Origin of the sequence: Rhizobium sp. BK377 (assembly GCF_014193935.1) — a bacterium.
In the GTDB taxonomy this organism is placed as follows: domain Bacteria; phylum Pseudomonadota; class Alphaproteobacteria; order Rhizobiales; family Rhizobiaceae; genus Rhizobium.
Map to the genome: position 1 here is coordinate 900927 of NZ_JACIAC010000001.1, position 113962 is coordinate 1014888.

The following is a 113962-nucleotide window of genomic DNA, read 5'->3' on the forward strand; positions in this document are numbered from 1 at the left end:
GTCGGCTATCCGTTGCTGCCGGTTCGCGCTTAATCCAGAAAGCCGTAGAGCCAGTCGCGCGTCTCTTCGGGAAGCGCGGCCGGCGAGCCGTCCTCACGGCTGCGTGCCTGCCAGGTGATCTCAACCTCGGCTGCACGCTCTTCTTCGATCTCGGCAGCGATAAGGAAGCCTATGGAACGGACGCCGATCTTATCGACGCCGGCTGTGAAGGTTACCGTCTCGTGATAGTGCAGTGGCCGGTGAAGAATGCAGGATACCTTGGCGGGAGTGTAAACAGGCTCGTCCTCCACGCCGGGTCTCAATGACCAGAAACCTGCAAGTACGGATTCCGCATAAGAAATATAGGAGGCCAGAAACATCTGGCCGTTCATATCTACATCGCGAAACGGCACACGCAATTCCACCATGTCCGGGCGGTTCGTCTTACTCATTTACAGGTCTGCCTTGCAGGTTATCACTTAGACCCTAACACGGGGTCCGACGAAGTAAATGAAACAATTAAAATAGCGTAAACGACGGCAAGCAGAGCGTTAACCGCGATGATGCGGCTTGTTGAAATCGACTGGCAGTGCCCCATCTGCTGTGGATCATGACATTTACGATCGATAGAGTGCCTGCATGAGCACCCGTCTTTACGAACATCCTGTTTTCCTCGAACACGTGACGCCGTCAGGGCATCCCGAACGTTCCGACCGTATCCGCGCGCTCAATGTGGCGCTGGAACATCCGAATTTCGAGCGCCTGGACCGCAAGCAGGCGCCACAGGCGAATGAAGACGCCGTGCTGCTCGCCCATCCGGAAGAACATCTGATCGCCGTCATGCGGCAGATCCCGGAAGAGGAAGAGCAGATCAACCAGCTCGAGGCCGACACCTATGCCAGCCAGAAGAGCTTGCAGGCGGCGCTGACCGGCATCGGCGGGGCGATGGCCGCCGTTGACGACGTCTTCAGAGGTAAGGCTGACAATGTCTTCGTCGCCGCGCGTCCGCCGGGTCACCATGCCGAGAAAATGACGGCGATGGGCTTCTGCTTCTTCAACAATGCGGCGATCGCCGCCCGCCACGCGCAGAAGGTCCATGGCGCCGAACGTGTCGCGATCGTCGACTGGGACGTGCATCACGGCAACGGCACGCAGGATATTTTCTGGGACGATCCTTCCGTGCTCTTCTGTTCCACCCATCAGATGCCGCTTTATCCCGGGAGCGGGGCCAAGGACGAGAGCGGGGCGCATGGGACGATCGTCAACGCGCCGCTTTCGCCCAATGTCGGCAGCGACCATTTCCGTGAAGCCTTCAAATCCCGCGTGCTGCCTGCGCTTAACGATTTCCGGCCGGATCTCATCATTATCTCCGCCGGCTTCGACGCCCATCACCGCGATCCGCTGGCACAGATCAACCTGACGGGCGAGGATTTCGACTGGGCGACGGGCCGGCTTCTCGAAGTTGCCGACCGCAGTGCCAATAACCGGGTCGTCAGCCTGCTCGAAGGCGGGTATGATTTGGAAGGACTCGCCGAGTCGGCGGGCATGCATATCCTGAGAATGATGAAGGGTTGAGAATGACTGACAGCGCCAAGCCGGAGGTTTCCGGTCTTTCCTTCGAAAAGGCAGTGGCCGAACTCGAAAGCATCGTTGCGCGCCTGGAACGCGGCGACGTGGCGCTGGATGAATCGATCGAGATCTATGAGCGCGGCGAAGCGCTGAAGAAGCATTGCGAGACCCTTCTCTCGGCCGCCGAAAACCGCATCGAGAAGATCCGCCTCGACCGTGCCGGCAAACCGCAGGGCGTGGAACCGCTCGACGGCGCTTGAAGCGCCCGCCGAAACTCCCTTTCAAGACGCTTGGCGACCGGCTTCCGACCGATCTATGATCCCTCGATAAACATCAAGGGAACAGCAAGATGACGGACAGATTGAAGGGCAAGGTCGCCATTATCTCGGGTGGTGCGACTGGCATGGGCGGCGCTGCCTCGAAGCTCTTTGCGGCTGAGGGCGCGCGCGTCGCCATCATCGATCGCAATGGCGAGGCGGCAGCGAAAACCGTCGATGAAATCCGCACTGCAGGCGGCAAAGCTGATTTCTGGACGGCCGACGTCTCCGAAGAAGCAGCCGTCAATGCCGCAGTCGCCGGCGTCGAGGAACGCTACGGGCCGGTCACGGTGCTTTTCAATCATGCCGGCACGATCGTCATCAAGCCGTTCCTGGAAACCACGCTGCAGGAATGGGATTGGCTGCACGCCGTCAACGTGCGCTCGATGTTCCTGATGACGAAGGCGGTGCTGCCGAAGATGATCGAGGCCGGCGGCGGATCGATCGTCTGCACCTCGTCGATCTCGGCGGTTGCCGCCACGCCGATGGAAGTGCTTTACGATACGACGAAGGGCGCGGTGCATATGTTTGCGCGTGCCATCGCGGTCGAATTCCGGGACCGCAACATCCGCTGCAATGCCGTCTGCCCCGGCTTTATCCGCACACCGCATGGCTTGCGCGAGGTGAAGGAATTGCAGGCGCATGGTGTCGATGTGTCGGATGCGGCAATTGCCGCCCAGCAGGGCCGGATCGGTGAACCTGAGGATGTCGCCCGTGCGGCGCTCTATCTCGCCAGCGATGAATCGATCTTCGTCAACGGCGCGCACCTCTTCGTTGATAACGGCTTCACCGCGATCTGAGGCCTTAGCCGCGATCTGACAAACTGACCCTTTCGCCACGGACCTGCAGACGCTATCTGTGGCGGGAGCCTTTGTGATCGGAGCGCGCCATGTCGTTTTTCCCCGGTAAAGATCCCCTGCCCGGCGATGCCTTCGCCTGCGACGCGATCGAGAACCTGATCATTCCACGCACCAGCGATATCGGCGGCTTCCAGGTGCGGCGCGCCCTGCCGACACGTCAGCGCCGTCTCGTCGGGCCTTTCATCTTCTTCGACCGCATGGGGCCGGCCATCCTGAAACCGGATGAGGCGCTCGACGTGAAGCCGCATCCGCATATCGGACTTTCGACCGTCACCTATCTCTTCGACGGGGAAATCCGCCATCGCGACAGTCTCGGCACGGAAAAGGTCATCCGCCCTGGTGATATCAACCTGATGACAGCCGGCCGCGGCATCGTGCATTCGGAGCGCACGCCGGACAATCTGCGCGGCCATCCGCTCTCCATGTCCGGCCTGCAGACGTGGCTGGCGCTGCCCGACGACAAGGAGGAGATCGATCCTTCCTTTGCCCATACCGAAAAGACTGATATGCCGCTGATCGACGATGGCGGGGTGACCGGCCGTGTCGTCATCGGTTCGTTCGAAGGACTGAATTCGCCGGTCAAGGTCTTCACCGATACGCTTTACGCCGATATTTCCCTGCAGCCGGGCTCGAAATTTCCCTTCGGTGCGGCGCATGAGGAGCGCGCCGTCTACGTGCTTGCGGGCGAGGTCGTCATTGCCGGCGACAGGTTCGCGGCGGACCAGCTTCTCGTCTTCCGGCCAGGCGATGCGATCACGCTCGAAGCCGGCACCGAGGGCTGCCATCTCATGCTGTTCGGAGGTGCTGCCCTCAACTCGAAACGCTACATATGGTGGAATTTCGTATCTTCCTCGAAAGAGCGGATCGAGAAGGCCAAGGAGGAGTGGCGCACCGGCCGCTTCGATATCGTTCCCGGTGACGAAGAGGAATTCGTGCCTTTGCCGGAGGGCTGAAGTGCTCTAAGGTGAAAAACTTGCGGTTATGCAAATGCAGTTGTTCTGCCGCAATTCAATCGAATAAAGCAAAGCCGATCAGTCAAAGAAGAGCGCCCGCCCGTGACACAATCCCCGAAGACCCCGCTGCTCGATCAGGTCACCTATCCGGCCGACCTGCGCAAGCTCGAGGATCGCGATCTGCCACAGCTTGCACGCGAAGTGAGGGACGAGATGATCGATGCCGTTTCCCGCACCGGCGGGCATCTCGGCGCCGGTCTCGGCGTGGTGGAGCTGACGATCGCCATTCACAGCGTCTTCAATACGCCTGACGACCGGCTGATCTTCGATGTCGGTCACCAATGTTATCCGCACAAGATCCTGACTGGGCGCCGCGACCGGATTCGGACGCTGCGCCAGGAAAACGGCCTGTCTGGCTTCACCCGCCGGGCCGAAAGCGAATACGACCCCTTTGGCGCCGCACATTCCTCGACCTCGATTTCGGCCGGCCTGGGCATGGCGGTCGCTGCCGATATCGACAAGACGGATCGCCGCGTGATCGCCGTTATCGGTGACGGGGCGCTCTCGGCCGGCATGGCCTATGAGGCCCTGAACAATGCCGGCGCGCTCGATGCCCGCCTGATCGTCATTCTCAACGACAACGACATGTCGATCGCCCCTCCGACCGGGGCGATGAGCGCCTATCTCGCCCGCCTTGCTTCCGGGCGCACCTACATGGGCTTCCGCGATTTCGGCAAGAAACTGACCGCTTATCTCGGCAAGAACGTCGACCGCGCGATCACCCGCGCCGTCGAGCATGCCCGCGGTTATGTCACCGGCGGGACGATGTTCGAAGAGATGGGCTTTTACCATATCGGGCCGATCGACGGTCATTCCTTCGATCACCTTCTGCCGGTGCTGCGCAACGTGCGCGACAACGCCAACGGCCCAGTGCTGATCCATGTCGTGACGCAGAAGGGCAAGGGGTATCCGCCGGCGGAAGCCGCCGCCGACAAGTATCACGGCGTCAACAAGTTCGACGTCATCACCGGCGCGCAGGCGAAGGTGAAGCCGAATGCGCCGAGCTATACCAATGTCTTTGCCGAGACGCTGATCCAGGAAGCCACGCTCGACGACCGCGTCGTCGGCATCACGGCCGCCATGCCGACTGGCACCGGCCTCGACAAATTCGCCGAGATCTTCCCGTCACGCTGTTTCGATGTCGGTATCGCCGAACAGCATGCCGTGACCTTCGCGGCCGGTCTTGCCACCGAAGGTTTCAAACCGTTTGCAGCGCTCTATTCCACCTTCCTGCAGCGCGCCTACGACCAGGTGGTGCATGACGTGGCGATCCAGGGCCTGCCCGTGCGCTTCCCGATCGACCGGGCCGGCTTCGTCGGTGCCGACGGGCCGACGCATGCCGGCTCCTTCGATACGGCCTTCCTCGCCACCCTGCCCGGATTCGTCGTCATGGCAGCGGCCGACGAAGCGGAGTTGAAGCATATGGTGCGCACGGCAGTCGCCTATGATGCCGGCCCGATTTCGTTCCGCTATCCGCGCGGCGAAGGTATTGGCGTCGACATGCCGGAGCGCGGCGAGATCCTTGAAATCGGCAAGGGCCGCATCGTCAAGGAAGGCACGAAAGTCGCGCTTCTCTCCTTCGGCACACGGCTTGCCGACTGTCTGCTGGCAGCCGAGGATCTCGATGCCGCAGGTCTGTCAACCACGGTTGCCGACGCCCGCTTCGCAAAGCCGCTCGACCACGCCCTGATCCGCCAGCTTGCGCGCCATCACGAAATCCTCATCACCGTAGAAGAAGGTTCCGTCGGCGGTTTTGGCAGCCAGGTCATGCAGTTCATGGCGATGGATGGTCTTTTTGACCGCGGGCTGAAGGTGCGCACGCTCGTCATGCCCGATATCTGGATGGAGCAGGCAAAGCCGGAAGCGATGATCGCCCATGCCGGGCTCGACCGCGCCGGCATCGTTTCGACCGTCTTCAACGCGCTCGGACGCGGTGTTGCGGTCGGTGTTGCCGGCTAAGGCACACACCGACCCCGCCTCTCTCTAATCCGGCTTCCTGCCGTCACGGTAGAAGATCATGCCGCCGTGATGCAGCACGCCGTCGATGAAATCGCCGTCGGCGGTGAAGCCGGTATCGTCCCAGTATTCGATATGGTCGCCGGTGACTTGATAGCGGCCTTGATAGGCACTTTTTCGTGCGCCACGCGCTTCGTCATAACGGCCGTTCGACAGGAGTTCCTGGCGGATATGGCCGTCGCCAGTGATCCACATGCCGAGATAGGGATGGTTCTGCATGGTCGTTTCCTCTGAAAGAGCGGATGAGGCGGCAAGCGAAAAGACCGCCCCGACAAGGACCGAGCGGATCGCCATAGTCACATTCCCACGCTCAAGGTCGGGCGGACGGTGATGTCATTCACATCGACGCCCTCGGGCTGCTCGATGGCGAAGCGGATCGCACGGGCGATGGCATCGGGCTTGAGGGCAATCTCCCGGAAGGAGACCATGGCCTCTGCCGAGAAGGGTTCGGTGATCGTCTCGGCCAGTTCAGATTCGACGACGCCGGGATAGATGCAGGTCACGCGCAGCTTCTTGTTTTCCTGGCGCAGCCCATCGGAAATGGCCCGCACCGCATATTTCGTCGCGCAATAGACCGCCGCGGTCGGCACGACCGACAGACCTCCGATCGAGGAGATGTTGATGATCTGCCCGCGCTCCTGCGCGTTCATGATCGGCAGCACGGCGGCGATACCGTAGAGGACGCCTTTGATATTGACGTCGATCATGCGATCCCATTCCCCGACCTTGAGCGAGGACATCAGCGACAACGGCATGACGCCGGCATTGTTGACCAGCACGTCGATGCTGCCGAAAGCGTCCACTGCTGCCTTTGCGAAGGCCTCGACATCGGCCCGGTCGGTCACATCGAGCGCCCGGAATTTCACCGTGCCGCCGCCCTCGCGAATTTCCTCTGCCAGCTGTTCCAGCCGGTCGGTGCGACGCGCGCCGATCATCAGCTTTGCGCCGGCGGCACCCAGTTCGCGTGCAGTACCGGCACCAATGCCGCTGCTCGCGCCCGTGATCAGAACTGTTTTATCCTTGATACCAGTCATGTCTTTTCCCTGTGCCTCAATGATGATCGGAGCCGGATGCTGCCGATCCATTTGCATGAGATTGGGCTTGAAGGGCGGAAACCGGTAGCAAGCTTCTCCAGATTTCTTGCACGATCTTCCGAAAGCAGCCGAGAGTACTTGGCATTTGCTGCGTCCCGGTTCATGCTGCCTGCATGGAAAAGATCGCCGAACTAGCAGAATTGATCGATCGCCACACAGGCACGGACGGCAGCTTCGACACAGCGCTGCCGCGTGTCGGCATCATACGATCCTCCGCCCGCACAGAGCCGATCCACACGCTCTACGAGCCCTCCTGCTGCATTGTGGCGCAGGGGCGAAAACGCGCGCTCATCGGCGATATCGCGCATGTCTATGATGCCGCGCATTATCTCGTGGTCGGCGTCGACCTGCCCGTTATCGGTGCGGTCGTCGAGGCGAGCGCCAACCGGCCCTATCTGTGTCTGAGGCTGCAGCTCGACCGCAGCCTGCTGGCCGAGATGCTTCCTGCCGTCCACGGAAGGCTGCCGGAAAGCCCGGCGGCGGGGGTCAGCGCGACGACGCCTGAACTGATCGATGCAGCCGCGCGCATGCTGCGGCTGCTCGATACGCCTGACGATGCCGAGATTTTGGCACCGCTGATCGAGCGGGAAATCCTCTATCGTCTTATCCGGGGGCCGCAGGGCGCACTCTTGCGGCAGATCGCCAGTGGCGAAAGCAGGCTCAACCAGATCGGCCGGGCGATCGATTTCGTGCGGAAGCACTTCAGCGAGCCCTTCGCGATCGAGCATCTGGCTTCCGTCGCAGGGATGAGCGCCTCATCCTTCTATGAGCATTTCAAGATGGTGATGGCGATGAGCCCGCTGCAGTTTCGCACCCAGCTTCGCCTGCAGGAGGCGCGGCGGCTGATGGTGACCGAGGGGTTGAGCGCTGCCGAGGCGGGTTTCCGCGTTGGGTATGAGAGCCCATCGCAGTTCAGCCGCGATTATGTCCGCGTGCACAACGTCCCGCCACGGCGGGATATCGAGCGGCTGCGCGCCTCCGCAGGGTAAGCGCAAAGAGAAAGGGCGGCACTGAATGCCGCCCTGCCCTTTTTCGTTTCCGGAGAGATCCTTCTCAGAACTCGGTCCAGTCTTCCTGGACGACGGCAGCAGCTGCGGCTGCCGGCTTGCCACCGAAGGCCTTGCTAATCTTGCCGGCGAGCGCGCGGGCCGGAGAAGCGACCGGGCGGGACGCGGTGGTTGCAGCAGCGGTTCTCTGGACCGGAGCGGCAGCCTGGACGCCGAGCTTGAACTGGCGCAACAGGTTGTCGAGAGCCGAGGCCTCCTGGGCGAGCGCATGGCTTGCAGCCGTCTGCTCTTCGACCATGGCGGCGTTCTGCTGAGTGCCCTGATCCATGTTGTTGACGGCGGTATTGATCTCCTGCAGGCCGATCGATTGTTCGCGGGTGGCCGTGACAATCGCCCCGACGTGACGGTTGATTTCCTGGACTTCGGCAACGATAGCTTCCAGCGCTTTGCCGGTTTCGCCGACGAGACCGACACCGGAATTGACCTGTTCGCTCGACGTGTTGATCAGCGCCTTGATCTCCTTGGCGGCGTTTGCCGAGCGCTGGGCGAGTTCACGCACTTCCTGGGCGACGACCGCAAAGCCCTTGCCGGCTTCACCGGCGCGCGCGGCTTCGACGCCGGCGTTCAGAGCGAGAAGATTGGTCTGGAAGGCTATATCGTCGATGACGCCGATGATGTTCGAGATTTCGCCTGAGGACTTTTCGATCTGCTGCATGGCCGCAACCGCCTTGCGGACGACTTCGCCGGACCTCTCGGCGCCGAGGCGCGTGCGTTCGACGAGATTGCCAACGTCTTCGGCGCGTTTAGCGGAGTCACGCACCGTGGTCGTGACCTCTTCGAGAGCGGCTGCGGTTTCTTCAACGGCAGCGGCCTGCTGTTCGGTACGGTGGGCGAGATCGTCGGCGGCGGAGCGGATTTCACCGGCGCCGGCGTTGATCGCCGAAGCGTTGCGGCCGACGGACTGCAGGGCAGCCTGCAGCTTTTCGACGGCATTGTTGAAATCGTTGCGCAGGCTGTCGTACTGCGGCGCGAACGGGGTGTGGATGCGGGCTGCGACATCGCCAATGGCAAGGCCTGCAAGTCCACCGGCCAGCGCTTCGACGGCGAAGCGAATCTCGCCTTCTTCGCGGGCTTTCTGCTCGTCGCTCATCTGGCGCTGACGCTCGGCTTCGCCGCGCATGCGGTCGGTTTCTCCGGCAAGCCGCTGCTTTTCGATCGCAGCTTCCTTAAAGACCAGCACGGACTGCGCCATGCGCCCGACTTCGTCCTGGCGGCCGGTTGCCGGGACTTCGATATTGTGATCGCCGCCGGCCAGCCGGTCCATGGCGGCCGTCATGCCGACGATCGGACGAACAATGGTGCGCGACAGAGCCCAGGCCAGAGCAGCGGCGGCAAGGGCGGCGGCAATGCCGCCGGCCAGAAGCGTGGTCTTGAGATCGCTGTTGGCTTCAAGCCGAGCGGCAGCCAGCGCAATGGACTTGTCGCGGGCGAGAGACTTGATCTTGGCGGAAGCGGCGCGGAAGCCGTCGAGCTGGCCCTTGGTGGCGTTGACGCCGATCTTTACGACGTCTGCTATCGGGGTCTCGGTTTCCTTGCGGGCCTTAGCCTGCGGCTCGGCGAGCTCGTGAAAATAGAGGTCTGCGGCCTTCTGCATGTCATCGATCATCGAGACCAGCTCGGGCTGGGAGGCGGCAGTCTGCTTGGCTGCGGCAATCGCCTTCAGCATGCGCTCGCGATTGGCAAAAATATCGCCATAGGTGCTGTCGCTGCGGAAGAGGATGAAGCCGCGCAGGTTGACGGCCTGTTCGAGCATGGCCTGCAGAGCGTCGTCGATCTGGTTGACCAGAAGCTCGGATTTTTCCTGTTCGGCGGAAGCGCCCGCCGAGGTGGTTGCCTTGGAATAGACGAAAGCGGAAACGGATACGAAAATAAGGATGAGTGCTGCGAACGTGGCCGCAAGCTTACCGTTCAAAGATATGTTTCGAGCGAACATCGGTCATTTCTCCTGGCGACATCAGGCGCGACAAGGGCGACCACGCAAGTGCGCAGCCACAAAACTTCTTGATGAGGAACATGATCGGCGGGAGGACGCGGGAGCCTTCATGGCACCAAGCGATTCAATAGCGAACCGCTGCAATCAAACGGAACCTATGCGGGTGGGATTTAAAATTGTTTAAATTTGTGCGCCGCAGCGCAGGTTGGTTAGATAATTGCGGCTCCAATGAGGAGGAGCCGTGCCGGCATGTCCGCGATGCTAATAAAATGCTTGCAACCGGCGGCTTTGCCGGTCATTCACAGCCAATGTCCGATCAGAACAGCCAGCGCCTCGACCAGCTTCTCGTCACCCTCGGCCTTTTTGCGAGCCGTTCGCGGGCACGGGATGCCGTATCGCGCGGCACCGTCAAGGTCGCCGGCAAGGTGGTGACGAAGGCCGGCGCCGTCTTCGGCGCCGATGCGACAATCGAGATCGACGACCCGGCGCAGGATTATGTTTCGCGCGCAGCATTGAAGCTGGTGGCGGCATTCGATCACTTCGGGCTCGATCCGTCGGGACGGTACTGTCTGGATGTCGGCGCTTCGACCGGCGGCTTCACGGAAGTGTTGCTGGAACGGGGTGCTGCGCATGTGACGGCAATCGATGTCGGCCACGGGCAGATGCATCCGAGAATATCGGCCGATCCGCGCGTGACGAACGTAGAGGGGCTGAACGCCCGCAACCTGACGGCTGAAGATATCGGCCACGCGGTGGATTTCATCGTCTCCGACGTTTCCTTCATCTCGCTAAAGCTCGCGCTTGCCCCGGCACTCGATATCGCAGAGCCCGGCGCCCTTGCCGCAATTCTCGTCAAGCCGCAGTTCGAGGCAGGACGCGAGGCGATCGGCAAAGGCGGGCTCTTGAAGGACCCCGCTTCCGGACCGGATGTGGCAGCAGAGCTGGCGCGATGGTTCACCGAGGATATGGGCTGGAAGAGTTTCGGGCTCATCCCCTCGCCTATTTCGGGCGGAGACGGCAATCAAGAATTTCTATTGGCAGGGACGAAAGCGTGAGCACGGAAACGATCACCATCGACAGGCTTGGCGCACAGGGCGACGGCATCGCCAACGGCAATAACGGACCAGTCTATGTGCCCTTCACGCTGCCGGGCGAGACGGTCGCGATCGCCCGCGTCAAGGACCAGGGCACGGTCATGTCGATCGCCTCTGCCTCCCCCGACAGGCAGGAGCCGCCTTGCCGGCATTTCGGGCCTGACGGCGTCAACGGTACATGCGGCGGTTGCACGCTGCAGCATATGGCGGATGCGCCCTACCGCGCCTTCAAACGGCAGCTCGTCATCGATGCGCTGAGGTCCAAGGGGTTGACGCCCGAGGTCAGCGAGATCGTCGCTGCCCATCCCGGCGAGCGGCGGCGGGTGGTCTTTGCGGCGCGAAAGACCGAAAAAGACATGCTTGTCGGATTCAACCAGGCCGAAAGCCATCACATCGTCGCCATCGAGGAATGTCCGATCTCGTCGGCAGGGATCATCTCCCGGCTGCCGGCGATCAAGGCTGTCGGGGCGGCAGTCGCGACCAATGCCGATGCCTTCCGGATTGCGGTTCTGGAAACGCTCTCCGGTCTCGATATTGCGGTAGAAGGCGTGAAAAAGCTTTCCGACCAGCAGCGCCGCAAGGCGGTCGAGATCGTGCTCGGCCTTCGCGGCATCGCCCGCGTTTCGCTCGATGGCGAAATTCTCATCGAGCCTGCGAAACCGATCGTCGAATTCGGGGGCGTGCAGGTTTCTCCGCCCGCCGGCGGCTTCACGCAGGCGACGAAATCGGCTGAAGAGGCGATGGCGAAGCTCGTGCTTGCCCATGTCGGGAAAGCCAAGCGGATCGCCGATCTCTTCGCGGGCGCGGGCACATTTTCGCTGCAGCTTGCCCGTCTCGGCCGCGTGCACGCTGTCGAAGGCGACGGTAAGGCGATTGCGGCGCTCGACCATGCAGCTCGCAACACTCAGGGGCTGAAGCCCGTGACAGTCGAAAAGCGCGATCTCTTCCGCCGCCCGCTGATGACCTCGGAGCTCAAGGCCTATGACGCGGTCGTCTTCGATCCGCCGCGGGCGGGCGCAGAATTCCAGTGCAAGGAATTGGCACGTTCGATCGTGAAGAAGGTTGTTGCGGTAAGCTGCAATCCGGTCACGCTTGCCCGCGACCTCGCGCTCCTCGTCGAGGGCGGATACCGGATCACCTCGGTCACGCCGATCGACCAGTTCCTCTGGACCTCGCATGTCGAGGTGGTGGCGACGCTGGAGAAATAGCCACCTCGGGACTCGCGACCGTGAACGGTTTCGCAGCGCGGGGGTTAAGCGCGCTGCGAACTGCGAGGCTGTGGGTAAATTTCGGACAAGGGGTTCGTACGAAACACGTCACGCGTCCGGACGGTTGGGGATCCGTCCTCGGTTCAATAATTAGATTATGCTTAAGAGAGGCTTAAATTGGCACATGATAATAACCACTGATTTTTAGGGGCTCAGCGACGCATGAAAGCCTCGAAGGCGGCGCGAGCTTCTGCGCTTTTAAGGCGTGCGGCGAAATGGCGAGCCTCTTCATCGATACGCGTGATGACCTCTTCCCGCGGGCCGCGAATGAGGTCACGGGCGAGCCTCAGCGCTTCCGGCGGTTTGGCGGCAAGCTTCGCGGCCGTAGCCAGCGTCTGGCTTTCCACCTCTTCCGGCGCCGTCACCTTCCAGATAAGGCCGGCTTGCCTCGCATCCTCGGCCGTGAAGGCCTCACCAGCAGCGAGCATGGCAAAGGCGCGCTGATAGCCCATGATGCGCGGGGCGATTAGGCTGGAACCCGCTTCCGGGACCAGCGCCAGATCGACGAAGGGCGTGCGGAACTGGCTGCGATCGGAGGCAATCGTCAGGTCGCAATGCAGGTTGAGCGTCGTACCGATGCCGATTGCGAGACCGTCTACGCCCGAGACGAGCGGCTTTCCGGCATTGGCGAGGGCGTAGAGGAAATCGATCAGTTCCTGGCCCATGCCGCCGCCCATGGCCGCGGCGAGGAAATCGCCGATGTCGTTTCCGGCAGAAAAGCAGCCTTCGCCGCCGAGAAAGACCGTTACCCTGATGCCGGCATCACTGTTTGCGGCATTCAGGGCATCCGTCATCGTACGATACATGGCGCGGGTGAAGGCGTTCTTCTTTTCCGGCCGGTTGAAGCGGATGATCTGGACAGCCGGATTTTCTGCGGATCGCGCGATGATGACGGGATCGCTCATTGTCAGCTCCTCAGGCAAGGACGGCGCGGGCAGCGGCGAGGCTATCGGCGCCGTTGACGATACGGTCTTTCAGCGCCGCTGTTTCGGACAAAAGGTTTTCCGCAGTAAAGCGGCAGAGCGCGATGCGGCCCTCGACTGCCCCGTCTTTGGTGCGGGCAAGGCCGCCTTTGGCGAGATAGCAGCCGGTCAGCGCAAGGCCGAAAAGACGCTGAAAGGGCGTCGCGCCCGACAGGGCCTCGGCGGACCTGCCCTCGGCAAGGCGGGCAAGAAGCCAGCTTGTCGCCTCCTCCAGATCGGCAAGGGCGGAATCCAGCCTATCGGCCGTCGCGCCGAAACTGTCGAGGTTTGAACTGCGGACAGCCTCAGCGATCGCCTTCAATTCGGCAATGAAGCCCCTAACCTGCTTGCCATCAGACAAAGGCAGCTTGCGGGTGACGAGATCGATCGCCTGAATGCCGTTCGTGCCTTCGTAGATCGGGGCGATGCGGGCATCGCGCAGATAGCGGGCGGCACCCGTCTCCTCGATGAAGCCCATGCCGCCGTGCACCTGTATACCGAGGGAGGCGACGTCGACGCCGGCATCCGTCGCGAAGGACTTGGCGATCGGTGTCAGCAATGCAGCGCGCTCCTGCCAATGTTCGCGCCGTTCATTGGCGCGATGGGCCATGTCGATCGCGTGGGCGCAGGCATAGGTGATGGCGCGCGAACCCTGCGTCAGCGCCTTCATGGTGAGCAGCATGCGGGCAACATCGGGATGTTCGATGATCGGGCTCATGCCGGAGCCGCTCCAGCCGGGCGCCTTGCCCTGCGTACGCTCCTTCGCATAGGCGATCGCTTTCTGCGTCGCCGCCTCGCAGATTGCCACGCCCTGCATGCCGACAGCGAGGCGGGCGTTATTCATCATCGTGAACATGCAGGCGAGGCCCTTGTTCTCCTCGCCGATCAACCAGCCGACAGCGCCCTTTCCGCCGAATTTGCCATCGCCATAGATCATGGTGCAGGTGGGCGAGCCATGAATGCCGAGCTTGTGTTCAAGCGAATGACAGTGGAGATCGTTGCGGGCGCCGAGAGAGCCGTCGTCGTTGACGAGGAATTTCGGCACGAGAAAGAGCGAGATGCCGCGCGTACCATCAGGCGCATCCGGCAGACGCGCGAGTACGAGATGGATGATGTTTCCGGCTGCGTCGTGCTCACCCCATGTGATGAAGATTTTCTGGCCGAAGATACGGTAGCTGCCATCTTCGCGGCGTTCGGCGCGCGCCTTCAGCACCCCGAGATCGGAGCCTGCATGCGGTTCGGTCAAGTTCATGGTACCGGTCCATTCGCCAGAGACCATGCGCGCAAGATATTTTTCCTTGAGAGCGGCACTGCCATGAACGTTCAGCGCTTCGATGGCGCCCATGGTCAGCGTCGGGCAGAGGGCGAAGGCCATGGAACCGGAATTCCACATTTCCAGCGCTGCGACATTCAGCATATGCGGCAGGGCCTGGCCACCGAATTCTTCCGCCGCCGTCAGGCCGTTCCAGCCGCCTGCTGCCCAGTTGCGGTAGAGATCGCGCCATCCGTCTGGCGTTTTCACCTCACCGTTGGAAAGACGGGCGCCTTGGCGATCGCCGATGTCGGCGAGAGGGGCGATTTCCTCCGTGGCAAATCGTCCCGCCTCGGCAAGGATGGCTTCGACGAGATCCTCGCCGAGATCGGCCAGTAGACCGTCGTCGATCGCCTCCGCCATGCCGGCAACATGCTTCAGCGTGAACGCGATCTCCTCGACGGGCGCCTTATACATCTTATTTCCTCCGCATTCAGCTCACGCACGGCAAAGCCGGTGCATAAGCGCCTCCAACCGAAGAGCTAATTGATTTTTACGTAAACGTCAATTTGATTTCCGTCGATTACCTATCGAGAGCGCCTTTTCGCTTGTGCACTTGCACAAACAAACGTCATGGAGAATCTCTAAGCGTGTCGCGATCGTTCAGATCCGCCGCCGGCAGCAGGTTTTTGTTTTAAGGCATGCCGTTATCGCAAACCCGCTGCACAGTTTGCGCGACATGCTCTAGTAGGATTGATCGCTTTCGCGAGAGGATCGACAATAATGGATACCTTGCCTGCCAACATACCCGGCCTCGTTTGGGCCTATCGTTTCTCGCCGGAAAGCAAGAAGGCCACGCGGCTGCAAAACAGCGCGACGGCCGCGGAGCTGACTGCAGACCAGGGTTTCTATTGGCTGCATCTCAACCTTGCCGATGCCCGAGTGCCCGCCCTGCTCGACACGCTCGGCGTGATGGATGACGCCAAGTCGGCGCTGACCACGCGCGACACGCACGCGGTCCTGACTGTCGACGAACAGATGCTCTACGGTACGCTGGTGGACTGCCAGCGCGAATTCGATCAGGACACGGCCGATCTCGGCTGGCTGCATTTCGCCATCTCCGACCGTTTCATCATCACCACGCGCCTGCAGCCGCTGAGAAGTGTGGAACGAACGCGTGTCATGATCGAGAAGAATCCCGCCAAGTTCACCCGGCCCGTCGACCTCTTCGAGCTGCTTGTGACCGAGTTCCAGCGCACGCTGATCTCCGTCGTCATGGAGCTCACGGAAGAGCTCAACCTGATCGAGGACTTCGTCTACGACAACGCGCCGCGTGACGAACGCCGCAGGCTTGCTCCCGTCCGTCGCACGATCGTGCGCTTGCATCGCCACCTGCGCACGGTCCTTGCGCTGATGCGGCGAGCGGCAGCCTCCGACGAAGACGAAATGCCTTTCGGCTTCGACGATATTGCCGGACGACTGACAAGCCGGCTGGAGACAGTCGATCACGATGTCTATGCGCTGCAGGATCGGGCAAGGCTGCTGCACGAAGAAATCGATTCCAAGCTCTCCTCGGAGACGAACCGCCACCTCTACATCCTGTCGATCATGACGGCCTTCCTGCTGCCGCCGACGCTGGTGACCGGCTTTTTCGGCATGAACACAGCCAACCTGCCCTTCGCCGTCGGAGACTACGGTACGGAATATGCCGTGGGGCTCATCCTCGCCTCCATCGCCTTGGCCTGGTGGCTCTTGAAGCGGGTGGATATCCTCTAAATGAAAACGCCCGGCTGGATGGCCGGGCGCTTTATCTCAATCTCTGGTTTCCCCTCAGTAGTAGGGCGAATAGCACTGCTGACGCGGACCGTTATAGGGCTGGAACGTATTGTCGTAGACCCTGTAGGAGCGGTAGCGATTTTCGCACCATGCGATGTGGCTCGGCGTCATGCCCGAGGGAGCCGGTGCAGGCGCATAGTAGCGCGGCTGAGCGACGACGGCGCCGCCGACGATGGCACCGGCACCGAAAGCGGCCAGCGGATACCAGTAGCCGTTATAGCGGCGATAGCCCGGACGATAATAGGAATAGCCGCGATAGCCGCCGTACCAGCCGGGACGGTAGGCACGAGGATAGTAGCCGGGGCGATAATAACGGCGGTACTGGACGGTTTCGACAGGCGATGATTTTTCCACCTGTGGGGCGGACGGCATCTGAATTGCCTGCGACGGCACGAAGCTCGTCGCAACGACGGCGGCGGCCATCACCGCAGTCGCGACCCTCTTAGTCAGCCCAAACATTGCGTATCTCCGATCAAGAGCGAAAAAAGCATGCCGGACAACGGATAATATGGGAAATTGTTCCCAAAAGACCCGAAAACGGCATCTACACTCCGCTTTTACCGGAGGCGAAATGAACCGGGCATTAACCGCTGGCGATCGCCCTCAGGCAACGACCGAGAGCTTTGCCTGATCACCCTGCAGCCGATTGACCATGAAGCTCGAATACCACTCGAGGAACTGCATTACGCCGCCTTCGTGAGCGGCAGAATAGGGACCGGGCTCATAGGCCGGCGAGTGGATGCCGAAGGCGTTCTCTTCGACGATGCGGCGATCCTGATCGTTGGTTTCGGTCCAGACGTGGGTCAGTTCCTCGAGATTGTAGTCTACTCCTTCGACTGCATCCTTGTGGACAATCCATTTAGTCGTCACCGCCGTCTCGTTGGCACTCAGCGGCAGCACGCGGAAGGAGATGGCGTGGTCGCCAAGCAGATGGTTCCATGTGGTCGGATAGTGGAACAGTAGCATAGTGCCGATGTGGCTGATCTTGACATCGTTGGAGAGCGGGCGTTTGACGGCGGGCTTTCCTGACATGGTGTAGCTTTCGGCGTCCTCGATCAGCGGCATCCGGGCAGTACGGAACTGTCCGTCCGGCGAGATCTGGAACTTGCTCGGCAGGCCGGCCGCTTCGCAACGCGCCCAGTGGCCGGCAATCTCCGGATCGTCGGCGCCTCCGTCCGTGCCTGTCACGCTCGGTGCTTCCGGATAGGTGCGGCAGAGCTCCGGGTGATTGGCGGCGCAGTGGTAGCACTCGCGATTGTTTTCCCAGACAAGCTTCCAGTTGCCCTTCTCAATGATGGTGCTCTGAAAGGCGATCTTGGCCTCGCCGATGTGATGAGGCGCCATATAGGGCTCGATCCTATCGCGCACCGTCTGGAAGTCCGGCGCAACATTGGCGAGGCAGATGAAGACGTAGCCGGCGACGATTTCGCAATGGACCGGCTTCAGTCCGTAGCCGCTCTTATCGAAATCATCGCCCATATGGCGTGCGAAGGCGAGCTTGCCGTCGAGATCGTAGGTCCATTGGTGATAGGGGCAGACGAGACGCACCGACGAGCCGTGCTCCTTGGTGCAGACACGCGAGCCGCGGTGGCGACAGCTGTTGTGGAAGGCACGAATGACATTGTCGCGTCCGCGCACGATGACGACGGGATAGTCGCCGATCTGGACGGTAAAATAGGCGCCCGGCTTCGGCAGTTCGCAGTCATGGCCGATGAACAGCCAGTCGCGATAGTAGATCATCTCCATGTCCAGACGGAAATAATCCTCATCGATGTAGAAGGGTTGCTCGAGGCTGAAACCCTCGCGGCGGCCCTTGAGCTGGCGCAAAACGTTGCTGCGAATATCCATCTGCCTATCCTCGTGCATGTTGCTGCCACTCCTTTAGAGCACGACAGCGGAAGCGCGCCCGTTTCCCTCTCTCTCCGGAGAGCTGGTCATGGCGTCATTTAAGCACCGAGCATGCCGGTCGCTTGGTTGTAAAGCGACATCCGCTTCGAAATTGACGACAGTGAGCCGGGTGTCCTCAGAAACAATCACTCACCGTTGACCGTTGTCAATTACGACATTCGCGGCGCTTCAGAAATAAGCGAATCCAATGCTGCGGGCCGATTTTATCGCATTTGCGACATCCCGCTCTCAAACCCGGCACCCGCGCCTTCTTCCCGTTATTTTAACAGGACGTTAAGCACGAAATCCTATCCTGCGCAGTGACCGACACAGCGAAGACTGCGAAAGCCATGGCCAAACTTCGATATTTCGACGCGCGGGAACAGATCAAGCCCGCCGAATCGCGGCTTCCTACCAAGCACTCAGAATTCCTGCGCACCGGCCGCATCAGCCGCCGCCGCGAAGACTGGCTTCCGGAAGAGCGCCGCTATCTCACCCATGAGGAAGTGGCTGAAAGGACGGCACGGAAGCTGCAGGCCGCCGGCGAAAAAACCCACCAGAATATCAACGGCTTCCACCGTTCGATCCAGTTTCCGAAGATGATTTTCCACCGGACGCTGGCCGACAGCCCGCATCTCGGCTACTGCCACGTCACGGCCGCACGTACCAAGTTCGCCCGCTACGACGAAGTGGCATGGGCCTTCTATATCGCCAACTTCTATTCCGACATCGGCGACAACGACAATTTCTTCGACAATATCGCAGTGCAGAATTCCCGCATGTATTTCGCCGTGGCGATCAAACCGGGCGACAGCACGCCAGAGAGGATGGTGGTCGACCGCTCGGTGCGGGGCAACGGCTTGCTCTTCCGCACCGACGATCCGCAGATCGCCATCCGCAACATCCTCCTGCTTGGCGCCCGCAACGAACAGCTGCGCCAAATCATTCGCCAACTGTAGGTTCGCCGACAGTTGATCCACCAGCTCCGGGCGGGATTGATCGCGCCGCAAGGAAGGCCTAATGACTGCCGCAGTAAAACCGGGCAGGACATGGCAAGAATAATCGACATCAAGGCGGACAGACAGACGGCGCTCGAAGCCGGCTGCGTGGCACTTGCCGAAGGCTTCGCGGTCGCCATTCCGACCGAGACGGTCTATGGCCTTGCCGCCGACGCCACCAATCCGACCGCTATCACCCGCATCTACGAGACCAAGGGACGGCCGCGCTTCAATCCGCTGATCTGCCATATGGCGGATCTTGCGATGGCAGAGGCCTATGCAGAATTCGATCCGATCTCACGCGCGCTCGCAGAAGCCTTCTGGCCCGGCCCGCTGACGCTGGTACTGCCTCTCCAGACCGGCACCGCGATCCATGCGCTCGCCACGGCGGGCCTCGACAGCGTCGGCATCCGCATACCGAAAGGTTTTACCGGCGACTTGATCCGTGCGTTCGGGCGGCCGCTTGCGGCTCCGAGCGCCAATACGTCAGGCAAGGTGAGCGCCACGAGCGCGGCCCATGTCGAAGCTGACCTCGGGGCAAAGATACCTCTCATCCTGGACGCTGGCGCGAGTACCGTCGGCGTGGAATCGACGATCGTGAAGGTCGAGAACGGCGAACTTCGGTTGCTGCGGCCAGGCGGCCTGCCGACGAGGGAGATCGAACGGGTGGCCGGCAAGCGCTTGCTGCGCTCGACGAAGGCAACCGCGGCGATCGAAGCGCCGGGCATGCTCGCTTCGCATTACGCGCCGGGCGCGGCCGTCCGGCTGGAGGCCACGGCACTGAAACCCGGTGAAGCGCTGATTGCCTTCGGTCCAGACAGAGTGGCGGGTGCAGAGCACGCGGCGATCACGCTGAACCTCAGCCCACGCGGCGATCTCTCGGAAGCGGCCGCCAATCTTTTCGACTACATGAAGAAGGCGGATGCCAGCGGCGCGGCCGTGATCGCCTTTTCGCCAATCCCCGACGAAGGGCTTGGAGAGGCGATCAACGACCGGCTGCGGCGCGCGGCAGCACCGCGCGAGTGAGGAAAGAGGAACCCGGCTCCATGGGCAGCACAAGCATTTCTCCAGACGTTATCGAACGTTTCACCGCCATCGTCGGCGAAAAATATGCGCTGCGCAGCGAAGCCGATCTCGCGCCGCACCTCATCGAAAACCGCGGCCTCTATCACGGCTCCTCCCCTCTCCTGCTGAAACCCGGTACGGTCGAGGAAGTCTCCGCAATCATGAAGCTTGCGACAGAGACCGGCACGGCGATCGTGCCGCAAACCGGCAATACCGGCCTCGTTGGCGGGCAGACGCCGCGCGAGGGCAAGGCCGACGTCATCCTTTCGCTCGAACGCATGAACAGGATCCGCGATGTCGATCCGGTCGCAAACGTGCTGGTCGCCGATGGCGGCGCGATCCTCGCCGAGGTGCAGAAGGCCGCCGAGGCGCATGGGCGTCTGTTTCCATTGTCGCTCGGTTCGGAAGGATCCTGCCGCATCGGCGGCAACCTTTCCACCAATGCCGGCGGAACCGCGGTTCTCGCTTATGGCAACATGCGCCAGCTCTGCCTCGGCCTCGAAGTCGTACTGCCGACGGGCGAGATCTGGGACGGGCTCCGCCGCCTCAAAAAGGACAATACGGGCTATGATCTGCGCGATCTCTTCATCGGCGCTGAAGGCACGCTCGGCATCATCACCGGTGCGGTGCTGAAGCTTTTCCCGCAGCCGCTCGGCCATCAGGTGGCCTTTGCCGGGCTTTCTTCGGTCGACGACGCGCTCGCCTTCTTTAATCTCGCTTCCAGCCTCTGCGGCACGTCACTGACGGGCTTTGAACTGATGCCGCGCTTCGGCGTCGAGATCACCGTGCGCAATATCGACGGCGTGCGCGATCCGCTCGAAACGCCGCATGACTGGTATGTGCTCATTGATATCTCCACCTCCGATTCCGCCGAGACGGCCGAGCGGATGATGAATGCCGTTCTCGAACAGGGTTTCGAAGCGGGGCTTGTGCAGGATGCGGCAATCACCTCCTCCGTCGCGCAGCAGAAGGCGCTCTGGCACATGCGCGAGAGCATGTCGGATGCCCAGAAGCCGGAGGGCGGCTCGATCAAGCACGATGTTTCCGTGCCGGTTTCGAAGATACCGCACTTCATGAACGAGGCTGCGGAGGCGGTGACGGCCGCCATGCCCGGTGCGCGCATCTGCGCCTTCGGCCATATGGGCGACGGCAATATCCACTATAACATCTCGCAGCCCGTCGGCGCCGACAAGGATGCCTTCATCGCCCGCTGGCACGAGATGAACCATATCGTGCACGGGCTGGTGCTTGCCCATGGCGGTTCGATTTCCGCCGAGCATGGCATAGGCCAGCTGAAGCGTGACGAGCTCGCGTCGATCCGGCCGGCGATCGAGATGGAACTGATGCGCCGCATCAAGCGCGCCTTCGATCCGGCCGGCATCATGAATCCCGACAAGGTGGTGAGCCTCTAGGCGCAATTCCAAATGCAAAACCGATGCACAGTTTTGCTGGAATTGCTTTAGAGGCTCACGCCAATCAGAGCAGCGATGCCGCCTGGCCGGTGCCACCGGTCAGGAGTTGGAGCGCCGGCGACTGCTGGGTGTTGTTCTGGATGTCGTACATGGCGGTGAAGCGCTTGACGAGCTTATCGACCTTCTTCGGATCCTGCAGGTCCTCGAGCTTCACGAAGCGGCCGAGCAGATCGACCTGCTTGGCCACGTCCATCGACGACATCTGCTGCGGCAGGCTATAGGCCGTCTGGACGACCTGATAGAGCGCTTTGTCGCCGAGGATACCATAGAGCGAGGTAATGTCGCCTGCCTTGCGCTTGAAATAGAGCGCCAGCCGAACGCCGTCATTCTTTTCGCCCTCCTGGGTTTCCAGGGTCATCTGCACATACTGCTGCTGCGTATTCGCTTCGGCCTGCTTATCCTGGATCTTGCCCATTTTGGCACGGGTGAGGTTGCCGTCCTTGTCGAAGTTGAAGGAGGCGACGATCTCTTTGAAGCGCGCGTCAGCCGTGGTGTTGAGATAGCTCTTCTTGTCATCAGGATCGGAAGTGAAGATCTTCTTCAGCGTATCCTTGTCGTATTTCTTTGGATCGAGGCCATTTGCTTTCAGCACAAGATCCGTCAAGCGCTTGTCGGCCAGGAAATCGTCGAGCGACGTTATACCTGGCATGGTCTTGCCGAAATAATCCACTTCCTTGGTGGCGTCCTTGGAAGCGCGATCCTTTGCGGGGCCATCTTTCATCAGCATGGTCACGTGCGACTTATAATCGGTCGCATATTTCGCCATAGTCGCGGCAGAAAGAGCCGACATTGGCTCGGCAGCCTTGCCATCGGGACCGAAGTTGAAAGCGCGCACCATCTTGGTGATGCGATCGTCCTTGAAGGATGCGACATATCCCTTGGGATCATAGGGATCGCTGACGAGCAGCTTGCGCATGGTGGAGCGCGAGACGTCATCTGGCGTCAGGCCGTAAGCCTGCAGCGCCATCTCATACAGATCCGGATAGGAGTTGTTGCTGAGAAGCGTATCGGCGGTGGCGTTGGTCTTCATGAAATCATTGACATTCTTCACGCCCTTGGCGTCGTCCATTCGCGACTTGTAGTTCGCGACGATACGGTCAATGAGATCCTCGCCCTGATTGTTGACGCGAGCGCCGTAATTGTCTGACGTGTTGGTCGTCTGCTCACCAGTCTGGGCGCCTGTCGAAGTCGGCAGCGATCCATCCGCGGCGAAATTGAAGGCAGCATTGAGATCGCTCTGGCCGACGGAAGCGGCATGAGCCGGATCGGTGAGAATATTTCTCAGTTCGGCATCGCTCGTGTCGTAGGCCAGCCCGTAGGCCATTTTCAGATAGTCCGTCAGGGACGAGTCGGCCAGCAACTGATCGACATCGTTGACGTCGCCCATCCGGTCCAGGACGCCTTGTTCACGAGCAGAAGCGGCCGAATTCATCGTAGCTTTCTGTGTGGACGTCTGTGCCCAGCCGGGGGTGACCGTGCCGTCGGCCTGAAAATTGAACGCCGCCGTCACATTGGCATAGGGCCCGGTGCCGCTTTGATCCGTGAGAATATTACGCAGATCGGCATTCGAAACGCTCGTCGGAATGCTAAAAGCGTAACGGACGTAGCTGTTCAGCTTCTGGTCGCCCAGCAACTGATCCACGCTGCTGATCGAGAGTATTGTGTTTGCATAATAGGTGGCCGCGTCGTCCGCCTTCTTGGTCATCGCCGCAACCTGAGTGGCGCTCTGCGAGAGGGTATTTTGCGCGACCGTGCCGTCCTGACGGAAATTGAAGAGCTGATAAACGTCGCTGTATCCCTGGGCCGCCGCGACAGTCGGATCAGTCAGAATACCTCGAAGCGTGGTATCGCTGATGTCGTTGCCGATCTGCATGCTGGCACGCAGGAAGCTGACCAGCTTGTCGTCTGCAAGGAACACGTCGACTGCGGCAGTCGAGCCATTATTGGAGAGATCGCCGAGCTTTGTCTGGTAATTCGAGGAGTTGTTTGAAACGAGCTGATTTATGCCTTGAAGCTGCGTGGCGCTCTGCGCGCCGACAACGCTCCCATCCGGCTGCGTCTGGAATGTGACCGAGCCATCCGCGTTGAAATTGAAGGCATCGTGGACGTCCTGATGGCCTGCAGTCGCGGCATAGGTGGAATCCGTGAGAATGTTCTTCAGCTCGGCATTGCTGAAATCCTGACCGAGGCCGTAGGCATCCTTGATGTAGGAGGTCAGCATCTTGTCGGAAAGCAATTCATCGACGTTGTCGATCGGGCTGACGCCACCTGGCGGCATCATCATGTTCGAGAAATAGCTCGACATGTTCGTCGCGTTATTCAGTATACCCGTCAACTGGTCATAGGACTGCGCGCGCTCCGTGGGAGAAACGCTGCCGTCGGACCTGAAATTGAAGGCCTCGTAGGCATCCCCCAAATTGACTGAACGGGCATAGGCCGGATCGGTCAGAACACTTTTCAGCTGCGTGAAGCCCGGATCCATGTTGAAGGCGGAACGGACGTAATCCGCAAGCCGCTTGTCACTGACCAATTGATCGACATTGGTGATCGTGCCGATCTTGGACAGATAGTAGCTCTTGTTGAGATCTGACATCGCCTGGCTGGTATAGTACACATCGCTGGCCGTGCCGTCGCGGTCGACGATCTGCGGTGCAGTCTTGATATTGTACTGTTCAATGACGTTGTTCTTCTGTGCCGCAGTCTGCGCAGCGCCGCCAACTATGGGAGCGCGGAAGGCGTAAAGCGACGCGACGGTTTGGGTCTGACCAGCGCTCTGCGCAGAACCAGCCACCGAACCATCGGCATTGAAGTTGAAATAGGACCGCAGCTCCTTGTACTTGTCGCCGACATAGTTGAGCGACGGATTGGGATTGCTGAGGGGCGCGTCACCGCCGAGCGTTGAGGGATCGCTCGTCAACACCATCTTGATGAATGCGTCGTCGGCCGTTGCCGGATCGATACCCACGGACTGCAGCGCCACCGTGCGCAGGCGCGGGTCGGCGAGAAGGTCGTCGACCGACTGTACTGAACCGATATTGTCGCGGAAATACTGGGCATCGCCATTATCGGGCTTGAAATTGAACTGCTGGGCGAGCGCATAGAGCTTGTCGCCGACATATGTTTTGGTCGGATCGAAGCTCGGATCGCTCGGGTCCGGCGCGCTGCCGCCGAGCTTGCTGATATCGGTCGTCAGGACACCGGCAATATAATCTTTCGACATGTAAGTCGGGTCGATGCCGACGCTCTTCAGCGCGTAGTTCAGGAGACGCGGATCGCTGACAAAGTCCTGAACGGTCTTCACACCGTCGATCTGCGCGCTGTAATATTTCGTTTCGGTGGCGGCCTGCTGTGCCGCATCGGCAAAAGACTGCTTGTAGAGGCCGATCAGATCGTCTTCCTGCGCGTCCGTCTGTATATCCTTGGGCGGCGCATTGAAATTGAAGGCGGCGGCGAACTCTCTGTAACGCGTGTCGGAGAGCTTATTGGCGAAGCTGTTCGCGTCCGTGAGATCGCTCTGCAAGACCTTCTTCATGAAGGCCTTGGCATAGATCATATCGTCGAGACCGTAAGCTTTCATGGCGTAGCTATAGAGCTTGTAATCGCCAAGGAAGTCGTCGACGTCCTTCACCTTGTTGATGTTGTCGGCGTAATATTGGGCGTCTTTCTTGACCTGCGTCTGATTAGCGACGCGATCCAGGCTCTTGGGCATATCGCGAGAGAGAATAACGTACGCCAGGGATGCCGTGATCATAAGTGCGCCCTTTTCGGCAAAGTCTTCAAAGAATGACGAACCATTAGCGCGAGCATTTTGCCACGCAAAACTTACCCGAGACTTACTTGAAGCTGTCCTGCTTTGGCACAGGCCGCGTTCACCATCCGGAAACCCTGCCATATTCGTTTTTGATAACCATCCCCGGAGGCAGGATTTTCTTAACCGCGATTTTTAAGCTGTACGGAACGGGGGCTGCCTATTGTCGGGCCATAGAGGACGAAAAGTCCCGAGGAGAAGACCGGAAATCGGCTCTCAGGTAAGACAAGGGTAGAAATGAAATGAAGAATACCGTTCTGAAGCCCGTCTGGGCTGGCACGACATTGCGTCTTGATCCGTCTCGCTTTCCGCAGCAGGTAAGCTATGCCATCCACGACCATGCCAGTGACGTCAGCATAACGATCGACGAACGCGGCGCGGTCCTGCGCAAGATTCTCCCCTCCAGCGGCCTGCCGCTCTCCATCGCCCTGCCGCGGCGGGTCTTCAAGGGCGTTGCAGCCCGCGCCATCGATCACGGCAATGGCGAGGTCACCGTGACCCTCGAGCTGCATCACGAAGATCCGGAACTCTGCGTTCCGCTTCTCGTCGCTCACGATCTCGGCGATATCGCCGCCGACTGGCGCAGCTGGTCGGAAGCCTTCGGCATTCCGATGCTGATGGTGGAGGCCGATGGCATCGCCCGCCCGCTCGAAGAACATCTGGGCGGACTGCGCACCGGCGAAATGAAGCCGCGCCGCCGTCACTCCTATTTCGCAAATCGCCGCCCACGCTTCCTCGTGCGCCGCACGACCGGCAAGCTCGGCGTCATCATGAAGATCGAAGGCAAGGAAATCATCGCCCGCAGCTGAGCGATACGTTCCGAACCGCTTTCAAAACCCGGCACCAGGCCGGGTTTTTCATTTCGGGGTCATTTTCCGTTTCCGATTAGAGCAATTCCAGCAAAAGTGCGCAGGGGTTTGGCGTCCGGAATTGCGTGAAACCAGAGATAGAGGCATTTCCTTGACTCTGAGAAAAACGGAAATGCTAGGGAATCGCGAAAAGCAGCGACACAAACAGGCCGAGAAAGATGATCAATCCGACGCGGGTGTTCGATTTGAAGAGCGCGAGGCACTGCGCGCCGTCGTTGATATCGAGCGTCCTGATCTGCCACGCGAACATTCCGGCCGCAATCAGCAGGCCGATGAAGGCCAGAAGGTTGACGTCGGCAAGCGCAAAGGACAGGAACATCAGCACCAGGGTCAGCCCGTAGAGTCCGACAAGTGCCAGACGCGTGCGCTCACCGAACAACCGCGCGGTGGAGCGAACGCCGATCAGCTCGTCGTCCTCCTTATCCTGATGCGCATAGATCGTGTCGTAGCCGATCGTCCAGACGACGGAAGCGAGGTAAAGCAGGAAAGCAGAGAAGGACAGGCTACCGAAAATCCCCGCCCATCCCATGAGCGCGCCCCAGGAAAAGGCAAGGCCGAGGAAGAATTGCGGCCAGTCGGTAAAACGCTTGGCGAAAGGATAGAGCGCAACGACGCCGAGCGAGAGCATGCCGAGCAGCACGGCAAACCAGTTAAACTGCAACAGCACGAACAGGCCGACCAGCGCCTGCAGTGCGATGAAAATCTTGGCCTGCCGGCGTGTTACGCGACCCGACGGCAGCGGCCGCGAGCGGGTGCGCGCCACCTGCATGTCGATCTCCTGATCGACAAGGTCATTATAGGTGCAGCCGGCGCCGCGCATGGCGACGGAACCGATAAAATAAAGGAAGAGATGGTAAAGCAGCAGAGCGCCGGAAAACACGCGAGGTTCGATTGCCGCATTGGCGGCAAGCGTGGCCGACCAGAAGCACGGCCACATGAGGAGCTGCCAGCCGATCGGCCTGTCCCAGCGCGCAAGCTGCGCATAGGGCCACAGCCACGGCGGCAGGATGCGGTAAACCCAATTATTCGAAGGCGCATCGGCAACGCGCCCTTTAAGACCATCAATCTGTTGCATGCGGTCATCTAGCGACGGGCAGCGCCCATGGTCAAGGCTTCATCGCCGACGAGTTCGCCCTCTGCGGCTCGATGGAATTCGCTTCGTCTCGCAAGGCTCCTGCTCTGCGCCACGAAGGAAAGTTCATCGCATCGACGGCAGGCTAATTTAGACGATTAGAATAGCCGATTAGTTCAGCGTGAAATTGAACTTGTAGCTCGCAGACAAGCCGATCAGGAACTGGTTCTTCGAACCTTTCTCGCGCACCAGGCTGCTGTCGGCGGCCGGACCGGCAAGACGCTTATATTCCGCAAAGGCGCTCGTCGACAGGTTCTCCGTTGCGTTCCAGGTGAGCGCGGTACCGGCGCCGTAAGACTGGACGCCACCCGAGGGATCATATGACTTCAACCCGCTTGCTGCCGACTGCGCTTCGTTGACGCCGTAATAGGAATGGAAGTATCCGCTGGTCGCAAAGGTGGCGCGCGGGCCACCGGAAAGCTGCAGATCGGGCGCGATATCGGTGAAGGCGTCAAGCGCCACGTCGGCCACGAGGCCGTCATGGGAGCGGATACCCTGGCGTAGTTCGGCGCGGGCACGCAACCAGTCGGTCGGATAGACTTCGGCAAAACCGCCGATTTCCGCACCCCACTTGACCTTCTTCAGGCCGCGCAGATCGCTGTCGTCATCTTGGTCACGTTGCGGCACATAGCGGCCGACGATACCGGCGCGGAAGCCGCCGTTGTCGACGAGCGCGAAGGAGGGGTTATCATTGCGCGAGGAAAATCGTGGACCGGCTCCCTGGCGGCCGATCGAGATCAACGGGCTGAACTTGAATTCGTTGCTCGACGCACCCTCGAACTTCGGGGCGGAAAAGCCTGATACACCGACCTTCAGATACCAGTCACCGGACCACCAGTGGCCGCCTTCCTGAGCAGAGGCAGTGCCGAAAGACGCAAAAACAATAGCTAAAGAGATCGATACGACTGATCGATTGAACACAATCCCCACTCCAGAAAACGCAATACAAGAACGGCCGCGGACGACGGCAAACGCTACATTTATAGCGAGGGTGTTACCTCATTCTTAACCACGTGGCTGAGATCGAGGGGGATCGGAATTACTTCTGGTTCCAGCGTCGGATGACCGGCTCTGTGAGATCGTGCTCGTAGCCGAGGACGCTGATGCTCGTCGTATCCAGAATGAAACGCGAGCCATCCTGTGGTGGCAGGCCGAGCCAGCGGGCGCCGAGCACACGCAGGAAATGTGAGCTCGAAAAGATCAGGACCGGCGCATTGATCTGGCGAAGCTCCGCGATGATGCGATCGGCACGGGCGCCGACGTCGCTTGCCGTCTCGCCATCCGGGCAACCATCACGGAAGAGCCGCCAGCCGGGACGTTTCGACAGGATTTCCTTGGTGGTGATACCTTCGTAGGCACCGTAATCCCATTCGGCGAGATCGGGCTTGATGACGGCCCTCTCCCCGAAACCTGCGAGTCCACAGGTGTTGCGCGCCCGCTGCGAGGGGCTGGACCAGACAGCGGAGACGGAAAGACCTGCGAGCCGTGGAGCGAGCGCGCGGGCCGCAGCCTCGCCATTGGCGGTGAGGGGAATATCGCTGCGGCCAGTGTGCTGGCCGGATAGCGACCATGCTGTCTCACCGTGGCGTACAAGAATGATTTCGGGAAATGCGCTCATATCCGTCTCTCAGAAGGTGAACTTCTCCAGGGGCGGACGCGTCGCCTCGAATTCCCGAAGCTTCGCCTCGTTCGCCGGGATATAGTTCCTGTTGTCGGGCGTCGCGAACTGGTTCTTGGTGATCTGGATCTGCTCGATGAAGAGCTCATCCCAGCGGAAGCCCATTTCGGAGCCGGCCAGATAGAACTCCCACATCCGGAAGAACTTCTCGTCGTAAAGCGCCACCGCCTCTTCCTTGCGGGCCACGAAGCGCTCACGCCAGTGGCGCAGCGTATAGGCATAGTGAAGAGGCAGCACTTCAACGTCGCGGGTGAGCAGGCCAGCCTTTTCAAGCGGAACCAGCGTTTCGGCGATCGAGGGAATATAGCCCTGCGGGAAAATATATTTCTCGATGAATGCGTTGGTAGCGAAGCTCGGCTTCGGACGCGCGATCGAATGCAGCAGCATGACTCCGTTGTCATCCAAAAGCTCATAAATCTTCTTGAAGAAGTTGCCGTAATTGCCGATGCCGACATGTTCGAACATGCCGACCGAGACGATGCGGTCGAACTTCTTGCCCGTCAGGTGACGATAGTCCTGCAGCTCGAAGCGGACACGATCGGCAAGGCCACGTTTCTGAGCCCGTTCGCGGGAAATCTTCAGCTGCTCTTCGCTGAGCGTGATACCGGTCACATCGAGGCCGGGCGTCGATTCCGCCAGATACATGGCCATACCGCCCCAGCCCGAGCCGATTTCCAGCACGCGCTGGTTGGGCTGTGGCATGAGCTTGGCCGCGATGTGGCGCTTCTTGGCGACTTGCGCCTCCTCCAGGCCGATGCCGGGCGGATCGAAATAGGCGCAGGAATATTGCCAGTCTTCGTCGAGGAAGAGTTCGAAGAGCTTTTCGGACAGGTCGTAATGGTGGGCGACATTGCGCTTGTTGTGGTTAACAGGCATGCGGCTCTTGAGCTGCTGCATGGCAATGCGGCCGATCAGCAGGGCTGCCATCTTGAAATCGAAGATTTCATTGGTGGTATTCTGCTTCACCAGAGCGAGAAAGTCGTAGATGTTGCCCTGTTCGAGAATGAACCGGCCTTCCATATACATTTCGCCGAGCTTCAGCGTCGGATCGCGACGGATCGCATCCTCGGCTTCCTGATCGGCAAGACGAACGGCAACCGGTTCCCCGGTGCCGTCGCCAATCGTGTGGGTCTCGCCATTGGCAAGAGTAAGGGTCAAAGAACCCTTTCGGACAATTTTCTGAACAATCGATAAGAATGCCGACGCCATGGACGCCTCGCAAATGTGACAGGATGGTCACATCAACTTAATCGCTCTCGTCTGCCTTACAAGCGCCGGAATTAGCACTCCGCAAATTCAATTGCCAAAGTGTGACATTTTTGCAAATCTGGGAACTAACCCCTTATTTTCGCTTCATGGCTTCCGCGAGTGCCGCGCCGAAGGCGCCCTGGCTTTGCGGCTTGGACTGTTCCGGCTTGCGGTCCTGTTGCGGGCGCTGGCCGGCATTTCCGCGCGACTCACCGCGTGGCGAACCCGAGGGAACGCCATCTTCCTTGCGCATCGAGAGGCCGATGCGCTTGCGCTTCACGTCGACTTCGACCACCCGCACTTTAACCACGTCGCCTGCCTTCACGATTTCGTGAGGATCCTTGATGAAGCGGTCAGCGAGCTGCGAAACATGAACCAGCCCATCCTGGTGCACGCCGATATCGACGAAGGCGCCGAAGGCCGCAACGTTGGTGACGGTGCCTTCCAGCACCATGCCCGGCTTCAGATCGCTGATTTCATCGATGCCTTCGGCGAAGGTCGCGGTCTTAAAGCTCGGGCGCGGGTCGCGACCGGGCTTGTCCAGTTCAGCGATAATATCCTTGACCGTCGGCAGGCCGAACTTCTCGTCGATGAAGTTGCGCGGATCGAGCGCTTTCAGGGTGACGCTGTCGCCCATCAGCGAGCGCAGATCACGGCCACAGGCGGCGACGATCTTCTGTGCCACACCGTAGGCTTCCGGATGCACCGAGGAGGCATCGAGGGGCTCCTTGCCATTGGGGATGCGCAGGAAGCCGGCCGCCTGTTCGAAGGTGCGCTGGCCGAGACGAGCCACCTTCAGGAGATCCTTGCGGCTCTCGAAAGCACCATTCTGGTCGCGGTGCAGGACGATCGCATCAGCAATCGAGCGGCCAAGGCCGGAAACGCGCGAAAGCAGCGGCGCAGACGCCGTGTTGAGATCGACACCGACGGCATTCACGGCATCTTCGACGACGGCATCGAGCGAGCGGGAGAGCTTCGTCTGATCGACATCGTGCTGATACTGGCCGACGCCGATCGACTTCGGCTCGATCTTGACGAGTTCGGCAAGCGGGTCCTGCAGGCGCCGCGCGATGGAGACGGCGCCTCGCAGCGACACATCCAACTGCGGGAATTCGGCGGCGGCGGTTTCTGATGCCGAGTAGACGGAAGCGCCGGCTTCCGAAACGATAACCTTGGTAGGCTTCGGCGCTGGAAGCGCGGCGAGCATGTCGGCTACCAGCTTTTCGGTCTCACGGCTGCCGGTGCCGTTGCCGATCGCGATCAGCTCGACATTGTGCTTGCGGATGAGCGAAGCAAGCTCGGCCTGCGTGCCGCGCACGTCATTCTTCGGCGGGAACGGATAGACCGTGGTCGTATCGAGCAGCTTGCCGGTGCCATCGATGATCGCGACCTTGACGCCGGTGCGGATGCCTGGATCGAGGCCCATCGTGGCGCGCGAGCCGGCAGGGGCCGCCAACAGCAGATCCTTGAGATTGCGTGCAAAGACGTGGATCGCCTCTTCCTCCGCCCTTTCGCGTAACTCGCGCATCAGATCGAGTGATAGCGACATGGAGAGCTTCACGCGCCAGGTCCAGCTTGCGACATCCATCAACCAGCGATCGCCGGGACGGATTGCACCGATTTCGTATGCCGTGGCGATCATGCGCTCGACCGGCTTGTTCGGCGAGGCGATCTCGGCATCCGCCTCGATCGTCAGGGTCAGGACTTCCTCGTTCCAGCCGCGCAGCATGGCAAGCGCGCGGTGGCCGGGAGCCGTCGCCCAGCGTTCGGAATGATCGAAATAATCGGAGAATTTTTCGCCGGTCGCTTCCTTGCCTTCGACCACCTTCGACTTCAAAAGCGTGGCATTGCGCATATGGGCACGCAGCTTGCCGAGCAGATCGGCATTTTCCGCAAAACCTTCGGCAACGATGTCGCGGGCACCTTCGAGGGCCGTTTTCACATCCGGGACATCGGCGGTGATATAGGCCTCCGCCAGCGCGGCCGGATCCTTGCTGCGATCGGCGAGGATCGCTTCGGCTAGCGGGCCAAGGCCACGCTCGCGGGCAATCTCTGCGCGGGTGCGGCGCTTCGGCTTGTAAGGCAGATAGAGGTCTTCCAATTCGGCCTTGGTGGCGGCACCCGAGAGCTTTGCCATCAGCTCGTCACTCATCTTGCCCTGGCTGGTGATGGATTCGATGATCGAATCGCGGCGGGATTCGAGCTCGCGCAGATAGACAAGCCGCTCGGCCAGCGTACGTAGCTGCGTATCATCCAGCCCGCCCGTCACTTCCTTGCGGTAGCGCGCGATGAATGGCACCGTTGCACCCTCGTCCAGCAGCTCGATCGCCGCCTTGGCCTGGTCGGGCCGGGCATTGATTTCAGCGGAGATGCTTGCTGCGAGCGAACGAAGGTCAGCGGCCATGGGATTTCCTGCAGTTCATTAGGGTTGGCGGACCATAGCGACGAAAAGCGGCAAGGCAATGCCTCCCGCCGCTTTCCACAGTTGAAGGCAGCGCTCCCAGCGATTTAAGAGGCATGACTGAGGCGCAATTGAGCCTTCTTCTTCCTGTTTTTGCGGTTGTGCAGATGCGGCATTCTTTGGTAGCAGAGGCGACCATTTTTGATTGTCCCTGCCCTGCAGGCGCCAGGAAAAGAGTACTATGCCGAACCTGCTTCTCGAACTTCGCTCCGAAGAGATCCCCGCCCGCATGCAGCGCAAGGCCGCCGGCGATCTCAAGAAGCTCCTGACCGATGCACTGGTGGAAGCAGGACTGACCTATGAAGGCGCGCGCGAATACTGGACGCCGCGCCGCCTCACGCTCGATATCCACGGACTGACCGCCCGCTCCGCCGATATCCGAGAGGAACGCAAGGGGCCGCGCACCGACGCCAATGAAAAGGCGATCGAAGGCTTTCTGCGCGGCGCCGGCCTTTCCTCGACTTCCCAAGCGCAGGTCGTCAGCGACCCGAAGAAGGGCGATTTCTACGTCGCCGTCATCTCCAAGCCCGGCCGTGCTGCCGAGGAGATCATTGCCGAAGTAATGCCCGGCATCATCAAGGACTTCCCATGGCCGAAGTCGATGCGCTGGGGCAAGGCGTCCTCGCAGCCCGGCTCGCTGCGCTGGGTGCGCCCGCTGCAGTCGATCGTCTGCACCTTCGGCAGCGAGCATGAAGAAACCGTCGTCATCCCCTTCGAGATCGACGGCCTCGTCGCCTCCAACGTGACCTACGGCCATCGCTTCCATGCGCCAGAGGCCATTACCGTCAAGCGCTTCGACGACTACGTCGCGAGCCTTGAAAAGGCGAAGGTCATTCTCGATGCCGAGCGGCGCAAGGACATCATCCTGCATGATGCCCGCGACATCGCCTTTGCAAGCGGGCTGGAACTGGTCGAGGATGAGGGCCTGCTGGAAGAGGTTTCCGGCCTCGTCGAATGGCCGCAGGTGCTGATGGGCTCCTTCGAGGAGGATTACCTTTCCATCCCCTCCGAGATCATCCGCCTGACCATCAAGACGAACCAGAAGTGCTTTGTCACCCGCAAACAGGGCGAAGAGACGCTTTCGAACAAGTTCATTCTCGTCTCCAATATCCAGGCGACTGACGGTGGCAAGGAAATCATTCACGGCAACGGCAAGGTCGTGCGTGCCCGCCTGTCGGACGCGCTGCATTTCTGGAAACGCGACCAGGGCAATCTGCCGGACCTTAAGACGCTGGAAGCCTCCGCCAAGAAATTCAGCCTCGACCTTGCCAAGCCGCTCGACCAGCGCATGGCCAAGCTCGATGCGCTTGATGTCACCTTCCATGCTAAGCTTGGCACGCAGGGCGATCGCGTCGAACGCATCCGCGCGATGGCTGCCAAGATCGCCATGCCCGTCGGCGCCGATTACAAGATGGTGGACCGCGCCGCGGTTCTCTGCAAGGCAGACCTGCGCACCGAAGCCGTCGGCGAATTCCCGGAACTGCAGGGTGTCATGGGCCGCAAATATGCGGCGCTGCAGGGCGAAGACGTTTCCGTTTCCACCGCCATCGAAGACCATTACAAGCCACAGGGTCCGTCCGACCGCGTACCTGACGACAAGGTGGCGATAACAGTGGCGCTCGCAGACAAGCTCGATACGCTCATCGGTTTCTGGGCGATCGACGAGAAGCCGACCGGCTCGAAGGACCCGTTTGCGCTTCGCCGTGCGGCGCTCGGCATCATCCGCATCCTGCTTGAAAAGCGCGCTCGCGTGACGCTCTTGCCGCGCATCGTCTCGCATATGCAGCGCATCGATATGGATATCGGCGCCAGCGTTGATACAGACGACCTGACGCGGCAATTCGATCTGCTCTCCTTCTTCCACGACCGCCTGAAGGTCTATCTGCGCGAACAGGGTGCCCGCCACGACCTCATCGATGCCGTGCTGACGACTGAATCCGACGACCTCTTGATGGTCGCCCGCCGCGTGGAGGCGCTGACGGCTTTCATCACCTCGGAAGACGGCATCAACCTGCTTGCCGGCACCAAGCGTGCCACGCAGCTTCTGGCCGCCGAGGAGAAGAAGGGCACGGTTGTCGCCGACGGCGTTTCCGAGGCGTTGCTGCAACTTGACGCCGAGAAGGAACTGTTCGCCGCCATTACCAAGGCTTCGTCGGAAGCTGCCGGCGCCGTTGCGCATGAAGACTTCCGCTCGGCCATGGAAGCGTTGTCGAAGCTGCGTGCTCCCGTCGACCGCTTCTTCACCGATGTGCTGGTCAATGATGAGGATGCCGCGATCCGCGCCAACCGCCTCGCCCTCTTGCGGATGATCCGTGCGGCGACGGGGACAGTCGCGGACTTTTCGAAGATCGCCGGCTAAACGGCCGACAAAAAAAATGGGGCCGTTCGGCCCCATTTTGCTTTTCTCCCTCATCGTCCCTTTTGCATCTTGGCGATGGTCAGCGTTTCGCCTGCGCGGCCATAACCTCCGTCGACGACCTCATCGACGAGGACCATGGTGTAGGGGCGAACGCCCTCCCCGAAAAAGTCGACGAACATGGCCGTCGTCCGGAGAATGATATCCTCCTTCTGCTCTGCAGTCAGAGTACCCTCGGGAAATTTGTAGTTTGCGAATGGCATGATGAGTTCCTGCCTGGTTTGCGTTGTGACCCGGCAAGCCTAGCGGCAACAGCAACATGCTTGAAATTGATATGAAGAATATGCATTCATCCATGCCATGGATTTGCACGGTATTGATCTCAACCTACTCGTCGCTTTCGACGCGCTCATGAAGGAACGGAGCGTGACGAGGGCGGGCATTCGCATCGGCCGCACGCAACCCGCCATGAGCGCCGCCCTGGCGCGGTTGCGCAGCCTTCTGAAGGATGAGCTTTTGGTGCGGGGCCCGCAGGGCCTGCAGCCGACACCAAGAGCGCTCGATCTCGCCGAGCCATTGTCGCGTGCTCTTGCCGATATCCAGCGCACACTCGATTTCACCCAGGCGTTCGATCCCGCGACCTCGTCTGCCACCTTCACGATCGGTCTCTCCGATCATCCGACTTTCGCACTTTTGCCGCAACTCGCTGCGCATCTTGCCAAGGCGGCTCCGGATGCGACATTGCAGGTCCGGAATTTCAGCGCGCGTGACGATGCCATCGATCTCCTGGATACCGGAGAGGTCGATGTGACGGTGGGCGTGCCGGCAACGAAAACGGGACGCATTCTGACCCAGCCCCTATTTGAGGAGCATTTCGTCTGCATCGTCAGGAGGGATCATCCGACTGCACCACGCACGCTCGATCTCGACGCCTTTCTGGCTCTCCCGCACCTGCTCGTCTCACCTGAGAACGAGCGTTTCGGCCATGTCGATGCAGCGCTGGCCAAGAGGGGACTTCAGCGGCGGCTCGCACTGACCCTTCCCAATATGTATGCCGCGCCGCTCTTGATTGCCCGCTCCGACATGATCGCCACCTTGATGGCCGGTGTCGTGGCAGCCTCCGGCCATGCCGACGAACTTGCCTTGCTGGAGCCGCCGGTCATGCTGGAGCCCATCGCCTTCGTCATGTCCTGGCATCGACGCAATGATGCACATCCGGCGCAGCGCTGGTTCCGGAATTGCGTTGCCGAGGCTGCGCCCGACGTCAGGCGGTGACCTCAGCATGAATATCCGGTAAAGCTCATCCCATGGTGTCCAAGATCCTCGTCAGTGCCTGTCTCATGGGCCACGCCGTCCGATATGACGGACGCGCGAAGCCGCTCGCCCATCCGGCAATCGAGCGCTGGATGCAGGAAGGGCTGATCGTGACGATCTGCCCGGAAATGTCGGCCGGCATGCCGGTGCCGCGGCCGCCGGCCGAAATCGGCGATGCGGCTGATGGCGAGGATGTGCTGGCAGGAACCGGCCGCGTCGTGGAGATGACCGGCGGCGACGTGACCGATGAATTCCTGCGGGCGGCGGAAAATGCCGTGCGGCTTGCGACCGATAATGGCTGCCGCTATGCGCTGTTGATCGACGGCAGCCCCTCCTGCGGTTCCGGCTTCATCTATGACGGCTCCTTCTCGGGCAGCCGGCGGGCCGGCAACGGCGTTACCGCGGCGGCGCTGAAGCAGGCAGGCATCGAAGTTTTTTCTGACCGAGAGATCGATCGGCTGATCGAACGCATCGGCGTCAACGGCACGGCCGCCGGATATTCATCCGGCGGCCGCTAATTACTTTCGTGATAAAATAGCTTGCAGTCACCCCGTCTTTAAGCGGCGCGGCGACCCTGATGCATGGCGGGCGCCGCTGCGGCGTTGCCGACGCGGAAGCCGCGGATGAGGCCGAGCAGTTCGTCGGTATCGGCAGCCAGCGTTTCGGCCGATGCCGTCGTCTCTTCGGCCATGGCGGCATTCTGCTGGGTGGCGGCATCGAGCTGGTTCATCGAGGACGAGATCGAGCGCAGCGTGGTATCCTGCTCGGAGGCGCTGTGGGCGATCTTGGCGACGATCTCGTTGGCAGCCTTGATCTGGTCGGAAATGCGCTTCAGTGCTTCGCCTGCCTCGCCAACGAGGCGGACACCATGGTCGACCTGGCTGGAGGAGCGGGCGATCTGATCCTTGATCTCCTTGGCGGCAGCAGCCGAGCGCTGGGCAAGCTCGCGCACTTCCTGGGCGACGACGGCAAAACCCTTGCCGCTTTCGCCGGCACGGGCTGCCTCGACACCGGCATTGAGCGCCAGGAGGTTGGTCTGGAAGGCGATCTCGTCGATGACGCCGATGATCTTGGTGATCTCGGACGAGGACTTCTCGATACCGCTCATGGCTTCGATCGCCTGGGTGACGATCGCATCGCTGTGGGTGGCTTCCGTCGAGACCGAATGAACCCGCTTGCTCGCTTCATGCGCACCATCGGCGGTCTGGCGCACGGCAACGGTCAGTTCATCGAGAGCGGCCGAGGTTTCCTCCAGGCTGGCGGCCTGGCGCTCGGTGCGCTGCGACAGCTCGTTGGAGGCGCGGCGGATTTCTTCCTTGGCGACACCGATATCACCGCCCTTGGCGCTGACCTGGGCCATGGCAGCTTCCAGATGCGAGAGTGCATCGTTGAAGTTGTCGCGCAATGCCGCATACTTCTGGCCGATGTCGGCGCAGCGCACCGTCAGGTCGCCGCGGGCGATCTGTTCCAGCGCCTGACCGATGGTGCTGACGACACGGGCCTGCAGCAAGGCTTCATCCTGTTGATGGCGCAGGTTGCTTTCGCGCTCGCTTTCGAGCGCCAGCTGCTGGGCAGCCTCGCGATCCGACATCGCGTGACGCTCCCGGATCTTTTCCTGAAGCGACTGCGTTGCCTTCGCCATCATGCCGACCTCGTTGTTCATCCCCGTATGCGGGATGGCAATCGAGACGTCTTCCTCGGCAACAGCCTGCAGCGCAGTGTGAACGTCCTTCAGAGGATTCGATATGCCGCGGATGACGAGATAGGCCGCTACAATAGCGAAGAAGAATAGGACGATGCTGCCTGACAGCGCCGCCAGAATCTTGTCGTTCACCTGGGCATCGAGGTCGTCCATATAGACGCCCGTACAGACGACGACCTTCCAAGGGTCGAAGGCCAGTGCATAGGCCGTCTTGCGATAATCGCCAACGGGCTGGCCGGGTTTGGCTGTGGAATAATATTCGACGAGACCGCCGCCCTGCTGCCCGAGCTTGACCAGCTCTTCGCGATAGAGCTTGCCCTTGCTGTCCGGCTGCCCCTTGTTGACCTGACCGACTTTCGAGGCGTCATAGTGGAATATCATCTTCACGTCGTAGTCATAGCCGAAGAAATAGCCATCCGGCTCGTACTTCATCCCATTGACGGTCGCATAGGCCTGCTTCTGGGCGTCTTCCAGCTTCATTTCGCCTGAAGTCACCTTTGCCTGATACAGCTTGAGAACGGAGACCGCAGACTGGACTTCCGAACGCAGCATGTCATAGCGTTCCTTGTAGATCGCATTGACCGAGGAGCGGACCTGGAGGGTGGTCGCGATCGCAAACGCTACCATCAGGCCGATGACCAGCAAGATAAGTTGCTTCGATATTTTCAAATTTTTCATGATGCCTCGCAACGGGAATGAGTGGCTGCATTCCGGTGCGGTTTTCTACCGCCTGTGCGAGCGCACCGGATAAAGGCGACGCGTCTACCGCTGCTAAAGGAACATGCTGCGACCGGTTAGCTACGATTGGCATTCATCCTATAATAAAGCTTTAATTTTATTAGATTTTGGGCAAAATTTCCCTACAAATCTGGGGGCGCACCAAAAGCAAAACCGCCGGACATTCATCCGGCGGCCGCTAATTACTTTCGTGATAAAATAGCTTGCAGTCACCCCGTCTTTAAGCGGCGCGGCGACCCTGATGCATGGCGGGCGCCGCTGCGGCGTTGCCGACGCGGAAGCCGCGGATGAGGCCGAGCAGTTCGTCGGTATCGGCAGCCAGCGTTTCGGCCGATGCCGTCGTCTCTTCGGCCATGGCGGCATTCTGCTGGGTGGCGGCATCGAGCTGGTTCATCGAGGACGAGATCGAGCGCAGCGTGGTATCCTGCTCGGAGGCGCTGTGGGCGATCTTGGCGACGATCTCGTTGGCAGCCTTGATCTGGTCGGAAATGCGCTTCAGTGCTTCGCCTGCCTCGCCAACGAGGCGGACACCATGGTCGACCTGGCTGGAGGAGCGGGCGATCTGATCCTTGATCTCCTTGGCGGCAGCAGCCGAGCGCTGGGCAAGCTCGCGCACTTCCTGGGCGACGACGGCAAAACCCTTGCCGCTTTCGCCGGCACGGGCTGCCTCGACACCGGCATTGAGCGCCAGGAGGTTGGTCTGGAAGGCGATCTCGTCGATGACGCCGATGATCTTGGTGATCTCGGACGAGGACTTCTCGATACCGCTCATGGCTTCGATCGCCTGGGTGACGATCGCATCGCTGTGGGTGGCTTCCGTCGAGACCGAATGAACCCGCTTGCTCGCTTCATGCGCACCATCGGCGGTCTGGCGCACGGCAACGGTCAGTTCATCGAGAGCGGCCGAGGTTTCCTCCAGGCTGGCGGCCTGGCGCTCGGTGCGCTGCGACAGCTCGTTGGAGGCGCGGCGGATTTCTTCCTTGGCGACACCGATATCACCGCCCTTGGCGCTGACCTGGGCCATGGCAGCTTCCAGATGCGAGAGTGCATCGTTGAAGTTGTCGCGCAATGCCGCATACTTCTGGCCGATGTCGGCGCAGCGCACCGTCAGGTCGCCGCGGGCGATCTGTTCCAGCGCCTGACCGATGGTGCTGACGACACGGGCCTGCAGCAAGGCTTCATCCTGTTGATGGCGCAGGTTGCTTTCGCGCTCGCTTTCGAGCGCCAGCTGCTGGGCAGCCTCGCGATCCGACATCGCGTGACGCTCCCGGATCTTTTCCTGAAGCGACTGCGTTGCCTTCGCCATCATGCCGACCTCGTTGTTCATCCCCGTATGCGGGATGGCAATCGAGACGTCTTCCTCGGCAACAGCCTGCAGCGCAGTGTGAACGTCCTTCAGAGGATTCGATATGCCGCGGATAAAGTAGGCCGCAACGGCCATGCCGCCGACGAAGACGATCAGCGAGGCAGTCAGAGCCTTCCAGATCGTCGCATTGATCTTCTGCTGCAGATCGTCGAGATAGACGCCGGTACCGACGACAATCTTCCAGGGTTCGAAGGCCTTGGAATAAGCGCCCTTGAGAAAGACCTGGTCTGCCGGCTGGCCGGGCTTGCCCCAATAGTAGAAGGTACGACCGCCGCCGGCCTTGCCGTGGTCGACGAGCGCCTGGCTGAATTTCGTGCCCGTCTTGTCGACCTGACCGCTCATATCCTTGCCGATATTGGTCGGATTCGGATGGAAGACCTGGACTACGTTGTAGTCCATGCCGAAGAGATATCCGGATGGCTGGAAGGTCACGCGCTTCAGGATGTCGAAGGCTTCGGCCTGGGCGGCCTCATGCGTCATTTGGCCGGCCTTCTCGCGTTCGTAGAAGGTGTTGAGGACGGAGATGCCTGATTCGACCTGCGTGCGCAGCATGTCGAAACGCTCATCATAGATCGCCTGCTCGGATGTGCGGATTTCAAAATAGGTTGCGACTGCAAATGCAGCCATCAAAACACCGACCAGCGCAAAAAGCTGATGAGCAATCTTGAGTTTCTTCATGATTGGCCTCACGGAAAAGATGAAATGCGGTATCCCGGATCGGTCAACTCCCGACCTGCGCGCGAGAAATCGCGCGCTCAGCTAGCGCAATCATGCGTCCTCCGGCCCTCAGTAAGTAAAATTAATGTGAATGATTAAATTATCTTTTAACAAAGGCAGGGCTTCTACTCGGGCGCTCTAGTAGAATTGATGGGTATCTTCTTGCAGACTTGTATAGGTTGCACCTCTTCATGAGCGCAATCATGTAAATTAGAATATACTTATTTAAAATAAACAAACGCACCCTGCTTCTCTTCAGAGGTGCGTTCGCAACGATCGAAACTTTGATCGGACTGTTATGGGATCCGAATTAGAAACGGAGCTCAAACGCGGAAGCGTCGAGAGGCGTGGTTCCACTCATGCCAGCCGCTACCGGCTTCGTATAGCCGCCGACCACGGCTGCCGTCGCCTGATTGTCGATACCTTCGGTCGGCGCCGGCGGGGCCAGCGCAAGCATCTGCTCGGGCGTTGCCTTGCTCACGAAGAGGACAGGGGAACCGCCCATCCAGTTTTCGGTGCGATAGATCTTTTTCTCTCCATCGACATCACGGACCTCGGCATGCTGCAAAGCACCGGGACGCAATTCCGGCACCGAATAATCCTTCTTCGAGGCTTCCAACTGAAGCGGCGGGCACTGGTCGCAGGTTTCGGTAATGATGCTGCCGGCTTCCTTCGGCCTGCTCGACCCGACCACTTCGATCGAACCGGCCATGGCGGAACCAGCCGCCAGCAGAAATACTGCACTGAGGAAAATCTCACGCATCAACACTACTCCGCCTCATATCAGGAGCCAGATTAGCGCAGCTTTGTTTCCATCCCGTCAGAGGAAAGGGTAAAAATTTAGCGAAACGGGCCGTGTCCGTCCGCCGCTTATGCCTTTTCGCGTTCGACCGCACGCCAGCCGATATCGCGGCGGCAGAAGCCGTTTTCCCATTTTACCCCCTCGATAAGGGCATAGGCGCGGTCCTTGGCCTCGCCGACCGTGCGGCCAGTCGCCGTCACGTTCAGGACGCGGCCGCCGGTTGCCACCAGAGCACCGTCCTTCAGCGATGTGCCGGCATGAAACACCTTCTCGCCCTCGCCGGCTGCCGGCAGCGCTAGGATCGGGGTGTTCTTCTCATAGGAGCCCGGATAGCCTTTCGAGGCCATGACGACGGTCAGTGCCGGGTCGTTGGTCCACTCGGCCTCGACCTGATCCAGGGTGCCATGGGCGCAGGCAAGCAGCAGCGGCAGGAGATCGCTCTTCAGCCGCATCATCAGCACCTGGCATTCCGGATCGCCGAAGCGGACATTGTATTCGATGAGTTCCGGCCCCTTGGCGGTGATCATCAGGCCGGCGAAGAAGACACCGCTGAAGGCATGGCCGCTTTCGGCCATGCCGCGAATGGTCGGCTCGATGATTTCCTTCATCGTACGCTCGATCATCTCGGCCGTCATGACGGGTGCGGGCGAATAGGCGCCCATGCCGCCGGTGTTGGGGCCGGTGTCGCCCTCGCCGACGCGCTTGTGATCCTGCGCGGTTGCCAGCGGCAGCGCACTCTTGCCATCGCAAAGGCAGAAGAAGCTCGCCTCCTCGCCATCGAGATAGGCTTCGACGACGACTTCAGCCCCGGCTTCTCCAAAAGCGCCTTCGAAACAATCGTCGACAGCGGCGAGCGCCTCATCGAGCGTCATAGCGACCGTCACGCCCTTGCCGGCGGCCAAGCCATCGGCCTTGACGACGATCGGCACGCCCTGTTCACGGATATAAGCCTTGGCCTTCGGCGCATTGTTGAAACGCTGATAGGCCCCGGTCGGGATATTGTAACGGGCGCAGATATCCTTGGTGAAACCCTTGGAACCCTCAAGCTGGGCAGCGGCGGCCGAGGGGCCGAAGACTGCAAAGCCAGCTGCGCGCAGCCTATCGGCGATGCCGACAACCAGTGGCGCTTCCGGTCCGACGACAACGAAATTGATCGCCTTTTCGCGGCAAAAGGCGACGACTGCATCGTGGTCGTCGACGTTGACCGCGACCAGTGTTGCATGTTCCGCTATGCCGGGATTGCCAGGCGCGGCGTAGAATTCCGTCATCAGCGGCGATTGCGCCAGTTTCCAGGCAAGTGCGTGCTCGCGTCCGCCCGATCCGATCAACAGAACCTTCATGCCTGATCCCTTTCCTGCTGGTCTGGCCTGTGGGCCTGGCCCGTTGGTCTGGCGGTTAAGCGGGAAGGCCCGAAAGGTCAAGCGGGAAAGCTTACCAGCCCCCCCCGCCGCCGCCCCCGCCACCTCCGCCGGACGAGCCGCCGCCGGAAAAACCCGAGGACGAACTGGAGGGCGGCGGTGAAGGAATAGTGGATGCGATCGTCGAAGCCATCGACGACGAGAAGCCGCCGATACGATCGGAAAAGCTGCCGCTGTTGAAATCGCCGGAATACCAAGCGGGGCTATAGGCAGCCGCAGCCGTTCCGGCTGCAGCAGCCGCCAGCCAGGTCTCGAACGTGCGCGACCATGGCTTTTCGACACCAAGCGCCACGGCATAGGGCAGCAAGGTCTCGAAATGTTGCGGCGACATTTGCGGCGCGCCGGCCATGTTCATCCGGTCCTTTTCGGCGAGCGTCAGATATTGCCGCAGACCATCGACGCCAGCTGTCATCTTGGCACCGAGCGGTGTCGGAGCGCCCATAATGAAGAAATAGAGGATGTTGAGGAGCACGATGCCGCCCACCGCAAAAAGCATGGGCGTTTCGTGGAATTCCATCAGCGAAGAGCCGAGCGCCAGCACCACGGCCGAGAGAATGCTCAAGCCCACAAAAACGGCGATAGCGATGGCGATGACCGCGAAAATCTTGCCGACGAGCGAACGGCCGCGATGCAGCGCCTTTGCAAAGCCTGCCACGAAGACAGACAGGAAGACGGAAATACCGATGGGGATGATCATCAGCGCAATCGTATCCGGCTCCAGCGAGCCGAAGACGAAGAGCGCCACTAGGGCGGCGGCGCTTAAAATCACGCCGCCGGTGATATAACCCGCATTGGAATTGTAATATTTGCCGCGGTGTTCCCGTTCGATCGACGAGCGGAAGTTCTGGCCGACCGATTTAACCTTTTCGCCGTTGGCCTTGTCGATGGTGAGCGTATCGCCGCTTCCCCTGACCGCCTTCAGGAGCTCGGACTCGCCGGCCTGGAGCTTCTCCTTGCCGAGCGGCTTGTTGGTACGGCGGATGACGATCGAGTCCTTGAGATCTCCCAGCGTGACGTAGCCGCGCACGGCAAGATCGAGCGCGGTTGCCGAAAGTGCGGTCCAGCCCTGGCCGGAAAAGCCTCTGTTGTCGACGTAATTGACAAGCGCGGGCGAGATACCAGAAGACGGGTCCCAGCGCGGTACGACAATCTCGCGCGCTGGATCACGGCCAACCTTCAGCCAGGAGCGCGTGTAATAGAGGAAGACGAGGATGAGGCCGCCGAAACCGATGAAATAGTCGCGGTTATCGCTGAACCACCAACTGCTTTCCTGATCGGCACTCGGCGGATCGATCGCACCCTTCGGCAGTTTCGCGGCAAAGGTCAGCCCCTCCTGCGCGCCGAGGGGCGCGGTGGTCGCGACGACCAGTCTGCCGTCGTCTACGCTCGCTCGAGCATTCTTGCCAGTGGCACCGACGGGACCAGTGAAGAAGGTGACATCTTCGGGCACGACGCCCTGCGGAAAGGTGACCGTCGCTACCGCTGAACGGATGGGAAAAATCCAGCCGTTGCCGGTGACGTTCCAATAGAGCTCGTCATGATCGTCGAAGTAACGGATCTGACGGTTCGTTTTGTAGGTGAAGACATATTGATGGCGGCCGGGAGAGATTGTCACGTCTTCGGTGCCTGCATAGATGCGGATGCCACCAGTGATGGATTCCGTATGCCAAGGTTCGTCCCTGCCGTCGCGCTTGACCGAGACGACGCTGAAATCGACGCTGCGGCGTCGGCCGCTCGCATCCCTGAAGGTCAGCGGAAAATCGCGGAAGATGCCCCGCCGGATGCGGTCGCCTTCGGCATTGACGATGATCGTTTCCGCCACCGTCATCGCCCCGCCCTTTTCCAGCTGGATGGCGGAATCGAAGGAGGCGATGAACTCCTCAGCCGTTGCTGCTTGCGCAGACAGCACCAGCAGCAATGCGAAACAAATGCCGAAAAACCGCCGGATCATGTCCCCTCCCCGGTTACGGTTTACCCCAACTCAGCTCAGGCTTCGTCCTTGTAGGCAATCCCCAGTCCCGCAAGCGTGCGCCAGTAGGCAGGGAAGGTCTTGCCGACGCAATCAGGGTCGAGAATGGTGATGCCGTTGATCTTCAGGCCGGCGAGCGCAAAGCTCATGGCGATGCGGTGATCGGCAAAGGTATCAATGTCAGCCGGCAGCGTCTGACCGGCGAGTTCAGGATCGGAATGGACGATCAGATCATCGCCCTCCTCGACCGCCAGGCCTTCGCGAATGTTGTTCAGGCCAGTCGACAATGCGCGGATGCGGTCGCATTCCTTGACGCGAAGGTTGGCAATGCCGACGAAGCGCACCGGTGTCTTGTTGAACGCTGCAAGAACCGCGATCGTCGGGATGGCATCCTGCATCTGCGAGCCGTCGATTTCGGCCGGCAGATGCGGGAACTTGGCGATCGTCTCATAGGCCTTGGCATCAGGCTGCGTGAACGCCTCGTTGGCGACGCCGAGATCGATCTTGCCGCCGCTCAGCACTTCGGCCGCCCAAAGATAGGTTGCAGCCGACGCATCCGGCTCGATGACGAAATCGGCGGCGGTATAGCCGGTCGCCTGCACACACCAGGTCGCGGCATCGAGCTGCTCCACTTTGGCTCCGAAAGCTTCCATGGCGGCAAGGGTCAGATCGACATAACCGCGGGCGCCGATATCCGTGCCCGCGAGCGCGATCGTCACGGGTGCGTTGGCGCCTGGATTGGCAAGCGGTGCAGCCATGAGAAGGGCCGAGACATACTGGCTGGACAGGCCGGCATCGATCTCGACGCAGCCCGAGGCGAAATGACCGTTGCCGCGCACGGTCACCGGCGGGCAACCGGTCGGGGCCTCGGCATCCAATCCAAGCGACTTCAGCGCTGCGACCAGCGGGCCGATCGGGCGCTTGCGCATATGCTCATCGCCATCGACAACGACAGTTCCTTCGACGGAGGCAACGGCCGCCGTCAGGAAGCGGGTCGCCGTTCCGGCATTGCCGAGGAAGAGGGGCGCTTTCGGCTGATGCAGCTTGCCGCTGCCGGTGACAACGAAGGTCGTGTCGTCGGGCTCGTCGATCTGCACACCCATCGCCCGCAGCGCTTCGGCCATATATTTCGTGTCGTCGCTCTTCAGCGCGCCGGTCAGCCGGCTCGTGCCCTTGGCAAGACCTGCCAGCAGCAGGGCGCGGTTGGTGATCGACTTCGAGCCCGGAACCACGGCACGACCGGTGAGCGGCTTGCCCGGCGGGATGATGGTGAGCTTGGCTTTACTCATTGCGCTTGTCTCTTCTGTCCATTGCAGGGGCCGCAAGAGGCCCTATCGGACTGCTCATAGCAGTTTTTGTGCAAAGACAAAGGTCAGAACTTGACGGTCGGTACGGCGCGGTCCGCCTCGTTGGCGATTTCGAAATATTCGCGCTTGGAAAAGCCGAACTGACCGGCGACGAGGTTCGACGGGAAACTCTCGACCTTGACGTTTAGATCGCGGGCAGCGCCATTGTAATAACGGCGCGCCATCTGGATTTCGCTTTCCATCGTTTCCAGCGAGGCTTGCAGTTCAGAAAAATTCTGGTTGGCTTTGAGATCTGGATAGGCTTCAGCGAGCGCCATCATCCGGCCAAGCGCCTGGCCGAGCAGACCTTCCACCTGCGCCCTGCCCGCGACATCGCCTGATGGAACGGCCTGCGCCCTGTTCCTAAGTTCGACTACCTCTTCGAGCGTAGTTTTTTCGTGAGCGGCGTAACCTTTTACGGTCTCGATCAGGTTCGGGATCAGATCCGCACGACGCTTCAGCTGCACATCGATGCCGGACCAGGCCTCCTCGGCCATCTGCCGGGAACGGACCAGGCCGTTGTAGATAAAAACGAGGTAGAGCACGACCAGAACGATGACGCCAAGTGCAATATACATCGCGAATCCCCGCAGCGAAGTAATGTCCGCGCGGAGACTACTCAGGTTTACTGGCTGCCGTCAAACGCCGATATCGGCCAGGATTTGGACAGTCGTCTGCTCCGGTGAAAGGTTTGTCGTATCGATTTCGATGGTGCGTTCAGCCAACCCACGCAGCAGTTTATAGTTTGCCCGCAGCCGTTGCAGCATCGCCGTATCCGTCAGCTTGAGCGCCTCGGATCGGCCAGGAGAGATGAGGCGCCTGGCATTCTCCTCCGGCGCGCAATCGAGGAGAATCGCGATCAGACCCGCGCCTCTGGCGGCAGCCAAATCGAGATACCAGGAGAACGTCGCACTATCATACCCGTCATCCGCAAGAGCATCGGTAAAGACAAAGCTTTCAGCCGGATCGGCGCGCACGGCGTGATCGAAAAACGTTTGCCGAATCTGCTCACGCAGTGATGCATGCATCGGGTTGCTGCGGGCGAAAAGAGCTTCGGCCGGATTAAGCAGCATATGATTGTCGATGAGCCGCGCGCCGAGCCTTTTCGCCAACAAGCGGCCGATAGTCAGCTTGCCAATGCCTGGCCAGCCGTTGATATGAACTATCCGGCTGGCAGGCTTTTGCGTCACGCGGCCTCTTTCGACAAGTTGACGCCACCGGCATCCGTCAGCAGGAAGGCTTCGCCACAGGCCTTGGCAAGAGTGCGTACACGCAGGATATAACTCTGGCGCTCGGTAACCGAGATCACGCCGCGGGCGTCGAGCAGGTTGAAAACGTGGCTGGCCTTGATGCACTGGTCATAGGCCGGGAAGACGCATTTGTGCAGGCGCTGATTGGCATTATCATCAGGAGCGCCGGCGGCGAGCAGCGCCTGGCATTCCTTCTCGGCATCGATGAAGTGACGATGCAGCATCTCGGTATTGGCGAATTCGAAGTTATGGCGGGAATATTCCTGCTCAGCCTGCAGGAAGACGTCGCCATAGCTGATTTTCTCGTCGCCTTCGCGGCCGTTGAAGTTCAGATCGTAGACATTGTCGACGCCCTGGACATACATGGCCAGACGCTCCAGACCATAGGTCAGCTCGCCGGCGACCGGCGAGCATTCGATGCCACAGACCTGCTGGAAATAGGTGAACTGGGAGACTTCCATGCCGTCGCACCAGCATTCCCAGCCAAGGCCCCAGGCGCCGAGAGTCGGGCTTTCCCAGTCATCCTCGACGAAGCGAATATCGTGCAGCAGCGGATCGAGGCCGATGGCGGCGAGCGAACCGAGATAGAGTTCCTGCAGGTTCGGCGGGTTCGGCTTCAGGATGACCTGATACTGATAGTAGTGCTGCAGGCGGTTCGGATTTTCGCCATAGCGGCCGTCGGACGGGCGGCGGGAGGGCTGCACGTAAGCGGCCTTCCACGGCTTTGGGCCAAGCGCGCGCAGCGTCGTGGCCGGGTGGAAGGTGCCAGCGCCCACTTCCATGTCATAGGGCTGCAGAACCGCACAACCCTTGTCCGCCCAGTAATTATGCAGGGTGAGGATCAGCGCCTGGAACGAGCGCTTCGGGTTCATATGGTCTGGAATTGTCGCGGACATGGAGGGGCACCGATTGCTTGAAGTATGAGCGCGACAGGTGCCACGCAGCGCTGCAGGGGTCAAGGCTTTTGCACTGTATTCGCCTAAAGCCAGGTGCTGCTTCGCCGAGCGTTATTCGTCTTCCCGCTTGAGGCGATATTCGCCCGTTGCGGGATCCTTCACCAGCGTGCCGACCGCTCCCGTCTGGCGCTCCTTCTCGGCGCGGCGGGATTTTTCAGCAAGCTTCTGCGCGTCGGAGATGAAGCGACGGTAGAGCCACCAACCCGCGCAGACGAGGATCAATAACGTAATAAGCTGTGCCATTTCCCCTCGTTTCTCCCGTCAAAGCCCGTAGCGGCTCCACAATGCCCTTTCCTCGGCCGCTTCGACAAGCCCGGATGCGAAGCCGGATGCCGCCCCTTCGAACGAAACCGGCGACACACCGGGAATACGGCGGCCGAGCAGGCCACGAGTGGCCGTGACGAGCTGCAGCTTCGTTTTCTGGCCATAGCGTTTCTTGAGCTCCTGGCGCATGTCTCCGAGCCCGTCGATCAGGCCGAGTTCCAGGCCGCGCGTGCCGCTCCAGAAGAGGCCGGAGAAAACTGTCGCATCGTCCGTCAGCTTACCGGCGCGGCGCTCGCGCACCATCGAGATGAAGACCTGATGGATCTCCAGCTGCAAGCTCTTCAGATATTCGATGTCCTTTTCCTTCTCGGGCTGGAAGGGATCCAGGATTACCTTGTTTTCGCCTGCTGTGTAGACGCGACGCTCGACACCGATCTTCTTCAGGAGTTCAGGAAAACCGAAGCCGCCAGAGACAACGCCGATCGAGCCGACGATGGAGGTCGGGTCGGCGATGATCTCATCGCCCGCCAGCGCGATCATATAGCCGCCGGAGGCTGCCACATCCTCCACGAAGACCAGAACCTTCTTCTGCTTTTCACGCGCAAGCTCCCGGATGCGCGTGAAGATAAGGCGGGACTGGACGGGCGAGCCGCCCGGCGAATTGATGGAGATGGCAACGGCCGGCGTGTCCTTCATGGAGAAGGCCTTTTCCAGCACCGGCGCAACATTGGCGAGATTGAGGGTCGGGCGGAACTGGCCACCTCCGCTGATGATCGCGCCCTGCAGCCTGACGACGGGGATGACGATCCCATCCTTGCGAAACCGCTTCGGCATCAATCTTCTCAAAAATCCAGCCATTTCTCTTCCTTAAACATGATCGGCGGCGCCAGCATGCATATGCACATTACACGGGCATTGCATGTATGCGTTGGAACGGCAAACGCAATGGCCGCGTTCAGAAAAGGACAGGCAGCACTTTTCTTGTTGCGAATGACTTGCATTATCATTCTAATCGGGCATAGTGCCGGTATAGTTAAACAGGTGAAATGGCATGGACATCGTAAATCCGAAGGCAAAGGGCGGCTGGCGGACCGAGCGCGGGGAAGCTTCACTCTCCGACGTCTACCGTACGGTTGGTACGGGGCGGCACAGCTCCACGTGGCGGCGCGCGGCAGCCTTCCTCGGCCCCGGCTACATGGTGGCGGTCGGCTACATGGACCCTGGCAACTGGGCGACCTCGCTCGCCGGCGGATCGAAGTTCGGCTATGCGCTGCTAACCGTCGCACTGCTTTCGAACATCATGGCAATCGTGCTGCAATCGCTTTGCGCGCGTCTTGCGATCGGCTCCGGCCGCGACCTGGCGCAGGCCTGTCGCGATGCCTATCCGAGCTATGTCGCAGTGCCGCTCTGGGCTTTTGCGGAAATCGCCATCATCGCCACCGATATTGCCGAAGTGATCGGTACGGCGATCGGCCTCAATCTGCTTTTCGGTATTCCACTCGAAATCGGCGTGCTGATCACAGCACTCGACGTGTTCGTCATCCTTCTGCTGCAGAGGCTCGGCTTCCGCTGGATGGAGGCCTTCATCATCACGCTGCTCGGCGTCATCGCGATCTGCTTTGCGATCCAGATCTTCCTGGCCGACCCGCAATGGGGCGCCGTCATCAAGGGCTTCTTCCCGACGACCGAGGTCGTTACCAATCCGGAGATGCTTTATCTGGCGCTTGGTATTCTGGGTGCTACCGTGATGCCGCACAATCTCTATCTTCACTCGGGTATCGTGCAGACGCGCTCCTACGGCCATACCGTGCCGGAGAAGAAGGAAGCGCTGACGTTTGCGACCCTCGACTCCACCGTGGCGCTCTGTTTCGCACTTCTGATCAACGCCTCGATCCTGATTCTTGCCGCAGCCGCCTTCAATGCCAACGGCAAGACGGATGTGGTGGAGCTCGGTGAGGCGCATTCGCTGCTGTCGCCGCTGCTTGGCCTTGCCATTGCGCCGACCCTCTTCGGCATCGCGCTGCTCTGCTGCGGCTTGAATTCCACGGTTACCGCCACGCTCGCGGGGCAGATCGTCATGGAAGGCTTCCTGAAAATCCGGCTGAAGCCCTGGGTGCGGCGCCTGATCACCCGCGCCATCGCCATTGTTCCCGCGGCTTTCGTAACGATCTGGTACGGCGATCAGGGTACTGCTGAACTGCTGATCCTGACCCAGGTGGTGCTTAGCCTGCAGCTTTCCTTCGCCGTCTTCCCGCTGGTGATGTTCACGGCGAGCAAGGCGAAGATGGGGGAACTCGTCGCTCCGAAATGGCTCAGCACCGTCGCCTATGTGGTCGCTGTCGTGATCGCCGGTCTGAACGTCAAGTTGCTCCTCGACTTCGTGACCGGAGGCTAAGCTTGTTCTCGGGCAATCCTGAATTGGTTTACGCCATTCAGAACGAAACCGCTGCACAGCTTTCCTGGAATTGGTTCAGAGTCTGCCATAGGCCGCGCGGCCATTGTTGAAATCATCGACGAGAGGGGAGAACTTGTGGCCCCCCTCCTCGTGCATGATGAGGGGCGCACGCAGCGAAAGCCGTGCCCGTGAGCCCTTGATCGCCGTTACGAGGATGCGGACGGCGTTTCCCCCTTCACGCGGGTGAATGGCGGTGATCTCGATGCCGCCGAAGCGCCTGCCGCAGGCGTCGATGATCTCGGCGATCGATTGCGGCCTCGCGATCAGCGACAGTTGTCCGCCCGGTATCATGATGGCGCCGGCCGTGCGGATCCAGCTCTCGAACAGGCCATCCGTCATGGCATGGGCCTCCGCCTTCAGCGCATCCGGCGTCCTGCGGTCGCCGGCATCGTTGAACGGCGGGTTCATAATAACGTGATCGAAGCTCTCGTCGATGAGACCCGCATCATTGCGCGCCTTGGCCGTCAACGTGACATCGGCTTCGATGACCGAGACGCGGCCTGCCAAATGGGCATTGTCGGGCAGTTCGATACTACGGCGAGCGTAGTTTGCCATCTCTGCCGAGCGTTCAAACAGCACGACCTCAGCCTTCGGAAGGCGGGAGGCGACGGCAAGACCTGCCGCACCTGCACCAGCACCGAGATCGGCCACTTTTATCGGGCGATCGTCGGCAACGAGGGCCGCCAGCATCATGGCGTCCATGCCGGCGCGATGCCCCCTGCCCTTGGGCTGGACGATATGGAAGAGGCCGCGATGAAAGGCATCCGTTGTGTCGGTCACCGCCTGCATCATCCTTTCACTTCCGCTCGCGCAATTCGCCGCCGAGACCCGCATCGGTGAGGATGCGGCGGGCTTGATCGGCCATCGCCTCATCGACCAACAGGCGACGCGGCAGCATGCCGAGCGAACCCTCCAGCACGCTCATCCCCTGATCAGCGATCAAGCACGGAATTCCCGCATCCTTCATGAGGCTCTCTGCAAATGAGAGCAGAACGGGATCGTTTGCGCGGATAAGCTCATGCATTTGCCGTCATTTTCCTTTTCGATTTTGCTGGCAGCGACAATTCACCCCTTGCCGCCTCCATCGGCCCTTTCTATTGTCAAAGGCAATGAATGAACAGGAGTCCGGGTCGTTGGGCGTGGTCATATCGCTTGAAGAAAACAAAAACAAACTAGCTTCCATCAAGCCGCTGGTGGACCTTACCAAGGCTGATATGGAGCGGGTGAACCAGCTTATCCTTTCCAAGGCCGGCTCCGACGTCCAGATGATCCCTGAGGTGGCAAACCATCTCATCTCCTCTGGCGGCAAGCGCCTGCGGCCGATGCTGACGCTCGCAGCGGCCTCGCTCCTAGGCTATCGGGGCGAAAACCACATCAAGCTCGCCACATCAGTCGAGTTCATGCACACGGCAACGCTTTTGCATGACGACGTGGTAGACGAAAGCGACCTTCGCCGCGGCAAGTCGACCGCGCGCACGATCTGGGGCAACCAGGCAAGCGTGCTCGTCGGCGACTTCCTGCTCGGCCAGGCCTTCCGCATGATGGTGGAAGTCGGCTCGCTGGAAGCGCTCGACGTGCTCTCCTCCGCAGCCTGCGTTATCGCCGAGGGCGAGGTGCTGCAGCTCTCCGTCGCAAAGAACATGGAAACGACCGAGGACGATTACCTCTCTGTCATCCGCGCCAAGACGGCAGCACTTTTTGCCGCGGCTGCAGAAGTCGGGCCGATCGTCGCGGAAACCGGCAAATCCGGCCGCAACGCACTGAAATCCTACGGCATGAACCTCGGCCTTGCTTTCCAGCTCGTCGACGATGCGCTGGATTATGGCGGCAAGGCTGCCGATCTCGGGAAAAATGTCGGCGACGATTTCCGCGAGGGCAAGATTACGCTGCCGATCATCCTCGCCTACCGCCGCGGCACGCAGGAAGAGCGCACCTTCTGGCGTGATGCGATCGAAGGCGGCAACGGCAGCGATGCCAACCTGGAAAAGGCGCTCGGCCTGATTACCAAATACGGCACGCTGAACGACACGATTCAGCGGGCGGTTCATTACGGCACGATCGCACGGGATGCGCTCGCGCCGCTGCCCGAGAGCGCTTGGAAATCAGCCCTGATGGAGGTCATCGACTTCTGCATCGAGCGCGTGAATTAAAGCGTGTCGCGATATCAAGGATTCGCTTGCCACGCTTTAAGATTGTTTGACGCGTGTCGTTACCGCAAACCGTAGCGCACTTTTGCGCGCACGCTTAATCAAACGTCCCAGACGAGGGCTGAATTTCTTGCAGGGCCGCTTCAAAAAAGCCATCCTGTTGTGAATCAGTGTTTGCAACTGATTTTGCGGCCGGCACGTTTTCCGGCCGTCCCTGAAGAAAGGTTTTCTAATGCGGCAGAGATTTGTCACCCGTCTCCTTTCGAGCGCAGCCCTGGCGGCGGTCCTTTCGCTCGGCGGAATTGGCGGTGTGAACGCCGAAGATGCGGCCAAGGCAGATGACGCCAGCAAGGCCGTGACCTTTGATCCGGATAATGTTTCGACCTTCTCCGGCGCTTTCCTCGCTGCCCGCACGGCCGATGTGGATCACGACTATCCGACGGCGATCGAACTTTACAAGAAAGCCCTGCAGATCGAGCCGGGCAATCCGGAAATCCGCCAGCGCCTGATGATCTCGCTGCTCCTCAATGGGGATATCAAGGACGGCGTGAAATATGCCAACGACCTGAAGGGCGATCCGACCGTCGAGCGGATTACCACGATCGTGCGCGGCATGGATGCGATGCGCCGCGGCGAGTTCAAAACGGCAGAATCGATCCTGAAATATGATGGTCCGAACGATCTCGACCGCATGATGAACGACCTTCTGCTGGCCTGGGCGCGAGTGGGTGCTGGCCGCGGCAGGGAAGGGCTCACCATGGTCGAGAAGATGAAGGGACCGGATTGGGTCCGCATCTTCAAGAACTACAATGCCGGTGCGATCGCGATCGTCAACGGCGATGTCAAATCTGCCCGCCAGCATCTCAATGATGCCGTGCTCGACAAGGAAGGCGGCGCGACTGCCCCCGACACGTTCATGCGCGCCATCATGGCGCTTGCCCGCCTCGAAGCTTCGCAGGGGAATAAGCAGAAGGCGCTCGACGCTGTTTCCGTCGGCGACAACCTGCTGCCGAATTATGCCCCGCTGAACGCGTTGCGCGACAGCATCGAAAAGGGCGAGAAGCAGGAACAGCAGGTCAAGAGCGCCGAAGAGGGCGCGGCCGGGGTACTCTTCTCGGTCGGCGGCGCGCTGAACCGCGACGGCGCCGAGGACATCGTCTCGCTCTATCTGCAGACAGCCAAGGCGCTCGATCCGAACAGTGCCGACACGCTGGTACTGCTCGGCGGCATTGCCGAAAAGCAGAACCAGATGGACCGGGCGATCGCGCTTTACCAGAAGGTGCCGGCGAGTTCGCCGATGCGCCGCATTTCAGAACTGCAGCTGGGCCTCGCGCTCGCGCAAGGCGGTAAGGTGGACGAAGCCCGCAAGCACCTGCAGGCGCTGATCGCTTCCGACCCGAAGGATGTCAGGAGCTATCTCGCCTATGGCAGCGTGCTTTCCGACGCCAAGGACTATCAGGCGATGGCCGACAATTACGACAAGGCCGTCGAAGTGATCGGGCCGCTGCCGGGCCGTGCAGACTGGAGCGTCTTCTTCCAGCGCGGCATCGCCTATGAGCGGCTGAAGAAGTGGGACCAGGCGGAGCCGAACTTCCGCAAGGCGCTCGACCTCAATCCGAACCAGCCGCAGGTTCTCAATTATCTCGGCTATTCCTGGATCGACATGAACCGCAACCTCGACGAGGGCCTCGAAATGATCAAGAAGGCCGTCGAGCTGCGTCCTGACGACGGTTATATCATCGACTCGCTCGGTTGGGCCTATTTCCGCCTCAACCGTTTCGACGATGCGGTCGACGAGCTGGAGCGTGCCGCCCAGATCAAGGCTGGCGACGCGACGATCAACAATCATCTCGGCGATGCCTACTGGCGTGTTGGCCGCAAGCTTGAAGCAGTCTATCAATGGAACCGCGCTCTCGCCTCAGAACCAGAGGAAGCCGAGATTCCAAAGATCAAGGAAAAGGTTGCGAACGGCCTGCCAGCCCAGAACGACGATTCTAAGGCTGCCGACAAGAAGCAACCTGATCCGCAGCCGACGCCGCCGCCGCCGGTCGACAAGAAGTCTTGAAGTCGCATGCCTGAAACGGGTGCGCTCCTTTCCGTAACAGGCGATTTCGCCGTTACCGAAAATGCCTGCGCAAAAATCAATCTGGCTCTGCATGTGACAGGTCAGAGGTCTGACGGCTATCACCTTCTTGAAATGCTGGTCACATTTGCGCGCCATGGCGACCGGCTTGGCTTTGCTCCTGCTGATACCGATGATTTCACGCTTTCCGGGCAATTCGCCGATGTGCTGGCCGATGATCCCGGCACCAATCTGGTGCTGAAGGCGCGCGACCTGCTGCGTGAAATTGCAGGTGGCGCTTCGCCCGTGCGCATCCATCTGGAAAAGAACCTGCCGGTCGCTTCCGGTATCGGCGGCGGTTCGGCGGATGCGGCTGCGACGTTGCGCGGGCTGATGCGCCTGTGGGATATCGCGCTTCCCGCTGAGACCGTTGGCGCTCTTGCGTTGAGACTTGGCGCCGACGTGCCGATGTGCCTGAAAAGCACACCGCTGATCGCCCGCGGTATCGGCGAACAGATTGAGACGGTCGATTCCCTGCCCTCCTTCGCCATGGTGCTCGCCAATCCGCTGAAAGGCGTTCCCACGCCCGAGATCTTCCGACGACTTGTTACCAAGAATAATCCGCCGCTGGTCCTGGCGAAAACGCCGCACTGGTTGGAGGCTATCCGGGCGACACGCAATGATCTCGAGCTGCCGGCGCGGGAACTGGTGCCTGAGATCGCCGAGATTTCCAATATGCTGACTGCAGAAGGTGCGAACTTCACCCGCATGTCCGGTTCTGGCGCGACCTGCTTCGGCATATTCGATACGCCCGTTGCTGCGTTGCGTGCCGCTGAGCGTCTTCACGCGGCTCGCCCGGACTGGTATTTCCAGGCGACGGAGACCTTCGCAGGAGGCACATGATGGCAGGCCTGGACGAAAAGAGGCTTTTTATACCCCTCGGCATTGCGGTTCTGACCGTTTCGGATACGCGTACGCCGGCGGACGACAAATCCGGCGATACGCTGGCTGCGCGGATTGCCGAGGCCGGACATCAGCTGATCGACCGCGACATCGTGCCCGACGACCGCGAGAGGATCGCAGCGCGTGTACGCGCCTGGACGGAAGCCAAGGAGATCGACGTCGTCATCACCACGGGCGGTACCGGCTTTACCGGCCGCGACGTGACGCCCGACGCGCTTGAACCTCTCTTCGAAAAGAAGATGGATGGGTTTTCAGCCGTGTTCCACCGGATTTCCTACGACAAGATCGGCACCTCGACGATCCAGTCGCGCGCCACGGCAGGTGTTGCCAACGCTACCTTCATCTTCGTGCTGCCAGGCTCGCCCGGCGCCTGCAAGGATGCCTGGGACGGCATATTGAAGGCGCAGCTCGACTACCGGCAGATGCCTTGCAACTTCGTGGAGATCATGCCGCGGCTCGACGAGCACCTCAAGCGCGGCGCGATGAAATAGGCTGGCTGCGACAGCGACATCGCTATGTCGCGAGGCCCGGCAGGGCGGGCATGCTTTCCCAGCTATCGCCGGACAGTAGCACGCAGCTTATGCCGTGAACGTCCGTGACGATGAGTGTCCAGGTGCCGCTTTCAGCGGCATAGACCTCGAGAACGGCGTTCTGGTTGATCAGTCCGACTGCCGTGAGCTTTTCAGCAAAGTTGCTGTCCAGGAATTTGACGATCTCGGATCGGCCTGCGCAACTGCGCATCATCTGCGATGCCGCCGGATGCGGATGCGCGATCAGCAATGCCGTCAATATGACGGCCAGCAGGCTGTGGACCATATTGCGTAGCATGACGCACCTCCTTTTGCCGGGAACCCGGCAGAAGAGGAGATTTTCGTTGACCTGTTCTGCCGTTCACCGGCATTCCATGGCCATCCGTTGCGAAGCCAAACGCTTCGGCGGCGCCATACTCAAATTATAGCGCGAAATCCTATTGGGCGCCATCTTTTCGCTATTGAGGAGTGCACTAGCGCGCGGCGCGCGCGACCCAGGAGGGAATCAATTCGCTGGAGAGTTGGCGTGGCTTCTGTGCCTTGGCGAATTCGGTAAGGCGCATGCCGCTTTTTGCAGCTGAAATGGCAAGTTTCTTCGGTATGAGCAGGCCGAGCTCCAGTGGCGGCCTGACACGACCTACACGCTGGAAAAAAGGGCGGCGATAGCCGCGCGAGGCGGTAAAGCGCGCAGGGACCTTGTTCAAGGCCACATACTCCGAGACTTCGTCGATCCAGCCTGCCTGCGGTCTTGCGCCCGGCTCGACGAAGAGCAGCCATTCGCCGCGGGCAGAACGGATAATGTCCTTGATATCCCACTGGGAATGGAAACGGCAGCCGGCAGCATCCGCCACCCGCGCGGAGCCATCGCGCGAGCCGTAATCGAGCACAACCACGTCACTGACAAGGCCTTCCACGGCACCCGCCACCAACACCGATAGGGTCTGGGCCAGCTCAGGTTCCTGATCCTGGCATTCGAGAACGACAGTCAACATTGCCTGTTTATAGAGCGCCGCACAAAATTTTGCCAGCACCACTTTCCGCATTTTGTTCTTGCATTGTTCTCATTTTGAGGATAGGAATTTAATCATCAAAACGAGCGGGATCGCGCATTTTTCCGCCGCTGGAGAATCCGATGAAACCACAGTCCCTTGCAGGGCAGGCCGCATTTGCGCCTGCCAATACGGCGGATATTGCCGACGCGATGATCGCGGCTTCTGGGCTGCGCATCGAGGTTGACCGGCGGCGTGGCCGCGGCGCGGGACTGAACCCCAGCGGCCGCTTCGAGCCTACACAGCGCGAAACCTTCGATGACGGCTGGCAGACGCTCGAGGAACTGCCGCCGTTCAAGACGGATGTGCAGATCGAAAAGCCGCGCACTGCGATTACCCGCAACGAATCTCCCGATCTCTCCTTCGATCGGTCGATCAATCCCTATCGCGGCTGCGAGCATGGCTGCATCTACTGCTTCGCCCGACCGACCCATGCTTATATGGGCCTTTCGGCAGGGCTGGATTTCGAAAGCAAGCTCTTTGCCAAGCCGGACGCGCCTAAGCTTCTGGAACGGGAGCTTGCCAAGCCCGGTTACAAGGTACGCGTCATCGCGATCGGCACCAACACCGACCCTTACCAGCCGATCGAAAAGGAATGGCGCATCATGCGGCAGATCCTCGAGGTATTGAACAAAGCGAACCATCCCGTTGCGATCGTCACCAAGTCGGCGATGATCCTGCGCGATCTCGATATTCTCACGGAGATGGCGGCGAAAAACATCGTGCGCGTCGGCATTTCGGTCACGACGCTCGATCGCAAGCTTGCGCGCCTCATGGAGCCGCGGGCTTCGACGCCGACGCGCAGGCTGGAGGCGATCCGCGGGCTTTCGGAGGCCGGTGTGCGGACGTCGGTGATGGCCGCGCCGATCATTCCGGCACTCAACGATCACGAACTGGAACGTATTCTCGATGCCGCTAAAGCGGCAGGAGCGGAAGAAGCGAGCTACGTATTGTTGCGGCTGCCACTGGAAGTAAGCCCGCTGTTCCGTGACTGGCTGCTGCAGAATTATCCTGATCGCTATCGTCATGTGATGTCGCTGGTGCGCTCGATGCGCGGCGGCAAGGATTACGACGCCGAATTCGGCAAGCGCATGAAAGGCGCCGGACCCTACGCCTGGCAGATCGCCCGCCGCTTCGAGATGGCAGTGAAGCGGCTTGAACTGACCCGTCGAAGCCTCGCGCTACGTGACGACTTATTTGTGCCGCCTGACGGAAGCGGGGTGCAGCTTTCGCTACTGTGACTGGTTATTTTCATGCAATTCCAGCAAAACCGTTGCGCACTTTTGCTGGAATTGCCTGTTTCTTTTACGCAATTCCGGACGCAAAACCGCTGCGCACTTTTGCTGGAATTGCTCACGAGCTTGCGTGAGGCGTGAAGAAGACCTGCCCTGCGTCTTCTGCCTTGCGCAATTCCGCGGATGGCCCTGACCGCACCGTCCGCCGGACAGCCCCCGGCCGTCGCCGCCCTGATCCGGGGGCTTGCAGGAAATCGGGTTGGCGTGCGAGGTTCAACCGCATGAAACGTCGCACGCCACCCGATTCTCCTCTGCTCTTTGAAGAGGTCCCCCTCGTCCCGGATTTCCGGCTGGAGCTGAAAGCCCGCAGTGCTGGCCATTGGCCTGTCGCGGGCGCTGATGAGGCTGGACGCGGACCGCTTGCAGGCCCTGTCGTTGCCGCAGCGGTGATCCTCGATCCAAAGCGCATTCCCGAAGGCCTGAACGACTCCAAGCAACTTTCGGCACAGAAGCGCGAGGAGCTGTTCGTCCAGATAATCGCGACCGCCACGGTTTCCATCGCGTCTTCCAGCTCCACGCGCATCGACGAGACCGATATCCGCAAGGCAAGCCTCGACGCCATGCGCCGCGCGATCTGCGGCCTATCCGTACCGGCAAGCTATGTGCTGACGGACGGGTTGGACGTGCCTGCAGGGCTGGACTGCCCGGGGCAGGCCGTGGTGAAGGGCGACGCACGATCCGTCTCGATTGCGGCTGCCTCCATCGTGGCAAAGGTGACACGTGACCGAATGATGGCACGCGCGCATCTGGTGTTTCCCGAATACGGTTTTGCCGCTCATGTCGGTTATGGCACGGCGCAGCATCGCTCCGGCATCGAAAAGCACGGGCCATGCTCGCTGCACCGGATGAGCTTCCGGCCGCTCCGCAAGGACGGCGTCGTGGGAGAGGTGAATGGAGAGATGCTGGAGGATTAGGCTCCGGTGCGGTTTCTACGGGCTACAGCAATGGCAGAAAGCCAGGACACTCCTTTGCCGTACCGACCACCGAAGTTTCGCCAGAAGGTTTCGAAGCTATCCACCGTTTCCAGCCGCCCCACGCATCACCGCTGAGCGCAACGCTATCTTCCAAACAGAAAAGCCCCGCTGAAGCGAGGCTTTTCTAATCCTGTAGAACTGCAGATCAGTTGAGGCGGGTCTTCACTTCGCCGACGGCCTGACCGAAGAGTTCCGACTGAACCTTGCCATCAGCCTGTTTGCCAATGACGGATTCAGCGGCTGCGATGGCGAGATCGACGGCAGCAGAGCGAACAGCCTTCATTGCGTCGGCTTCGGCCTGCTTGATCTTCTGCTCGGAAAGAGCCGTCCGGTTAGCGACGAATTCTTCCGTTTTCTTCTTCGCCTCGGCGGTCAGCATTTCGGCCTCTCGCTCGGCAGCTGCCACGATGTGCGCAGCTTCGGCTTCGGCCTCCTTGCGCTTGCGCTGATATTCAGCGAGCAGGTGCTGAGCCTCTTCGCGCAGACGCTTGGCTTCCGCCAGCTCGTTGCGGATCTGGTCGGCGCGGTCGTCAAGCGACTTCGCCATCATGCCTGGGACCTTCAGGTAAACGATCAATGCCAGGAAGAGAACGAGGCCAACGAAGGCGAAGAAAGTCGCATCGAAAGCAAATTCCATCGATCAAGCCTCCTTCTTGGCGGCTGCAACGGCAGCGGCAACATCAGACTGGGCAGCAGAGCCGCCGATGAGCTGTTCGACAACGGCTGCAGCGGTTTCCTCGGCGATGGCACCGACATCGGCAAAAGCCTTTGCCTTCACATCAGCGATACGGGCCTCGGCAGCCTTCAGCTTTTCGGTCAGGCTAGCCTCGACCGTGCGACGATCACCCTCGGCCTTAACCTTGGCGGCGTCACGAGCTGCAGTACCGATCGAGTTTGCCTTAGCGCGGGCAGCGGCAAGTTCGCCTTCATAGGTTGCGACGGCAGCATCGGCTTCCGCCTTCAGGCGGCCGGCTTCTTCGACATCCTGCGAGATGCGGTTGTGACGCTGCTCAAGGATGGCGCCGATGCGCGGTGCGATGACCTTTTGCATGAGCAGGTAGAAAATGACGAACGTAATCGCCAGCCAGAGGAGCTGGGATGCATAGGTCGACGAATCGAAGGGCGGGAAAGGCCCACGCGCGTGCTCGCCTTCGGCGACGCCGGTCTCGGTATGGACCTCGCCGGCAGCCGGAGCGGCATGCGCATCCGTCGCGGTTCCCGCCGGGACCTCTTCAGCGTAGGCCGGGGTCACAAAAAACATGCTCACCTCCAGGTGTACAAATGCAAAGGATCACGGCTCGCTGTTCGCAGGCCGTGATCCATCAATCCCACCGAAATTAGACGGCGAAGAGGAGGAGAAGAGCGACGAGCAGCGAGAAGATGCCCAGAGCTTCCGTAACGGCAAAACCGAATACCAGACGGCCGAACTGGCTGTCAGCGGCAGACGGATTGCGCAGAGCGCCGGAGAGGTAGCTGCCGAAGATGTTGCCGAGGCCGAGAGCCGTACCGGCCATACCAAAGCAAGCCAGACCTGCACCGATGAACTTTGCTGCTTCCGCGTCCATGTTGAACTCCTTTAAATGGTTGTTGCGGCGAATGACTGACGCCCTTTGACGTCGATGTCGTTATCCTTAGTGCCCGCCTGGATGGATCGCGTCATTGAGGTACATGCAAGTCAGCACCGCAAAGACGTAAGCCTGAAGGAAGGCAACGAGGAACTCGAGACCGGTCAGGGCGACGGTCATGATGAGAGGAAGAACGGCTCCGCCGACACCGACTGCACCGAGGGCTCCAAGCGAGGCGACGAAGCCTGCGAACACCTTCAGCGTAATGTGACCGGCGAGCATGTTTGCGAAAAGACGAACCGACAATGAAATCGGCCGGGACAGGAAGGAAATGATTTCGATCGCGACGACCAGCGGCAACAGAATGCCCGGCACGCCCGAGGGCACGAAGACATTAAAGAAGTGGAAGCCGTGCTTATAGAAGCCGTAGACGAGAACCGTGCCGATGACGAGGATCGCGAGCGCGAAGGTGACGATGATCTGGCTGGTGATCGTGAAGAAATACGGGAACATGCCGAGCAGATTTGCCGTCAGCACGAACATGAAGAGTGAGAAGACCAGCGGGAAAAACTTCATTCCCTTGGTGCCCGCGCCTTCCTTCAGCATTCCGGCAATGAACTCGTAGGACATTTCGGCAAGCGACTGCGAACGGCCAGGAACGATAGCGCGGGTCGTGGTCGAGAAATAAAGGAAGCCAGCAGCGACGGCAGCCGAAGCCACCATGAAGAGCGATGCATTGGTGAACGAGAAATCAATCCCGCCGATCTCGATCGGCACAATCTTGAAGATCTGGAACTGATGAGTCGGATCGTTTGACACCGGTTGCTCTCTCTCTTTGGCCCGCCGGGAAGCGGAAATTGCACTGGGCCGGGCGGCCCTATTTATCAGCGTTTTGGCGATCCAGGGGTTGGGCAACCTTCCCCGCAGCGCGCAAAACATTCAAAACGCCGGCACAGAATCCAAGAAGCAGAAGAACAATCAACCCCCAAGGCGTCGTGCCAACAAAATGGTCGAAGAGCCAGCCGAGTACAGCACCGACAACGATGGCAGAAATGAATTCGCTCGAAAGCTTCATCGCCTGGGCATAACCTTTACGGCTCTGCTCGGCGCTGGCCTCCCGCGCTTCTTCCTTCCTGTCATCGACACGCTTGGAGGCAAGTTCCGCTTCCAGCTGCCGACGGCGCTGTTCAAGACTTTCTTCGCGGTCATCCGCCATCGTGCTCTCCTCCGCTCCCGTCGCCCGCAATCCCGCTACCCCGGTTTTCCGAACCACGGACGCGAAGGTTAAAGAACCTTCCGGCCCGTTCTGAAGTCGCGCGCAACATAGTTTTAGGGATTAGTATAGTCAAGGCGTAGCGAGCTTGTGTCCAGCCATAAAATAATCTCACAAAATCAAATATTTAAGCGGACCTTGCCCCCTCGCGCCCGATTTCATCGACAGAATCCGTCTTCGAACAACGCCGGGCGGCAAAAAATCGGCAATCAGTGCCCTTTTGCTTAAAGCGTGTCGCGATCCTTCGGATTCGCTTGCCACGCTTCAGGCTTTTGCTTCACGCATATCGTTATCGCAAAACCACCGCACGCTTTTGCGCGAAATTAGCTCCAGCCGCCGCCATAGGTGCGGTAGAAGACATGCATGCCGATGCGGCCGACTTTTTCCATGGTCCTCGCCCAATTCGGCCGGACGTAGACCGCGTGGTAATGCGTGGACGACCCCACTTGCGGCAGCCAGATCTTGCCGGCGGTTACGGCTAGGGCGACGTCGCGGGCGACGCGCCAGTGATATTGCGAGTTCACACGGTCCTTGATGCTGTCGCAGGCGAAGGAAAACTGGCAGCGGTTGCGCCAGTCTTCGTTCTGATAGACGACCCCGCAGATGGTCTTCGGATAGGCTGGGTTGCGGACGCGGTTGAGGATGACCTGCGCGACGGCCGCCTGCCCCTTCACGGATTCGCCGCGCGCTTCGAAATAGATCCCTGAAGCAAGGCATTGCTGCTCGCTTGCGGAAAAGACACTGGGCGGGAGGATGCTAGCAGCCCAGGCATGATCCTTCGGGCCTATCTGCGGCACGAAGCGACCTTCATCCTTGTCGGTCAGGATCGAATCGAAAGGCGACTGGCGGGAATAATCCGGTGCTGCCGCCGCATAGGCCGTCGCCAATACATCCGCCTTATTGCTGGTCACGAGGCTTGCCAGCATTGCCGGTACAGCATTGTCCTGCTGTGGCGTCGGCTGCGTCTTGTAGAAGGCCGTGGCAATCTCGATCTCCTTGCCCTTGATTGTCGGCTTCACGAAGGCAGACTTATCCTTGAGATCGAAGACCGGGCGGAAGAGAAGTCTGGTGCGTTCAAGGATCGAACCGGCGGAGAAATCTTTTGGCGGCTGCACCTTTTCGACGGCGACGACGCGGCCTTTCTTGGCATCGCGATTGACGCGATCCTCGTCCGGGCTACTCTCATTGCCCTTCTCACCGGAGACGAAGGCAACCTTACGGCCGTCGGGCAGCACCATGCCGGCACCGGCAGCGATCGAGCCGGTGGCAGCGGGATCGGCAAAGGCGAGTTCCGCTTGATGGATGGAGCCTGCGGGCGAATTGGTCAGAACCATGCGCCAGCTTTCGCCATCGTTGTCGAGACCGGCGAGCATGGTGGCAAGATCGGCGTGGGAAGCGACGCTCGGAAAGATCAGCCAGCCGGCCACGCCGAAGATCGCAGGAGAGATCCAATTCTGGGGCAAGAGACGCAGCTTGCTGCGGGAACGGCCATTTCGACGCAACGCGGACTCCGAGCATGGGACGCAGGAACAGTCCCAAGAAAATCTCGCATTAACCTTGATAGCTGGTTAACGACCTGTTCCGGATTATGCCCATGAGGATTTCAGTATGTTCCAATGAGGCTGACATTCTCACGAGTTGCATCGTCTCATTCCGTGCTCGGCACAGAAATTGGAGAGGACGATATGGCGCCCTCTCCTTCTTTCCCGTCAGATGATGACGTGCGAGCCCAGTTCCACAACGCGGTTCGCCGGCAGGCGGAAGTAGTCCGACGGATTGGCGGCAGCGTTGGCGAGCGCGATGTAGAGGCGGTCCTGCCAATAGGGCATACCGGACTTGGCGTCGGGTACCAGCTTGCGGCGACCGAGATAGAAGGACGTCGTCATAATGTCGAACTTCAGGCCGGTCTTGCGCAGTGCCGCCAGCGCCTGCGAGACATTCTGCGATTCCATGAAGCCGAAGAGCAGTTCCACGCGCGAGAAGCGTTCCGATATTTGCTCGACTTTATAGCGCTCCTGCGGCGAGACGCGCGGCTTGTTGACCGTGCGGATCGTCAGGATGACGTTGCGATCATGAAGCACATGATTGTGCTTGAGATTGTGCAGCAGTGCGGCGGGTGCGGAATCCGGATCGCTGGTCAGGAAGATCGCAGTGCCTGGAACATGGGCCGGCGAATGCTCGCTCTTGCGCTCGATGGAGCTGACGAAGGACGCGAGCGGAATATCGGTGTGACGGGTCTTTTCCGTCAGGATCGCCGTGCCGCGACGCCAGGTCCACATGATGACGGTGAAAGCCGTTGCGATCATGATCGGGATGTAACCGCCGTCGTGAATCTTCAAGAGGTTGGCGCCGAGGAAGATCAGTTCGAGAACAACCAGCGGCGCGAGTGCGATAATGGCAACCGGAAGCGACCAGTTCCAGCGGGCACGGACGAATTCAAAGGCCATGATCGAGGTGACCACCATCGCGCCGGTGACGGAGATGCCGTAGGCGGTGGCCAGCGCATCCGAGGTCTTGAACCCGAGCACGAGGAAGATAACGCCGAAAAACAGTACCGCATTGACCGACGGCACGAAGATCTGCCCGGTATTGGTCTCGGATGTGAAGAGGATTTCCATGCGCGGCAGGAAGCCGAGGTTGATCCCCTGGCGCACGAGCGAGAAGGCGCCTGTTATGACGGCCTGGCTTGCGATGATGGTGGCGGCGGTTGCGAGAATGACGACCGGCAAGAGCGCCCATTGCGGATACATGAGGTAGAAGGGATCGGACATCGTCATCGGATTGCCGAGAACGAGCGCCCCCTGCCCCAGATAGTTCAGCGTCAGCGACGGAAAGACAAGCACAAACCATGCCCACTGGATCGGACGCCGACCGAAATGGCCGAGATCCGCATAGAGCGCTTCCGCGCCGGTGACGGTCAGGAAGACTGCGCCGAGAACGACTACGCCGTAGAAGCCCTCGTGCAGCAGGAAGCTGATGGCATAATAGGGGTTGAAGGCGGCGAGGATGCCGTAATCATCCGAAATGTGCACAATGCCGGCGGCGGCCATGACGAGGAACCAGAGCGCCGTGATAGGACCGAAGAAGCGGGCGACCGCGCCCGTTCCATGCGACTGCACGACAAAGAGCAATGCCAGGATCGCCACCGATATGGGTACGATATAATCCGATAGCTGCGGCGTGACGAGCTTCAGGCCTTCGACGGCTGAGAGAACCGAGAGCGCCGGGGTGATCATGGCATCTCCCAGGAAGAGCGCTGCCCCCATCAGCCCGAGCAGCATCAAGAGCGCAGTGTGGCCGTTGGCGGTCTTCATCAGGAGGGCCAGCAGCGACAGCGTGCCGCCTTCGCCGTCGTTGTCGGCGCGCAGCAGGAAAAGCACGTATTTGATGGTGACGATGATGGTCAGCGCCCAGATCATCAGGGAAATCAGGCTAATGACCTCGAAACGGGTGAGACCGTCATGGGCAACCGGCTTCAGCGCTTCGCGGAACGCATAAAGCGGGCTCGTGCCGATATCTCCGTAAACGACGCCTACCGAACCCAACGCAAGATAGAAGAGCTTGCGCGGCCCAAGGTGACGTTCGTGAGAATGGCTTTCTTCAGACATGAAGCAATCACAGGCTCCTCAGAGCCAGCCTTTCCAGCGGAAAAAGAAGAAGGGAATGACGGCGGAGATCACCATGAGACCGAGCGAATAGGGATAACCCGCGGTCAGGTGCAACTCCGGCATGAATTCGAAATTCATGCCATAAATGGAGGCGACCAGCGTCGGCGGCAAGAACACGACCGAAGCAATCGAAAAAATCTTGATGATGGCATTCTGCTCGATGTTGATGAGGCCGAGCGAAGCGTCGAGCAGGAAGGTGATGTTGCCGGCGACGAAGGACGCATGTTCCGAAAGGGACTGGATATCGCGCGAGATCGTTCGGCAGAGCTCTTTGGTTTCCTGATCGTGCTGCACGACCGGAATCGTATAGAAGAAAGTGAGAAGGCGCGAGAGCGAACCGAGACTGTCGCGCAGTTTGCTGATCATGCGATGATGGCCGGCAATGTCCTTCAGCTTCTCTTCCAGATAGTTCGATGGCTTGCGCACCTTCTTGGCACGGTCACCGAACACATGCACAGAGAGGATGTCCAGGCGGGAGATCGACATCTCCAGAACCTCGGCGGTCCGATCGACGATCGTTTCCAAGAGCTTGGCGAGCAAAGCGGCGCCGCTGCGCCACTGTTCCGGTATGCGGTGCAGAGCGGCGATGAAGAGTGCGAAGGATTTCGGATGGGCATAGCGGATGGTCACCAGCTTGTCGCCGGCGAGGATGAAGGCGACATCCGTCAGGGTCGGCGCTTCCGTTTCCGCTTTCCATATCAGCGAAGCGGTCATGTATACTGCGTTATTTTCGACATAGAGGCGAGCTGACGGCTCAATTGCCCTGAGATCGTCACGGGTTGGCACTTCGATGCCAAGGATCTTTTCGACATGCAGCTCCTCCTCGCGAGTCGGTTCGACCATGTCGACCCATACCACATCCGCCGGAAACTCAGGAGGATTGGCAAGATCACGGATCTCGACCGACTTGCAGTTGGAACAATATGCGGTGATCACAGCCCGCATCTCCCGCGCCCAACCGTCTTAGCCCTTTTCATCGAAAGCCCTTCCACGCCCCCGCGAGTGCAGTCAAGCCAGGGCACACTCGTCATCGATCGTAACGGAAGCGGATAAAGCAGGTTCATAAAACTCCGGCCATGTCGGCCTTACCGGCCGGGTTGCTCCACTGCATCGCAGTCACCAATCCTTCGATCGACAAGTCAACTCCGAATATGCAGAGAGGGCGGAACCTTCATCGACAGGCGGCATCACAGAGCATTTGCAGACGCGCCATCATGACGCCGGCGGGCATATGAAGCAAAGCCGGAAAATAATCAAGACATCTTACCCGAACTGCGCCTTTTCATCTCATTTCCTCCACAATTCGTGGTGAGCGGCGCGTGATTCGCCCTACTCGAAGACGATTGCAGGTGCAGCGCGCTGTGGCCTTTCGCCGACCTGTTCCCAGACCTTGGCAGCAATGGCACGGTAGATTCCGGCGACGATGCCATTTGGATCGGAGGCGACGAGCGGCGTCCCGGCATCCGAAGTCTCGCGGATGTTCATGGTCAGCGGCACTTCGCCGAGGAAGGGCACACCGATGCGCTCGGCTTCCTTGCGCGCGCCGCCGTGGCCGAAAATGTCGTAGCGCGTGCCGGTATCGGGCGCGACGAAATAGCTCATGTTCTCGACGATGCCGAGAACCGGTACTTCGACCTTGCGGAACATGTTGAGGCCCTTGCGGGCATCGATCAGCGCCAGATCCTGCGGCGTGGAGACGATCACGGCGCCGGCGAGCGGCACTTGCTGAGCCATGGTGAGCTGGGCGTCGCCAGTGCCGGGCGGCATGTCGACGACGAGAACGTCGAGCTCGCCCCAGGCGACCTCACGCAGCATCTGCAACAGCGCAGACTGAACCATCGGTCCGCGCCAGATCATCGCGGTTTCCTCATCGACGAGGAAACCCATGGACATGACCTTGAGACCGTAATTCTCCATCGGATTGATGATGCGGCCGTCGATCTGCGTCGGGCGACCGGAAATCTTTAAGAGGCGCGGCATGGAGGGGCCGTAGATATCGGCATCGAGAATACCGACGCGAAGACCATTTGCCTGCAGACCGAGTGCCAGGTTGACCGCAGTCGTCGACTTGCCGACGCCCCCCTTGCCCGACGCGACGGCGATGATGGCGCCAATACCGGGAACGCCGATCCTGGCGGTGCGAGGCGGCAGCTGCGGGGCATGGGAGTGGCCGTGACGGCTGTGGTCAGCCTGTGGGCCGGGGCGCGTTGCGGGCGCATTGGCGGCGGCCTTCTTATCTGCCGTCAGTGCCACAAGCGCGCCTTTGACGCCCGGCATCTCCTTGATGACGCGCTCGGCAGCGAGCCGCAACGGCTCCAGCTCCTTGGCGCGTTCGGCCGGCACGGTGATGGAGAAATAGACCTTGCCATCGGAAATGAAGACATCGGAAACCATGCCGAGTTCGACGATGTTGTGCTCCAGATCCGGGCCTCGCACGGTCTTCAGCGTTTCCAGTACCTGTTCCTTGGTGACCTCGGTCATTCCACCCTCACTGCTTTTTCGTCATCAGTAAATAGTGGAGGCCGGCAGGTTCGCCAAATAAAATCGGGCAGCAGGCACACCTCGCGTCAAAGGAAGGCAGCACATTTCTCTCCGTCGAGAATTGGCGCAATTCGGAGCAACGTAGAGGAAGCAAAAAAGGCTAAAAAAGTAGAAAGAAATCGTCCGGTCTCGGAACAGGGCAAAAGGCGTGGCAAACGCAACAACCGCCGCCGATATCGGAACGCCGGGAGAAAAGCGGCAGCGATATCAGACGGCGGCGTGTCGGTCGCGCCATAGATCTGGCGCTGTTTTCAAAGTCCCCTCTGGACCTCTGTCGATAACGAAGCAGGAAGCGTGCCAACTGCGAAAATCGCGGGAAAAGGATGGCAATCGTCAGTTCTAGCGGCCCATCAAGCAATCGACGCTCAGATATTGAGCAGCCAAACAGCAACTGACGTAATTTTAGGCCGCAGGCCTGCTGAAATCGGGGCCTTAGTTGATGAGGCCAATGCGCAGTGCCTTGGCGACGGCCTGCGTGCGATTGACTGTATCCAACTTCTTTGTTGCGCGGTTCAGGTAGTGATTGACCGTGTGTTCGGAGAGATCGAGGATTTCCGCGATTTCCGCACTGGTCTTGCCAGCGGCAGTCCAATTGAGGCAATCGATCTCACGGTCCGTCAATGTATCGGTCATGCGCGTATCGAGGTTACGGATTTCGGCCAGCCGATCGAAGACATGGATCGCGATGTAGCTGAGTTCCCGCATCTCCGCCGGAGTGAAGGGCTCGCGATCACCGGCAAAGGAGACTGCACCGCGCGTCCCCGACGGTTCATGGGTCGGAAAATAGGCGCAGCGCATCATCTTGAAGCGTTCGAAAAGGGCTGCAACGACACCTGTCTTGCCGTCGTCGCGCGGCCAGTTGGTGCGCGACGTATCGTAGAAGAAAGGCAAAGTCGACGTGCGCAGCCGCCGCAGGACCGGACTGTTCACCATCAGTCCTTCCTGATCGTAGATGGACAGGAGTTCAGCGGGCCAGCTGGTAATGATCGTGTTGCCCTGAAGATCGAAGGAGGTAACCGGCGGCAGGTTCAAAACCATGAATGCCCGGCTGCGATAGGCCTCCGTCACCCGCTTCATGAAGCGGAAAATGTCGAACTGCGTCTTTAGACCGGCGACCTCGTGGACGTAGGCGTCTTCCACCGAAGTTTGCGGTAAGCTTGCCATCAGATTTTTTCGCCTTCGAACCGGGCTTTGGTAAACCGCTGGCAGCCTGCGTGGAAAAACGGTCAGTACAGGGTGGGTTACACGACGCCCGTCAGATCAATAGTATTCAGCCTCGGCGTGCAGCGCGTTCGGCCGGTGAATTGTCGATGATTTCGCGGACGACCCCAGTTGGCGTGATTCGCCGTCAAATCTCAATAATGCACTCATTATAAGCATGCTATGTATACCACGTCCAGCGGTTGAGACGGTCAAATCGGCTTCAACGCCTTGGCCCGAGACGGACGCGCATTTCGTCCATGATTTTCCGGGCCGTCACCTGGACAGGAATGGTCCATTCCTGAAGAAGTTCCATCGACAGCCGGTAAGCGGGACCGGTGACGGAGACCCCGCCGATGAAGGAACGATCGTCCGACCAGATGGGGGCGGCGACACAGCAAATACCAGCCTCGTGCTCCTCGCGATCGAAAGCATGGCCGGCCGTGGCAATTTCGCCAATCTCCGCCAGCAGGCTTTCTGCTTTCACATGCGTCGCTGGGGTGAAGCGGTTGAAATGCAGGGCGGAGAGCAGCTCATTGAGTTTAACGGGCGACAGCACCGAGAGTGCGGCCTTGCCGACACCGGTGCAATAGCAGGGTGAGGCATTGCCGATCTGTGAATACATGCGCACCGGCTGGTGTCCTTCGACCTTGTCGAGATAAATGATGGAGGAGCCGCGCAGCACGCCGAGATGGACGGTCTCACCCGTCTCTCGATGAAGAGAGGCCAGATGCGGAGCGGCAATCAGGCGGAATTCGTTGCGCGCCCAACTTCTCGAGGCGAAATCGAGGAGCCGGAGGCCTGGCGCGTAACGGCCTTCGGCGTCAAGTTCGAGGAGTCCTTCCGCCACCAGATGGCCGAGCTGCCGGTGCAGGGTGCCGCGCGGCTGGTTGGCTAAAGCGAGAATATCGGTAAAGCGCAAGGGAACGTCGGCATGAGTGACGAGATCAAGCAGCATCACCAGCTTGCCGAGCGTGCCAGTATCACGCGATGTGCTAGTATCACGCGAAGCGCCGGTTTCACGCAACAGGCTCTCGTCATCCGCCTGCGCCATGCTGTCGCCGCTGGAGTTCATCGCCTTTCCCACTCTTGACACAAAAGGCAGGCTAATCGAATAATTCCATATAGTCAAATAACGTTCCAAATAATGGAATAATCATATGCCGGGAGGAAAGACGATGAGTGCTGTGACCGCACAATTCCCCGAATTCAGGGATCGCACGGTGCTGGTGACCGGCGGCGGTTCGGGCATCGGCGCTGCCCTCGTCGAGGGTTTCGCAAGGCAGGGTGCAAAGGTTTCCTTCCTCGACATCGCCGAGGCAGAAAGCCGGGAACTGGCAGGACGGCTTTCCGGAGAGACTGCGTATCCGGTCAGCTTCCACCACACGGACCTCCGCGATATCGACGCCATCAGGCGGACTGTGAGCGAGGTTGTCGAAAGGTCCGGGCCGATCCGGGTGCTCGTCAACAATGCCGCCTGGGACGACCGGCACGAATTCGACGACGTGACCGAGGATTATTGGGACAACAATCAGGCAATCAACCTGCGCCATGTCTTCTTCACCTCGCAGGCGGTTGCCCCTTCGATGCGGTCAGCCGGCGGCGGAGCGATCATCAACATGTCGTCGATTTCCTTCAAGCTGAACATGGGCGTCTTTCCTGCCTATGCCGCCGCCAAGGCGGCAGTCGTCGGCCTGACAAAGAGCATGGCCGGAAGACTTGGTCCCGAGAATATCCGCGTCAACTGCATTCTGCCGGGCATGGTGGTGACCGAGCGGCAGATGAAGCTATGGCTGACGGAGGAAAGCATTGCCCGCTCCGTGCAGGAGCAATGCCTGAAGACCCCATTGAAGCCGGACGCGATCGTCGGTCCGGCTCTGTTTCTTGCATCCGACTGCGCGGCCGGCATGACCGCGCAGTCCCTTATCGTCGATGGAGGCGTTCTCTAATGGCAAATCCCGCTTATGTCGCGGTGGACTGGGGCACCAGCAGCTTCCGGCTCTGGCTTATCGATGCCGGTGGCTCCGTTCTTGCCGAGCGCCGCAGCGGCGAAGGCATGACGACTGCCGCCAAAACCGGCTTTTCTCAGGTTCTTGCAGAACATCTAGCAGCCGTCGAAGCGCCTGATAACCTGCCTGTTATCATCTGCGGCATGGCAGGCGCGCGGCAAGGCTGGGTGGAGGCGGGTTATATCGACGTGCCGGCTTCGCTTTCCTCGATTCTATCAGGCGCGGTTTCCGTGCCTGGCGAAAGCCGCGACGTGCGCATTCTGCCAGGCCTTGCGCAGCGCGATGCTGAGACGCCCGATGTCATGCGCGGTGAAGAAACGCAGCTTCTCGGGGCACTCGGGCCAGACAGCAGGGGAATGCAGGCCGTTTGCATGCCGGGTACGCATTCCAAATGGGTGCATGTCAGGGACGGCAAGGTCATCGGTTTCTCCACGTTCATGACCGGCGAACTTTTCGACGCCATCACCAAACACACGATCCTCATGCACGCCGTTGCCGGCGCCGAGGACCAGCCGACCGATGCAGCGGCCTTCGAAGCGGCGGTTGCAGCCGCCTTCAAGCGGCCAGCACTTGCGTCGAACATGATTTTCACCGCCCGCTCCGGCCAGCTTCTGCACGGTATTTCGGCTGCCGCTGCTCAAGCCAAGCTCTCCGGCACTCTGATCGGCCTTGAAATTGCCGGCGCGCTGCAGGATGCCGGAAACGATACGGCCATTACCCTCGTCGCTTCCGGACGCCTGCAGGCGCTTTACGAGCAGGCTTTCCGCACGCTCTCCCTTTCCTTCACCGCCATCGATGCCGATGCCGCCGTCCGCGGTGGGCTTTCGGCTGCTGCCCAAGCCATCTGGCCAAGTTGAGCCATCTGGCCGAACTGAGAAAGATATTTCCCATGAACCGTGTCCCCTTCCCCGATATGAAGCGTCCGCTGATTGCCATCCTGCGCGGCATCAAGCCCGAGGAAACCGAAGCCGTGGTCGGCGCGCTGATCGAAAATGGCCTGACGGCGATTGAGATCCCGCTCAACTCGCCGGAGCCCTTCAAGTCGATAGAGATCGCCGCCAAGATGGCGCCCGCAAATGTGTTGATCGGAGCCGGCACGGTACTGACCACGGAAGCCGTCGACAGCCTGTATGCGGCTGGCGGCAAGCTCTTGGTGACACCGAATGTCGAGGCCGAGGTCATCATCCGCGCCCACGACTACGGCATGGTGACCATGCCCGGGGTCTTTACGCCTACTGAAGCGCTGCAGGCAGCGCGCGCGGGTGCGACCGGCCTCAAGTTCTTCCCCGCGAGCGTTCTGGGGCCGTCAGGCATCACCGCAATCCGCGCTGTCCTGCCGCAGGAATTGGTGATTGCGGCCGTCGGCGGCGTGTCGGACAAGAACTTTTCCGATTATACCAGAGCGGGCATTTTGGCCTTCGGTCTCGGCACCAGCATTTACAAGCCGGGAATGACCGCCGCAGAGGTTGCCGAGCGCGCCAAGGCAACCATCTTAGCCTATGATGCAGCCATAGGAGCATAGGCATATGACTGATATTTATGAATTCGAGGGCAAAACACTTTGCAACACCAATTCGGTTCTGGGTGAGGGCCCCACTTACGATCCCGTTTCCAATTCGGTCTGGTGGTTCAACATTCTCGGCAAGGAACTTCACGAGCTCAATCTTTCGACGGACGAAAAGAAAGTGCATCCGTTGCCTGTCATGGCGAGCGTGCTTGCCAGGATAGATTCCAGCCGGCAGTTGCTGGCGACCGAAGAAGGGCTTTTCGTGCGTGACATCGCGAGCGGCAGCCTGACCTTTTATGCAGCGCTGGAAAACGACAAGCCGGAGAACCGCTCCAACGACGGGCGCACGCATCCCTCGGGCGCGTTGTGGATCAGCACCATGAGCAAGCGCGCCGAACAGCAGGCGGGCGCGATCTACCACGTGGCTGCCGGCAAGGTGACGAAAATCTTCGGCGGCATCAGCATTCCGAACTCCATCTGCTTTTCGCCCGACGGCACGATCGGCTATTTCACCGATACCCGCATCAGCCGCCTGATGCGGGTCATGGTCGATCCGCAGACCGGCCTTCCCTCGGGCGAACCAATCGTGATGGTCGACAGCATGGACGAACCCGGCGGGCTGGACGGTTCGGTCTGCGATGCCGATGGTTATATCTGGAATGCCCGCTGGGGCGCCGGCGTCGTCGACCGCTACAGCCCGGACGGCCTGCGCATCGCCCGCTACAAGGTGCCGGCCGCACAGCCTTCTTGCCCGGCCTTTATTGGAGCCAATGCCGACCGGCTGGTGGTGACGACGGCTTGGGAAGGGCTGGACGAGGATGCCCGCTCCGCTCAGCCGAGCGCAGGCGCGCTACTTGAACTCGGCATCACCGTAAAGGGTGTTTTCGATCCTGCCTATGTGATCTGAACGTCGAAACCCGCATGTACAAAGGCGCTCCGTTGCAGGGCGCCTTTTTGCATTTCGGGCCGCCTTTCGATCAAGGCTCCGTGAAAACCGTAAAATTTTCCGTGTCTTCGTCCGGAACCAATAAGCAAATCGGCCATTTCATTTTTGAACCGGCACGACAGGAATGCCTGAAAATAGGCGCTGCCAGGCCAGGGATCACTCAAGGAACGAAGGTAGGTACGAAATGACACGCAAACTCCTGACGACTGTTGCCGCTGGCGCACTGTTTGCCACGGCTTTCGCACCGACGGCATTTTCGCAGACAGCTCAGCAACCTGCGAATCCTGCCGCCCCCACCCAGTCTGCACCCGCCGATCCTGCATCCCCCGCACCGGCCAAGCCGATGGCTCCTGCAGGTGATGCCGCACAGGCTCCTGCGCCGGCACCGACCACCGATACGGCTCAGGCAGCTAGCGACAGCTATCTTACACAGCAGGCCCCGGACCAGATCAGCGCTAACACCTATATCGGCCAGTCGGTCTATAACGGCAACAATGAGAGCATCGGCGAAGTCAACGACCTCATCATGAAGAAGGATGGCGGTCTCGTAGCGGCTATCATTGGTGTCGGCGGCTTCCTAGGCATTGGCGAAAAGAACGTCGCCGTTCCGATGCAGAAGATCACCGTCGCCCAGAACACGCAGGACGGCACCGTCAAGCTTACGACCACGGAAACCGCGGAATCGCTGAAGGCTGCTCCGGAATTCAAGACGCTGGCTATGCAGTCGGCTGAAAGGGCTCCAGCAGCAACCGGTACGGCTTTGCCGACGGACAATACGGCGACAGGCTCGACGACCAACAAGTAATCCGTACGGAGAGTAGAGCGTCGGCGATGGCGTCCCATGGGGCGCCATCGCTTTTTGCCTTGTTGCGCAAGTCGTAATCGCGAAATCGCTGCACAGTTTGAGCTGCATGCATTATGCGCTGGCGCGTTCCGCTGCGCTTGTATCGCAGTAATAGTTCTCGTGCAGGAAGCGCAGCGTGGCGATGCCATCGGCCGGCCGACCGAAGTGATAGCCCTGTCCCATGCCGCAGCCGAGCATGCGCAGCTTGACCGCTTCCGAATAATCTTCAATGCCTTCGGCCACGACCTCCAGTTCGAGGCCTTCGCACATGGCAAGGATCGCCTTGATTATGTGCTCGGAGGCGCGGTCGGAATTAATGCGTGAGACGAAGGCCCGGTCGATCTTGATCTTGTCGAAGATGAAATCGCGCAGGCGCCCGAGGCTCGACTGGCCGGTGCCGAAATCATCCAACGAGATGCGCACGCCCGCCGCTCGCAGATCGGCAAGGATCCGGTGGGCCGTATCGGCGGAACTCATGACAGCCGTCTCGGTGATCTCAAGCTCAAGCCGATGCGGGTCGAAGCCGACGCGGCCAAGGATCGAAAGGATGGAATTGCTCGTACCCGGATCCATGAGTTGGGCCGAAGAGAGGTTGAAGGACAAGAAGAGTTCGCGCGGCCAGGAGAGCGCCGCTTCCGCAGCCTTGCGCAGCAACGCCTCCGACAGCGCATCGATAAAGCCGCGCTCTTCGGCAAGCGGCACGAAGACGCCGGGCGAGACGAAGCCGAGATCGGGATCGCTCCAGCGGGCAAGTGCTTCGAAGCCCACTACCTGATTATTGGCGAGCGAGACGATCGGCTGGAAATGCACGTCGATTGCGTCGGAAATGATGGCGTTTCGAAGCGCCTGTTCGAGCTGGGTCGCCCGTTTCATCTCCTGCGCGATCTCGCGCGAATAGACGGTGATCTGCCCGCGGCCGCGGCGCTTGGAACGATAGAGCGCGGTTTCGGCGCTCTTCAAAAGCTCGTCGCAGTCCTCGCCTGCAAAGGGATGGATCGCAAAGCCGAACGAGGCGGAGAGACGCACGTTGCGGTCGCCGAGATCGTACGGAGCCGACAGGACCTCACGGATCATCTGGCCGAACTTCTCGGCGCTGGCGCGCTCGAAGATCAGCGGCAGGACGAAAGCAAACTCGTCGCCGTCATGACGGGTCACCAATGCACCATCTGGAATGCAGGCTTTCAGGCGATGGGCGACCTGACACAGGATTTCATCGCCGGCAGCGGAGCCGAAAAGATCGTTGATGGGTTTGAAACTGTCGAGATTGGCGATACCGATGGTGAAGGGCGCCGGGTCGCTGGCCCGCTCGGCTGAAATCTGCATCACCTTGTCGCGCAGACGATTGCGGTTTCCCAATCCGGTCAGCGGATCGGTATAGGCCATCGCCTGGAGCTCGTTCTGACTCACAGTCATGAATGGTATTTCCGGCGAAACCATCACTCCAAACCCAAGATTTTTCCTCCGCACCGGCGAAGAATGACGGCCAAATCTTAACAATTCGATAGTAAATCGAGGGGGCTACAACCTGAAGCACTCCCAAGATCTGGGGGACGCGTCCTTTATAGAGATTGAGCCTTCATCGGCTCATCCACCAGGTGCTTCTGAAATATCGTTTCCAGCATGTCGGGGCTGACCGGCTTCATGACGACATCATCCATGCCGGCCTTGGCGCATTCCGCACGATCGCGCTCGAAAGCCTGTGTCAGTACGCCGATGATCGGGGTCCGGGCACCCTGTCCCTCTTCCATCTGGCGAATGAGGCGTGAGGCTTCAAAGCCGTTGAAAACCGGAAGCGAAATATCCATCAATACAATCTGCGGCCGATGTTCGGCCCAGAGACGAACGACCTCTTCACCAGTCGCTGCGATCCGATGGCGGTAACCGAGACCTTCGAGGATCTGTGTGAAGACGATCTGGTTGATTTCGTTGTCCTCGGCAACGAGAACCTGAAGGCCTGCGGTTTCTTCAGTTGTGGTAATTTCCCAGTCGCCTTCGGTGCCGCCGCCGCATCCGCTGCGGTTGAAGTGGCGGGCGATCTGGAAGGTCAACTCATTGGCAATCTGGAAGCCATCCATGACGAGGGCAGGAATACCATATTGTTCGGCGAGTTCCAGGCAGCGCATGCCCATCTGATTATCGATGATCAGAAGATCGAGCGAGATGCCGGAGGAGCTGGCAATCTCGAGGAAACGTTCTTCCTCATCCTCGCCGCGGACCGAGCAGGATTCGAAGCCGTATTTTGCGAGCGTGCGCAGCGCGGCAGTTTCGGCGGCAAGATCCGAGGTGACGACGACAATCTTTCGGCCGGAGAAATTTTCCGGAACGATCGCCTCCATCGCCGCCGGCTCGCGACGCTGCGATGCGTTCGGCACCGGCACATAAGCGCGGCGGTAGGTCTGGTTGCTGGAAGTGGTGATCTTGGAGGCCTGGCTGAATTCGTCGAGATCGCCTCCGTCGCGCGGCAAGTCCTGCATGGTGGAGACGAGGAAATAGCGCCCCGGTTTGCCGATCCTGTGCTTGCGGCTGACGATGTCGCGTTCGGTGCCATCACGGGCGATCTGGCGCTGGCGGGAGACCGACATTTCACCGGTTTCAAGCACGTGGCGATCGCTTTCCTCGAAGCGCTTGGCAATGTCAGGCGAAAACAGATCACCACTCTTGCGGCCGAGAACCTCGTCCGCCGTCGTCTGGTACTTCTCGCAGAAGGCCTTGTTGACGGCGACATAGGCAAGGTTGCGATCCTTGACGAAGAGCGGGAACGGCAGATGGTCGAGAATATCCTCGGTGAGTTGTACGCGCTCCAGATCATAGCGCCACTGTTCCTCGCGCTTACGCGCCTCGGAAATATCCGAGATGACGGTTACGCCATAGCCGTTCGGCAGGCGGCGCTTCAAAAAGCGAACCCAGCGGTCGGAGCCGTGGCGCTCGACGGATTCGAAACGTTCACGCCAGTGGGAGGCGATGCGCTGGGACAACCAATCCTCGCGGCTGAGCGAACCCGGCTGGCGCCCGAGAGTCTTCTCGCGAATGCCGGTATCGTAGATCGCACCCAGAAAGTCTCGAAGCCGGGCGCCCGGCCGAAGCACAGCCTCAGGTAGCGGAAAGAATTCCATGACCTGGCGGCTGGCGAAGATAAGAAGATCGTTGCGGTCATAGATGACGAACGCGGCAGAAAGACTGTCGCACACAGCGTCGAAAAGCGCCGTCTGAAGGTCGGCCTCAGGCGGCGGCGCGTCACTCACAGATGATGTGTCCGCCTTTTCGAAGCCGGCACTCATTCCTTCACATCCCACATCTGTCCGATTTTCGCGGTTCCGGAGGTATATGAATAAAATGCCGTTTTTGTCTTAAGAGCCGCTTAACAGTAATGCCCCCCAAATTTGGGGGACAAGGCTCGACATCTGTTTCAAGCCCGACGAAAAGCCTTTCCTCATGGCCGCGAATCCCCGAAAATAGGCGCATGGCCATCAGACAGCTCTCGGAAACGCTCATCAACCAGATCGCCGCCGGCGAAGTCATCGAACGACCGGCGAGTGCTGCAAAAGAGCTGATCGAAAACGCGCTCGACGCGGGCGCGACCCGTATCGAAATCGCAACCGCCGGCGGCGGCAAAGCGCTGCTACGCGTCAGCGACAACGGGTCCGGCATGGATGCCGCCGATCTTGAACTTGCGGTCAAGCGCCACTGCACCTCGAAGATATCGGAGACGCTTGACGATATCCGCACGCTCGGCTTCCGGGGCGAAGCATTGCCATCGATCGGTTCGGTGGCGCGGCTCAGCATCGCAAGCCGCAGGCGTGACAGCGCAGCAGGCAACGAGATCTCTGTTGCCGGCGGCAAGATCGTGCATCTGCGCCCTGCAGCCGCGAATCCGGGAACGATCGTCGAGGTGCGCGACCTATTCTTCGCGACGCCGGCACGGCTGAAATTCCTGAAGACGGAGAAGGCGGAAGCGGCTGCAATCACCGAGATCGTCAAGCGTATGGCGATTGCCTTTCCGGGCGTGCGTTTCGTGCTGTCGGGCTCTGATCGCTCGACGCTGGAATTTCCGGCAACCGGCGAGGATCATCTGGCGCGCATGGCGCAGGTGCTCGGCAAGGAATTTCGCGACAACGCCATCGCCCTGGACGCCGAACGTGAAGAGGTGCAACTGACCGGCTTTGCCGGCGTGCCGACCTTCAACCGGGGCAATTCGGCTCATCAATACGCATTCGTCAACGGCCGCCCCGTGCAAGACAAACTCATCCTCTCGGCGATCCGCGGCGCCTATGCCGAAACGATTCCCTCCGGCCGTTATCCGGTCGCGGTGCTCTCCATCACGCTCGATCCTGCGCTCGTTGACGTCAACGTACATCCGGCAAAATCCGACGTCCGCTTCCGCGATCCGGGACTGGTTAGGGGGCTAATTGTCGGCGCAATTCGAGAAGCTCTCGCGCGTGATGGCAGCCGGGCAGCAACGACTGGCGCAAGCGACATGCTGCGCGCTTTCCGCCCTGGCTTTCAGGCGACACCACAGCGGCCGCAGGCACCATGGTCGGCGACAACTTCTCCCTCCCGGCCGTATCAGTCGACGGCCGGTTTCGGTGAAAGACCGCAAGCCTCCTTCGACGGGCTCGTCCATCCGACGGCGCGCTCGGAGCCGGTTTTCGAGCCTGCATCCCAAGCGCAGGCCGCAGCCACTTTAGCCGAACCGGTGGCGCGCTATCCGCTCGGTGCCGCGAGGGCGCAGATCCATGAAAACTACATCATCGCGCAGACAGACAATGGCATTGTCATCGTCGATCAGCACGCCGCTCATGAGCGGCTGGTCTTCGAGGCGATGCGCCAGGCGTTGCATTCCAAGCGGCTGGCCTCACAGGTACTGCTGATCCCCGAGATCGTCGACATTCCCGAAGAGGATTGCGACCGGCTGATGGTACATGCGGCCGAGTTTTCCGAACTCGGTCTTGCGATTGAACGTTTCGGGCCGGGCGCCATTGCTGTGCGCGAAACGCCGGCCATGCTCGGCGAGGTCGACGCGCAAGGCCTCGTCCGCCAGCTTGCCGATGAGCTCGCCGAATGGGACACGGCCTCCGGCCTTTCGGCCAAGCTCGAATATGTGGCAGCAACCATGGCCTGCCATGGCTCGGTGCGATCAGGACGACGGCTGCGGCCGGAAGAAATGAATGCGCTTTTGCGTCAAATGGAAGTCACCCCAGGCTCCGGCCAATGCAATCATGGACGTCCGACCTATATCGAACTGAAGCTTGCTGATATCGAGCGTCTGTTCGGCCGGAGCTGAAAAAGCTGGCAAAACAACTTGTCGGGGAGTATGGCAGACGGATGACAGACCGCGGGGATGGAACGCATGAATTTGTTCGAAGGACACGGAAACCGCGAGGCGAAGATCCGCTATCTCGACGGCGATTTCCAAATTCTGTCGCCCGGCTCCTATGTCGTCTGCGCAATGACGGGCAAACAGGTCCCGCTCGATGAGCTTCGCTACTGGAGCGTAGCGCGGCAGGAACCCTATGCCGATGTCGCTTCGGCACTCGAAGCCGACCGGCGCGCCGGCGTTCTGCCGAGCCAGCGTTAAGCTTTCTTTTTCGCTTCCCTGAGCCGACGCTCACGGCAGGCATCGAAGGCTCGATCGATGATGAGCCTGGGTGCAAGCGGATCAGTGAATGCCATCTCCACCTCGACGACATGGCAGCGGGCCGCAAGCTTCTCCGCCTTGCCGTGATGGCCGGCGAGACGTACGAAATCCTTCGACGTCGTGACGATCGTCAGGTTCTGCTGGTCTGCAGCCGCGAGAAGACCGTCGATCTCTTCCTCACTTAAATGCTCGTGATCGCCGAAAGCCGTCGCCACCTCGATGTTCGCTCCAAGCGAACGAACCGTGCGGAAGAATTTTTCCGGATCGGCAATACCGGCAAAGGCGAGTACTTTGAGGCCATCGAAAGAATTCTCGCCGGACACTTTCAGCGCGGCGGTAAAATAAGGCTTGGCAGCGCGCGCCGCGATGCGGACGATACGGTCAGCCGCATTGCCATCTCCGACCTTCAGAAGCGCGGTCGCTTGGCGCAACTGCAGTCTGACCGGCGCGCGCACCGGGCCACCCGGGACAATATGACCGTTGCCGAGACCGCGCGTCGCATCAATCACCAGAAGCGCGTAGTCGATGGCGAGCCGCGCACTCTGGAAACCATCGTCCATGATGATGACATCGGCACCTTCTTCGACGAGCCTCACTGCACCATCGACACGCTTGCGGGAGATCACTGTCAGGGCTTCCTGCGCCAGCAACAGCGGCTCGTCGCCCACGGCGACTGCGCGGTGATGGGCAGGATCGACGACGGTGGTGATATCCAACGAACCGCCGTGACCGCGGCTTAAGAAACCTGGCTTCAGACCCTTGGCTTTGGCGGCACGGGCAATCGCAATTGCCGTCGGCGTCTTGCCCGCCCCCCCCACTGTGAAATTACCGACGCAGATGACGGGAATCGGAACCGAGGCGCGGCGCGCATGGACCATGCGATAGCCCGCCACACGACCATAAAGGAAAGAAAGGGGCGACAGAGCCCATGCCTGCCAACCTGCCCGCCTCCACCAGAAAGGCGGCGCTTCGGATATCATGATGCCGTCCCGTTTCCCTTGCCCTCACCCCCAGGCGAGGTCTCACAAAATCGACCGGGCGGATTGAGAAGCCAAAACGCATGAAAATGCAAGTCTTTGCGCCTCAAGCCAGTTGCAGATCCGGCAGCAGGGCTTCGATGTGGGTGATGTCGTCGAAAACATGATCGGCGGCGGCGGAGAGCGATTCACGCGAGCCGGTGCCGGTCAGAACCGCGATCGTCAGGCCGGTCTTCGCGTTCCTGCCCATATGGAGATCATGGTTGTTATCCCCGACCATGGCGATCTCTTCCGGCTGAAGGCCCGTCGCAGCACAGAAGCCGAGCACCATGCCCGGCTCAGGCTTGCTGCCGAAGCCGCTGTCGTAACCGGCGATATAATCGACATAGTCGGAAATGCCGAAGCGCTGGGCCGTTTGACGGATCGAGCGCTCATTGTCGCTCGAGGCGATGCCGAGCTTGAAGCCGCGTTTGTGCAGGCGGCCAAAGAAGGCTGCGAGATCGGTGACCGGCACAGAGAATTCTGCGGCATTGGCAAAGAGATTGTCGAGCTTGATCGTTAGTTCGATCACATCGACCTTCGAGCCGGCGGCAACGAGGCCTTCCGCGATCTGGTGGGTGTTACCGGCCGCAAGCAGGCTGTCGGGAACGATATGGCCTGTGACGGGGTCCATGCCGCATGCGGCAAGCAGATGATCGGCAAGTGCTGCGTCGCCTTCGGCGGCGATCCGGGCAAGCTCTCGGTTTACAGGTAGCCAGCTTTCATCATAGTCGAGCAGCGTGCCGTCCTTGTCGAAGAGGATGCCCCTGATCTTCGCCTCTGCCGACATGACCGCTCCTCAGGCCTGCGCCACGGCCTTCGGCAGCAAACGCGCCTTCACCGTCAGCGGATTGATATAGGGCTCCAGCCCCTTCAACGTGGCGCTCAGCGCGCCGCGCATTTCATGCACGGTGGCGATGCCTGCCTGGATCATCTTGCCGCGCGCCTCGTCATTGGTCAGAAGATAATGCACGCCCTTCGCCAGCATCTCGGTGTCGCGCACCATGCGGGCGCTGCCGCTGCGGGCGAGTTTCTGATAGGCCTCGCGGAAATTCTGCACATTGCCGCCCGACAGGATGGCGCAGCCGAGCATGGCCGGCTCGAGCGGGTTCTGGCCGCCTTCGGCAAAGAGCGAGCGGCCGACGAAGGCCACTTCCGTCAGGCGCAAATAAAGGCCCATTTCGCCGATTGTATCACCCAGGAAGATATCGATATCGGGGGTCAGGACATCGTCCCGTGTGCGGCGGGCGACTTTCAGCCCCTGCTTGACGAGGACCGCCTCGATCTCGTCAGCACGCTCGGGATGGCGCGGCACAATAATTGTCAGCTGCTTGTCGCGATCACGCAGCGCCCGATGGACGATGCCGGCGGCGTTTTCCTCGCCGTCGAAAGTGGAGATCGCTGCCCATGTCTTGCGGTCGCCGATCTGCTTTTTGTAGCGGGCAAAGACAGCGCCGTCGTAGGGCGGTGCGTCGGTATCGACCTTCAGGTTGCCTGACGTGATGACCGGCACGGCGCCGAGATCACGGAAGCGCTCGGCATCCAAATCAGACTGGGCGATGACGAGCGCCAAGTTTTCGAAGAGCGCCTCGGCCAGCGACGGGCGCCGGCGCCAGCGGGCGAAGGAGCGGTCCGACATGCGGGCATTGACGAGGATTTGCGGAATGCGGCGACGGCCAAGTTCAAGCACGGTTGCGGGCCAGATCTCGGATTCGGCGATGATGGCGCAATCCGGCTGCCAGTAATCGAGGAAGCGGCCGACGGCGGGCTTCAGGTCGAGCGGCACATATTGATGGATCGCATCATTGCCGAGACGTTCAGCGGCAAGCCTCGCGGAGGTGATGGTGCCTGTCGTCAGGATGACATGGATGTCGCGGCGGCGAATTTCACGGATCAGGGGAATGACAGCGTTGGTTTCGCCGACACTTGCGGCATGAAACCAGACAAGCGGGCCTTGCGGCCGATTGGCGCTCGCATAGCCAAAGCGCTCCAACCGGCGGGCACGATCTTCCTTGCCCTTGGCCGTGCGGTAGGTGATGTAGAGGCCGACGACCGGCGACGCCACAGTTCCCGCCAGACGGTACGCGCTCAGACCGATCCGCGCCATCCGGGAGCTCATTCAGCAGGCCTCCGATCCATGCAGACCGACATCAATCCAATTCCCTAATTATCGTTGCGGCCGCCATGACCGATCAATTTGTTCAGAATGCGTCGAACGAGGGCGAGAACCGATGCGCGAAGGCCCCCGCTGTGGACAGCGGAGGACAAGCCGATTTGCTGCGCGGGTCACTTGCTCCCGATCGTATCCTGCGGATCGAGCAAACGATGCATGTGGACGATGAAATAGCGCATATGCGCATTGTCGACCGTCTGCTGCGCCTTGGCTTTCCAGGCCGTCAGTGCCGTGGCATAGTCGGGGAAAATACCGACAATATCGAGATCCTTCAGATCACGAAACTGGATGCCATCGAGGTTTTCGAGTTCGCCACCGAAGACGAGGTGCAGGAGCTGCTTTTTACCGCCGGAGTCCGTCATTTTTATTCTCTTTCTGCCTATTCTCCTCCGGCCCCTCATCTGAGGGATTTTGACGGAAACGTCAACCATCTCTTAGCTGAGTGAACAAGTCCAGATATTCGCGGAGACGCGGAACCGGCGACGCGCAGAGCGCCTCGTGGCTGACTTTCTCTCTATTATAGGTTGTAGGATGCCCCGAAAGATCGACAAGACCGCCACCGGCGCGCTCGAGAATAAGATCGGCTGCCGCAATATCCCAGTCGTGGGCATTCCGCCCGACAAACGTCGTGTCCAGCCGGCCATCGGCTACCATGGCGATGCGGTAGGCGAGTGAGGGGATATATTTGACACGCTCGCTGCGTTCGCGAACCTCCGCAGGCAGAAGCTTGAACAGTTCCTCGCTGACGGCAAGCTGGCTGAGATCGGCTTCGCCGCGCGTGGAGACGGAAATCGGCTCGCCGTTTTTCAGCGCGGAGCCGCCTTCGACCGCTTCGTAGAGTTCATCGAGCGCCGGTGCATAAAGTACGCCGGCAACCGGGCGGCCACGATGGACGATGCCGACACTGACGCACCAGAGATCCTTGCCGGCCAAGAATGCCCGTGTGCCATCGATCGGATCGACGATGAACAGCGTCTCGTGTTCCAGGCGACCGGCATCGTCGTCGGTCTCTTCGGACAGCCAGCCATAGTTCGGTCGTGCCCTGCGCAGGATGGCTTCAAGCTTTTCATTGGCGGCGAAATCGGCGGCACTGACAGGCGAGCGTTCCTCGTTCTTCCACCAGACTTCCGGCGAGTTGTTGAAGAAACCAAGTGCGACGGCGCCCGCCTGTTTCGCAGCATCGGCGATCAGCGCGAGATCGCTCTGCCAGCGCTTGTGCGTGTCGCTCATCGCGTCATCCGTTCGTCAGCGGCCGGCAAGTGTCATACCTTCAATGGCGAAGGTCGGAGCCGCCACACCGAATTTACGGTCGATGTCGTTGGCGAGCGTCAGCCGCATGAACATGTCCTTGAGGTTCGAGGCGATCGTCACCTCAGACACTGGGAAGGTCAGTTCGCCGTTTTCGATCCAGAAACCAGTCGCGCCTCGGCTGTATTCGCCTGTTATCATGTTGACCCCCTGGCCGATCAACTCGGTCACGTAGAAGCCGTTGCCGACGCTGCGGATCAGCTCTTCCGGCGAGATGTCGCCCGGCTCCAGCGCCAGGTTGGTCGAGGCGGGTGTGACCGAGGTGCCGCCGCGCACGCCTCGGCCATTGGTTTCCAGACCGCCGATCTCGTTTGCGGTGGAAGTCGACAGGAACCAGTGTTTGAGCACGCCATCCTCGATCATGACCAGCCGCTCGCCGGAGACGCCCTCACCATCGAAGGGACGGGAGGACGGGCCGCGCACGATCAGGGGATCGTCGGTGATTGACAGGCCCGTTTTCAGTACCTGCTGACCCATCTTGTCACGCAGGAAGCTCGTCTTGCGGGCAACCGACGCACCATTGATGGCACCGGCAATATGGCCGACAAAACCGCGAGCAACACGCGGATCGAATATGACGGTGATACCCTTGCCGGTCGGCACCTGACGGGGATTGACGCGCTTGATGGCGCGCTCGCCGGCCCGGCGGCCGATTTCGGCGGGATTGTCGAGCTCGGCATAGTAGAGACGGCTGTCGAAATCATAGTCGCGTTCCATGCCGGTGCCTTCGCCGGCAATGACGCTGACGGAGTTGCCGAAGCGCGACGCCATGTAGCTGCCTTCGAAACCATGCGAGGTGGCAAGCACCAACCCGCCCAGTCCGGCAGAGGCGCCCGCGCCTGAGGAATTGGTGACCCCTTTCACGGCAAGGGCTGCAGCTTCTGCAGCAAGGGCTGCTTCCCGCAGCTGGTCGGCGCTGACTTCGGTCGTATCGAGCAACTGCAGATCGGGATAGGTCTTTGCGAGCCTGTTCTCATCGGCGAGGCAGGCGAAGGGATCTTCCGGCGAGACCTTGGCCATGGCGACGGCGCGTTCAGCCAGCGCCGTGAGGTCAAAACCCGGATTGGCGGAAACGCTTGCCACCCGCTTGCCGACAAAGACACGGAGTGAAAAGTCGTCGCTCTCCGAGGACTCGGTGCCTTCGACCTTGCCCAGGCGAACGCTGACCGATTGAGAGCGCGAACGGACGACGACGGCATCGGCGGCATCGGCGCCTGCCTTTTTCGCCAGATCGATCAGTTGACTTGCACGGGAAAGAAGTGTCGAGGAATCGATTTCAGAGGACATGATTTGGCCTTTCCTTCCCGTTCCATTTATTGTGCACTCCTGAAAGCATCAAGGCCGTGGATGCCGATTCTTTTCCTGGCTGCCCGCTTGCCCCGCCACCCGAAAGAAATGAAGCATGTCCGCACCAAACGCGCTTTTCACCGAAACGATCCTGCTGCTCGGCGGCGCGGTCGTCGCCGCGCCGATCTTCAAGAAGCTCGGGCTCGGCACGGTTCTCGGCTATCTGGCTGCCGGCATCGTCATCGGGCCGATCTTCCACGGCATTACCGATGGCGAGCAGATCCTCGATGTTGCCGAACTCGGTGTGGTCTTCCTGCTTTTCATCATCGGGCTTGAATTGAAGCCCACCCGCCTCTGGCAGATGCGGCGCGATATCTTCGGTCTCGGTACGGCACAGGTGGTGGTGACGGGCCTGGCGCTGACAGCACTTGCCTGGTTTTCCGGCGTGCTCGAATGGCGCGGCAGCATCGTCGCCGGCTTCGGGCTGGCGCTTTCTTCGACGGCGTTCGCCATGCAGATCCTCGAAGGCGACGGCGACGTCAATACCCGCTACGGGCAGCGCTCCTTCTCCGTGCTGCTGTTTCAGGATCTGGCGATTGTCCCGCTTCTGGCTGTCGTCACCATCCTCGACGGCGACAAGGGCAGCGGCAATCCGCTTGTTGATTTCGGCGTCTCCGTCGCGGCGGTTGGTGCGATGATCATCATGGGCCGATACCTGCTGACCCCACTCTTCCAGATCATTGCGCGCACAGGCGCACGCGAGGCGATGATCGCGGCCGCACTCTTCGTCGTGATGGGATCAGCAAGCCTGATGCAGTTTGCCGGGCTCTCGATGGCGATGGGCGCTTTCCTGTCCGGTGTCATGCTGGCGGAATCCTCCTACAGGCATGAGCTTGAAGCCGATATCGAACCTTTCCGCGGCGTGCTTCTCGCTATCTTCTTCATTGCTGTAGGGCTGTCCCTGCAGCTTCAGGTGCTGCTCGACAACGTGCTCTTCATCATCATCGCCGTGCCTATCATCATGGCCGTGAAAGCGCTCATCATCTATGTACTCTGCCGCGCGGCGCGCTCCTCACATAATGATGCCGTACGCATCGCCTTCCTGCTGCCGCAAGGGGGTGAATTCGGCTTCGTCCTCTTCACCACGGCTGCCGTCGCGGGGCTGATGCCCAGCAGTACAGCTTCGCTGCTCGTTGCGATCGTCACCCTTTCCATGGCGCTGACGCCTCTGGGTGCCGCCCTTTCCAAACGGATGCTGACGGGAGAGGAGCATGAAGAACTCAACGAGGATTTCGAGGGTGCGGGTGCGGATGTGCTCATGGTTGGTTTCTCGCGTTTTGGCCAGATCGCCGCGCAGATCCTGCTCGCCGGCGGCCGGAGCGTGACCGTCATCGATTTTTCCGCAGACCGCATCCGGCAGGCATCCTCTTTCGGCTTCCGCATCTATTTCGGCGACGGCACCCGCAAGGACGTGCTGCGTTCAGCCGGCATCGACCGGGCCAAGATCGTGCTCGTCTGCACCCAGAAGAAAGAGATCACCGACAAGGTGGTCGAGTTGATCCAGGCCGACTATCCGCAGACGACGCTCTTCGTGCGCTCCTATGACCGCATTCACTCTATCGAACTGCGCAACAAGGGCGTCGATTACGAGCTGCGCGAAACTCTGGAATCCGGTCTGCTCTTCGGCCGGCGCACCCTGGAGGCTCTCGGTGTCGCCGAAGTCGATGCCTACGAGATCGGCGAGGACATTCGCAAGCGCGACGAAGCGCGGCTGGTGCTGCAGGTTTCGGAGGGCCTGCAGGCGGGACAGGACTTGCTGTTTTCGAAACCGATCCATCCGGAGCCGCTGGTCAAGCCCAAGCGGGTGCCGGATCCCTTCGACGACGATCCGCTGGTCAGCAGGTCTGACGCGACGGCAGATGCCTAAACGTCCACCAGCTTCTCAAAAATTAACGCTTCAGCCGCGCCTCAATTTCCCGGTCGAGCGCATATTTCAGCTCGTCCTTGACGCCGACGGACATGGCAAGCACGTCACGAGCCTTTAGGAAATCCATGACACCGGTGCGGCCGACGATTGGGCGCAGGAAGATATGCGGACGCAGGAGCTTCAGCTTCAGGGAAATCGCCGCCTGCATCATCAGCTGGCCCGAGCCGAAGATGCTTTCCATGCGGTTCGGGATGTGGGTTCCGTCGCCCTCAGGTGCACCGACGACATCGATGCCGATGACGATATCAGCAAGATCCATTAAACATTCGTAAGGCACGGGATTGGCGATGCCGCCGTCAATCATGACCCGCCCATGCAGTCTCACCGGCATGAAGACTGCAGGAATGGCAGATGATGCGGCGAGTGCCGGAAAAAGCTGGCCGTGTTCGACGATGACTTCACTCTGGCCGTAATAATCCGTCGTGATCACCTTCATCGGCACAAGCAGATCCTCGAAACGCTGGGGAAGCTCCGATGGCAGGAAAGCTTTCAGGATGCGTTCGAGATTGAATTGGCCGATGCGGATACCCTTGGCCACGGCGTCACGCACCGTTGTCGGCCGCAGACCCCAGATACGGCTGACGACGGCGGCCTTGTTGCCCACTGTCGCCAGCGCATGTTCACGGATTTCCGCCCCCGACATGCCGGCGGCCATGCCGGAGCCCATGATGGCACCGATGGAGGAACCCGATACCGCGATCGGGCGGATGCCGAGTTCATCCAGCGTTTCGATGATGTGGATATGCGAGAGGCCGCGAGCACCGCCGCCGCCGAAGGCGACGGCGACCGTCGGAAGGTCGCTGATGGCAGGCGATTTCGGACTGATGATTTCCGCCTGCGGCACGATCTGCTCCTACGTGCCGGCTACTGCGGCTGATACCGGAAAAAATGTACTCTGGTGTCGCCGAATATTCGACTTTCGAGGAAAACATAGGAAGGATGAACCGAAACGGCAACATCGGCGCGTTCTTCCAGAACGGTAATCGCGCCAGGCTTGAGCCAGCCGCCGTCAGCAGCCGCCGCAAGCGCCTTCTCTCCCAATCCTCTGCCATAGGGCGGATCGGCAAAGAGCATGTCGAAAGGCTCGAGATTGCCGACGCTGCCGAGATCGGTTGCATCACGGCGCAGGATACGCGTCCTGCCATGCAGGCCGAGCGCATCGATGTTTTCCCAGAGGAGCGCCCTGCCCTCCACGCTGTTTTCAACGAACAGCGCATGGCGACAGCCGCGCGAGACGGCCTCGAGGCCGACGGCGCCTGTACCGGCGAAAAGATCGAGTATCCGGGTGCCATCGACGCATTCCGGATAGGCATGGCTCAGAATGTTGAAAAGGCTCTCACGCGTCCGGTCGGCAGTCGGCCGGATGTCGTTGGATTTTGGTACGGCAAGCGGCCGTCCGCGAAACTCACCGCCGACGATCCGCACCGCGTGTCATTCCCTTGCCTTTCGCACCACCTCTGGACGGCCCGCCGGAAGGCTTGCCACCACCACCCGGCCGATCACCCTTCGGCTTGCCGGAAAAATTCTTTGCCGCACGGGATTTGTCGCCGAAAGGCTTGTCGCCGCGCGGACGCTCCGATCGGCCCTCGCCCCCGAAGCTTCTGGCCGTACGCAGAGAACGTTCGCCACCTTCTTCTCGTGGCCGGTCGCGGAAGGAACGCGGACGCTCCTCTCCACCCTCCGTGCGTGGACGGTGCTCGCCACGCGGCTTGCCGCTAAAGGGCTTGTCGCCACGAGGACGCTCGGACCGGCCCTCGCCGCCAAAGCTTCTGGCTGGACGCGAAGAACGTTCGCCACCCTCTTCTCGTGGCCGGTCGCGAAAGGAACGCGGGCGCTCCTCTCCACCCGTACGCGGGCGACGTTCGCCACGCGACTTATCACCAAAGGAGCGCTTACGGCCGAAACCTTCATCCTCATCGCGCTTGGCAGGCGTCTCACTCGAGCGGATCCATTCGCCGTCCTCTTCATGGACGCGATTGATCTGCGGGCGCAACCGATTGGCTGCAGGCTCGAAGCGCTGTTCCTTCACCGGGGTGGTTTCGCCGCGACGGCGCGCAGTCTGGGCATTCTTGGCAGCCTTGGCCGCTGCCTTCTCACCAAGCGGACGAGCACCGGGTGCCATCCAGACATTGGCATTGCGGCGGCTGCCGAGCGTCGGGCGCTTCGGCCTGTCGTCTTCGCTACGACGGTCGTCCTTTCGATCGTCTCGGCGATCATCCCGACGGTCGCCGCGCTTGGTATCGAGGCGGCTCAGCGCCCGTTCGCGCTTGTCCTCGTCGCGACGCGGACGTTCACGCCGCACAGGCGCCGGCTCTTCGGGCTCATCGGCGGCAACGGCCGGAGCGTTATAGATCGGCGCATCGAAATTCGCCTTGGCATCCTCGATGAGACGGGGCCCGAGCTGGTCGCGCAGCGTACGGCCGCGAACCTCGATCACCTCGCCCTCGGGCAGTTCGCCGAGCTGGAAAGGACCGTAGGAGATGCGGATCAGGCGGTTGACCTCAAGACCTAGCGCACCGAGAACGTTCTTGATTTCGCGGTTCTTGCCTTCGCGCAAACCCATGGTGATCCAGACGTTGGATCCCTGCGTGCGGTCGAGCGTCGCGTCGATCGAGCCGTAGAGAACGCCGTCGACGGCAATCCCATCCTTCAGCTTGTCGAGCGCGTCTTGATCTATGTCACCATGGGCGCGCACGCGATAGCGGCGCAGCCAGCCGGTTGTCGGAAGCTCGAGCGCACGAGCCAGACCGCCGTCATTGGTGAGCAGCAGCAGGCCTTCTGTATTGATGTCGAGACGGCCGATCGACATGACGCGGGGCAGCTCTTCCGGCAGATTGTCGAAGACGGTCGGGCGTCCTTCGGGATCTGAATTCGTCGTCACCAGGCCCGGCGGCTTGTGGTAGAGCCAGAGACGCGTGCGCTCGATGCCGCGGATCGGCACGCCGTCGACCTCGATCTTGTCTTCGAGCGTGACGTTGACCACGGGCGTGTCCAGGAGCTTGCCGTTCAGCGTGACGCGGCCGTCCATAATCATGCGTTCGATATCGCGACGCGAGGCGACGCCGGCGCGCGCCATTACCTTGGAAATGCGCTCGGCCTTGGCGTCGCCATCCGCTTCGCTGGCTGCCACTTCAGCAGCAGCGCCCTTCGATGGCTTGTCGATACCGGCCTTGGAACCGCTTCTGGGCCGTGCGTCGCGCGCGGAGGGCCTTTCGCCTGGGCGTTTTGGCTTGTCTTTGGATGTCATTTGTTGTTTGCCTGCCTTTTCGGCCTGTCTATCAGGTCATGCACCTGCGGTTAAGTGGAAATTCTTGCGAACGTGAAGACAAATCGATTTATGAAGATGGCGATCGAGGAAGCGCGCGCTGCTGCGAAACGCGGTGAAGTGCCGATCGGCGCCGTCGTCGTCGTCGATGGCGCGGCAGTCGCCGCCTCCGGAAATCGCACGCGGGAACTCAACGACGTCACCGCCCATGCCGAGATCGCCGCCATCCGCATGGCCTGCGAGAAGCTTGGCCAGGAACGTCTTGTCGGCGCCGATCTCTATGTCACGCTGGAGCCTTGCACCATGTGCGCGGCTGCCATTTCCTTCGCCCGTATCCGAAGGCTCTATTATGGTGCGGAGGACCCGAAAGGCGGAGCAGTCGACAATGGCATCCGCTTCTATGCCCAGCCGACCTGTCACCATGCGCCGGAGGTTTATTCTGGCTTCAACGAGACCGAAGCGGCGGATATGTTGCGGGCATTCTTTTCCGAAAGAAGAGACGCGCCATGATCCTTGCCATCGGAATCGTCACCGTTATGGGTGTGCTTGCCGTTTACGCCAACCGCACGGTCGCGCCGGGCGTGGCGAAGCTGCCGATGCAATGGTCGCTGAAGCGAGAGGTGAGCTGGACAGCACCGCGGGCGATCGCTTTCGCCTTCATTCCGGTGCTGGCTGCCGGCGTTTTGGCCGCGCTCGTGCAGAGCAACCAAGTGCGCAATACCGATATTGCCTGGATGGGCGGCGTCTTTCTCGCGTGCCAGCTTCTGCACATCACGCTGACGCACCGCTGGTTTAACGCGTCGCGCCGCTAGAGCATTTCCGTTTTGCTTTCACGCAATTCCGGACGCAAAACCGCTGTTCAGTTTTGCTGAATTGCTCTTACTGAAGGATCTGCCACCACTTGGTGCCGCTATTGGCGACCGCAGCATCCTTCTTGCGCTGCTTGGCCTTCTTCTGCTCCGGCGTGCCGAGGTCATCGAGCTTTGCCGGATCGTCCACGGCGCGATATTCGGTCGGCGGATCGGAAATATAGCGACGCTGGTCGATATAGGCGCCCTTCTGCAGCGCACGGGCTTCGCGATAGGCCTTGGTCTGGGCTTCGCTCGTCTGGCGACCGCCTTCGATGGCAGAGCTGGCGAGCGGCGAGCGATAGCTCGGATTGTCCGAGTTCTCGTCAGCTTCCTTGACGAGACGGGCGCGAGCCTCTTCCGGCGATTCAACCCACTGCGGATTGTCCTTGTTGGCAACATTCTCCTGCGGCGGGACTAGGGTTTCCTTCTGGTCCTTAGCGGGCATGACGAGCGTCGGGCGCGGCGTGTACTTTACACCGGTGTTCTTGGGACCGGGACCGGTCAGCGAAACGGACTGGCCGAGGTCGTCGGCAAGCTGTTCCATGGCGGTCTTGTCGGTGCCGTAAGTCGGACTGCTGGCGCAGCCTGACATCATGGAGCTTCCCGCCATGACAAGAGACAGGCAGGCGCCCAAACGGAACCAATGCGTCGCTAACATGAAAACCCTTCCCGCACGCCGGTATTAGTATCGTCCACCGGACAATCGTCCCCCTGAAGCAAAAATCCGGCCATTTTCAGGCAGCTTTTACCGGATGAACGCCATAAAGGCAATTCACCCGGCAAATATCTTCAGGTACGGATGCCGAGTTCGCGCAGAGCGGCAGCGTCACGTGCCGAAACATCGGGATATTCCGGATCCGACCCGACATCGGTGGTGATGCGCCAGGAACGGGCACATTTTACGCCTTCGGCAAGCTTTGGAACGACAGCGACGTCAGCGACTTCCGGCAGACGGAAAGCATCAGCCGGGCCGGCGTCCGCCTCGATGGTGATGCCGGAGGTGATGCAGACTTCGCTGAAATCCTGTCCTTCAAGCGCCTTGCGCAGTTCCGCATCGGCGACATGGACAACGGGAGCTGCTTCCAGCGACGAACCGATGCGCTTGTCCTTACGCTCAATTTCGAGGGCACCTGTCACGACACTGCGGATCGCGCGGATCTTCTTCCACTTTTCGGCAAGCGCCTCGTTGCGCCATTCCTTGGCGACCGGGGCGAACTGCTCCAGATGCACGGACACCGCCGACGGGTTGCGCGACAGCCATGCCTCTTCGGTCGTGAAGGGCAGCATCGGTGCAAGCCAGGTCACCATGCAATCGAAGATCATGCGGATGACATAAAGCGCCGAACGACGGCGAAGGCTTGAGGGCGCATCGCAGTAGAGCGCATCCTTGCGGACGTCGAAGTAGAAGGCCGAGAGTTCTACATTGGCGAAATCGATGAGCGCGCGGGCGATCTTCTTGAAGTCGAAAGCGTCATAGTTCTCACGCACGAGTTGGTCGAGTTCGGAGAGACGGTGCAGCATCAGCTGCTCCAGCTCCGGCAGATCCGAGAGCGCGATGACTTCGCCCTTGTCATGCGCCAGCGTGCCGAGCATCCAGCGGATGGTGTTGCGGAGCTTGCGATAGGCATCGACATTGGTCTGGATGATCGTCTTGCCGACGCGCAGATCGTCCGCATAGTCAGAGGTCATGACCCAGAGACGCAAGATGTCGGCGCCCGCATCCTTCATCACTTCCTGCGGCGAAGTGACGTTGCCCTTCGACTTCGACATCTTCTCGCCTTTCTCATCCATGGTGAAGCCATGGGTGAGGACGGCGTTGTAGGGCGCACGGCCGCGCGTCGCCGCCGACTCCAAGAGCGAGGAATGGAACCAGCCGCGATGCTGGTCGGAGCCTTCGAGGTAGAGATCGGCCGGCCATTTCAGGTCGGGGCGGTCTTCCAGCGTGAAGGTGTGCGTGGAGCCCGAGTCGAACCAGACGTCGAGGATATCCATGACCTGCGACCACTTGGCCGGGTCATGCTCGTTGCCGAGGAACCGTTCCTTGGCGCCTTCGGCAAACCAGGCATCGGCGCCTTCGGCATCGAACGCGTCGAGGATGCGCTGGTTGACAGCATCGTCCTGCAGCACCTCGCCATGCTCGTCGACGAAGACGCAGATCGGCACGCCCCAGGCGCGCTGCCGGGACAGCACCCAATCCGGGCGCTGCTCGATCATGGCGCGCAGGCGGTTCTGGCCGGCGGCGGGCACGAAGCGAGTGTCGTCGATCGCGTTCAAGGCACGGGTGCGCAGTGTGGTTCCGTCCGCCAGGGTCTTATCCATATAGACGAACCACTGGGGGGTGTTGCGGAAGATGACCGGCTTCTTGGAACGCCAGGAATGCGGATACTGGTGCTTCAGGCGGCCGCGGGCGAAGAGTGCGTTGGCCTCGATCAGCGCTTTGATGACGCGGTCGTTGGCATCGCCCTTCTTGCCGTTGTCGTCTATGACGCGGGCACCTTCGAAGCCGGGGGCGTCGGCGGTATAGAAGCCGCCGTCATCAACCGGGAACGGGATCTTGGTCTCGATGTGGCGTGCCTCGATCTCGCGGCCATGCGCCATCCATACATCAAAGTCTTCGCGGCCGTGGCTCGGCGCAGTGTGCACAAAACCGGTGCCGGCATCATCGGTGACATGGTCGCCATCCAGCAGCGGTACGGCAAATTCGTAGCCGCCGCCGACACCCTTGAGCGGATGGGCGCAGGTGACGCCAGCGAGATCGGCAGCCGTGACGTTGGTGAGGCGCTTGTACTGCAGCTTAGCCTTGGCGAAGGATTCCTCGGCAAGCTTATCGGCAAAGATCAGCTTTTCGCCCGGGCGCGGACCAAAATCGTTCTCGGCAGCCGTGACTTCATAGAGGCCGTACGCAACACGCGAGGAATAGGCGATCGCCCGGTTACCAGGGATCGTCCAGGGCGTGGTGGTCCAGATGACGACAAATGCATCCTTGAGGGCAGCCGAACCTGAAGCGACCGGGAATTTCACCCAGATCGTGTCGCTTTCATAGTCATGATACTCGACTTCGGCTTCCGCCAGCGCCGTGCGCTCAACGACCGACCACATGATCGGCTTGGAGCCGCGGTAGAGCTGGCCGCTCCTGGCGATCTTCAAGAGTTCGCCGGCGATGCGGCTTTCAGCATGGAAGTTCATCGTCAGATATGGGTTTTCGAAATCGCCGACAATGCCGAGGCGCTGGAACTCGCCGCCCTGGATCGCGATCCACTTTTCGGCATAGGCGCGGCACTCGCGGCGAAACTCGATCATCGCCGACGGCTCGGTCAGGTCAGGCTTGGCCTTGCCCTTGGCACGATAGTTCTCTTCCTCGATCTTCCATTCGATCGGCAGGCCGTGGCAGTCCCACCCGGGAACATAGTTGGCGTCATAACCGCGCATCTGGAAGGAGCGAGTGATGACGTCCTTGAGGATCTTGTTCAGCGCGTGGCCGATGTGGATGTTGCCGTTGGCATAGGGCGGGCCGTCGTGCAGGACGAATTTTTCGCGGCCGGCGGCGGATGCACGCAGCTTCTTGTAGAGGTCCATCTTCTGCCAACGGGCGACGAGTTCCGGCTCCTTCTGCGGCAGGCCGGCGCGCATGGGGAAGTCCGTCTCGGGCAGATAGAGGGTCTTCGAGTAATCGATCTTTTCGGCTGTGTCGGTCATGTGTGACAATCGTTTCTGGCGGCCCGGACGGGGCGCGCGGACATCAAATCTATGGTGACGGAAAGCGCTTGTTCAGTTCAAGCGCAAAAACCCGGACCTTCCGGCCGCTCAGCGCGCGCGGAAGACCGGGCCGATAATTCGTATCGAATGCGCCAGCCGGAATTTACTCATCGGGCCGGTTCATAGGCGTTTTTCAGCGGAAAAGGAAGAGGGATTTCAGCCTCCCGGCTTCACGCAAAGCCGCAGACGGGCATCTGCGGCTCGTCACCTGCGACCGTCAGGCTCTGGCGGCTGCCGGCGCCATCAGATTGACGGTGACGGAGGTCACTCCGAAGCGACTGGCTGCAACAGTTTCAGGTCGCAACGGATCTGCAAAGTGCAGGAACTATGCATGGTGGCGATTTTGTTGCTCTCGATACAAAAAATCAAAGCTCCTGTCGAAATGCGGATTACCCGAACGTCTTTACTCGCAGGCGTGAGAAATCATCATGCCCGGTTAAATCCGTCCGCAAGGAGTGATAAGGATATGAGCAGTTCCTATCGTTGGGTAATCGTCGCGGCCGGCGCACTGATGACGTGCGTCGCTCTCGGCGCCATGTTTTCTCTCGCAATTTTCCAGCAACCGATAGCAACCGCGACCGGCTGGTCGCATGCCGGCATCGCCAGCGCAATGACGCTGAATTTCATCGTCATGGGCATAGGCGGCTTTTTCTGGGGTGCTGCCAGCGACCGATACGGGCCGCGCCCGGTGGTGCTGATCGGCTCCGTCATCCTCGGGCTGGCGCTGATGCTTGCCAGCCGCGCGGAAACGCTTCTGCAGTTCCAGCTGACCTATGGCGTACTCGTCGGACTTTCAGCCAGTGCCTTTTTCGCGCCGATGATCGCCGCGACGACGGAGTGGTTCGACGAGAACCGCGGCCTTGCCGTCTCCTTGGTTTCGGCGGGCATGGGTGTTGCTCCGATGACGATTTCGCCCTTCGCGCGCTGGCTGATCACCGCTTATGAATGGCGCCCCGCAATGATGATCATCGGCATCGGTGCGCTCGTCCTGATGATCCCGGCCGCCCTTCTCGTGCGCCGCCGGCCGTCGCCACCGCAGGATACGCATGAGGCCGTCGTGTCGGGCGATGGCAGTGCCCCCAATTTGTGGAAGGTTTTCCGCTCGCCGCAGTTCATCGTGCTCGGGCTGACCTTCTTCGCCTGCTGTGCCGCCCATTCCGGACCGATCTTCCATATGGTGAGCTACGCAACACTTTGCGGCGCTGGACCTATGGCTGCCGTCAGTATCTACAGTGTCGAGGGTCTCGCCGGTCTCGGCGGACGCCTGCTCTATGGCACGCTGGCGGACCGGATCGGCGTGAAACCGGTCATCATCGCAGCTCTGCTGGTGCAGGCAGCGGCCCTTGCCACCTACCTTGCTGTCAGCAAACTCGGGGAGTTCTATGCGCTCGCCGTCATCTTCGGCAGCGCCTATGGCGGCGTGATGCCACTCTATGCCGTGCTGGCACGTGAATATTTCGGCCCGCGCATCATCGGCACGGTGTTCGGGGCGGCAACGATGCTGTCGAGCATCGGCATGGCGTTCGGTCCGCTGATTGGCGGCTGGATCTACGATACCTATGCCAATTATTCGTGGCTGTTCATCGGCTCCGCTCTGGTCGGGCTCGGTGCGGCGGCGATCGCGCTCGCCTTCCCGCCGCTACCGCGGCAGAAGGCACAGCCCGTACTTGGCACTGCCTGAGCGGGTCTTCGTTTTTACGCATTCCGGACGCAAAACGCTCAAGCGCTTTTGCTCGAATTGCTCAGTCGAAACAGAGCTTCCGGTCGAGCTCGCCGAGCGGTCTCACACCTGACAGAAGCGCCCTCGCCTCCTCCTCGTCGCGCTTGATCTGCGCGACGAGCGGATCGAGCCCATCGAATTTCAGTTCGGGGCGAAGATAACCGAAGAAGGAGACCGAGCAGGTCTGGCCGTAGAGATCGCCGCTGAAATCGAAAAGATAAGTTTCGAGCAAGGGCACGCCGTTTTCAGTCACGGTCGGGCGCCGGCCATAGCTTGCCACCGCATCATAGAGCCTGGCGTTTTCGAGGCGGAAACGAACGGCGTAAATGCCGGCTGCAAGTTCCGCCTCCGGCGGCAACTGCATATTGGCGGTCGGAAAGCCGAGCTGGCGGCCAAGCTTCTCGCCATCGATGACCTTCGACTGCACCGTATAATGATAGCCGAGCATGGCAGCGACCAAGGAGACATCGCCTTCCTTCAAAAGCGCCCGGATATGGCTTGAAGAAACAACGTCCGTGTTTTCGTCGCGGAAAGCATCGATCAGCGTGACGCCGAAGCCGTATCTGTTGCCAGCATCCATCAGAAAGGCAGGTCCGCCCTCACGGCCGCGGCCGAAATGAAAGTCGAAGCCGGTCACAACCTCTGATGCCGCGAGCCAGTCCTTCAGGATGGAATGGATGAAATCCTCCGCCGAACGCTGCGAAAAGTCGTAGTCGAAGGGATATTCAATGACCGCATTGAAGCCCATTGCTTCCAGTATCTGCGCCTTGAAGGGCGCTGGCGTCAGGCGGAAGACCGGCGTATCCGGCTTGAAGACGGTGCGCGGATGCGGCTCGAAAGTCAGCACAAGGGCGGGAATGCCGCGCTCTCTTGCAATATCGAGCGCCCGGTTCAACACCGACTGGTGGCCGCGATGGACGCCGTCGAAATTGCCGATGGCGACGACGCCGCCCTTCAGATGTTCGGGCAACGGATCGCGGGTTTCATTGCGGTGGAACACGGTCATCGGTTTTCTCTTATGCGAGGCGCGGCATCCACCACTTGGGTGCGGCTCTTTCCCGTTCGAGATAGGCGTGGAGGATCGCCTCGTCGGTCTCGCCGTTCAACGTATATTCCTTCGCGTGGATACCACCGCTGATGTAGAGAAGGTCGAGGCCATAATTCAAGGCGCCGCGGACATCCGTCGGCATGCCGTCCCCAATCGCCAGCACACGGTCAATCGGGAAGTCGCCGCGAACCTCACGGGCCGACGCAAGTGTCGCCTCATAGATTGGCCGGTGCGGCTTGCCGGCGATGCGGGTGGAGCCGCCGAGCTGCTCATAATAGGCGGCCATGGCGCCGGCGCACGGAATGATGCGGTGGCCGCGCTCGACGACGAGATCGGGATTGGCGCAGATCATCGGCACGTTGCGGGCTTTGAAGTCCAGCAGCATGTCGGTGTAATCCTCCGGCGTCTGCGTCTCGTCGTCGAAGAAGCCGGTGCAGACGACGGAGGTCGCCTCGCCGGCGGCGGCGCGCTCGATATCAAGGCCTTCAAGGATCGGATTGTCGCGCTCCGGGCCGAGCAGGAAAACCTCGCGCGGACCTTGGGCAATCAGTGCCCGGGTGACATCGCCGGAGGTGACGATGCGGTCATAGGCGCCGTCGGGCACGCCGATCTGGCGCAACTGCTCAACGACCTGCCAGGACACGCGCGGTGAATTGGTGATGAGAACGACGGTCAGGCCGGCGGCACGGGCGGCCTGCAGCGCCTCGCCGGCTTTCGGAAAGGGATCAATGCCGTTATGCACGACGCCCCAGACATCGCAGAGCAGCACATCATATCGATCGGTGATCTCGGAGAAGTTTGCAATCCGCTTTGCCATTCCGCTTTCCTGCTTCGCTTTCGGTCACCGGTGACATTGCAAAGGCGGACTTCAATGGCAAGGCATTTTCTCAGTCCGGAGAGGATGACGGAGGATGCAAACATGGCGGGATTAAACCTGCGCGGTCCCGCCAAGGCTTGTAGGAAAAGCCGGACGTGGCCCCGGCTCGGTAACCATATTGAGGAATCCCGCCCGCTTCCACAATTCCGGCGCAAAAATCCGTGAAGGCTCTTCTTGACTCCTTTTGGAGCCATCCCTAAATGCACGGCGCTAGCACTCACAGGAGTTGAGTGCTAACATCATCCTTGTGGGCCACCCCGGCTCGCGAATGTCATTTGATCGAGGGATTAGACAATGGCAAGCACCAATTTCCGCCCGCTTCACGATCGCGTCGTCGTTCGCCGCGTTGAATCCGAAGAGAAGACCAAGGGCGGCATCATCATCCCGGATACCGCTAAGGAAAAGCCGCAGGAAGGCGAAATCGTCGCTGTCGGCTCCGGCGCTCGTGACGAGTCCGGCAAGGTCGTAGCACTCGACGTCAAGGCTGGCGACCGCGTCCTGTTCGGCAAGTGGTCTGGCACCGAAGTCAAGATCAACGGCGAAGACCTTCTCATCATGAAGGAAGCCGACATCATGGGCATCATCGGCTAATCAGCCGGTTGTCTTTCATTTGATATCGTTGACACCCCTTTTCAGGAGTTCTCAAAATGGCAGCTAAAGAAGTAAAGTTCGGCCGCGGCGCGCGCGAAAAGATGCTGCGCGGCGTCGACATCCTCGCCGATGCAGTGAAGGTCACGCTCGGTCCGAAGGGCCGTAACGTCGTTATCGACAAGTCCTTCGGCGCGCCGCGCATCACTAAGGACGGTGTTTCGGTCGCCAAGGAAATCGAACTCGAAGACAAGTTCGAAAACATGGGCGCCCAGATGGTCCGCGAAGTTGCTTCGAAGACCAACGACGTCGCCGGTGACGGCACCACGACGGCCACGGTTCTCGCACAGGCCATCGTTCGCGAAGGCGCAAAGGCAGTTGCTGCCGGCATGAACCCGATGGACCTGAAGCGCGGTATCGACCTCGCTGTTGCCGAAGTCGTCAAGGATCTCCAGGCCAAGGCCAAGAAGATCAACACGTCGGAAGAAGTTGCCCAGGTCGGCACGATCTCCGCAAACGGCGAAAAGCAGATCGGTCTTGACATTGCTGAAGCAATGCAGAAGGTCGGCAACGAAGGCGTCATCACCGTCGAAGAAGCCAAGACCGCTGAAACCGAACTCGAAGTCGTCGAAGGCATGCAGTTCGACCGCGGTTATCTCAGCCCGTACTTCGTCACCAACCCGGAAAAGATGGTTGCTGACCTCGAAGACGCCTTCATCCTCCTGCACGAAAAGAAGCTCTCGAACCTGCAGTCCATGCTCCCGGTTCTTGAAGCTGTCGTTCAGACCGGCAAGCCGCTCCTCATCATCGCTGAAGACGTCGAAGGCGAAGCTCTTGCGACCCTCGTCGTCAACAAGCTGCGCGGCGGCCTGAAGATTGCTGCTGTCAAGGCTCCGGGCTTCGGCGATCGCCGTAAGGCCATGCTGGAAGACATCGCTATCCTGACGGGCGGCACTGTCATCTCCGAAGACCTCGGCATCAAGCTTGAGAGCGTCACGCTCGACATGCTCGGCCGCACCAAGAAGGTCTCGATCTCCAAGGAAAACACCACGATCGTCGACGGCGCCGGCGCTAAGTCCGACATCGAAGGCCGTGTTGCCCAGATCAAGGCCCAGATCGAAGAAACCACCTCCGACTACGACCGCGAAAAGCTGCAGGAACGTCTTGCCAAGCTCGCTGGCGGCGTTGCCGTCATCCGCGTCGGCGGTTCGACGGAAGTCGAAGTGAAGGAAAAGAAGGACCGCATCGACGACGCCCTCAACGCGACGCGCGCTGCTGTTCAGGAAGGTATCGTACCGGGCGGCGGCGTCGCTCTGCTGCGTTCTTCCACGAAGATCAAGGCCAAGGGCGAAAACGACGATCAGGAAGCTGGTATCAACATCGTTCGCCGCGCTCTCCAGGCTCTGGTTCGCCAGATCGCTGAAAACGCAGGTGACGAAGCTTCGATCGTTGTCGGCAAGATCCTCGACAAGAACGAAGACAACTACGGCTACAACGCCCAGACCGGCGAATATGGCGACCTGATCCAGCTCGGCATCGTCGACCCGGTCAAGGTTGTCCGTACGGCTCTGCAGAACGCAGCTTCGGTTGCTTCGCTGCTGATCACCACGGAAGCCATGATCGCCGAGCTGCCGAAGAAGGATGCTCCGGCAATGCCTGGTGGCATGGGCGGCATGGGCGGTATGGACATGATGTGATAGGCGTAAGCCATCACTGATATCCATTCCGGTCTCCGGAATGAAAAGGGCGGTCTTCGGGCCGCCCTTTTTTATTCAGTCGATTCGAAAATACCTATGGCTTAAACCCTTAAGCTGGCCACGGAAGTCGTCGTTCTTAGCCCGAAGCTTTCGCGAGGCTTGCGCGCCGCGCATTTTCCCCACCAAGGAAATTCGGTCTCAGATCTGCCTAAGCTACGAAAACCACATGCTATGGTATGTGTGAAACCGTTTCCACAATGCATAAATGAGACATTTGACCACCAAATTAGCGGATGACGCGCAATCGGTACAAAATCCAATCATAACGTCAGCCTAACGACGCGGAAAAAGCCGTTGCCGTTTGCGCAAAAGCTCCTATAAATCCGCGCTGCAATTGACGTTCGCCCCGGAAGAATTTTCGCCTCAGACGAGACCGGATACGCCAAAGGCCACGCGTGACCATTCGGGCTTTCGAAGGTCTCCGCGAACATACGAGATGAAATCTTGCGGGGAAATATTGGAGCGGCGGCAGTCAAAGGCGCAGCCGAGCAACTGTTTCCGCAAGATGAAAGCACGGGCATGACGCCTGGTGCTGCGTGATCCTGTTTCTTTGTGTTTGCCGAGTGTGCGGCAGGGGAGCCGCACCCGAACTGGGGAACGCCTTGTTTAAGATCGCCAAAGCCAATGCTGCCGCACCCTTGCTGCCCGGTTCGCTGGACTACAACAATCACAATCACGACATGTTGGCGCAGTTCTCGGTCTCTGAAAGCTGGATCGGAGACTTTTCCACGGGCATGATAAAGCTCAGAGAGTGGAGCGCAATGCTGCACGGTCTCGCGGCGCAGGAATGCGGCCTGTTGAGCCTGGTGCGCTGTTACGACGCCAAGGACCGCAACCACGTTCTGCAGCTCTTCGAGCAGGCTGCGACGCTTTCTTCATCTTTCTGTTTCTCGACGACCATCATCATGCCGAACGGCTTTCGCCAGCCGCTCTTCTGCATGGGCGAATCCAACGGGCTCGAAGAAAAGTACAGCGGCAGCATGGTCGGCGTTTTCGTCTTCCCGCGCTTCAAGCTGGAAGGCGCCAGCCAGATCGCCAGCCGGCAGTAACTTGCGCGCGGGCATAAGAAAAAGGCCGGTCTCGCGACCGGCCTTTCCATTTCAATCCAAACCTCAGGCCGGTTTGACCGGGATGTTAAGGCCCTTCTCGCTCGCCGGACGGGCGATGCAGCGCTGCAGCCAGTCCATGACGGCGGGGAACTTCGCATAATCAAGCACTTCGCGGCCACCATAGAAGATATCGGCGCCGCGGATCCACGGGAAGGTGGTGATGTCGGCGATCGTGTATTCGTCGCCCATTATCCATTGGCGGCCCTGCAGCCGGCTTTCCAGCACGCTCAATAGACGCTTGGCCTCGTCGCGGTAGCGCTCCACCGGATAGGAATTGTTGGCGACCTTGTCGGCGGCAAATTTATGGAAGTGGCCGAACTGGCCGAACATCGGGCCGATGCCGGCCATCTGGAAAAAGACCCACTGGATGGTTTCGTAGCGGCCGGCGGCATCAGCCGGGATCAGCTTACCGGTCTTTTCCGCCAGATAGAGCAGAATGGCGCCTGACTCAAAAAGGCCGATCGGTTTTCCGTCAGGACCGGTGGGATCGATAATTGCCGGGATTCTCCCGTTCGGGTTCAGTGAGACGAATTCAGCGGTCTTCTGATCTGTGTTCGCGAAGGAGACATAATGGGCTTCATACGGCAGAGCGAGCTCCTCCAGCGCCACCGATATCTTCACGCCATTCGGCGTCTGCAGGGAATAAAGCTGGATTATATCAGGATTTTTCGCCGGCCAGCGGCTGGTGATCGGAAATGCGGAAAGGTCGGCCATCAGAGTTCTCCTTGGGTGAGGCGGCGACCATAGAAGACGCCTGCCCTGCAAGGCAACCCATCCCATCGTTTCATATTAGTGAACAAACTGTCCGCTGACGTTTATCTTTCCCCAACGTCAGAAAAAGGCGAAATAGAGGGCATCCGAGGTCCAACACGGTGCCGGGGCATCAAGACCTCAAAAGCTATTCAACGGAGCAACGTCCATGTCGAATACGAATAACGCCCTCATCCTTCTCGCCCGCATTCTTCTGTCCTTCATGTTCATCCTTGCCGGCTTCGGCAAGATAACCGACGCTGCCGGTACTGCAGGCATGATCGCCGGTGCCGGCCTGCCGGCAGCAACCCTTCTGGCCTATGTCGCAGGCCTCTTCGAACTGCTGGCCGGCCTTGCTGTTCTCACGGGCTTCCAGGTCCGCATTGTCGGCTGGCTGCTCGCCGGCTTCTGTGTCTTCACGGGCGTTGTCTTCCATCTGCCCTACGCAAGTGGCACGGAACTCGTGAATATCCTCAACCAGATCATGGTCATGAAGAACATCACACTGGCCGGCGCTTATATCCTGCTCGCCACCGTCGGTGCCGGTGCCTATTCGATCGACGCACGCCGCGGTCTGCAGGCCGTCGCTGCCCGTTAATTCCATTTCCTCCCAAACATGCAAAACCCGCCGTCTTCCGACGGCGGGTTTTGCATGTTCAGTAATAGGATTCAGAGAACCGAGCGGACAGCCTCGACGATCGCCCTCACCGTGGGCGTATCGGCGTGGGCATCCTTGCGGGCACGCACGAGGCAAGCTTCCGAGCGCAGGATGACGCCATCCGAGAGCACCTTGAGATGATTGGCGCGCAGCGTCGATCCGGTCGAGGTGATATCGACGATGATGTCGGCTGAGCCGGATGCCGGCGCGCCTTCGGTAGCGCCGAGGCTCTCGACGATGCGGTAAAGCTGGATGCCGTGCTGACTGGAGAAGAACTGCTGGGTCAAGCGCCAGTATTTCGTGGCGATAGCCAGGCGACGGCCGTGACGGGCGCGGAAATCGGCAGCGACATCTACCAGATCGGCCATCGTATCGACATCCAGCCAGATTTCCGGCACCGCAACGACGACGTCCGCATGTCCGAAACCGAGCCGGGCGCAGAATTCGACGCGCTTGTCGGCTTCCGCCAGTCCCTCGCGCACGAGGTCCTCGCCGGTAACGCCGAAATCGATAGAACCGTTGCCGAGCTCGCGGGAAATCTCCGAGGCCGAGAGGAAGGCGATCTCCACATCGTCCCAGCCCTCGACGCGGCCGCGATAGGAGCGGTCATTGCCGACGGCGTAAATCTTCAGACCGGCGCGCTCGAAGATGGCTGAGCAATCGTCCTTCATGCGGCCCTTGGAGGGAAGCGCAATAGTGATCGTCATGCCGCTGCCCTTTCGGTTTCGATCCGGTCGAGCCAGAGGGAGAAGCCGACGGCGGGAATTCGATCCTTCGCTCCGAGGAAGGTCATAAGCTTGTCGAAACGGCCGCCGCCGGCGAGAACCGCCGAGGAGCCTTCCACCATCACCTCGAAAACGAGACCGGTGTAATAATCGAGCGGACGACCGAAGGCAGCCCGGTACTCGATAAGCGAGAGATCGACACCGGCATTGGAGAGCGCCGCCACGCGGCCGTCGAAGCGCGCCAGCGCATTGCCAAGCTTCAGACCGGCTGCGTCGGCAAAATGCGACAGCGCCGCGGAAGCATTGACGAGCGGCACGTTGAGCGACAGGAACTGCTCCAGCACGTGGAAAGCGGCGTCATCCAGTCGGGTCTCGGAGAGGACGAGCTTCTCCTTGAGGCGACGGGCAATCTCCTGCGGCGAGCGGCTGGCATTGGTGGAATAGCCGGTCGCCTGCATCGTCTCGTCGATATAGGCAATCAGCGCCGCCTCGTCGTCCTGGCCAACAAGACCAGCGACCTTGTCGTCGAGGCCAGTGACGAATTGCGGACTGACGAGGCTCGCCAGCAGGCTCTCCAGCTGGATCATGTTGCCGAAGGCGTGGATCAACCGCTTCTGCCAGCCGAGCGGCAGGCCGAGCGCCTGCACAACGGCTTCGAACACCGCCTGATCGCCGATCGTTACCGACAGATGCCGACCGGGCAGCAGGCGTGAGAGTATGCCGACCGCATCGCCGATCGCGCGGGCATCGGCGCTCGCGAGATTGATATCGCCGAGATCTTCGATGCCGGCCTGATAGAATTCGTTGCTGCCATCGCGCCGCTGGCGGAAAACTTCGCCGAGGTAGGAGTAACGCTTCGGCGTGCCCGTCGCGCTCTCGATATGGCGGAGACACACGGGAATAGTGAATTCCGGCCGCAGGCAGAGGCTGGCGCCGGTTTCGTTTTCCGTCATGAAGATGCGCCGGCGAAGATCTTCACCGGCAATATCCAGAAAGGGTTCGGCCGGCTGGATGACCGGCGTGTCGATGCGCTCCGCCTTGCGGGCGGAGAATTCGTCGAGCAGTTCGCCGGAGAAATCAGGGAGGTTGATCAGAGGCATGGGCTTGACTTCCCGCTTCTCCCCAGCGGGGAGAAGATGCCCGACAGGGCAGATGAGGGGGATGAGGAGTGTAACCGACGAATGTCTTGAGCGGCGAGCGAAGGACAGCTTTTACCGAGCGGCCCCCTCATCCAACCCTTCGGGCCACCTTCTCCCCGGGGGGAGAAGGGGAGATTCCTCTCAAACTTCGTCATCGATGTCACCGGTTTGAGCGGGATCATATGGAACAACGAAGCCGCTGGCAGCCCTCTTCCGATCCTCCGCCTGGGCGACGAGGATTTTCTTCACCTTGGCGACGAGATCGGCTTCCGCGACGGTTTCCTGGGCGACACGCGCCTCGCGCCAGGTCGTGTTGTCCTCGATCTCGCCCGACAGGCGCTTGCCCTCGATGAGATCCTTGATCTGCACGACACCCTGGGCGCGCTCGTCGCCGCCCTGGATGATGGCGATCGGGCAGCCGCGGCGATCGGCATATTTCAGCTGGTTGCCGAACTTCTTCCAGTTGCCCTGAAACATTTCGGCGCGGATGCCGGCTGCGCGAAGCTCCTGCGTGAAACGCTGGTAGCGGCCCATGGCCTCGACATCGCCATCCATGACGGTGATGAGGACTGGCTCGATGATGTCCTGCTGGCCGAGCTTGCCGAGATTCTTCAGCGCCGTCATCAGGCGCGAGACGCCGATGGAGAAACCGGTCGCCGGAACCGGCTGGCCCATGAAGCGGGAAACGAGACCGTCATAACGGCCGCCGCCACCGACAGAGCCGAAGACGACCTTCTCGCCCTTTTCGTTGGTGACATCGAATAACAGCTCGGCCTCGTAGACCGGGCCGGTATAATATTCGAGGCCGCGGACGACGGAGGGATCGATCTTGATGCGATCGGCCTGATAGCCGGCGCTGGCGACGAGCCCGCCGATGAAATTCAGCTCCTCGACGCCTTCGACGCCCTTCTCGGTTCCGGCGACCAGTTCGGCGAGCTGGGCAGCACTTTCTGCATAGTCCTTGATGCCGACGAAGAAGAGAACTTTCTCGATCTGGCTCTGGTCGAGACCGGCGCCCTTGGTGAAATCGCCTGATTCATCCTTGCGGCCAGGGCCAAGCAGCAGGGCCACACCTTCCGGGCCGAACTTGTCGAGCTTGTCGATTGCGCGCAGCACGTTGAGACGCTGGCCGGCCTTGTCATCACCGCCGAGGCCGATCGCTTCCAGCACGCCATCCAGAACCTTGCGATTGTTGACGCGGATGACATAGTCGCCGCGCTTGATGCCGAGGGCTTCCAGCGTATCGGCCATCATCATGCACATTTCGGCATCAGCCTGAACGCCCGGTGCGCCGACCGTATCGGCATCGAACTGCATGAACTGGCGGAAACGGCCTGGACCCGGCTTCTCGTTGCGGAAAACATAGCCGGCGCGATAGGTGCGGTAGGGAAGCTGGATCTCGTTGAAATTTTCCGCGACATGGCGGGCGAGCGGCGCCGTCAGGTCGTAACGCAGCGACATCCACTGCTCGTCGTCATCCTGCAGCGAAAAGACGCCCTCGTTTGGGCGGTCGCTGTCCGGCAGGAACTTGCCGAGCGCGTCAGTATATTCAAGCAGCGGCGTTTCGACCGGATCGAAACCATAATGCTCATAGACCTCGCGGATCTTCGCAGTCATTTCATTGACGGCGCGGAGATCGGCTGCGGAGCGGTCAACAAAGCCGCGCGGAAGGCGGGCCTTGAGCTTTTGCGGTTTCTTCTGCTTGTCGTTCATTTCGGGGGATTTCCACATATGTGACAGTGGCGGTTTCCTAGCGGATTGGGCGGTTAGCGGCAAGGGCAAGGGTCTTGATATGGCGACCAGAATCGATTGAACGATGCGGAAAGAACCTGTCATCAGGATATCGTCATGATCGCGGAAGCGCTTCAGTATCTCGCCACAGCAGCGCTTACGGGCAGCGCCCACCGCCGCTTCGCGCGCTCTTCAGTCAATCTCTGGTCGCGCGCTGGCCGCTGCAGCCGGGATTGGGCAGCCCATGAGGCCAACAGCAAGGAGGCCATTTCCACCGCGATATCAGGACTCACGCAGCGGCGGACCGCTGTCGTGCTCGGCTCCGGATTGCTCCGGGACGTGCCGATCGAGCAACTGGCCGAGAGCTTCGATACGGTGGTTCTCGTCGACCTCGTGCATCTGGCGTCCGTGCGCGTGAGGCTGAAGGGCAAGCGCTATCGGAACGTGCGGCTGATCGAACGCGATCTGTCCGGCTATGACGACCTGGCGGCAAGGCGAGAGCCGGAGCCGCTCGGCTTCCTGAGAAGCGTTCCCTACCTCGACTTCGTCGTGTCCGCCAACCTGCTCTCGCAGATCGGCCGGGGCGTTAAACGGCGATACGAAGCCGAAGCCTCTCCCGGAATGCCGGCGGATACAGTGGAGCGTCTGATCGCGGCGCATATTCAGGGGCTGGCAGACCTGCCCTGCCGGACCTGTCTCGTAACCGATATCTCCTACACCGTCATTGATCGTACCGGCAAGGTACATGAGGAAGCCGACCTGCTGCACGGCGTTAAGCCACGTGAGGTGAAAGCCAGCTGGGACTGGCCCGTCGCGCCATTCGGTGAGGAGAGCCGTGACTACCAAATCCTGCACAAGGTTATCGCCTCCTGGTGAGGTCCTTGGCTTTTGGCCTGCACCCACCTATGTTTTTCCCATGCGCGCTTTCGCCCTCATGACGATGTTCTTCGGCTGGCTGGTCTATAGCACGATGTCCGCATGGGCCGGCTGTCCGACCTGCGCGTCGATGAATATGGCAGTTCAGGCTGAAGCCAGCGCGGCGCATCTCCACGTGGTAGCGAATAGCGGCACGGCTGCCAAAAACAATTCCGCCAAAGATCCCTGCGCCATGGGTGCCGCCCATATGCCGCTCTGCGCCGCCTGCATGGTGGTGCCGCCGGCCTATTTCATTGCCGATGGCGGCAAGGCGGTTTTCGCATATCCGGCTCCGGCGCCCGACCGGGCATTGAGGGACAACAGGCCCACACCGCAGGCGCCGCCTCCCCGCTTCATCTGACCAGCACTTTGCAGAACGGCAGCTGCTCGCTGCCATCGGAACCGATTTCAGACAGAGGAAGGATACTCATGTCTCTGAAAATTATCAGCCTTTCCGCACTCGTCGCCTTTGCAGCGCCGGCCTTTGCCGAGGATATGTCGGCCACGGACATGTCCAAGCACATGGGTGGCCACGGCCCCTCCAGCCAGGCGTTCACCAAGGCCAATGACAGAATGCACAAGGATATGATGATCAAATTGAGCGGCGATACCGACGTGGATTTCGTCCGCAGCATGATTCCCCACCATCAGGGCGCGATCGATATGGCGAAAATCGAGCTGGAATACGGAAAGGATTCTGAGATCCGCAAACTTGCGGAGGACGTCATCAAGGCACAGGAAGCTGAAATCGCCGAGATGAATGCCTGGCTGAAGGCGCACGCCAAGTAAGCCCGCAACAAAGGTTGCGAGGGCCGCCGTCGAACGGCGGCCCTTTTCGATCAGGCCTTCGGCTCGAAATCGACCGGACGGCGGCCGGCAGCCTGGCGGGAAAGCATCCAGCCCGGATATTCCGGAGCCAGCGCACTGACCTCATCGAGTTTCTTGATCTCGTCGGCATCGAGCTTCAGCTTGACGGCGGCAAGGTTCTGGTCGAGCTGGTCGACACGCTTGGCGCCGATGATGACGGTCGTCACGAAGGGCTTGGCGAGGATATAGGCAAGCGCGACAGTGGCGACGCTCACGCCATGCTTTTCGGCGATCTCGCGCATGACGGCGACACAGGCCCAGGCCCGGTCCTTGTCGACAGGCGGAAAATCGAAATTGGCGCGGCGTCCTTCGCCATTGCCCGGTGCGCCCGGACCATATTTGCCCGAGAGCAGGCCGCCGGCGAGCGGCGACCAGACCATGAGGCCGAGCTTTTCTTCCTGCAGGAGTGGCACGATATCGCGTTCGAGGTCGCGGCCGGCAATCGAATAATAGGCCTGGACGGTCTCGAACCGCGCATAGTCCTTGCGCTCGGAAATGCCGAGCGCCTTGGCGATGCGCCACGCCTGCCAGTTGGATACGCCGACGTAACGCACCAGCCCGCGGGACACGAGATCGTCCAGCGCGCGCAACGTCTCGTCGATCGGGGTAACCGGATCGGTGGCATGGATCTGGTAGAGATCGATATGGTCCGTCTGAAGGCGCTTCAGGCTCGCTTCGACAGAATCCATGATGTGGCCGCGCGAGGCGCCACGATCGTTCGGCTTGTCGCCCATGACGCCATAGACCTTGGTGGCGATGACGACATCCTTGCGCGGAATACCGAGGTTCTTCAATGCCTGGCCGAGCAGCCGCTCGGATTCACCGAAGGAATACACGTCCGCGGTATCGATGAAGTTGACGCCGGCATCCAGCGAGCGCTGGACGATTTCATCGGCCGCCTTCTGGTCAACATCGGCGATGGCGCCCCAGGGAGTACCTTCCTTGGCTTCACCGAAAGTCATGGTGCCAAGGCAGATTTCAGAGACGAAAAGTCCGGTATTTCCGAGTTGATTGTAACGCATGTCAAGAAATTCCCTTGTGTCTGCCGCAATAGGGGCTTGCGGACTGCTGAACTCTATTTTTGATTATTGGCCTGCGCGTAACAGGCACAGCCGGAGCTGGCTGCAAGGTGAGGCAAATTTCATGTAGGTCGCGAGCAGCGTTTTTCAACGGACCCGGTTCCGTGCAGAGCAGCGGCAACGCCCTTGTCTCGACACAGGCCAGGAATAGATTGCCCGCCACATTTTAAGAGGTGCGCATATGACCGCCCGACCATTGACGACGATCGGCTTCGATGCCGACGACACGCTCTGGCAGAACGAACATTATTATCGGCTGACGGAAGAGCATTTTACCAGGCTTCTTGCCGATTTCGCCGATGGAGCAAAGATTTCCGAACGGCTTCTCGAGGCGGAGAAACGCAACCTTGCCCATTACGGTTTCGGCATCAAAGGCTTCACGCTGTCGATGATCGAGACGGCGATCGAAATCACCGAAGGAAAGGTGCCGTCGAGCGTGATTGCCAAAATCCTCGACACCGGACGCGACCTCCTAACCCATCCGGTCGAGACCCTGCCGCATGTGCGCGACACCCTGGAAACGCTCGCCGGAAAATATCTGCTGGTGCTGATCACCAAGGGTGACCTTTTCGATCAGGAGCGCAAGCTCGCCCAATCCGGGCTTGGCGACTTCTTCGATGCTGTCGAGATCGTTTCGGACAAGACGGCGGTCACGTATCGGCGCATCTTCTCCAAGGTTGGGGACGGGCCGGAGCGGGCGATGATGGTCGGCAATTCGCTGAAGTCCGATATCGTGCCGGCCATTGCCGCCGGCAGCTACGGCGTCTTCGTGCCGCATGAACTGACCTGGGTCCTGGAGCGCGTCGAGGAGCCGAAGGATGCGCCGCGCTTCCGCAAGATCGTCCATCTCGGCGAGCTTCGCGGGCTGATCGACGGGTTACATTAAGCTCATTGTTCTCGCCCAATTCCGAACGCAAAACGGCTGCACCACCTTTGCTGGAATTGCTGGCTTATTTCCGCTTCGGAAAGAGCGACGGCTGCTCCTGCTGGGCAGGTGTCGGTTGCGTCGGCTGGGGTGCTGCGGCAAGCGGTTCGATCAGGATACTATAGGGCGCACCCAGCCCGCGACGGGGAGAGACCTTGGAATAATAGGGACGCAGCAGCCAGGTGGCGTTTTCCTTGACCGTCGTCTCGTAGCTCGTGCCGTCCTCGTCGGTGCCGAAAAAAGCCTCATCATCGGGCTTCGACAGGTCGAAGATCGCGAGAAAAGCGAATTTGCTCTTCGTTTCGAAACTGATCTTCACGTGCTGGCCGGGTCGCACCGGCAGCGTATAGACATGGCTGTTGCCGAACTTGGTCCAGCCTTTCAGCTGCATGGTCACGGCCGGAAATTGCAGCTTTTCGAGCTTCTCGCCGGGATCAAGCTGCGGCGTCTGCGCAAGGGCAGCAGGGGCGGAGAGCAAAAGAGCTGCGGCAACTGTGAAAGCCGATTTCATGGACGCACCAATGTTGCGCGCATCGCCTCCACTTCGGCGCGGCAGAAGCAGCCTTCGAGATGATCGTTGACGAGACCCATAGCCTGCATGAAGGCATAAACTGTGGTCGGTCCGACAAAGGTCCAGCCGCGCTTCTTCAAATCCTTGGAAATCGTGACTGACGTAGCGGTCGTCGGGTTGG

106 protein-coding genes (2 of these 106 only partly in view) are annotated in these 113962 nt (G+C 60.4%); 43 read left to right on the plus strand and 63 right to left on the minus strand.

Features of this window, described 5'->3' with window-relative positions; all coding sequences use genetic code 11:
• Positions 1–33, plus strand: the 3' end of a protein-coding gene (locus tag FHT92_RS04525) for a biotin transporter BioY (protein ID WP_183745225.1). It extends 531 nt beyond the left edge of the window; the window shows 33 of its 564 coding nt (coding positions 532–564); its start codon lies off the left edge, out of view; the stop codon is at positions 31–33.
• On the opposite strand, the gene FHT92_RS04530 is transcribed toward FHT92_RS04525, so the two are convergent.
• Positions 30–431: an acyl-CoA thioesterase gene (locus FHT92_RS04530; protein WP_183745227.1), complete on the minus strand. Its 402-nt coding sequence runs from the start codon at positions 429–431 to the stop codon at positions 30–32. The genes FHT92_RS04525 and FHT92_RS04530 overlap by 4 nt on opposite strands.
• A gap of 187 nt (positions 432–618) precedes the next feature.
• On the opposite strand from FHT92_RS04530, the gene FHT92_RS04535 reads away from it, so the two are divergent.
• From FHT92_RS04535 to dxs, 5 genes are all read left to right on the plus strand, one after another.
• Positions 619–1554: a histone deacetylase family protein gene (locus FHT92_RS04535; protein WP_183745230.1), complete on the plus strand. Its 936-nt coding sequence runs from the start codon at positions 619–621 to the stop codon at positions 1552–1554.
• A gap of 2 nt (positions 1555–1556) precedes the next feature.
• Positions 1557–1808, plus strand: coding sequence for an exodeoxyribonuclease VII small subunit (locus tag FHT92_RS04540; protein ID WP_003545921.1), 252 nt, complete (start codon positions 1557–1559; stop codon positions 1806–1808).
• Between the two features lie 89 nt (positions 1809–1897).
• Entirely contained in the window at positions 1898–2665 is a 768-nt protein-coding gene (locus FHT92_RS04545; protein ID WP_183822815.1) for an SDR family NAD(P)-dependent oxidoreductase, read from the plus strand.
• Positions 2666–2754: 89 nt separating this feature from the next.
• Positions 2755–3678: a pirin family protein gene (locus FHT92_RS04550; RefSeq protein WP_183822817.1), complete on the plus strand. Its 924-nt coding sequence runs from the start codon at positions 2755–2757 to the stop codon at positions 3676–3678.
• Positions 3679–3780: 102 nt separating this feature from the next.
• The gene (dxs, locus tag FHT92_RS04555) at positions 3781–5697 is read left to right on the plus strand and encodes a 1-deoxy-D-xylulose-5-phosphate synthase (RefSeq protein ID WP_183822819.1); all 1917 of its coding nucleotides are present in this window, start codon (positions 3781–3783) and stop codon (positions 5695–5697) included.
• Between the two features lie 24 nt (positions 5698–5721).
• On the opposite strand, the gene FHT92_RS04560 is transcribed toward dxs, so the two are convergent.
• Both FHT92_RS04560 and FHT92_RS04565 read right to left on the minus strand, forming a co-directional pair.
• Positions 5722–6048, minus strand: a complete 327-nt coding sequence (locus tag FHT92_RS04560) for an Atu4866 domain-containing protein (RefSeq protein WP_183822821.1) — start codon at positions 6046–6048, stop codon at positions 5722–5724.
• Positions 6049–6050: 2 nt separating this feature from the next.
• Complete coding sequence (locus tag FHT92_RS04565; protein WP_183822823.1) at positions 6051–6788, minus strand: SDR family oxidoreductase; 738 nt, start codon at positions 6786–6788, stop codon at positions 6051–6053.
• A gap of 173 nt (positions 6789–6961) precedes the next feature.
• On the opposite strand from FHT92_RS04565, the gene FHT92_RS04570 reads away from it, so the two are divergent.
• Complete coding sequence (locus FHT92_RS04570) at positions 6962–7837, plus strand: AraC family transcriptional regulator (RefSeq protein WP_183822825.1); 876 nt, start codon at positions 6962–6964, stop codon at positions 7835–7837.
• A 64-nt stretch (positions 7838–7901) separates the two neighbouring features.
• Here the strand turns inward: FHT92_RS04570 and FHT92_RS04575 are convergent, their stop codons facing one another.
• Complete coding sequence (locus tag FHT92_RS04575; protein ID WP_183822827.1) at positions 7902–9848, minus strand: methyl-accepting chemotaxis protein; 1947 nt, start codon at positions 9846–9848, stop codon at positions 7902–7904.
• Between the two features lie 269 nt (positions 9849–10117).
• Between FHT92_RS04575 and FHT92_RS04580 the strand changes: the two genes are divergently transcribed.
• Positions 10118–10903, plus strand: a complete 786-nt coding sequence (locus FHT92_RS04580) for a TlyA family RNA methyltransferase (protein ID WP_409527131.1) — start codon at positions 10118–10120, stop codon at positions 10901–10903.
• Positions 10900–12150, plus strand: a complete 1251-nt coding sequence (locus FHT92_RS04585; protein ID WP_183822830.1) for a class I SAM-dependent RNA methyltransferase — start codon at positions 10900–10902, stop codon at positions 12148–12150. Before FHT92_RS04580 ends, FHT92_RS04585 begins: the two co-directional genes overlap by 4 nt.
• Before the next feature lie 212 nt (positions 12151–12362).
• Here FHT92_RS04585 and FHT92_RS04590 read toward each other — a convergent pair whose 3' ends face one another.
• Together FHT92_RS04590 and FHT92_RS04595 are read right to left on the minus strand one after the other, a co-directional pair.
• Positions 12363–13115 carry a crotonase/enoyl-CoA hydratase family protein gene (locus tag FHT92_RS04590; RefSeq protein ID WP_183822832.1) on the minus strand — a complete coding sequence of 251 codons (753 nt, stop codon included), beginning with the start codon at positions 13113–13115 and terminating at the stop codon, positions 12363–12365.
• A gap of 10 nt (positions 13116–13125) precedes the next feature.
• On the minus strand, positions 13126–14901 hold the full coding sequence (locus FHT92_RS04595) for an acyl-CoA dehydrogenase (protein WP_183822834.1): 1776 nt from the start codon (positions 14899–14901) through the stop codon (positions 13126–13128).
• A gap of 306 nt (positions 14902–15207) precedes the next feature.
• Here FHT92_RS04595 and FHT92_RS04600 point away from each other — a divergent pair, with 306 nt between their 5' ends.
• The gene (locus FHT92_RS04600) at positions 15208–16200 is read left to right on the plus strand and encodes a transporter (protein ID WP_183745266.1); all 993 of its coding nucleotides are present in this window, start codon (positions 15208–15210) and stop codon (positions 16198–16200) included.
• A 54-nt stretch (positions 16201–16254) separates the two neighbouring features.
• On the opposite strand, the gene FHT92_RS04605 is transcribed toward FHT92_RS04600, so the two are convergent.
• Together FHT92_RS04605 and FHT92_RS04610 are read right to left on the minus strand one after the other, a co-directional pair.
• On the minus strand, positions 16255–16719 hold the full coding sequence (locus FHT92_RS04605) for a BA14K family protein (RefSeq protein WP_183822836.1): 465 nt from the start codon (positions 16717–16719) through the stop codon (positions 16255–16257).
• Between the two features lie 144 nt (positions 16720–16863).
• Positions 16864–18108 carry an aromatic ring-hydroxylating oxygenase subunit alpha gene (locus FHT92_RS04610; protein ID WP_183822838.1) on the minus strand — a complete coding sequence of 415 codons (1245 nt, stop codon included), beginning with the start codon at positions 18106–18108 and terminating at the stop codon, positions 16864–16866.
• Between the two features lie 389 nt (positions 18109–18497).
• Between FHT92_RS04610 and FHT92_RS04615 the strand changes: the two genes are divergently transcribed.
• The 3 genes from FHT92_RS04615 (at position 18498) to FHT92_RS04625 (ending at position 21622) form a co-directional block, all read left to right on the plus strand.
• A complete protein-coding gene (locus FHT92_RS04615) occupies positions 18498–19106 on the plus strand; it encodes a DUF6656 family protein (RefSeq protein ID WP_183822840.1) in 609 nt (202 codons plus the stop codon).
• Between the two features lie 90 nt (positions 19107–19196).
• Entirely contained in the window at positions 19197–20171 is a 975-nt protein-coding gene (locus FHT92_RS04620; RefSeq protein ID WP_183822842.1) for an L-threonylcarbamoyladenylate synthase, read from the plus strand.
• Positions 20172–20191: 20 nt separating this feature from the next.
• Positions 20192–21622 (plus strand): FAD-binding oxidoreductase, encoded by a 1431-nt coding sequence (locus tag FHT92_RS04625; protein ID WP_183822844.1) that lies wholly within the window; start codon positions 20192–20194, stop codon positions 21620–21622.
• Between the two features lie 64 nt (positions 21623–21686).
• Here the strand turns inward: FHT92_RS04625 and FHT92_RS04630 are convergent, their stop codons facing one another.
• Positions 21687–25433, minus strand: coding sequence for a DUF1217 domain-containing protein (locus FHT92_RS04630; protein ID WP_183822846.1), 3747 nt, complete (start codon positions 25431–25433; stop codon positions 21687–21689).
• A gap of 299 nt (positions 25434–25732) precedes the next feature.
• Between FHT92_RS04630 and FHT92_RS04635 the strand changes: the two genes are divergently transcribed.
• Positions 25733–26299 (plus strand): DUF6101 family protein, encoded by a 567-nt coding sequence (locus tag FHT92_RS04635; protein WP_183822848.1) that lies wholly within the window; start codon positions 25733–25735, stop codon positions 26297–26299.
• Positions 26300–26474: 175 nt separating this feature from the next.
• Here FHT92_RS04635 and ubiA read toward each other — a convergent pair whose 3' ends face one another.
• The 5 genes from ubiA to FHT92_RS04660 all read right to left on the minus strand — a co-directional run bounded on the left by ubiA (position 26475) and on the right by FHT92_RS04660 (position 32821).
• Positions 26475–27434, minus strand: a complete 960-nt coding sequence (ubiA, locus tag FHT92_RS04640) for a 4-hydroxybenzoate octaprenyltransferase (RefSeq protein WP_183822850.1) — start codon at positions 27432–27434, stop codon at positions 26475–26477.
• Between the two features lie 168 nt (positions 27435–27602).
• A complete protein-coding gene (locus tag FHT92_RS04645; protein ID WP_183745293.1) occupies positions 27603–28412 on the minus strand; it encodes a MipA/OmpV family protein in 810 nt (269 codons plus the stop codon).
• Between the two features lie 118 nt (positions 28413–28530).
• Complete coding sequence (locus FHT92_RS04650; RefSeq protein WP_183822852.1) at positions 28531–29109, minus strand: histidine phosphatase family protein; 579 nt, start codon at positions 29107–29109, stop codon at positions 28531–28533.
• A 9-nt stretch (positions 29110–29118) separates the two neighbouring features.
• Complete coding sequence (locus FHT92_RS04655) at positions 29119–30378, minus strand: SAM-dependent methyltransferase (protein WP_183822854.1); 1260 nt, start codon at positions 30376–30378, stop codon at positions 29119–29121.
• A gap of 133 nt (positions 30379–30511) precedes the next feature.
• A complete protein-coding gene (locus FHT92_RS04660) occupies positions 30512–32821 on the minus strand; it encodes a Tex family protein (protein WP_183822856.1) in 2310 nt (769 codons plus the stop codon).
• Between the two features lie 238 nt (positions 32822–33059).
• Here FHT92_RS04660 and glyS point away from each other — a divergent pair, with 238 nt between their 5' ends.
• Positions 33060–35237, plus strand: coding sequence for a glycine--tRNA ligase subunit beta (glyS, locus tag FHT92_RS04665; RefSeq protein ID WP_183822858.1), 2178 nt, complete (start codon positions 33060–33062; stop codon positions 35235–35237).
• A gap of 50 nt (positions 35238–35287) precedes the next feature.
• On the opposite strand, the gene FHT92_RS04670 is transcribed toward glyS, so the two are convergent.
• Positions 35288–35497: a tautomerase family protein gene (locus FHT92_RS04670; protein ID WP_007817881.1), complete on the minus strand. Its 210-nt coding sequence runs from the start codon at positions 35495–35497 to the stop codon at positions 35288–35290.
• Between the two features lie 97 nt (positions 35498–35594).
• On the opposite strand from FHT92_RS04670, the gene FHT92_RS04675 reads away from it, so the two are divergent.
• Both FHT92_RS04675 and FHT92_RS04680 read left to right on the plus strand, forming a co-directional pair.
• Positions 35595–36509 carry a LysR family transcriptional regulator gene (locus FHT92_RS04675; protein ID WP_183822860.1) on the plus strand — a complete coding sequence of 305 codons (915 nt, stop codon included), beginning with the start codon at positions 35595–35597 and terminating at the stop codon, positions 36507–36509.
• 32 nt (positions 36510–36541) lie between these two features.
• A complete protein-coding gene (locus FHT92_RS04680) occupies positions 36542–37066 on the plus strand; it encodes a DUF523 domain-containing protein (protein ID WP_183822862.1) in 525 nt (174 codons plus the stop codon).
• 38 nt (positions 37067–37104) lie between these two features.
• Here the strand turns inward: FHT92_RS04680 and FHT92_RS04685 are convergent, their stop codons facing one another.
• The 11 genes from FHT92_RS04685 to FHT92_RS04735 all read right to left on the minus strand — a co-directional run bounded on the left by FHT92_RS04685 (position 37105) and on the right by FHT92_RS04735 (position 49934).
• On the minus strand, positions 37105–38928 hold the full coding sequence (locus FHT92_RS04685) for a methyl-accepting chemotaxis protein (protein ID WP_183822864.1): 1824 nt from the start codon (positions 38926–38928) through the stop codon (positions 37105–37107).
• Between the two features lie 280 nt (positions 38929–39208).
• Positions 39209–41032, minus strand: a complete 1824-nt coding sequence (locus FHT92_RS04690) for a methyl-accepting chemotaxis protein (protein ID WP_183822867.1) — start codon at positions 41030–41032, stop codon at positions 39209–39211.
• Positions 41033–41381: 349 nt separating this feature from the next.
• Positions 41382–41834 (minus strand): plant virulence effector HPE1-like domain-containing protein, encoded by a 453-nt coding sequence (locus FHT92_RS04695; protein WP_183822869.1) that lies wholly within the window; start codon positions 41832–41834, stop codon positions 41382–41384.
• Positions 41835–41941: 107 nt separating this feature from the next.
• On the minus strand, positions 41942–43213 hold the full coding sequence (gene purD, locus FHT92_RS04700) for a phosphoribosylamine--glycine ligase (protein ID WP_183822871.1): 1272 nt from the start codon (positions 43211–43213) through the stop codon (positions 41942–41944).
• 91 nt (positions 43214–43304) lie between these two features.
• Positions 43305–45242: a DUF2207 domain-containing protein gene (locus FHT92_RS04705; RefSeq protein WP_183822873.1), complete on the minus strand. Its 1938-nt coding sequence runs from the start codon at positions 45240–45242 to the stop codon at positions 43305–43307.
• A gap of 35 nt (positions 45243–45277) precedes the next feature.
• On the minus strand, positions 45278–46549 hold the full coding sequence (gene aroA / locus FHT92_RS04710) for a 3-phosphoshikimate 1-carboxyvinyltransferase (protein ID WP_183822875.1): 1272 nt from the start codon (positions 46547–46549) through the stop codon (positions 45278–45280).
• Positions 46550–46632: 83 nt separating this feature from the next.
• The gene (locus FHT92_RS04715) at positions 46633–47184 is read right to left on the minus strand and encodes a LemA family protein (RefSeq protein WP_183822877.1); all 552 of its coding nucleotides are present in this window, start codon (positions 47182–47184) and stop codon (positions 46633–46635) included.
• Between the two features lie 60 nt (positions 47185–47244).
• Positions 47245–47796, minus strand: a complete 552-nt coding sequence (locus FHT92_RS04720; protein WP_183822879.1) for an AAA family ATPase — start codon at positions 47794–47796, stop codon at positions 47245–47247.
• Complete coding sequence (locus tag FHT92_RS04725) at positions 47793–48728, minus strand: glycine--tRNA ligase subunit alpha (protein WP_409527143.1); 936 nt, start codon at positions 48726–48728, stop codon at positions 47793–47795. Before FHT92_RS04725 ends, FHT92_RS04720 begins: the two co-directional genes overlap by 4 nt.
• 135 nt (positions 48729–48863) lie before the next feature.
• Positions 48864–49055 (minus strand): hypothetical protein, encoded by a 192-nt coding sequence (locus FHT92_RS04730; RefSeq protein WP_183822883.1) that lies wholly within the window; start codon positions 49053–49055, stop codon positions 48864–48866.
• Positions 49056–49073: 18 nt separating this feature from the next.
• Positions 49074–49934 (minus strand): S49 family peptidase, encoded by an 861-nt coding sequence (locus FHT92_RS04735; protein ID WP_183822885.1) that lies wholly within the window; start codon positions 49932–49934, stop codon positions 49074–49076.
• 193 nt (positions 49935–50127) lie between these two features.
• Here FHT92_RS04735 and FHT92_RS04740 point away from each other — a divergent pair, with 193 nt between their 5' ends.
• Positions 50128–51471 carry an Nramp family divalent metal transporter gene (locus FHT92_RS04740; RefSeq protein ID WP_183822887.1) on the plus strand — a complete coding sequence of 448 codons (1344 nt, stop codon included), beginning with the start codon at positions 50128–50130 and terminating at the stop codon, positions 51469–51471.
• Positions 51472–51546: 75 nt separating this feature from the next.
• Here the strand turns inward: FHT92_RS04740 and FHT92_RS04745 are convergent, their stop codons facing one another.
• Together FHT92_RS04745 and FHT92_RS04750 are read right to left on the minus strand one after the other, a co-directional pair.
• Positions 51547–52323 (minus strand): tRNA1(Val) (adenine(37)-N6)-methyltransferase, encoded by a 777-nt coding sequence (locus FHT92_RS04745; protein WP_183822889.1) that lies wholly within the window; start codon positions 52321–52323, stop codon positions 51547–51549.
• 4 nt (positions 52324–52327) lie between these two features.
• The gene (locus FHT92_RS04750) at positions 52328–52555 is read right to left on the minus strand and encodes a DUF2007 domain-containing protein (RefSeq protein ID WP_183822891.1); all 228 of its coding nucleotides are present in this window, start codon (positions 52553–52555) and stop codon (positions 52328–52330) included.
• A gap of 109 nt (positions 52556–52664) precedes the next feature.
• Between FHT92_RS04750 and FHT92_RS04755 the strand changes: the two genes are divergently transcribed.
• The 4 genes from FHT92_RS04755 (at position 52665) to moaB (ending at position 57194) form a co-directional block, all read left to right on the plus strand.
• Positions 52665–53681: a polyprenyl synthetase family protein gene (locus FHT92_RS04755; protein WP_183749133.1), complete on the plus strand. Its 1017-nt coding sequence runs from the start codon at positions 52665–52667 to the stop codon at positions 53679–53681.
• A 229-nt stretch (positions 53682–53910) separates the two neighbouring features.
• Positions 53911–55743, plus strand: a complete 1833-nt coding sequence (locus tag FHT92_RS04760) for a tetratricopeptide repeat protein (protein WP_183749132.1) — start codon at positions 53911–53913, stop codon at positions 55741–55743.
• 6 nt (positions 55744–55749) lie between these two features.
• Positions 55750–56643 carry a 4-(cytidine 5'-diphospho)-2-C-methyl-D-erythritol kinase gene (locus FHT92_RS04765; protein WP_183749131.1) on the plus strand — a complete coding sequence of 298 codons (894 nt, stop codon included), beginning with the start codon at positions 55750–55752 and terminating at the stop codon, positions 56641–56643.
• On the plus strand, positions 56643–57194 hold the full coding sequence (gene moaB / locus FHT92_RS04770; protein ID WP_183822893.1) for a molybdenum cofactor biosynthesis protein B: 552 nt from the start codon (positions 56643–56645) through the stop codon (positions 57192–57194). Before FHT92_RS04765 ends, moaB begins: the two co-directional genes overlap by 1 nt.
• Positions 57195–57216: 22 nt before the next feature.
• Here the strand turns inward: moaB and FHT92_RS04775 are convergent, their stop codons facing one another.
• Both FHT92_RS04775 and FHT92_RS04780 read right to left on the minus strand, forming a co-directional pair.
• Positions 57217–57531 carry a hypothetical protein gene (locus FHT92_RS04775; protein ID WP_183822895.1) on the minus strand — a complete coding sequence of 105 codons (315 nt, stop codon included), beginning with the start codon at positions 57529–57531 and terminating at the stop codon, positions 57217–57219.
• A 175-nt stretch (positions 57532–57706) separates the two neighbouring features.
• The gene (locus tag FHT92_RS04780) at positions 57707–58225 is read right to left on the minus strand and encodes a glycosyl transferase (protein WP_183749157.1); all 519 of its coding nucleotides are present in this window, start codon (positions 58223–58225) and stop codon (positions 57707–57709) included.
• Between the two features lie 140 nt (positions 58226–58365).
• Here FHT92_RS04780 and FHT92_RS04785 point away from each other — a divergent pair, with 140 nt between their 5' ends.
• Complete coding sequence (locus tag FHT92_RS04785) at positions 58366–59523, plus strand: PA0069 family radical SAM protein (RefSeq protein WP_183822897.1); 1158 nt, start codon at positions 58366–58368, stop codon at positions 59521–59523.
• Positions 59524–59798: 275 nt separating this feature from the next.
• A complete protein-coding gene (locus tag FHT92_RS04790; protein ID WP_183822899.1) occupies positions 59799–60491 on the plus strand; it encodes a ribonuclease HII in 693 nt (230 codons plus the stop codon).
• A 205-nt stretch (positions 60492–60696) separates the two neighbouring features.
• On the opposite strand, the gene FHT92_RS04795 is transcribed toward FHT92_RS04790, so the two are convergent.
• The 11 genes from FHT92_RS04795 to FHT92_RS04845 all read right to left on the minus strand — a co-directional run bounded on the left by FHT92_RS04795 (position 60697) and on the right by FHT92_RS04845 (position 71873).
• On the minus strand, positions 60697–61188 hold the full coding sequence (locus tag FHT92_RS04795; protein WP_007814282.1) for a F0F1 ATP synthase subunit B: 492 nt from the start codon (positions 61186–61188) through the stop codon (positions 60697–60699).
• A 3-nt stretch (positions 61189–61191) separates the two neighbouring features.
• Entirely contained in the window at positions 61192–61812 is a 621-nt protein-coding gene (locus FHT92_RS04800) for a F0F1 ATP synthase subunit B (protein WP_183822901.1), read from the minus strand.
• Positions 61813–61888: 76 nt separating this feature from the next.
• The gene (locus FHT92_RS04805) at positions 61889–62116 is read right to left on the minus strand and encodes a F0F1 ATP synthase subunit C (RefSeq protein WP_015338972.1); all 228 of its coding nucleotides are present in this window, start codon (positions 62114–62116) and stop codon (positions 61889–61891) included.
• A gap of 66 nt (positions 62117–62182) precedes the next feature.
• On the minus strand, positions 62183–62935 hold the full coding sequence (locus FHT92_RS04810; RefSeq protein WP_183749126.1) for a F0F1 ATP synthase subunit A: 753 nt from the start codon (positions 62933–62935) through the stop codon (positions 62183–62185).
• A gap of 58 nt (positions 62936–62993) precedes the next feature.
• Positions 62994–63332, minus strand: a complete 339-nt coding sequence (locus FHT92_RS04815) for an AtpZ/AtpI family protein (protein ID WP_183749125.1) — start codon at positions 63330–63332, stop codon at positions 62994–62996.
• A 380-nt stretch (positions 63333–63712) separates the two neighbouring features.
• Positions 63713–64891: a cell wall hydrolase gene (locus tag FHT92_RS04820; protein WP_183822903.1), complete on the minus strand. Its 1179-nt coding sequence runs from the start codon at positions 64889–64891 to the stop codon at positions 63713–63715.
• A 207-nt stretch (positions 64892–65098) separates the two neighbouring features.
• Positions 65099–66997, minus strand: a complete 1899-nt coding sequence (locus FHT92_RS04825) for a potassium transporter Kup (RefSeq protein ID WP_183822905.1) — start codon at positions 66995–66997, stop codon at positions 65099–65101.
• An 18-nt stretch (positions 66998–67015) separates the two neighbouring features.
• Positions 67016–67993 (minus strand): magnesium transporter CorA family protein, encoded by a 978-nt coding sequence (locus FHT92_RS04830; protein ID WP_183749122.1) that lies wholly within the window; start codon positions 67991–67993, stop codon positions 67016–67018.
• 393 nt (positions 67994–68386) lie between these two features.
• Complete coding sequence (locus FHT92_RS04835) at positions 68387–69538, minus strand: Mrp/NBP35 family ATP-binding protein (protein ID WP_183749121.1); 1152 nt, start codon at positions 69536–69538, stop codon at positions 68387–68389.
• Positions 69539–70030: 492 nt separating this feature from the next.
• Positions 70031–70762: a LuxR family transcriptional regulator gene (locus tag FHT92_RS04840; RefSeq protein ID WP_183822907.1), complete on the minus strand. Its 732-nt coding sequence runs from the start codon at positions 70760–70762 to the stop codon at positions 70031–70033.
• 259 nt (positions 70763–71021) lie between these two features.
• Positions 71022–71873 carry an IclR family transcriptional regulator gene (locus tag FHT92_RS04845; protein WP_183749119.1) on the minus strand — a complete coding sequence of 284 codons (852 nt, stop codon included), beginning with the start codon at positions 71871–71873 and terminating at the stop codon, positions 71022–71024.
• A gap of 103 nt (positions 71874–71976) precedes the next feature.
• Between FHT92_RS04845 and FHT92_RS04850 the strand changes: the two genes are divergently transcribed.
• The 5 genes from FHT92_RS04850 (at position 71977) to FHT92_RS04870 (ending at position 76065) form a co-directional block, all read left to right on the plus strand.
• Positions 71977–72747: an SDR family NAD(P)-dependent oxidoreductase gene (locus FHT92_RS04850; protein WP_183822909.1), complete on the plus strand. Its 771-nt coding sequence runs from the start codon at positions 71977–71979 to the stop codon at positions 72745–72747.
• On the plus strand, positions 72747–73664 hold the full coding sequence (locus tag FHT92_RS04855; RefSeq protein ID WP_183822911.1) for a 2-dehydro-3-deoxygalactonokinase: 918 nt from the start codon (positions 72747–72749) through the stop codon (positions 73662–73664). Before FHT92_RS04850 ends, FHT92_RS04855 begins: the two co-directional genes overlap by 1 nt.
• A 32-nt stretch (positions 73665–73696) precedes the next feature.
• A complete protein-coding gene (locus FHT92_RS04860; RefSeq protein ID WP_183822914.1) occupies positions 73697–74329 on the plus strand; it encodes a 2-dehydro-3-deoxy-6-phosphogalactonate aldolase in 633 nt (210 codons plus the stop codon).
• 4 nt (positions 74330–74333) lie between these two features.
• Entirely contained in the window at positions 74334–75221 is an 888-nt protein-coding gene (locus tag FHT92_RS04865; RefSeq protein ID WP_183749115.1) for an SMP-30/gluconolactonase/LRE family protein, read from the plus strand.
• Positions 75222–75444: 223 nt separating this feature from the next.
• The gene (locus tag FHT92_RS04870) at positions 75445–76065 is read left to right on the plus strand and encodes a PRC-barrel domain-containing protein (protein WP_183822916.1); all 621 of its coding nucleotides are present in this window, start codon (positions 75445–75447) and stop codon (positions 76063–76065) included.
• A 111-nt stretch (positions 76066–76176) separates the two neighbouring features.
• Here the strand turns inward: FHT92_RS04870 and FHT92_RS04875 are convergent, their stop codons facing one another.
• On the minus strand, positions 76177–77541 hold the full coding sequence (locus tag FHT92_RS04875; RefSeq protein WP_210278345.1) for an EAL domain-containing protein: 1365 nt from the start codon (positions 77539–77541) through the stop codon (positions 76177–76179).
• A gap of 122 nt (positions 77542–77663) precedes the next feature.
• On the minus strand, positions 77664–79382 hold the full coding sequence (locus FHT92_RS04880; protein ID WP_183822920.1) for a response regulator: 1719 nt from the start codon (positions 79380–79382) through the stop codon (positions 77664–77666).
• 182 nt (positions 79383–79564) lie between these two features.
• Between FHT92_RS04880 and mutL the strand changes: the two genes are divergently transcribed.
• A complete protein-coding gene (gene mutL, locus FHT92_RS04885; RefSeq protein WP_183822922.1) occupies positions 79565–81385 on the plus strand; it encodes a DNA mismatch repair endonuclease MutL in 1821 nt (606 codons plus the stop codon).
• A gap of 66 nt (positions 81386–81451) precedes the next feature.
• A complete protein-coding gene (locus FHT92_RS04890; protein WP_183749110.1) occupies positions 81452–81679 on the plus strand; it encodes a DUF2093 domain-containing protein in 228 nt (75 codons plus the stop codon).
• On the opposite strand, the gene lpxK is transcribed toward FHT92_RS04890, so the two are convergent.
• The 6 genes from lpxK to FHT92_RS04920 all read right to left on the minus strand — a co-directional run bounded on the left by lpxK (position 81676) and on the right by FHT92_RS04920 (position 87523).
• Positions 81676–82719, minus strand: a complete 1044-nt coding sequence (gene lpxK, locus FHT92_RS04895; protein WP_183822924.1) for a tetraacyldisaccharide 4'-kinase — start codon at positions 82717–82719, stop codon at positions 81676–81678. The two genes, FHT92_RS04890 and lpxK, sit on opposite strands and share 4 nt — an antisense overlap.
• A 103-nt stretch (positions 82720–82822) precedes the next feature.
• Positions 82823–83545 carry an HAD family hydrolase gene (locus tag FHT92_RS04900; protein WP_183822926.1) on the minus strand — a complete coding sequence of 241 codons (723 nt, stop codon included), beginning with the start codon at positions 83543–83545 and terminating at the stop codon, positions 82823–82825.
• Between the two features lie 9 nt (positions 83546–83554).
• Positions 83555–84874, minus strand: a complete 1320-nt coding sequence (waaA, locus tag FHT92_RS04905) for a lipid IV(A) 3-deoxy-D-manno-octulosonic acid transferase (RefSeq protein ID WP_183822928.1) — start codon at positions 84872–84874, stop codon at positions 83555–83557.
• A 167-nt stretch (positions 84875–85041) separates the two neighbouring features.
• A complete protein-coding gene (locus tag FHT92_RS04910; RefSeq protein WP_183749106.1) occupies positions 85042–85290 on the minus strand; it encodes a DUF4170 domain-containing protein in 249 nt (82 codons plus the stop codon).
• Positions 85291–85351: 61 nt separating this feature from the next.
• Positions 85352–86158, minus strand: a complete 807-nt coding sequence (locus tag FHT92_RS04915; RefSeq protein WP_183822930.1) for a 3'(2'),5'-bisphosphate nucleotidase CysQ — start codon at positions 86156–86158, stop codon at positions 85352–85354.
• Between the two features lie 15 nt (positions 86159–86173).
• Entirely contained in the window at positions 86174–87523 is a 1350-nt protein-coding gene (locus tag FHT92_RS04920; RefSeq protein ID WP_183822932.1) for a TldD/PmbA family protein, read from the minus strand.
• A 115-nt stretch (positions 87524–87638) separates the two neighbouring features.
• On the opposite strand from FHT92_RS04920, the gene FHT92_RS04925 reads away from it, so the two are divergent.
• Complete coding sequence (locus FHT92_RS04925; protein ID WP_183749103.1) at positions 87639–89450, plus strand: monovalent cation:proton antiporter-2 (CPA2) family protein; 1812 nt, start codon at positions 87639–87641, stop codon at positions 89448–89450.
• A 22-nt stretch (positions 89451–89472) separates the two neighbouring features.
• Here the strand turns inward: FHT92_RS04925 and FHT92_RS04930 are convergent, their stop codons facing one another.
• From FHT92_RS04930 to FHT92_RS04940, 3 genes are read right to left on the minus strand one after another with little or no spacing between them, the layout of a single operon-like run.
• Positions 89473–90354: a patatin-like phospholipase family protein gene (locus FHT92_RS04930; protein ID WP_183749102.1), complete on the minus strand. Its 882-nt coding sequence runs from the start codon at positions 90352–90354 to the stop codon at positions 89473–89475.
• Positions 90355–90374: 20 nt separating this feature from the next.
• Positions 90375–90935: a 16S rRNA (guanine(966)-N(2))-methyltransferase RsmD gene (gene rsmD, locus FHT92_RS04935; RefSeq protein WP_183749101.1), complete on the minus strand. Its 561-nt coding sequence runs from the start codon at positions 90933–90935 to the stop codon at positions 90375–90377.
• Positions 90916–92757 carry a pseudouridine synthase gene (locus FHT92_RS04940; RefSeq protein ID WP_183822934.1) on the minus strand — a complete coding sequence of 614 codons (1842 nt, stop codon included), beginning with the start codon at positions 92755–92757 and terminating at the stop codon, positions 90916–90918. The genes rsmD and FHT92_RS04940 overlap by 20 nt, the downstream gene beginning before the upstream one ends.
• A 90-nt stretch (positions 92758–92847) precedes the next feature.
• On the opposite strand from FHT92_RS04940, the gene FHT92_RS04945 reads away from it, so the two are divergent.
• Entirely contained in the window at positions 92848–93285 is a 438-nt protein-coding gene (locus tag FHT92_RS04945) for a nucleoside deaminase (RefSeq protein WP_183823830.1), read from the plus strand.
• Complete coding sequence (locus FHT92_RS04950) at positions 93282–93587, plus strand: hypothetical protein (RefSeq protein ID WP_183822936.1); 306 nt, start codon at positions 93282–93284, stop codon at positions 93585–93587. Before FHT92_RS04945 ends, FHT92_RS04950 begins: the two co-directional genes overlap by 4 nt.
• 67 nt (positions 93588–93654) lie before the next feature.
• Here the strand turns inward: FHT92_RS04950 and FHT92_RS04955 are convergent, their stop codons facing one another.
• A complete protein-coding gene (locus FHT92_RS04955; protein ID WP_183749098.1) occupies positions 93655–94284 on the minus strand; it encodes a hypothetical protein in 630 nt (209 codons plus the stop codon).
• A 131-nt stretch (positions 94285–94415) separates the two neighbouring features.
• Positions 94416–97322 (minus strand): isoleucine--tRNA ligase, encoded by a 2907-nt coding sequence (gene ileS / locus FHT92_RS04960; RefSeq protein WP_183749097.1) that lies wholly within the window; start codon positions 97320–97322, stop codon positions 94416–94418.
• A 526-nt stretch (positions 97323–97848) separates the two neighbouring features.
• Here ileS and FHT92_RS04965 point away from each other — a divergent pair.
• Positions 97849–99063, plus strand: coding sequence for an MFS transporter (locus tag FHT92_RS04965; protein ID WP_183822938.1), 1215 nt, complete (start codon positions 97849–97851; stop codon positions 99061–99063).
• A 61-nt stretch (positions 99064–99124) separates the two neighbouring features.
• Here FHT92_RS04965 and FHT92_RS04970 read toward each other — a convergent pair whose 3' ends face one another.
• Together FHT92_RS04970 and FHT92_RS04975 are read right to left on the minus strand one after the other, a co-directional pair.
• A complete protein-coding gene (locus tag FHT92_RS04970) occupies positions 99125–100108 on the minus strand; it encodes a bifunctional riboflavin kinase/FAD synthetase (RefSeq protein WP_183822939.1) in 984 nt (327 codons plus the stop codon).
• A 10-nt stretch (positions 100109–100118) separates the two neighbouring features.
• The gene (locus FHT92_RS04975) at positions 100119–100967 is read right to left on the minus strand and encodes a TIGR01459 family HAD-type hydrolase (RefSeq protein WP_183749094.1); all 849 of its coding nucleotides are present in this window, start codon (positions 100965–100967) and stop codon (positions 100119–100121) included.
• A 354-nt stretch (positions 100968–101321) separates the two neighbouring features.
• Between FHT92_RS04975 and groES the strand changes: the two genes are divergently transcribed.
• From groES to FHT92_RS04990, 3 genes are all read left to right on the plus strand, one after another.
• Positions 101322–101618 carry a co-chaperone GroES gene (gene groES, locus FHT92_RS04980; RefSeq protein ID WP_004675403.1) on the plus strand — a complete coding sequence of 99 codons (297 nt, stop codon included), beginning with the start codon at positions 101322–101324 and terminating at the stop codon, positions 101616–101618.
• Positions 101619–101674: 56 nt separating this feature from the next.
• Positions 101675–103312 carry a chaperonin GroEL gene (groL, locus tag FHT92_RS04985; protein WP_183749093.1) on the plus strand — a complete coding sequence of 546 codons (1638 nt, stop codon included), beginning with the start codon at positions 101675–101677 and terminating at the stop codon, positions 103310–103312.
• Positions 103313–103974: 662 nt separating this feature from the next.
• Entirely contained in the window at positions 103975–104421 is a 447-nt protein-coding gene (locus FHT92_RS04990; RefSeq protein WP_183749092.1) for a hypothetical protein, read from the plus strand.
• Positions 104422–104484: 63 nt separating this feature from the next.
• Here FHT92_RS04990 and FHT92_RS04995 read toward each other — a convergent pair whose 3' ends face one another.
• Positions 104485–105195 carry a glutathione binding-like protein gene (locus tag FHT92_RS04995; RefSeq protein ID WP_183749091.1) on the minus strand — a complete coding sequence of 237 codons (711 nt, stop codon included), beginning with the start codon at positions 105193–105195 and terminating at the stop codon, positions 104485–104487.
• Between the two features lie 205 nt (positions 105196–105400).
• Between FHT92_RS04995 and FHT92_RS05000 the strand changes: the two genes are divergently transcribed.
• Positions 105401–105829 (plus strand): DoxX family protein, encoded by a 429-nt coding sequence (locus tag FHT92_RS05000; protein WP_183749090.1) that lies wholly within the window; start codon positions 105401–105403, stop codon positions 105827–105829.
• Between the two features lie 71 nt (positions 105830–105900).
• On the opposite strand, the gene hisG is transcribed toward FHT92_RS05000, so the two are convergent.
• The 3 genes from hisG to hisS all read right to left on the minus strand — a co-directional run bounded on the left by hisG (position 105901) and on the right by hisS (position 109466).
• A complete protein-coding gene (gene hisG, locus FHT92_RS05005; protein ID WP_183749089.1) occupies positions 105901–106596 on the minus strand; it encodes an ATP phosphoribosyltransferase in 696 nt (231 codons plus the stop codon).
• Positions 106593–107714, minus strand: a complete 1122-nt coding sequence (locus FHT92_RS05010) for an ATP phosphoribosyltransferase regulatory subunit (protein WP_183822941.1) — start codon at positions 107712–107714, stop codon at positions 106593–106595. Before FHT92_RS05010 ends, hisG begins: the two co-directional genes overlap by 4 nt.
• Before the next feature lie 180 nt (positions 107715–107894).
• Positions 107895–109466, minus strand: coding sequence for a histidine--tRNA ligase (hisS, locus tag FHT92_RS05015; protein ID WP_183822943.1), 1572 nt, complete (start codon positions 109464–109466; stop codon positions 107895–107897).
• Positions 109467–109601: 135 nt separating this feature from the next.
• On the opposite strand from hisS, the gene FHT92_RS05020 reads away from it, so the two are divergent.
• The 3 genes from FHT92_RS05020 (at position 109602) to FHT92_RS05030 (ending at position 111188) form a co-directional block, all read left to right on the plus strand.
• On the plus strand, positions 109602–110360 hold the full coding sequence (locus tag FHT92_RS05020; protein WP_183822945.1) for a hypothetical protein: 759 nt from the start codon (positions 109602–109604) through the stop codon (positions 110358–110360).
• A 40-nt stretch (positions 110361–110400) separates the two neighbouring features.
• Positions 110401–110760: a hypothetical protein gene (locus FHT92_RS05025; protein ID WP_183749085.1), complete on the plus strand. Its 360-nt coding sequence runs from the start codon at positions 110401–110403 to the stop codon at positions 110758–110760.
• Positions 110761–110828: 68 nt separating this feature from the next.
• A complete protein-coding gene (locus FHT92_RS05030) occupies positions 110829–111188 on the plus strand; it encodes a DUF305 domain-containing protein (RefSeq protein ID WP_183822947.1) in 360 nt (119 codons plus the stop codon).
• A gap of 50 nt (positions 111189–111238) precedes the next feature.
• Here the strand turns inward: FHT92_RS05030 and FHT92_RS05035 are convergent, their stop codons facing one another.
• Positions 111239–112288 carry an aldo/keto reductase gene (locus FHT92_RS05035; RefSeq protein WP_183822949.1) on the minus strand — a complete coding sequence of 350 codons (1050 nt, stop codon included), beginning with the start codon at positions 112286–112288 and terminating at the stop codon, positions 111239–111241.
• Between the two features lie 238 nt (positions 112289–112526).
• Between FHT92_RS05035 and FHT92_RS05040 the strand changes: the two genes are divergently transcribed.
• Positions 112527–113231, plus strand: a complete 705-nt coding sequence (locus tag FHT92_RS05040; RefSeq protein WP_183749082.1) for an HAD family hydrolase — start codon at positions 112527–112529, stop codon at positions 113229–113231.
• Between the two features lie 64 nt (positions 113232–113295).
• Here the strand turns inward: FHT92_RS05040 and FHT92_RS05045 are convergent, their stop codons facing one another.
• On the minus strand, positions 113296–113781 hold the full coding sequence (locus tag FHT92_RS05045; RefSeq protein WP_183822951.1) for a hypothetical protein: 486 nt from the start codon (positions 113779–113781) through the stop codon (positions 113296–113298).
• A protein-coding gene (locus FHT92_RS05050; protein WP_183822953.1) for a DNA-3-methyladenine glycosylase I crosses the window boundary here: on the minus strand, positions 113778–113962 show its final stretch. 445 nt of this gene lie beyond the right edge of the window; the window shows 185 of its 630 coding nt (coding positions 446–630); its start codon lies off the right edge, out of view; the stop codon is at positions 113778–113780. The genes FHT92_RS05045 and FHT92_RS05050 overlap by 4 nt, the downstream gene beginning before the upstream one ends.

Excerpts from the sequence above, each read along its gene's own strand:
- FHT92_RS04530 (WP_183745227.1), bottom strand. The coding sequence starts at position 431 with ATGAGTAAGACGAACCGCCCGGACATGGTGGAATTGCGTGTGCCGTTT.
- FHT92_RS04535 (WP_183745230.1), top strand. The coding sequence starts at position 619 with ATGAGCACCCGTCTTTACGAACATCCTGTTTTCCTCGAACACGTGACG.
- FHT92_RS04540 (WP_003545921.1), top strand. The coding sequence starts at position 1,557 with ATGACTGACAGCGCCAAGCCGGAGGTTTCCGGTCTTTCCTTCGAAAAG.
- FHT92_RS04545 (WP_183822815.1), top strand. The coding sequence starts at position 1,898 with ATGACGGACAGATTGAAGGGCAAGGTCGCCATTATCTCGGGTGGTGCG.
- FHT92_RS04550 (WP_183822817.1), top strand. The coding sequence starts at position 2,755 with ATGTCGTTTTTCCCCGGTAAAGATCCCCTGCCCGGCGATGCCTTCGCC.
- FHT92_RS04560 (WP_183822821.1), bottom strand. The coding sequence starts at position 6,048 with ATGGCGATCCGCTCGGTCCTTGTCGGGGCGGTCTTTTCGCTTGCCGCC.
- FHT92_RS04565 (WP_183822823.1), bottom strand. The coding sequence starts at position 6,788 with ATGACTGGTATCAAGGATAAAACAGTTCTGATCACGGGCGCGAGCAGC.
- FHT92_RS04570 (WP_183822825.1), top strand. The coding sequence starts at position 6,962 with ATGGAAAAGATCGCCGAACTAGCAGAATTGATCGATCGCCACACAGGC.
- FHT92_RS04575 (WP_183822827.1), bottom strand. The coding sequence starts at position 9,848 with ATGTTCGCTCGAAACATATCTTTGAACGGTAAGCTTGCGGCCACGTTC.
- FHT92_RS04580 (WP_409527131.1), top strand. The coding sequence starts at position 10,118 with ATGCTTGCAACCGGCGGCTTTGCCGGTCATTCACAGCCAATGTCCGAT.
- FHT92_RS04590 (WP_183822832.1), bottom strand. The coding sequence starts at position 13,115 with ATGAGCGATCCCGTCATCATCGCGCGATCCGCAGAAAATCCGGCTGTC.
- FHT92_RS04595 (WP_183822834.1), bottom strand. The coding sequence starts at position 14,901 with ATGTATAAGGCGCCCGTCGAGGAGATCGCGTTCACGCTGAAGCATGTT.
- FHT92_RS04600 (WP_183745266.1), top strand. The coding sequence starts at position 15,208 with ATGGATACCTTGCCTGCCAACATACCCGGCCTCGTTTGGGCCTATCGT.
- FHT92_RS04605 (WP_183822836.1), bottom strand. The coding sequence starts at position 16,719 with ATGTTTGGGCTGACTAAGAGGGTCGCGACTGCGGTGATGGCCGCCGCC.
- FHT92_RS04610 (WP_183822838.1), bottom strand. The coding sequence starts at position 18,108 with ATGGATATTCGCAGCAACGTTTTGCGCCAGCTCAAGGGCCGCCGCGAG.
- FHT92_RS04615 (WP_183822840.1), top strand. The coding sequence starts at position 18,498 with ATGGCCAAACTTCGATATTTCGACGCGCGGGAACAGATCAAGCCCGCC.
- FHT92_RS04620 (WP_183822842.1), top strand. The coding sequence starts at position 19,197 with ATGGCAAGAATAATCGACATCAAGGCGGACAGACAGACGGCGCTCGAA.
- FHT92_RS04625 (WP_183822844.1), top strand. The coding sequence starts at position 20,192 with ATGGGCAGCACAAGCATTTCTCCAGACGTTATCGAACGTTTCACCGCC.
- FHT92_RS04630 (WP_183822846.1), bottom strand. The coding sequence starts at position 25,433 with ATGATCACGGCATCCCTGGCGTACGTTATTCTCTCTCGCGATATGCCC.
- FHT92_RS04635 (WP_183822848.1), top strand. The coding sequence starts at position 25,733 with ATGAAGAATACCGTTCTGAAGCCCGTCTGGGCTGGCACGACATTGCGT.
- ubiA (WP_183822850.1), bottom strand. The coding sequence starts at position 27,434 with ATGCAACAGATTGATGGTCTTAAAGGGCGCGTTGCCGATGCGCCTTCG.
- FHT92_RS04650 (WP_183822852.1), bottom strand. The coding sequence starts at position 29,109 with ATGAGCGCATTTCCCGAAATCATTCTTGTACGCCACGGTGAGACAGCA.
- FHT92_RS04655 (WP_183822854.1), bottom strand. The coding sequence starts at position 30,378 with ATGGCGTCGGCATTCTTATCGATTGTTCAGAAAATTGTCCGAAAGGGT.
- FHT92_RS04660 (WP_183822856.1), bottom strand. The coding sequence starts at position 32,821 with ATGGCCGCTGACCTTCGTTCGCTCGCAGCAAGCATCTCCGCTGAAATC.
- glyS (WP_183822858.1), top strand. The coding sequence starts at position 33,060 with ATGCCGAACCTGCTTCTCGAACTTCGCTCCGAAGAGATCCCCGCCCGC.
- FHT92_RS04670 (WP_007817881.1), bottom strand. The coding sequence starts at position 35,497 with ATGCCATTCGCAAACTACAAATTTCCCGAGGGTACTCTGACTGCAGAG.
- FHT92_RS04675 (WP_183822860.1), top strand. The coding sequence starts at position 35,595 with ATGGATTTGCACGGTATTGATCTCAACCTACTCGTCGCTTTCGACGCG.
- FHT92_RS04680 (WP_183822862.1), top strand. The coding sequence starts at position 36,542 with ATGGTGTCCAAGATCCTCGTCAGTGCCTGTCTCATGGGCCACGCCGTC.
- FHT92_RS04685 (WP_183822864.1), bottom strand. The coding sequence starts at position 38,928 with ATGAAAAATTTGAAAATATCGAAGCAACTTATCTTGCTGGTCATCGGC.
- FHT92_RS04690 (WP_183822867.1), bottom strand. The coding sequence starts at position 41,032 with ATGAAGAAACTCAAGATTGCTCATCAGCTTTTTGCGCTGGTCGGTGTT.
- FHT92_RS04695 (WP_183822869.1), bottom strand. The coding sequence starts at position 41,834 with ATGCGTGAGATTTTCCTCAGTGCAGTATTTCTGCTGGCGGCTGGTTCC.
- purD (WP_183822871.1), bottom strand. The coding sequence starts at position 43,213 with ATGAAGGTTCTGTTGATCGGATCGGGCGGACGCGAGCACGCACTTGCC.
- FHT92_RS04705 (WP_183822873.1), bottom strand. The coding sequence starts at position 45,242 with ATGATCCGGCGGTTTTTCGGCATTTGTTTCGCATTGCTGCTGGTGCTG.
- aroA (WP_183822875.1), bottom strand. The coding sequence starts at position 46,549 with ATGAGTAAAGCCAAGCTCACCATCATCCCGCCGGGCAAGCCGCTCACC.
- FHT92_RS04715 (WP_183822877.1), bottom strand. The coding sequence starts at position 47,184 with ATGTATATTGCACTTGGCGTCATCGTTCTGGTCGTGCTCTACCTCGTT.
- FHT92_RS04725 (WP_409527143.1), bottom strand. The coding sequence starts at position 48,728 with ATGAACCCGAAGCGCTCGTTCCAGGCGCTGATCCTCACCCTGCATAAT.
- FHT92_RS04730 (WP_183822883.1), bottom strand. The coding sequence starts at position 49,055 with ATGGCACAGCTTATTACGTTATTGATCCTCGTCTGCGCGGGTTGGTGG.
- FHT92_RS04735 (WP_183822885.1), bottom strand. The coding sequence starts at position 49,934 with ATGGCTGGATTTTTGAGAAGATTGATGCCGAAGCGGTTTCGCAAGGAT.
- FHT92_RS04740 (WP_183822887.1), top strand. The coding sequence starts at position 50,128 with ATGGACATCGTAAATCCGAAGGCAAAGGGCGGCTGGCGGACCGAGCGC.
- FHT92_RS04745 (WP_183822889.1), bottom strand. The coding sequence starts at position 52,323 with ATGATGCAGGCGGTGACCGACACAACGGATGCCTTTCATCGCGGCCTC.
- FHT92_RS04750 (WP_183822891.1), bottom strand. The coding sequence starts at position 52,555 with ATGCATGAGCTTATCCGCGCAAACGATCCCGTTCTGCTCTCATTTGCA.
- FHT92_RS04760 (WP_183749132.1), top strand. The coding sequence starts at position 53,911 with ATGCGGCAGAGATTTGTCACCCGTCTCCTTTCGAGCGCAGCCCTGGCG.
- FHT92_RS04765 (WP_183749131.1), top strand. The coding sequence starts at position 55,750 with ATGCCTGAAACGGGTGCGCTCCTTTCCGTAACAGGCGATTTCGCCGTT.
- moaB (WP_183822893.1), top strand. The coding sequence starts at position 56,643 with ATGGCAGGCCTGGACGAAAAGAGGCTTTTTATACCCCTCGGCATTGCG.
- FHT92_RS04775 (WP_183822895.1), bottom strand. The coding sequence starts at position 57,531 with ATGCTACGCAATATGGTCCACAGCCTGCTGGCCGTCATATTGACGGCA.
- FHT92_RS04780 (WP_183749157.1), bottom strand. The coding sequence starts at position 58,225 with ATGTTGACTGTCGTTCTCGAATGCCAGGATCAGGAACCTGAGCTGGCC.
- FHT92_RS04785 (WP_183822897.1), top strand. The coding sequence starts at position 58,366 with ATGAAACCACAGTCCCTTGCAGGGCAGGCCGCATTTGCGCCTGCCAAT.
- FHT92_RS04790 (WP_183822899.1), top strand. The coding sequence starts at position 59,799 with ATGAAACGTCGCACGCCACCCGATTCTCCTCTGCTCTTTGAAGAGGTC.
- FHT92_RS04795 (WP_007814282.1), bottom strand. The coding sequence starts at position 61,188 with ATGGAATTTGCTTTCGATGCGACTTTCTTCGCCTTCGTTGGCCTCGTT.
- FHT92_RS04800 (WP_183822901.1), bottom strand. The coding sequence starts at position 61,812 with ATGTTTTTTGTGACCCCGGCCTACGCTGAAGAGGTCCCGGCGGGAACC.
- FHT92_RS04805 (WP_015338972.1), bottom strand. The coding sequence starts at position 62,116 with ATGGACGCGGAAGCAGCAAAGTTCATCGGTGCAGGTCTGGCTTGCTTT.
- FHT92_RS04815 (WP_183749125.1), bottom strand. The coding sequence starts at position 63,332 with ATGGCGGATGACCGCGAAGAAAGTCTTGAACAGCGCCGTCGGCAGCTG.
- FHT92_RS04825 (WP_183822905.1), bottom strand. The coding sequence starts at position 66,997 with ATGTCTGAAGAAAGCCATTCTCACGAACGTCACCTTGGGCCGCGCAAG.
- FHT92_RS04835 (WP_183749121.1), bottom strand. The coding sequence starts at position 69,538 with ATGACCGAGGTCACCAAGGAACAGGTACTGGAAACGCTGAAGACCGTG.
- FHT92_RS04840 (WP_183822907.1), bottom strand. The coding sequence starts at position 70,762 with ATGGCAAGCTTACCGCAAACTTCGGTGGAAGACGCCTACGTCCACGAG.
- FHT92_RS04845 (WP_183749119.1), bottom strand. The coding sequence starts at position 71,873 with ATGAACTCCAGCGGCGACAGCATGGCGCAGGCGGATGACGAGAGCCTG.
- FHT92_RS04850 (WP_183822909.1), top strand. The coding sequence starts at position 71,977 with ATGAGTGCTGTGACCGCACAATTCCCCGAATTCAGGGATCGCACGGTG.
- FHT92_RS04855 (WP_183822911.1), top strand. The coding sequence starts at position 72,747 with ATGGCAAATCCCGCTTATGTCGCGGTGGACTGGGGCACCAGCAGCTTC.
- FHT92_RS04860 (WP_183822914.1), top strand. The coding sequence starts at position 73,697 with ATGAACCGTGTCCCCTTCCCCGATATGAAGCGTCCGCTGATTGCCATC.
- FHT92_RS04865 (WP_183749115.1), top strand. The coding sequence starts at position 74,334 with ATGACTGATATTTATGAATTCGAGGGCAAAACACTTTGCAACACCAAT.
- FHT92_RS04870 (WP_183822916.1), top strand. The coding sequence starts at position 75,445 with ATGACACGCAAACTCCTGACGACTGTTGCCGCTGGCGCACTGTTTGCC.
- FHT92_RS04875 (WP_210278345.1), bottom strand. The coding sequence starts at position 77,541 with ATGGTTTCGCCGGAAATACCATTCATGACTGTGAGTCAGAACGAGCTC.
- FHT92_RS04880 (WP_183822920.1), bottom strand. The coding sequence starts at position 79,382 with ATGAGTGCCGGCTTCGAAAAGGCGGACACATCATCTGTGAGTGACGCG.
- mutL (WP_183822922.1), top strand. The coding sequence starts at position 79,565 with ATGGCCATCAGACAGCTCTCGGAAACGCTCATCAACCAGATCGCCGCC.
- FHT92_RS04890 (WP_183749110.1), top strand. The coding sequence starts at position 81,452 with ATGAATTTGTTCGAAGGACACGGAAACCGCGAGGCGAAGATCCGCTAT.
- lpxK (WP_183822924.1), bottom strand. The coding sequence starts at position 82,719 with ATGATATCCGAAGCGCCGCCTTTCTGGTGGAGGCGGGCAGGTTGGCAG.
- FHT92_RS04900 (WP_183822926.1), bottom strand. The coding sequence starts at position 83,545 with ATGTCGGCAGAGGCGAAGATCAGGGGCATCCTCTTCGACAAGGACGGC.
- waaA (WP_183822928.1), bottom strand. The coding sequence starts at position 84,874 with ATGAGCTCCCGGATGGCGCGGATCGGTCTGAGCGCGTACCGTCTGGCG.
- FHT92_RS04910 (WP_183749106.1), bottom strand. The coding sequence starts at position 85,290 with ATGACGGACTCCGGCGGTAAAAAGCAGCTCCTGCACCTCGTCTTCGGT.
- FHT92_RS04915 (WP_183822930.1), bottom strand. The coding sequence starts at position 86,158 with ATGAGCGACACGCACAAGCGCTGGCAGAGCGATCTCGCGCTGATCGCC.
- FHT92_RS04920 (WP_183822932.1), bottom strand. The coding sequence starts at position 87,523 with ATGTCCTCTGAAATCGATTCCTCGACACTTCTTTCCCGTGCAAGTCAA.
- FHT92_RS04925 (WP_183749103.1), top strand. The coding sequence starts at position 87,639 with ATGTCCGCACCAAACGCGCTTTTCACCGAAACGATCCTGCTGCTCGGC.
- FHT92_RS04940 (WP_183822934.1), bottom strand. The coding sequence starts at position 92,757 with ATGACATCCAAAGACAAGCCAAAACGCCCAGGCGAAAGGCCCTCCGCG.
- FHT92_RS04945 (WP_183823830.1), top strand. The coding sequence starts at position 92,848 with ATGAAGATGGCGATCGAGGAAGCGCGCGCTGCTGCGAAACGCGGTGAA.
- FHT92_RS04950 (WP_183822936.1), top strand. The coding sequence starts at position 93,282 with ATGATCCTTGCCATCGGAATCGTCACCGTTATGGGTGTGCTTGCCGTT.
- FHT92_RS04955 (WP_183749098.1), bottom strand. The coding sequence starts at position 94,284 with ATGTTAGCGACGCATTGGTTCCGTTTGGGCGCCTGCCTGTCTCTTGTC.
- ileS (WP_183749097.1), bottom strand. The coding sequence starts at position 97,322 with ATGACCGACACAGCCGAAAAGATCGATTACTCGAAGACCCTCTATCTG.
- FHT92_RS04965 (WP_183822938.1), top strand. The coding sequence starts at position 97,849 with ATGAGCAGTTCCTATCGTTGGGTAATCGTCGCGGCCGGCGCACTGATG.
- FHT92_RS04970 (WP_183822939.1), bottom strand. The coding sequence starts at position 100,108 with ATGACCGTGTTCCACCGCAATGAAACCCGCGATCCGTTGCCCGAACAT.
- FHT92_RS04975 (WP_183749094.1), bottom strand. The coding sequence starts at position 100,967 with ATGGCAAAGCGGATTGCAAACTTCTCCGAGATCACCGATCGATATGAT.
- groES (WP_004675403.1), top strand. The coding sequence starts at position 101,322 with ATGGCAAGCACCAATTTCCGCCCGCTTCACGATCGCGTCGTCGTTCGC.
- groL (WP_183749093.1), top strand. The coding sequence starts at position 101,675 with ATGGCAGCTAAAGAAGTAAAGTTCGGCCGCGGCGCGCGCGAAAAGATG.
- FHT92_RS04995 (WP_183749091.1), bottom strand. The coding sequence starts at position 105,195 with ATGGCCGACCTTTCCGCATTTCCGATCACCAGCCGCTGGCCGGCGAAA.
- FHT92_RS05000 (WP_183749090.1), top strand. The coding sequence starts at position 105,401 with ATGTCGAATACGAATAACGCCCTCATCCTTCTCGCCCGCATTCTTCTG.
- hisG (WP_183749089.1), bottom strand. The coding sequence starts at position 106,596 with ATGACGATCACTATTGCGCTTCCCTCCAAGGGCCGCATGAAGGACGAT.
- FHT92_RS05010 (WP_183822941.1), bottom strand. The coding sequence starts at position 107,714 with ATGCCTCTGATCAACCTCCCTGATTTCTCCGGCGAACTGCTCGACGAA.
- hisS (WP_183822943.1), bottom strand. The coding sequence starts at position 109,466 with ATGAACGACAAGCAGAAGAAACCGCAAAAGCTCAAGGCCCGCCTTCCG.
- FHT92_RS05020 (WP_183822945.1), top strand. The coding sequence starts at position 109,602 with ATGATCGCGGAAGCGCTTCAGTATCTCGCCACAGCAGCGCTTACGGGC.
- FHT92_RS05025 (WP_183749085.1), top strand. The coding sequence starts at position 110,401 with ATGCGCGCTTTCGCCCTCATGACGATGTTCTTCGGCTGGCTGGTCTAT.
- FHT92_RS05030 (WP_183822947.1), top strand. The coding sequence starts at position 110,829 with ATGTCTCTGAAAATTATCAGCCTTTCCGCACTCGTCGCCTTTGCAGCG.
- FHT92_RS05035 (WP_183822949.1), bottom strand. The coding sequence starts at position 112,288 with ATGCGTTACAATCAACTCGGAAATACCGGACTTTTCGTCTCTGAAATC.
- FHT92_RS05040 (WP_183749082.1), top strand. The coding sequence starts at position 112,527 with ATGACCGCCCGACCATTGACGACGATCGGCTTCGATGCCGACGACACG.
- FHT92_RS05045 (WP_183822951.1), bottom strand. The coding sequence starts at position 113,781 with ATGAAATCGGCTTTCACAGTTGCCGCAGCTCTTTTGCTCTCCGCCCCT.